Source organism: Salmonella bongori NCTC 12419, from assembly GCF_000252995.1.
GTDB lineage: Bacteria > Pseudomonadota > Gammaproteobacteria > Enterobacterales > Enterobacteriaceae > Salmonella > Salmonella bongori.
On the sequence record NC_015761.1, the window covers coordinates 3171379 to 3286721 of the forward strand.

Genomic DNA, 115343 nt, shown 5'->3' on the forward strand with positions numbered 1-115343 from the left:
CTGACTTTGCACCAAACCAGCAAGCGCGTTACTGGCAGGCGCAGGTAGACGTCAGCCAGGGGCGTCCATCGCTGACCCTGCTGCGAGCGTTAATTGCCCAGGAACCGCTGCTGGCGGCAAAAGATAAACAGAAAAATATCGACGCTACCTGGCAGGCGCTCTCCGCCATGACGCAGGATCAGGCCCGGACGCTGGTCATCAACGCCGATGAAAATGTGCTTCAGGGCTGGCTGGATCTGCAACGTGTCTGGTTTGATAACCGCAACGATCCGGACATGCTGAAAGCCGGGATCGCCGACTGGCGAAAACGCTACCCACAAAATCCGGGGGCGAAAATATTGCCGACGCCACTCGTTAACGTCCAACGTTTCAAAGCTGCGTCTACCAGCAAAATCGCTCTGCTGCTACCACTGAACGGTCAGGCCGCCGTGTTTGGCCGCACCATACAGCAAGGTTTTGAAACCGCGAAAAACCTCGGCACCCAGGCAGTAGAGATGCAGCCCGCCGTCGCGCCTGACGCGCCCGTCGAACCAGACGTGGATGACTCGCAGCCACAAATAACGAACGGTGTCGCCAGCCCGTCACAAGCCTCTGTGAGCGATCTGACGGATGACGCTCAATCCCAGCCCGCTACGCCAGTCAGCGATACACAGGATGCGCCTGCGCAACCGGTGACAGCAAGCGCGCCGGCTAACCCTTCCGCCGAACTGAAAATCTACGATACCTCTTCCCAGCCGTTGGATCAGGTTCTTGCCCAGGTTCAGCAAGACGGCGCCAGTATCGTGGTCGGGCCGCTGTTGAAAAACAATGTGGAAGCGCTGATGAAAAGCAACACGCCGCTCAACGTACTGGCGCTCAACCAGCCAGAAACGGTACGCAGCTTCCCTAATATCTGCTATTTCGCACTCTCTCCGGAAGATGAAGCCCGTGACGCGGCGCATCATATTTATGACCAGGGCAAGCAGTCGCCGCTACTGTTGATCCCACGTAGTTCGCTGGGCGATCGCGTGGCGAACGCCTTCACCCAGGAGTGGCAAGAACTGGGCGGCGGCATCGTGTTACAGCAAAAATTCGGCTCTGTCGCCGAACTGAAAATGGGTGTGAACGGCGGTGCGGGTATCGCGCTAACGGGCAGCCCGGTCGCTGCCAGCGTACCGACGCAACCAGGCGTTACCATTGGCGGTTTAACCATTCCTGCGCCGCCGACCGATGCGCAGATCACTGGCGGTGGGCGTGTAGACGCGGTCTATATTCTGGCTACGCCGGAAGAGATTGGGTTTATCAAACCGATGATCGCCATGCGTAACGGTAGCCAGAGCGGCGCGACGCTGTACGCCAGTTCGCGTAGCGCGCAGGGAACATCCGGCCCCGACTTCCGCCTGGAGATGGAAGGGTTGCAGTACAGCGAAATCCCTATGCTGGCGGGTGGCAACATGCCGTTGATGCAGCAGGCGCTGAGCGCCGTACATAATGACTATTCTCTGGCCAGGATGTACGCCATGGGCGTGGACGCCTGGACGCTGGCGAACCACTTTTCGCAGATGCGTCAGGTCCCAGGATTTGAGATTAACGGCAATACCGGCGCGTTAACCGCCAGCCCGGATTGTGTGATTAACAGGAAGTTATCATGGCTCAAATACCAGCAAGGGGAGATTGTTCCCGCCAGCTAACGACTAAACAGACCGGAGACGCGTGGGAAACCGCTGCGCGTCACTGGCTGGAACGCAAAGGACTGCGGTTTATCGCCGCCAATGTTCATGAGCGCGGCGGCGAAATCGATCTGATTATGCGCGACGGAAAAACCACGGTTTTTGTCGAAGTCCGCTATCGACGCTCCGGGCTTTATGGCGGCGCGGCGGCCAGTGTGACCCGCAGCAAACAACACAAATTATTACATACTGCCCGCTTGTGGCTCGCCCGCCAGAATGGGAGTTTTGATACTGTGGATTGTCGGTTCGATGTGTTAGCCTTCACCGGAAATGAGATTGCGTGGTTTCGGGATGCGTTTAACGACCACTCATAATTGAAGATTTTAAGGATTAGCGTGCTCGAAAGAATCAAAGTCTGCTTTACAGAAAGCATTCAAACTCAAATTGCTGCGGCGGAAGCGCTTCCGGATGCCATTTCCCGCGCCGCCATGACGCTGGTTCACTCCCTGCTTAACGGCAACAAAATTCTCTGTTGTGGTAATGGGACGTCCGCTGCCAACGCACAGCATTTTGCTGCCAGCATGATTAACCGCTTTGAAACGGAGCGGCCCAGTTTACCCGCCATTGCACTAAATACCGATAATGTGGTCTTAACAGCGATCGCCAATGATCGTCTGCACGATGAAGTTTATGCAAAACAAGTCCGGGCGCTGGGGCATGCAGGCGATGTTTTACTGGCGATCTCTACGCGTGGTAATAGTCGCGATATCGTAAAAGCCGTTGAAGCAGCCGTCACGCGTGACATGACCATCGTGGCGCTAACCGGGTATGATGGGGGCGAGCTGGCCGGACTGCTGGGGCCGCAGGATGTTGAAATTCGTATCCCTTCACACCACAGCGCACGCATTCAGGAAATGCATATGCTAACGGTAAACTGCCTGTGCGATTTGATCGATAACACGCTTTTTCCTCACCAGGATGATTAAGGAGTACACATGAAGGCATTTTCGCCGCTCGCAGTCCTTATTTCTGCGTTGCTATTGCAAGGTTGCGTCGCCGCCGCGGTAGTGGGTACGGCCGCCGTTGGTACCAAAGCTGCAACCGACCCGCGCAGCGTGGGTACCCAGGTGGATGACGGAACGCTGGAACTGCGTGTCAGCAGCGCGCTGTCGAAAGATGAGCAAATTAAAAAAGAGACGCGCATCAATGTCACTGCCTATCAGGGCAAGGTTTTATTAGTCGGCCAGTCGCCAAACAGCGAACTCTCCGCACGCGCTAAGCAGATCGCGATGGGGGTTGAAGGTACTACCGAGGTGTATAACGAGATTCGCCAGGGGCAGCCTATCGGCCTGGGAACCGCCTCTAACGATACCTGGATCACCACGAAAGTGCGCTCACAGTTACTAACCAGCGATCAGGTAAAATCGTCAAATGTGAAAGTGACGACCGAAAATGGTGAAGTATTCCTGCTGGGACTAGTGACTGAGCGTGAAGGTAAAGCGGCAGCGGATATCGCCAGCCGGGTGGGCGGTGTAAAACGCGTGACCACTGCCTTTACGTATATTAAATAACTTGTTCGCCGGATAGCGGCATCAATGCCCTATCCGGCCTAAAATGCAGCGTTAACGCAGGCAGGGAAAGCAAAGCGTCCCCGGTGCTCCTGTCTTACACCAGCGCCAGGCTTCCCACTATCATGCCCGCTATTGCTACCAGCACCCCGGTCAGCCACAACGCTTTTGCCGGAAAAGCGCTACGTAGCATAATTAACGAAGGCAGGCTGATAGCGGGTAACGTCATTAACAATGCCAACGCGGGTGCGGTGCCCATCCCTGCCAGCATCAGCGTTTGCACAATGGGAATTTCTGCCGCTGTCGGGATCACAAACAAACAGCCCGCCACAGCCATCGCTATCACCCACATCAGGCTATTATCCATCGCGCCATCGGCATGGGGAAACAGCCAGACACGGGCAGCGCCTAATACCAACACCGCCAGGATATAAACCGGAATCGTACTCCAGAAAAGCGCCCATAACGCCTTTCCCCAACGCGCAAAAAATCCGCCCTGCGGTTCAGGTTCAGCGAGCGCCACTGGCATGATGGGCTGCGGCGTCTCTTGTACCCATGTCTGTACCAGCGTTGCCACGACCAGCACCATCGCCAGTCCAGCGATCAGCCGAATTGCCGCAAAATGCCAACCGAGAACAAAGCCCATAAACACCAGAGTCGCCGGGTTTAACAGCGGATTCCCCATCCAGAATGCCAGTGCTCCGCCCATGGACGCCTGCCGACGACGCATTCCTGCGACAACCGGCGCCGCGCAACAAGTGCACATCATGCCGGGCAGCGAAAAAAGCGTGCCAAATAGCGTGCCGCGAAAGCGCGACGCCCCCAACGTTCTCCGCAGCCAGTCACGGGGGATCAGAACCTGAATCAGCGATCCGAGTAGCACCCCCAGCACCGCTGCCTTCCAGACCGCGATAAAATAGACCATTGCATAGTCCCACGCCGCCCGCCACGGATTGGTTGCGGCTCGCGCCAGGATGGATTGACCGATGCTGTGCGTTTCCGCCGCAGTGAAGGCTTTGCCGTAATAAGGTTGCCATTTCACATACCAGAGACCGAAGATGACCACCAGAAAAAAGAGTGCGGGTTTCCACCATTGAAACGGTGTTGCCGCCTGAGATGAAGACTGACCAGCCATAACATTCCCCAGGAGATGATAAGATAAATTAAGTCCGGGAATACTACGCTTTCAGAGAGAGGTTGGAAATGGTGTTTTTTGCCGGATGAGGGCTACGCTTTATCCAGCCTACAGGCGATACGCAGGTGTAAGCCGGATAAAACGCCTCAGCGTCGCCATCCGGCAAATACCCGGCGCAACTACACTGCTTTTTCCCGCAGTTGCGATGAAGTCAGAATCGTCACACCGTCCTGGTCTGGTGTCAGCGCTACCGCCAGCATGGCGCGCGCCACATCCCGTGCGTCAATCGATTTCCAGTTTCCAGGCAGCAGCCGGAATAGTGGAGCGAACAGCGTTTCGTTCATCCGCTGATGCGTTCTGTCGCCCAGCAGCATTGAAGGCCGGGCGATCGTCAAACGAGGCCATTTTTGCGCGATTAATGCCTCTTCCATTTCCCCTTTCACCCGGTTATAGAAAAATGGAGAGTGCGCATTTGCTCCCATCGAACTGACCACCAGCATGTGCTGCGCCCCCAGGCGACGTCCGGTCAGCGCGGTATCGACTACCAGCGTATAATCCGCATGAATAAACGCTTCTTTACTTCCCGCTTCACGCCGGGTGGTGCCCAGACAGCAAAAGACAATATCCACCGGGTCGGTTACCTGCGCTAACGCGTCCGTAAGTTGCGGATCGTGAGGGTTATAGACGCCGGCAACATCCGTCAGCGGGCGACGCGTCGGCGCGGCAATAGCGCTTACCTGCGGGGCATTCATCAGCATTCTCAGCAGATGGCCGCCCACCAGTCCGGTCGCGCCAGTAATCAGTACCTGACTCATTCTCGCTCCTTTACAGAATTGTCCACCTTGCACTCTCAGCCCCATCGACCAGGCTTAATAGTCTACGAGGTAAGTATCCATCATTGTGGGAAATTTGCCTGATCCAAAGCCAACACTGCGGAGGAAACGCATGAGTAAGAAAATTGCCGTTTTGATTACCGATGAATTTGAAGATTCAGAATTTACCTCGCCCGCAGCCGAATTCCGCCAGGCCGGGCATGAGGTTATTACTATCGAAAAAGAAGCAGGTAAAATGGTGAAAGGAAAACAAGGCGAGGCCAGCGTCACCATTGATAAGGCGATTGATGATGTTCGCCCCGACGATTTCGACGCCTTGCTATTACCGGGCGGGCATTCGCCAGACTCGCTACGCGGCGACAGCCGTTTCGTGGATTTTACCCGCGACTTCGTGAACAGCGGCAAACCGGTCTTTGCCATTTGTCACGGCCCACAATTGCTGATCAGCGCTGATGTCATTCGTGGCCGCAAACTCACTGCGGTGAAACCGATTATTATCGATGTGAAGAACGCAGGCGCGGAGTTTTACGATCAGGAAGTTGTTGTCGATAAAGACCAGTTAGTGACCAGCCGTACGCCTGACGACCTGCCGGCATTTAACCGCGAGGCACTACGTTTGCTGGGCGCGTGAATCGCGTAGCCAGTGCATTTTTTTACCAAATCCCAGCGTGTTGTCGGTGAATTTAATTTCATCCAGCCGGATTTCCCACACTGGCGCGGGCAGCACTCTGGCGACCGGGAAGCGACGAAGATATGCTTTACGCGCTACGTCGCTCTCCTGCCCTTCCAGACGGCGCATTTCCCCTTTAAACTGTACACCGCGGATACACGCTACCGTTTTCGGCTGACCGTTGACCGTGCCCGCGACCGACGCACGCGGTCCTGACATTTGCGCGTGGCGGGTTTTATCCTCCGTTAACAGATAAAACACAACGTTTTGCGCATCGAACAGATAAAACGCGTTGGCGCACCACAGTTCTCCCTCATGATGTACGCACCAGGTCACTACATGTTGTTTTGCCAGCCAACGGCTAATGGCGGTAAGTGTGTCCATCTTTATTCTCGCTTATACTGGGAATCTGAAAATTATCATTCTGATGGCGACAATGACACCCTGGTATCTGTATCTGATTCGTACCGCCGACAACGCGCTTTACACCGGGATAACCACCGATGTGGCGCGACGTTACAAACAGCATCAAACGGGAAAAGGCGCAAAAGCGTTACGGGGAAAAGGCGAATTAACGCTGGCATTTGCGGCGCAGGTGGGCGATCGCTCGCTGGCCCTGCGCATAGAATATCGCATTAAACAGCTCACAAAGCGTCAGAAGGAATGCCTGGTGACAGAACGCGAGACATTTGAGGCGTTGCTGGCCAGTTTGCAAACGCCAACGCTTAAAAGCGATTAAAATGATCGTGATACTCCACCAGGCCAGTCACGCCTTCCAGCGCATCCTCGGCTAAACGGTGTACCTGGAAAGCGCTTTCCGTACCGGGCCAGCGGCAGTGAAGATCGTAATGGGCAGCCAGTTCAAAACCGAAACGGCTGTATAACGCCGGATCGCCCAGAGTCACCACCGCCGCGTAGCCGAACTCGTTGAGCGAATCCAGTCCTTCATAAACCAACTGGCGCGCCAGCCCTTGCCCACGGTAGTTTTCATCAACCGCCAGCGGCGCCATGCCAACCCACTGTAGATCTTCGCCCTGTACGTCAACCGGACTAAACGCCACATAGCCGACCACCTGACCTTCATCATCCGTGGCCACCAGCCCCAGCGTCAGGAGACCATCTTCACGCAGATCGTGAACCAGCTTCGCTTCCGCATCGCTTTCGAATGAACGGCGCAGCAGCGCATCAATACCAGGCGCATCAATGGGTATTTCGACTCGAATTAGCATGGCTCACCTACCGAGGTCTGTTTAGTTTCCGACGAGGGCTTCATGCCCGCCTCAACAAAATCCGCCAGTTGCAGCAGCATAACGCGTAACGCTTTCGGCATCTGCTCCAGTTCGATGGCGTCCATCAAATTCTTCACATACAACCCTAACTCAGTATCGCCTTCAATAACCAGTCGGCGTTGGAAAAAGAGCGTATCCGGATCCTGCTTACGGGCAGCTATCATTAACAGATCGCTGGCGTCGGCGCTAAAACTGACGTCGGCGTCCGCCTGCTGGCTTACGATCAGTTTTTCATTTTCAACCGTGGTATACCACTGCAGGCCAATATCACGAACGTGAATGCTTAACCAACGACCTTCGAGGAATTCCAGCTCTCCATCGGCCAGCGCCTGACGAAACTGCCAGCTCAGGACCTGTTCCAGAACCTGGCGCTTTAGCGCAAAGGGCGTCAGTTTAACCGGTACGCTCATCAGAGACGGGCCAGCATGAACTAAGCGTGAACGCAGTTTATCTAACACGAGCTTTACTCCCTGTTTCCATAGTCCTGTTATTTTGCCATATCCAATAAATCACATGGCGGCGTAAATCAACAAATGAGTCTGATTTTCTACCCCATTATTGGTGTTACCAATACGCCTTTAACTGCCTTAAATCAAAAATTGTCGCAGCAAGGTTAACTAAAATCCCTGTTCGTTAACAATTTTGCGTCTCAGACGTAACCCTCAGGATAAATTATGGAGCTGCTCTGCCCTGCCGGAAACCTTCCGGCGCTGAAGGCGGCCATCGAAAACGGCGCTGACGCCGTTTACATCGGGTTAAAAGACGATACCAATGCCCGTCACTTTGCCGGCCTTAACTTTACCGAAAAAAAATTGCAGGAAGCGGTGAACTTTGTTCATCAGCATCGCCGCAAATTACACATCGCCATTAATACTTTTGCGCATCCGGACGGCTATGCCCGCTGGCAGCGCGCCGTGGATATGGCGGCGCAGCTTGGCGCCGATGCGTTGATCCTCGCAGACCTCGCCATGCTGGAATACGCCGCAGAGCGTTACCCGCACATTGAGCGCCATGTTTCCGTTCAGGCCTCGGCAACCAACGAAGAGGCGATCAATTTTTATCATCGCAACTTTAATGTCCATCGTGTAGTACTGCCACGCGTATTGTCGATTCATCAGGTGAAGCAACTCGCCCGCGTCACGCCGGTGCCTCTGGAAGTCTTTGCCTTTGGCAGCCTGTGCATTATGGCGGAAGGTCGCTGCTATCTCTCCTCCTATCTGACTGGAGAGTCGCCTAACACCGTTGGCGCTTGTTCTCCTGCTCGCTTTGTTCGTTGGCAGCAAACCCCGCAGGGGCTGGAATCGCGTCTGAACGATGTGCTGATCGACCGTTATCAGGACGGCGAAAACGCGGGCTACCCGACACTGTGTAAAGGCCGCTATCTGGTGGATGGCGAACGCTATCATGCGCTGGAAGAACCCACCAGCCTCAACACGCTGGAACTGCTGCCGGAGCTGATGGCGGCCAACATTGCCTCAGTGAAAATCGAAGGCCGCCAGCGCAGCCCGGCCTATGTCAGCCAGGTGGCGAAAGTGTGGCGCCAGGCGATCGATCGCTGTAAAGCCGACCCGCAGAACTTCATTCCACAGCGCGACTGGATGGAGACGCTCGGCGCGATGTCTGAAGGCACCCAGACCACGCTCGGCGCGTATCATCGTAAATGGCAGTGAGAGGAACTATGAAATATTCCTTAGGGCCGGTACTTTATTACTGGCCAAAAGAGACACTGGATGATTTTTATCAGCAGGCCGCCGAAAGTAGCGCTGACGTTATTTACCTGGGCGAAGCGGTGTGCAGCAAGCGTCGCGCCACTAAAGTCGGCGACTGGCTGGAGATGGCGAAATCTCTCGCCGCCAGCGGCAAGCAGGTGGTGCTCTCCACGCTGGCGCTGGTCCAGGCGTCATCTGAATTAGGCGAGCTAAAACGCTATGTGGACAACGGCGACTTTCTGCTGGAAGCCAGCGATCTCGGCGTGGTAAACCTGTGTGCCGAGCGCAAGCTGCCGTTTGTTGCAGGCCATGCGCTGAACTGCTACAACGCGGTAACGCTGCGCCTGCTGCTCAAAGAAGGCATGGTGCGCTGGTGTATGCCGGTGGAGTTATCCCGCGACTGGTTGGTAAATTTGCTCAATCAGTGTGATGAGCTGGGTATCCGCAATCAGTTCGAAGTGGAGGTATTGAGCTATGGGCATCTGCCGCTGGCCTACTCCGCCCGCTGCTTTACCGCCCGCTCAGAAGATCGTCCGAAAGATGAGTGCGAAACCTGCTGCATCAAATACCCGAACGGACGCAACGTGCTTTCACAAGAAAACCAACAGGTGTTTGTCCTCAACGGCATCCAGACCATGAGCGGCTATGTTTATAACCTCGGCAACGAACTGGCGTCGATGCAGGGGCTGGTGGACATTGTCCGGCTGTCGCCGCTGGGTACGGAGACATTTGCCATGCTTGACGCCTTTCGTGCTAACGAAAACGGTGATGCGCCATTAGCGCTTGCCGTACATAGTGACTGTAACGGCTACTGGAGGCGTCTGGCGGGACTGGCGTTACAGGCCTGATAAGCGCAGCGCCAACAGGTATTCAGTCTAATAAAGCTCACTTTGTTAACCACATTCGCTAATCTTTAATGCAGTATGAAAAGATTAACGGATAACAAAGTGAGCAGTTATGACTGACAAAACGATTCCATTCTCAGTGCTGGATCTGGCGCCGATCTCTGAAGGGGCTTCGGCAAAAGAGGCCTTCTCACACTCGCTGGATCTCGCTCGCCTCGCTGAAAAGCGTGGCTATCATCGCTACTGGCTGGCGGAACATCACAACATGACCGGTATCGCCAGCGCGGCAACCTCGGTGCTGATTGGCTATCTGGCGGCGAACACGACCACACTGCATTTAGGCTCCGGCGGCGTGATGCTGCCTAACCATTCTCCTCTGGTGATTGCCGAGCAGTTCGGCACGCTGAATACGCTCTATCCAGGGCGTATCGATTTAGGTCTGGGGCGCGCGCCGGGTAGCGACCAGCCGACGATGCGCGCGCTGCGCCGCCATATGAGCGGCGATATTGATAACTTTCCGCGCGACGTAGCTGAACTGGTGGGCTGGTTTGATGCCCGCGATCCTAACCCGCAGGTGCGTCCAGTGCCCGGCTACGGCGAGAAAATTCCGGTATGGCTGCTTGGTTCCAGTCTGTATAGCGCGCAACTGGCGGCACAGCTTGGCCTGCCGTTTGCGTTCGCCTCGCACTTTGCGCCGGACATGCTGTTCCAGGCGCTGCACCTCTACCGCACCCAGTTCAAACCTTCAGCGCGGTTGGCAAAGCCATATGCGATGGTGTGCATCAACATCATTGCCGCCGACAGCAATCGTGATGCGGAATTCCTGTTTACGTCAATGCAGCAGGCGTTTGTGAAGTTACGCCGTGGGGAAACGGGGCAACTGCCGCCGCCGATCGAGAACATGGATACCTTCTGGTCGCCGTCCGAGCAGTATGGCGTGCAGCAGGCGTTGAGCATGTCGCTGGTCGGTGATAAAGCGAAAGTTCGCCACGGGCTGGAAGCTATTCTGCGGGAAACCCAGGCGGATGAAATTATGGTTAACGGCCAGATCTTTGATCATCAGGCGCGGCGGCATTCGTTTGCGCTGGCGATGGAAGTGAAAGAGGAGTTAGTGGGGTAGTTCGGCTTGTCCGGTGGCACTTCGCTTACCGGGCCTACACGACCTGTAGGCCCGATAAGGCGCAGCCGCCATCCGGCGCACGTTTACTGATAAACCGGGAGCAGATTAAAGCTCGACAAGATGTGTACCAGGGCGTTCCCCACGCCAAATGCCAGAATCAGCGCAATCATTGGTTTACCGCCCCAGACACGGAATTTCGGACTGCCGAAACGTTTACGTGATTTACGCGCCAGCAACGCCGGAACGATTGCCGCCCAAATGGTTGCCGCAAGACCGGCATAACCAATGGCATACAAAAAACCGTTCGGGTACAGCAAACCGCCCACCATCGGTGGTATAAAGGTCAGCAGCGCAGTCTTAAAGCGCCCCATGGCCGAGTCATCAAAGCCAAACAGATCCGCCAGATAGTCAAACAGGCCCAGCGTTACGCCGAGGAAAGAACTGGCAACGGCAAAGTTAGAGAACACGACCAGCAGTAGATCCAGGCTGCGGCTGTTCAGCACACCGCTTAGCGCTTGTACCAGCACATCAATATTGCCGCCCTTCTGCGCAATGCCAATAAATTCAGGACGCGGGATGTTGCCCATTGTCCCCAGCAACCAGACGCTATAAAGCACCAGCGCCAGCAGGGTGCCATACACCAGGCATTTGACGATTGTTCGCGGATCTTTACCGTAATATTTCATCAGACTCGGCACGTTACCGTGATAACCAAAAGAGGCCAGACAGAATGGCAAAGTCATCAGCAGGTATGGCGTATATGACGCGTTGCTTTCGGCCACGTTAAATAGCGTGGCAGGCTGAACGTGCCCCAGCAGGCTGCCGAAGGTTAGGAAGAAAGTAATCACTTTGGCACCCAGCACAATCGCCGTCATTCGACTGACCGCTTTTGTACTCAGCCACACCACAAACGCTACCAGCAGCGCAAAACCAAACCCTGCGGCACGCGCCGGTACATTCAATGACATTTCGGCAAAAGTATGATGCAGAATCGAACCGCTCGCGGAGATATAGGCATAGGTCAGGATGTAAAGCACAAAGGCAATGGAAATACCGTTGACAACGTTCCAGCCTTTCCCCAGCAGGTCTTTAGTAATGGTGTCGAAGCTCGATCCTATGCGGTAGTTCAGGTTAGCTTCGAGGATCATCAGTCCAGAATGCAGCATACAAAACCAGGTAAAAACTAATGCCGCCATCGACCAGAAGAACCACGCCCCGGACATAACCACCGGCAGGGAGAACATCCCCGCTCCAATGATTGTCCCGCCGATAATCACCACGCCGCCAAGCAGCGAAGGTGACGTTTGGGTGGTGGTTAGTGTTGCCATTCAGCCATCTCTCCAGTCATTTATATTGTGACCACTTATCAATACGTCACACTGTACCAGTACGCGAGTACAAAAGAAATAAAAAAAGCCCCGATAATAACATCGGGGCTGTATATTTTACTTTACGCTGCGAAAATGCAGGTCAACGAGAATTAGGCATCGCTACCGAAACGACGACGGCTGGCACCTTCTTCACGACGAGGACCACGGCTACCTTCACGACGCTCGCCGCTGAAACGACGGCCATCACCACGGCCACCTTCACGACGTTCACCGCTAAAATTACGACCGCCTTCACGACGCTCGCCACCAAAACCACGACCACCACCACGACGCTCACCACCGGTATGCGGCTGTGCATCGCCCAGCAGTTGCATATTCATCGGTTTGTTCAGAATGCGAGTACGCGTAAAGTGCTGCAGTACTTCACCCGGCATACCTTTCGGCAGTTCAATGGTGGAGTGAGAAGCAAACAGCTTAATATTACCAATGTAGCGGCTGCTGATATCACCTTCGTTAGCAATCGCACCAACGATATGGCGTACTTCTACGCCGTCATCACGGCCCACTTCGATGCGGTACAACTGCATATCGCCAACATCACGGCGTTCGCGACGCGGACGATCTTCACGGTCGCCACGCGGACCACGATCGTTACGATCGCGCGGACCACGATCATCACGATCACGGAATTCGCGCTTCGGACGCATCGGCGCGTCTGGCGGCAGGATCAGCGGACGTTCGCCCTGCGCCATTTTCAGCAGCGCGGCAGCCAGCGTTTCAAGGTCCAGTTCTTCGCCTTCGGCGGTCGGCTGGATTTTCGCCAGCAGCGCACGGTACTGATCCAGATCGCTGCTTTCCAACTGCTGCTGAACTTTTGCGGCGAATTTTTCCAGACGACGCTTGCCTAACAGTTCCGCATTCGGCAGTTCAACTTCCGGAATGGTCAGCTTCATGGTGCGTTCGATGTTGCGCAGCAGACGACGCTCGCGGTTCTCAACGAACAGCAGCGCGCGGCCAGCGCGACCCGCGCGACCAGTACGGCCAATACGGTGAACGTAGGACTCAGAGTCCATCGGGATATCGTAGTTCACCACCAGGCTAATGCGTTCAACGTCGAGGCCACGGGCCGCAACGTCGGTGGCAATCAGGATATCCAGGCGGCCATCTTTCAGGCGTTCCAGAGTCTGCTCACGCAGCGCCTGGTTCATGTCGCCGTTCAACGCGGCACTGTTATAGCCGTTACGCTCCAGCGCTTCCGCCACTTCCAGAGTCGCGTTTTTGGTACGCACGAAAATTATCGCCGCATCAAAATCTTCCGCTTCCAGGAAACGCACCAGCGCTTCGTTTTTACGCATTCCCCACACCGTCCAGTAGCTCTGGCTGATGTCAGGACGGGTGGTCACGCTGGACTGAATGCGCACTTCCTGCGGCTCTTTCATAAAGCGGCGGGTAATGCGACGAATCGCTTCCGGCATGGTGGCGGAGAACAGAGCGGTCTGATGACCCTCCGGGATCTGCGCCATAATAGTTTCAACGTCTTCAATGAAGCCCATACGCAACATTTCGTCGGCTTCATCCAGCACCAGGCCACTCAGTTTAGAGAGGTCCAGAGTGCCACGCTTCAGGTGGTCCAGCAAACGTCCCGGCGTACCGACGACGATCTGCGGCCCCTGACGCAGGGCGCGTAACTGCACGTCATAACGCTGGCCACCGTACAAGGCAACCACGTTTACGCCGCGCATATGTTTAGAGAAATCCGTCATCGCTTCAGCGACCTGAACCGCCAGTTCGCGGGTCGGCGCCAGCACCAGAATCTGTGGTGCTTTCAGCTCAGGATCGAGATTGTTGAGCAGCGGTAAAGAAAACGCTGCGGTTTTGCCGCTACCGGTCTGGGCCATACCCAGCACGTCGCGACCGCCCAGCAGATGCGGAATGCACTCTGCCTGGATTGGAGATGGTTTTTCGTAACCCAGATCGGTAAGGGCTTCAAGGATAGGAGCCTTCAGCCCCAGATCTGCAAAAGTGGTTTCGAATTCAGCCATGTAGTACGTGTGCCTCAAAATTAATGGCGGCCAGTCTACATAACTCATCATGAAATTGATCTGCAATTTTCATTGAAAAGTGTGAACCGGCTCAAAGTAGGTGTATTAACGAACAACAACGCCCTCACCCGCAAAGGTGATGGCAATCAAAAAGATTACGGGCTGATATGTTCGTCAGCTATTGCTGGTCCGATTCTGCCAGGTCATCTTGGTCCTGGCCCAGGAGCGATAATTCCAACAATGCGTATCGGTGCTCAACAAAGTTATGAACGTTGTTGGCCACCGCCAGTTTGAACAGAGCCGTAGCGCTGTCCAAATCCCCCAGACTTAGGTAGTACTTACCTAAATAGAAGTTGGTTTCACTGAGATGCTCAGCGAGCGAGGTGTTATCCGTTGCGTCCGCCTTGAGACGTTCCATCAGCGTTGCTTCGCTAATGTCGCCCAGGTAGAACTCGACAATGTTCCATCCCCATTGCTCTTTATCCGATTTCTCGAAGCGCGCTTTTAACGCTTCTTTCGCCTGCTTCTCATTAAGCTTCTGCTCAACAAGATACAACCACAGGCTGCGATAAGGATCATTGGGATCGTCTTGATAAAACGCCAGCAGATCATCTTGCGCTAACTTATCACGGCCGCCGTAATACAATGCGATACCGCGGTTTAAGTGCGCGTAGTTGTAAGTTGGATCAAGCTCTAGTACAGAATCAAACGCTTCATAGGCAGCATCAAAATTGCCTGCCTGCGTTAAATAAATACCTAAGTAATTGAATACCTCAGGCATATCCGGTCTGATTGCCAGCGCTTGTGAAAAATCATTTCGCGCTAGTGCCCTCAAACCAAGACTATCATACAACACTCCGCGCTCATATAAAAGCTGTGCGCGTTCGTCATCGGTTAAAGCCCGACTGGCAAGAATCTGTTCCATGCGCGCCAGAATCACTTCCTGCTGTAACGTCGGTTGCAATGGCACTGCGAGGACCTCACTTTTACGCCAGCCGGAATTACTGCATCCTGCCAGCGTGAGTGCTGTCGCAACGAAACACCAGCGCAAAAAAGGCTTCATTTCCCACTCCCGAAGACAACGATTGAATGAACGTCCTGTTCCCCGGTGGCTCAACAAGGCGTCCAGCCAGGTCAAAAGCCCTCCGCAATGCGGAGGGCAAAAGGCAACCTTACTCGCCCTGTTCGCTCGCCGGAGCTTCCGGGGCAGCCGCAGGTTGAGACTGCTCGGTTGCTTCTTTAATGCTCAGACGAACGCGGCCCTGGCGGTCAACCTCCAGAACTTTAACCGGGACTTCCTGGCCCATCTGCAGGTAGTCAGTCACTTTCTCTACGCGCTTATCCGCAATTTGAGAAATGTGAACCAGACCTTCTTTACCGCCGCCAATGGCAACAAACGCGCCAAAGTCAACGATACGGGTCACTTTACCATTGTAGATGCGGCCCACTTCGATTTCCGCAGTGATCTCTTCAATACGACGGATAGCGTATTTCGCTTTTTCACCGTCGGTCGCGGCGATCTTCACCGTACCGTCATCTTCGATTTCAATAGTGGTGCCAGTTTCTTCGGTCAGCGCACGGATCACAGAACCGCCTTTACCGATCACATCTTTGATCTTGTCCGTACTGATCTTAATGGTGTGAATACGCGGTGCGAATTCAGAGATATCGCCGCGCGGCGCATTGATCGCCTGTTCCATCACGCCCAGGATGTGCAGACGGGCACCTTTCGCTTGATTCAGCGCTACCTGCATGATCTCTTTGGTGATGCCTTCAATTTTGATATCCATCTGCAGCGCAGAGATACCGTCGCGGGAACCCGCCACTTTGAAGTCCATATCGCCCAGGTGATCTTCGTCGCCCAGGATATCAGACAACACAACGTAGTTGTCGCCTTCTTTTACCAGGCCCATCGCGATACCGGCCACGGCGGCTTTGATCGGCACGCCAGCGTCCATCAGCGCCAGAGAAGCACCGCACACGGAAGCCATGGAGGAAGAACCGTTGGATTCAGTGATCTCAGACACCACGCGAACGGTGTACGGGAATTTGTCCATATCCGGCATCACCGCCAGCACGCCACGCTTCGCCAGGCGACCGTGACCAATTTCACGACGCTTCGGAGAACCGACCATGCCGGTTTCGCCTACGGAGTACGGAGGGAAGTTGTAGTGGAACAAGAAGGTATCGGTACGTTCGCCCATCAACTCATCCAGCACCTGCGCGTCACGAGCGGTACCCAGCGTTGCAGTAACCAGTGCCTGCGTTTCGCCACGGGTGAACAACGCGGAACCATGGGTACGCGGCAGCACGCCTGTACGCACGTCCAGACCACGGATCATGTCTTTTTCACGGCCATCGATACGCGGTTCGCCTGCCAGTACACGGCTACGAACGACGTTTTTCTCGATCGCGTGCAGAATTTCACCCAGCTCGTTAGCATCCAGGGTTTCGTCTTCTGCCATAAGCGTTTCGATGGTTTCAGATTTGATCACGTCAACCTGAGCGTAACGCTCTTGTTTGTCGGTGATGCGATACGCGTCGCTCAGGCGAGACTCCGCCAGTTGAGCCACGCGCGCGTTCAAGGCGTCGTTGACAGCTTCCGGCTGCCAGTCCCAACGCGGTTTACCCGCCTCTTTCACCAGGTCGTTGATCGCCTGGATAACCACCTGCTGCTGTTCGTGACCGAATACCACCGCGCCCAGCATCGTATCTTCGCTCAACAATTCGGCTTCGGATTCCACCATCAGCACAGCGGCTTCAGTACCGGCAACCACCAGATCCAGTTTGCTTTCTTTCAGCTCGTCCTGCGTTGGGTTCAACACGTACTGCTCGTTGATATAACCCACGCGCGCCGCGCCAATGGGGCCGTTGAATGGAATACCAGACAGCGACAACGCAGCGGAGGCGCCGATCATCGCAACGATGTCAGGGTTAACCTGCGGATTCACGGAAACCACGGTCGCAATGACCTGCACTTCGTTGACGAAACCCTCCGGGAATAGTGGGCGAACCGGGCGGTCAATCAGACGCGCGATCAGGGTTTCGCCTTCACTCGGACGGCCTTCACGGCGGAAGAAGCTACCCGGAATACGGCCAGCAGCGTAGGTACGCTCCTGATAGTTAACGGTCAGCGGGAAGAAATCCTGGCCTGGTTTGGCTTTTTTCTGCCCCACAACGGTAACGAATACGGCGGTGTCATCCATGCTAACCATAACGGCGGCAGTGGCCTGACGCGCCATCATGCCAGTTTCCAGCGTAACGGTATGCTGACCGTACTGGAATTTACGAACGATCGGATTAAGCAAAATAATATCCTTTCCAAATTTTGACGGCACAACAGGCGCCGTCGTTAATACCCGATCTTCTGCGCATCCTCGCGACTAATGACAACCCTAACCCACGCTTATGGGTGAAGCCTCTCATTAGCCGCGCGAACCTCTGCAACGGAAGATCATTCATAGCAACAATACATTAGTTTCCAGTGAATTGCTGCCGTCCACTTGAAAAAAGGGGCCGTAAGGCCCCTTTTTTTGAAACTCGCAAAAATTAGCGACGCAGGCCCAGACGCTCAATAAGCTGAGTGTAGCGTGCAACATCTTTACGTTTCAGGTAGTCGAGCAGTTTACGACGCTGAGAAACCATGCGCAGCAGACCACGACGGCTGTGGTGATCTTTTTTGTGCTCTGCAAAGTGACCCTGCAGGTGGTTAATCTGTGCAGTTAACAGAGCAACCTGAACATCGGTAGAACCGGTGTCGTTTGCATCACGACCAAACTCTGCAACGATTTTAGCTGTAGCTTCAGTACTTAGAGACATTTTAAAACTCCAAAGTATTTAAGAATGAGAGGACGCCGATCTCTAATTCAGCGATCCCAGTATATACACTTCACCCTTCAAACTGCCTCAACATTAGCTGCGTCTGCTCACCTCAGCCACTTACGCCACTTACTTGCGTAAACGCCTGAAGATGTAATGAGGGACATGCTTATCCCTCACCAGAGGCAGCCTTCGGCTGTGCAAATTCGTTCCAGACGAATTTGTCTCTTCCTTGCCGCCTTAATGCAGTCCGAATGATGTTGTGTACACGCCCGCAGATTGTTAAACAATTTACGCGACGTTAAGCGGCGGTATTCTACTCGCAGCGCTCTTTTATCGCAAGACGAAGCAACGCTACGCCGGGTATTCTACTACCAGGCGGCGGGGCGCGACGCGGCCTTCATCGTCAATCTCGCCCATGCCAATAAACTTCCCGTCTTCGCCTTCCGTCACACGGACCAGTCCATCCAGCGGCGCGCCAGCGGTGCGAACCGGATTACCGTTTTTGAAGTACACAGAAGATGTTAACGGCAGATTGACAATAGGGTAGTCCGAAGCCGGACTATCCATCGGCATCAGTAGCGGATCAAGCAGTTCTCCGGCACCAATCCCCTGTTGTTCCGCCTGTTCAACCAGCGCACGCAGTTGCTCCAGCGTCACCATACGATCGACCGGATACTTACTGACGCTCAGGCGACGCAGGTAAATGACATGGGCGCCGCAGCCCAGCTTCTCACCCAAATCATCGATGATGGTGCGGATGTAGGTACCTTTCGAGCAGTGCACTTCCAGCTCCAGTTCATCCCCTTCATGGCGAATGAACAGCAACTCATAGACGGTGATCGGCCTGGCCTCACGAGGAACTTCAATTCCCTGACGAGCGTATTCGTACAGTTTTTTCCCCTGATACTTCAGAGCGGAATACATCGACGGAACCTGTTCGATATCGCCACGGAAGGTATCAAGCGCAGCGGCAAGCTGTTCGGGCGTAAAGTTCACCGGGCGCTCCTGTACGATCTGCCCGTCGGCATCAGAAGTGTCGGTACGCTGTCCCAGACGGGCAATCACCCTATAACGCTTGTCTGAGTCCAGCAGATACTGCGAAAACTTGGTCGCTTCACCGAGGCAAATCGGCAACATGCCGGTCGCCAGCGGGTCCAGAGCGCCGGTATGCCCGGCGCGGTTGGCGTTATAGATGCGCTTAACCTTCTGTAGCACGTCATTGCTGGACATGCCCTGTGGCTTATCCAGTAACAAAACGCCGTGAATGTCGCGGCCACGACGACGAGGACGACTCATTAGTCCTCCTTGCTGTCGTCCGGGTTCACACGACGCTCTTCGTCATGTTTCACCACGTTAGTCACCAGGTTGGACATACGCATCCCTTCGACCAGCGAGTTGTCGTAGAAGAAGGTCAGTTCCGGCACAATACGCAGGCGCATCGCTTTACCCAACAAGGTACGGATAAAACCGGACGCTTCCTGTAACGCTTTGATGCCCGCTTTTACCGCGTCTTCATCTTTGTCGTTCAGGAAGGTCACGTAGACTTTGGCATAGGCCAAGTCACGAGACATCTCGACACCGGATACAGTGGTCATCATACCGAGACGCGGATCTTTAATTTCGCGTTGCAGGATGATAGCAATCTCTTTTTGCATCTCCTGCGCCACGCGCTGTGGGCGACCGAATTCTTTCGCCATAATCAATTCTCCAGAATAAAGACAAAAAAGGGGCCATCAGCCCCTTTTGAAATTCATGCCGGGTGGCGCTTCGCTTACCCGGCCTACGCAAAATAATCTTCTAAGTATTTTAGGTTGCAGCAAGGCGGCAAGCGTGTGACAAATTCGTTGGGAACGAATTGACACAGCCGAAGGCTGACCTCCGGTGAGGGATATAGGTGTCCCTCATCCATCCCCGGTGACATCGATAACGATGTCACCGGGGTGAACACACGTCGCCAACACAGCTGCGGCCCGAAAGACGACGAAGATTATGCGATGGTACGTTGGATCTCGATAATCTCGAACACCTCGATCATATCGCCAGCGCGGACGTCGTTGTAGTTTTTCACGCCAATACCACATTCCATGCCGTTACGGACTTCGTTAACATCATCTTTGAAGCGGCGCAGGGATTCCAGCTCGCCTTCGTAGATAACCACGTTGTCGCGCAGAACACGAATCGGGTTGTGACGTTTAACCACGCCTTCAGTTACCATACAGCCCGCAATAGCGCCGAATTTCGGCGATTTGAACACATCGCGCACTTCAGCCAGACCGATGATCTGCTGTTTCAGTTCCGGAGACAGCATACCGCTCATCGCCGCTTTTACTTCGTCGATCAGGTTATAGATGACGGAGTAATAACGCAGATCCAGACTTTCAGATTCGATCACTTTACGTGCGGAAGCATCTGCACGCACGTTAAAGCCAACCAGAATCGCGTTGGACGCCGCAGCAAGTGTAGCGTCGGTTTCGGTGATACCTCCCACGCCAGAACCGATGATCTTCACTTTGACTTCGTCGGTAGACAGTTTCAGCAAGGAATCGGAGATGGCTTCTACGGAGCCCTGAACGTCAGCCTTCAGCACGATGTTCACTTCGTGAACTTCGCCTTCGGTCATGTTGGCGAACATGTTCTCAAGTTTCGATTTCTGCTGACGCGCCAGTTTCACTTCACGGAATTTGCCCTGACGGTACAACGCAACTTCACGCGCTTTCTTCTCGTCACGTACCACGGTCACTTCGTCACCCGCAGCCGGAACACCGGACAGGCCCAGAATTTCCACCGGAATAGACGGACCCGCTTCCAACACTTCCTGACCCAGTTCGTTACGCATCGCGCGCACGCGACCGTATTCGAAGCCACACAGAACGATATCGCCCTTATGCAGCGTACCTTCGCGAACCAGAACGGTTGCAACCGGACCACGACCTTTATCCAGGAAGGATTCGATCACCGCGCCGCTCGCCATACCTTTACGAACGGCTTTCAGTTCCAGAACTTCGGCCTGCAGCAGGATAGCGTCCAGCAGTTCGTCAATACCGGTTCCGGCTTTTGCCGAGACGTGGACAAACTGGCTTTCGCCACCCCACTCTTCCGGCAGAATACCGTACTGGGACAGTTCGTTTTTAACGCGATCCGGATCGGCTTCCGGCTTATCGATTTTGTTCACTGCCACCACGACCGGCACACCTGCCGCTTTCGCGTGCTGGATAGCCTCGATAGTTTGCGGCATCACGCCATCGTCCGCGGCAACAACCAGAACCACAATATCTGTTGCCTGCGCACCACGCGCACGCATGGAGGTAAACGCGGCGTGGCCCGGGGTATCCAGGAAGGTGATCATCCCGTTGTCAGTTTCAACATGATACGCACCGATATGCTGGGTAATACCGCCCGCTTCGCCAGAGGCGACTTTCGTTGAACGAATATAGTCCAGCAGAGAGGTCTTACCATGGTCAACGTGACCCATGATGGTCACGACCGGTGCGCGCGGCTCAGCCGCAGCGCCGGTGTCACGGTCGCTCATTACCGCTTCTTCCAGTTCGTTTTCACGACGCAGGATAACCTTGTGGCCCATCTCTTCGGCAACCAGCTGTGCGGTTTCCTGGTCGATGACCTGGTTGATGGTGGCCATTGCGCCCAGTTTCATCATCGCTTTGATGACCTGAGAACCTTTGACCGCCATCTTGTTCGCCAGTTCGCCAACGGTGATGGTTTCGCCGATCACCACGTCACGGTTAACGGCCTGGGCAGGCTTCTGGAAGCCTTGCTGCAGGGAGGACCCTTTACGCTTGCCGCCTTTGCCACCGCGAACTGCAGCACGAGCCTCTTCGCGATCGGCTTTCGATTCAGCGTGTTTGTTGCCTTTTTTCGCCGGGCGCGCCGCTTTCGCATTGCGGCCACGGCCACGGCCCCCTTCGACTTCACGATCGCTTTCGTCTTCGGCCTGGCGAGCGTGCTGAGAAGTGGTCACATGATAATCGCTGGTATCTTCAACCGGCTCCGCGTTATCGGTCCATTTGTTTTCTTCCGCCATGCGGCGAGCTTCTTCTGCTACACGACGCGCTTCTTCTTCAAGTTTGCGACGTGCTTCTTCTTCCGCTTTACGCTTCAGTTCTGCAGCTTCATTCTCACGGCGGGCTTTTTCGGCCTGGGCGGTTTTGGTCATATCGTCAGTCTGTTGATTGCTCACTTTGTCTTTTTCCGCAGCTTCACGTTTCGCTTTTTCAGCGGCTTCACGCTTAGCTTGTTCTGCGGCCTCGCGTTCAGCTTTTTGTTGCGCCTCGCGTTTGGCCTGTTCTTCTGCCTCACGACGGGCTTGCTCTTCCGCTTCACGCTGCGCCTGTTCTTCCGCGGCAAGGCGTTCTGCCTCTTGCGGGTCGCGTTTTACAAAGGTGCGCTTCTTGCGGACTTCGATTTGTACCGATTTACTTTTTCCACCGGTACCAGGAATATTCAGAGTGCTACGCGTTTTACGCTGCAGCGTCAATTTATCGGGACCTGAACCCGCTTCGCGGTTCAGGTGCGCCTGTAAAGCTTGTTTCTCTTGTGCGGACACAGAGTCATCAGCAGACTTCCGGATACCTGCATCAGCAAACTGCTGTACCAGGCGATCCACGGAAATCTGTCTCTCTGCGGCCAGCGCTTTTACGGTTACATCTGTCATGCTGTTCCTTCCTGCTACAGTTTATTACGCTTCGTCGCCGAACCAGCAAATATTACGGGCAGCCATAATCAGCTCACCGGCTTTTTCGTCGGTCAACCCTTCGATATCAGCCAGATCATCAATGCCCTGGTCGGCGAGATCTTCCAGCGTACAAACACCACGAGCCGCCAGTTTGAAAGCCATATCGCGATCTAATCCTTCCAGATTTAGCAGATCGTCAGCCGGTTTGTTATCACCGAGGCTTTCTTCCTGGGCCTGCGCCAGTGTGGCCAGTGCGTTTTTAGCGCGCTCACGCAGCGCTTCAACGGTCGGCTCATCAAGGCCGTCAATTTCCAGCAGTTCTTTCATTGGCACATAGGCCAGTTCTTCGAGCGTGGAGAATCCTTCTTCTACCAGAACGGTCGCGAACTCTTCATCAATATCAAGATATTTAGTAAAGATCTCGATAGCGGCATGGGTTTCAGCCTGATGTTTAGCCTGCAGGTCATCAACGGTCATTACGTTGAGCTCCCAGCCGCTCAGCTGCGAAGCCAGGCGGACGTTCTGACCATTACGTCCGATCGCCTGCGCCAGGTTACCGGCTTCAACGGCGATATCCATGGTATGTTTATCTTCGTCTACCACGATAGAAGCGACGTCTGCTGGTGCCATCGCATTAATGACAAACTGCGCCGGGTTATCATCCCACAAGACGATATCAATACGCTCGCCGCCCAGTTCGGTAGAGACAGCCTGAACACGCGCGCCGCGCATACCTACACAGGCGCCAACCGGATCGATACGCTTGTCGTTGGTTTTCACCGCGATCTTCGCGCGAGAACCCGGATCGCGAGCCGCCGCTTTAATTTCAATCACTTCTTCGCCGATTTCTGGCACTTCAATGCGGAACAGTTCGACCAGCATTTCCGGCTTGGAACGGGTGACGAACAGTTGCGCACCGCGCGCTTCCGGACGAACGGCATAAAGTACCCCGCGGATACGGTCGCCGGGGCGGAAGTTTTCGCGCGGCAGCATATCCTCGCGAAGGATGACCGCTTCAGCGCTCCCCGCCATCCCTTCGGATTTGATTTCCAAAGAGATATTATCACGGTTAACTTTCTTGACGACGCCGGTGACGATTTCACCTTCCTGATCGCGGAACTGATCCACGACCATTGCCCGTTCGGCTTCACGCACTTTCTGGACGATAACCTGTTTTGCGGTCTGGGTGGTAATACGGTCAAAGGTGACAGATTCAATCTGATCTTCAACATAATCGCCAACGTTCAGGCTTTCGTCTTCGAAACGCGCCGCTTCCAGCGTAATTTCCTTCGTTGGCAGAGTCACTTCTTCAACAACCAACCAACGGCGGAAAGTATCAAAATCGCCGCTTTTACGATCGATTTCTACACGAACATCGATCTCCTGCTCATATTTTTTCTTTGTCGCTGTCGCCAGCGCACTTTCCAGCGCTTCAAAAATTTTTTCGCGTGGCAGCGCTTTTTCGTTGGAGACGGCTTCAACAACAGCCAAAATTTCTTTGTTCATCGCGGGCTTTTCACCTCATCCAGACTGTTAAAAGTGGGGAACCAGGTTCGCCTTCTGGATATTACTCAGCGCGAACACTTCATCTTTGCCTTCGACTGTGACGGTGATCATTTCACCGTCCACCGCTTTGATAATGCCCTGCCACTTGCGGCGGTTTTGTACCGCCATGCGAAGAACCAGCGCGACCTCTTCACCCAGGAAACGCGCATAATGATCGGCAGTGAACATAGGACGGTCGAGACCCGGTGACGAGACTTCCAGGTTGTAAGCCACGGAGATAGGATCTTCAACGTCCAGCACCGCGCTTACCTGGTGGCTCACATCAGCGCAATCATCAACATTGATGCCATCTTCACTATCAATATAGATGCGCAGTGTGGATGTGCGACCGCGAATAAATTCGATGCCGACCAGCTCATAACCCAAGGCTTCAACTGGTGCTGTAATCATCTCTGTTAATTTTTGCTCTAATGTGGACAAGCCCACCCCCAAGACATAAAAAAAGGGCCTAAAGCCCAGTTATTCTGTAGTCAGATAACAAAAAACCCCGATAAATCGGGGCTTTAGATAACTGAACCCTATAACCGCAACGGCGGTCTGGTGTACCTTCCGGAAGAATTTTTTTCAAATCCAGCTACGAAGGACATAGTCTTCACTAGTATATTTGAAAAAGAACTCTAAGGGAAAGTGGTTGCGGGGGCCGGATTTGAACCGACGACCTTCGGGTTATGAGCCCGACGAGCTACCAGGCTGCTCCACCCCGCGCCTGAAACGTGGCAAATTTTACTCGTTTTGGGCAAAATTTGCAAATACTGCTGGGATTTGGTACCGAGGACGGGACGTAAAATCTGCGCGTATTATAGTGAGCAGGCATAAGCGATGTCAACCTTAATCCCAATATGCAGATAAATGAATACCACCTTCGTCATACTTTTCCGTCTCTCTTTGGCTTACGCCGCATATTTCACAACGTTATTTTACTAAACCCTCACTAAACGCTTCCTGTCTCTGCTAAAAGATGTTTAAATGAAAACTCATTTATTTTGCATAAAAATGCATTGACGCAGAAAACCGATCTCATTATCAGTCAATCAAGCAGGGTTCTATTCTATGACGACGATTCTTAAGCATCTTCCAGCAGGTCAACGTATTGGTATCGCTTTTTCCGGCGGTCTGGACACCAGCGCCGCACTGCTGTGGATGCGACAAAAAGGAGCTGTCCCATATGCCTATACTGCGAATCTGGGACAACCGGATGAGGATGACTATGACGCCATTCCTCGTCGCGCAATGGAGTATGGCGCAGAGAACGCTCGCCTGATTGATTGCCGCAAGCAGCTGGTTGCAGAAGGGATCGCGGCGATTCAGTGCGGAGCTTTCCATAATACGACTGGCGGACTGACCTATTTCAATACCACGCCGCTGGGTCGTGCCGTGACTGGCACAATGCTGGTCGCCGCCATGAAAGAAGACGGTGTGAATATCTGGGGCGATGGTAGTACCTATAAAGGCAACGATATTGAACGTTTCTACCGTTACGGCCTGCTGACCAATGCGGAACTGCAGATTTACAAACCATGGCTCGATACCGACTTTATCGATGAGCTGGGCGGTCGCCATGAGATGTCTGAGTTTATGATTGCCTGCGGCTTCGACTACAAAATGTCCGTTGAAAAAGCCTACTCCACCGACTCCAACATGTTGGGCGCGACGCACGAAGCGAAAGACCTCGAGTTCCTGAATTCCAGCGTCAAAATCGTCAACCCGATTATGGGCGTGAAGTTCTGGGACGAAAGCGTGAAGATCCCGGCAGAAGTTGTGACCGTCCGCTTCGAGCAGGGCCACCCTGTAGCCCTGAACGGTAAAACCTTCAGCGATGATGTTGAAATGATGCTGGAAGCGAATCGCATCGGTGGCCGCCACGGCCTGGGCATGAGCGACCAAATTGAAAACCGCATCATTGAAGCGAAAAGCCGTGGCATTTATGAAGCCCCCGGGATGGCACTGCTGCACATCGCTTATGAGCGTTTACTGACCGGTATCCACAATGAAGATACCATCGAACAGTATCATGCCCATGGCCGCCAACTGGGTCGTCTGCTGTATCAGGGTCGCTGGTTCGATTCTCAGGCGCTGATGCTGCGTGATGGCCTGCAGCGTTGGGTCGCCAGCCAGATTAGCGGGGAAGTGACGCTGGAACTGCGTCGCGGTAACGACTACTCCATTCTGAATACTGTATCCGATAATCTGACCTACAAGCCGGAGCGCTTGACGATGGAGAAAGGGGATTCTGTGTTCTCACCAGACGATCGTATCGGCCAGTTGACTATGCGTAATCTGGATATCACCGATACCCGTGAGAAACTGTTCAGTTATGCGAAAACCGGATTACTCTCCTCTTCTGCTTCCACTGGCGTGCCGCAGGTTGAGAATCTGGAAAATAGAGCGAAGTAACGGGATAAAGCCCTGTTGTCGGGTGGTGCCTCACTTATCCGACCTACATGACCTCTTCGCCACTTATTGATATCTCGTCATTCGTGGCTGGGTAAGGCAAAGCCGTCCCCGGCATAGAGGCTAATCTCTACTCTGTTCGCAATCGGAAAGGCCGCGCAAGCGGCTTTTTTATGGGCAATAAAGTGGAATGATTCGCTTGCTGCAGCACCTGATGGAGAATAAATCGCGCTTCTACTACACGTTCACTACGCGTAGACTGGCAGACATGCAGCTCGCTGAACGATTCAAAGGCCAACGATGATTTCCCACAAACACCTCTCTTCGTATATCAGAGCGTTACATGTCCCGGACTCGAAACGTCCTTGCCAGTTATTATCTGACAACGAATCGATATATAGCGAAGATAATGTATTAATACATCAGAAAGTGAGTACCTGGCTATTTGAAGATGGCGTGGTGATTCGCTGCGAATATGAAGAAGAACAAGGTCAACACAGCGACGCAAGCTGTTTACCCTGCTGGATCGAGTTTAAAGTACAGGAAATCAGGAATGATGCTGTCGCGATATCGCCGGCACTAAAGCGTTTTACTAACCGATGCCAAATCAAAACCTGGCTTCAGTTCAATAGCGACACCTGACTGAGCGCCCCTGCAACACTTCGCAAAAAGGCTACATCGTTGAGAAAACTACAGACAAAAAAAGACGCTTCGCAGCGTCTCTTTTCTGAAAGATTGGTACCGAGGACGGGACTTGAACCCGTAAGCCCTATTGGGCACTACCACCTCAAGGTAGCGTGTCTACCAATTCCACCACCTCGGCACGGATACTACTATTAGCGCGGGATATCGCTGGTCGGCTGAGCCGGTGCAGCTGGCTGAGTTTGCTCAGTTTTAGCTGGCGCGCTCAGGTTTTCCCACTCACTTCCTTTATTGGTCTTGTTGCTATTGATGTTACCCAGCACCAGACTGATGATGAAGAACAGCGTCGCCAGTACTGCCGTCATTCGGGTCATGAAGTTACCAGAACCACTTGAACCAAACAGCGTAGCGGAAGCGCCTGCTCCGAAGGAGGCTCCCATATCAGCGCCTTTACCTTGCTGCAGCATAATCAGACCAACAAGGCCAATTGCCACAATAAGGAAAACAACTAAAAGAGCTTCGTACATAATCAACCTGTTCCTTGCGGAGTTGCCGCGTACCAATGCTTCTACCAATAAAGCGGGATGTTACTGTTTCCCACTGAAGCGGGTGTGAATACTAACCAAAGCGAATGACCTTCGCAAGGGCAATTTAAGTGCATTGTATCAACTGCGGAAAAAAACAGCAAAAGCGTTGTTTTTTGCGGGTACCTGGGCGGCAAGCGCCGCCTTTTTAGTCACTTAAATGATTAAACGGCTTTTACCGCGTCCGCGATACGATGGGCGAATTCAGTTACCTGCGCTTCGTCCTCGCCTTCAACCATTACGCGAATCAGCGGCTCGGTACCCGATTTACGCAGCAGGACGCGGCCACGGCTACCCAGCGCCGCTTCGACCTCTGCCATCACGGCTTTCACCGTTTCGTTTTCCAGCGGATCGCCGCTACCAGCGGTATAACGCACATTAACCAAAATCTGCGGGAACATTTTCATGCCGCTGCACAGATCGTGCAGACTCATATGATTACGCACCATTGCCGCGAGGACTTGTAGCCCCGCAACAATACCGTCGCCAGTTGTGGTTTTATCCAACAGGATCACATGGCCAGAGTTTTCCGCGCCGATGCGCCAGCCTTTTTCCTGCAATTTTTCCAGCACGTAGCGGTCACCCACCTTCGCCCGGGCAAACGGAATACCCAGCTGTTTAAGTGCCAGCTCCAGTCCCATATTGCTCATTAACGTTCCCACCGCGCCGCCACGCAACTGGCCCTGTCGCAACCCTTCACGGGCGATGATATACATGATCTGATCGCCATCAACTTTATTGCCTTCATGGTCAACCATGATGACCCGGTCGCCATCGCCGTCAAGCGCGATACCGAGGTTGGCTTTTTCTGCCAACACGCGCGCTTGCAGCGCACGCACGTCAGTTGCGCCCACTTCTTCGTTAATGTTGACCCCGTTTGGCTCACAGCCGATGGCGATAACGGTCGCCCCTAACTCGCGCAGCACATTTGGCGCGATATGGTAGGTGGCACCGTTGGCGCAATCTACCACCACTTTCAGTCCATTGAGACTCAGTTCGTTCGGGAAGGTGCCTTTACAGAACTCAATATAGCGTCCGGCGGCGTCGACAATGCGGCTCGCTTTCCCCAGTTCGGCGGAGTCCACGCAGGTGATCTCTTTTTCCATTTCAGCTTCGATGGCTTCTTCCACATCATCCGGCAGTTTCGTACCATCGATAGAGAAGAATTTAATCCCGTTATCATAAAATGGGTTATGCGAAGCTGAGATCACAATACCCGCCTCGGCGCGGAACGTTCGCGTCAGATAGGCGACGGCTGGCGTTGGCATCGGCCCGGTAAACGAGGCCGACAGCCCCGCAGCGGCAAGGCCCGCCTCCAGCGCCGACTCCAGCATATAGCCGGAAATACGCGTATCTTTACCGATAATGATTTTACGCGAACCATGACGCGCCAGCACTTTTCCGGCAGCCCACCCCAGTTTAAGCACAAAATCAGGTGTAATGGGGGCATCGCCTACACGCCCACGAATCCCATCGGTACCGAAATATTTACGATTACTCATAGCGTTTGTTTCCCTTTGCAGACAGAGTGGCTTCTACCACCCGCATCGCTTCTACGGTTTCTTTGACGTCATGGACGCGAATGATCTGCGCACCCTGCATTGCGGCAATTACTGCGCACGCGAGACTGCCGTTCAGACGGTCTGATGGTCCTACGTTAAGTAACTGGCCAACCATCGATTTACGTGACATGCCCACCAGCAGCGGCAGGTTAAAATGATGAAACTCACTCAGCCGTGCCAGTAAGGTATAGTTGTGAGAGAGATTTTTACCGAAACCGAATCCGGGGTCGAGTAACAATTTCTCTTTTGCGATGCCAGCCTTCTCACAACGTGCTATTTGCTCAATAAAGTAGCGATTTACCTCGGCAAAGACATCGTCGTATTTCGGCGCATCCTGCATAGTTTTGGGATTTCCCTGCATATGCATAAGACAGACCGGCAAATCGGCTTCTGCCGCGGCTTCCAATGCGCCAGGCACCGAGAGCGAACGGATATCGTTGATGATGTGCGCGCCCGCGCTGGCAGCTTCCCGGATCACCTCCGGCCTGGAGGTATCCACGGAAATCCATACTTCAAAACGTTGCGCTATGGCTTCCAGCACCGGAATAACGCGCTCCAGTTCTTCTTCCACGCTCACTTCCGCCGCGCCTGGTCGTGTTGATTCGCCGCCGACATCAATGATAGTCGCTCCGGCATTCACCATTAAATTCGCATGTTTCACCGCCTCCACCAGAGTGTTGTGCGCGCCGCCGTCGGAAAAAGAATCCGGCGTCACGTTCAGGATACCCATAACATGTGGATGAGTGAGATCGAGCGTGGCGCCCTGAGCGAAGAGTTTCATGGCCAAAATCCCTGTTTTATTTATGGTGAGTTAAAAAAGAAAAACCCCGGGGCAAGCCCCAGGGTTTCGGTGAGCGCTAAACATAGTGTTGTACGACCAACGCTTATTTGTCGCCCAGTTGCTCTGACATCGTGTTGCCCGGGTTCGGCGTGCGTGGTTCATCAACCGGACGCGGTGCCTGAGGCGTGCCATTGCTGTCAGAGTTATTGGTACCGTTTGGATCTTCCCAGCCCGCAGGCGGACGCACTTCACGACGCGCCATCAGGTCATCAATTTGCGGCGCGTCGATGGTTTCATATTTCATCAGCGCATCTTTCATCGCGTGCAAAATATCCATATTGTCAGTCAGGATCTGACGAGCGCGATTGTAGTTACGTTCAATCAGCGCTTTCACTTCCTGGTCGATGATACGCGCGGTTTCATCGGACATATGTTTCGCTTTTGCGACGCTACGGCCAAGGAACACCTCGCCCTCTTCTTCCGCATACAACAACGGACCGAGTTTTTCCGAGAAGCCCCACTGGGTCACCATATTACGCGCCAGGTTGGTCGCGACTTTAATATCGTTCGACGCACCGGTGGAAACATGTTCGACCCCGTAAATAATCTCTTCCGCCAGACGACCGCCGTACAGGGTAGAGATCTGGCTTTCCAGCTTCTGACGGCTGGCGCTGATCGCGTCGCCTTCAGGCAGGAAGAAGGTCACGCCCAACGCACGTCCACGCGGAATAATTGTTACCTTATGTACCGGATCGTGTTCCGGCACCAGGCGACCGATAATTGCGTGGCCCGCTTCGTGATACGCGGTGGATTCTTTCTGCGCTTCCGTCATCACCATGGAGCGTCGTTCCGCCCCCATCATGATTTTGTCTTTCGCTTTTTCGAACTCGACCATCGACACTACGCGCTTATTACCGCGTGCGGCAAACAGCGCCGCTTCGTTAACCAGGTTCGCCAAATCCGCCCCTGAGAAGCCCGGCGTACCGCGAGCAATAATCGCCGCATCGATATCCGTCGCTAGCGGTACGCGACGCATATGCACCTTCAGGATCTGTTCACGACCGCGAACGTCTGGCAGGCCAACCACCACCTGGCGGTCGAAACGGCCCGGACGCAGCAGCGCAGGGTCAAGGACGTCAGGACGGTTGGTCGCGGCGATAACAATAATGCCTTCATTACCTTCAAAGCCATCCATCTCAACCAGCATCTGGTTCAACGTCTGCTCACGTTCATCATGACCACCGCCGAGACCTGCGCCACGCTGGCGGCCTACGGCGTCGATTTCATCGATGAAGATAATACACGGGGCCGCTTTCTTGGCCTGTTCGAACATGTCACGTACACGAGAGGCACCGACACCAACGAACATTTCTACGAAGTCAGAACCGGAAATCGTGAAGAACGGCACCTTCGCTTCCCCCGCAATGGCTTTTGCCAACAGGGTTTTACCGGTACCCGGCGGGCCGACCATCAGGACGCCTTTCGGAATTTTACCGCCCAGCTTCTGGAAGCGGCTCGGTTCGCGTAGATATTCAACCAGTTCCGCCACTTCTTCTTTTGCTTCGTCACAGCCCGCGACATCGGCAAACGTGGTTTTGATCTGGTCTTCCGTCAGCATACGCGCCTTGCTCTTACCGAACGACATGGCGCCTTTGCCACCACCGCCCTGCATCTGACGCATGAAGAAGATCCAGACGCCAATCAGCAACAGCATCGGGAACCAGGAAATGAAGATAGAAGCCAGCAGGCTTGGCTCTTCGGGTGGTTCGCCAACAACCTTGACGTTTTTAGTCAGCAGGTTATCGAGCAGCTTCGGATCATTAATCGGAATGTAAGTCGTGTAACGGTTACTATCTTTCTTGGTAACGTTGATCTCACGTCCGTTGATACGCGCTTCGCGAACCTGGTCCTGATTGACCTCTTGCAGGAAGGTAGAGTAATCCACCTTACGGCCATTAGACTCGCTGGGCCCAAAGCTCTGGAATACTGACATCAGCACAACGGCAATGACCAGCCAGAGTATTAGGTTTTTCGCCATGTCACTCAAGGGATTAACCTCTTATTACAACTGTGTTAAAAACAGCGTCAGGATACTCTATATCCAGTTTCTTTCAAACTTTACGTCTGAAATCTGCCGGTTATCACTTTCGCCCGGTCGCTACAATGTACACTTCACGCGAACGCGCACGCGAAGAGTCCGGCTTACGAACTTTGACTTTCGTAAACAGGGAGCGAATTTCCCTTAGATACTCATCGAAACCTTCGCCCTGGAACACCTTCACTACAAAACTTCCGCCTGGCGCCAGCACATCACGGCACATCTCTAACGCCAGCTCCACCAGATACATGGCGCGGGGGATATCCACCGCCGGTGTTCCGCTCATGTTTGGTGCCATATCCGACATGACAACTTGTACTTTACTGTCACCCACGCGTTCCAGTAACGCTTTCATGACAAGTTCATCACGAAAATCGCCCTGAAGAAAGTCCACACCAACGATAGGATCCATAGGTAAAAGATCGCAAGCGATGATGCGCCCTTTGCCGCCAATCTGCGAGACCACATATTGTGACCAGCCTCCTGGCGCAGCACCGAGATCGACTACCGTCATTCCCGGCTTAAAGAGTTTGTCACTTTGCTGTATTTCATCAAGTTTAAACCAGGCACGGGAGCGTAGCCCCTTTTTCTGCGCCTGTTGAACATATTTATCGCTAAAGTGTTCCTGAAGCCAGCGGCTTGAGCTGGCAGAACGCTTTTTACCTGTCATTTAACTTTCCCATCAGGGCAGTTCATCGTAACCAATGACGTAAATTTCTCCACGCCTGTTTGGCGATATAAGGGAGATGGCGGTAGAATGACCCGTTTTCAATCCCAACGTAAGCAAAAATATACGATGAATCTGAGTACTAAACAAAAACAGCACCTAAAAGGTCTGGCACATCCGCTCAAGCCTGTTGTTATGCTTGGCAATAATGGTTTGACCGAAGGGGTACTGGCCGAGATTGAACAAGCGTTAGAGCACCATGAACTTATCAAGGTGAAAATCGCCTCGGAAGATCGCGAAACAAAAACCTTGATCGTGGACGCTATCGTGCGCGAAACCGGTGCCTGTAACGTACAGGTCATCGGTAAAACGCTGGTGCTGTATCGCCCGACTAAAGAGCGTAAAATCTCGCTGCCGCGCTAAGGATATCCTAAAGTCGAACACAAAATCTGTGTAAAACGAGGGGTTTTCCGCGAGCAGGAGAGCAAAATGCCACGCTCTCTCCGTTGATAAAAGGCCGCTATGCGGCCTTTTTCCTTTCTTTACAATACACCAACAAATTGCGTATTGGGTAATGCTTAGAGGTATTCCACTTTAAGCACTTCGTATTCCACATCGCCGCCAGGCGTCTTGATCACGACGACGTCATCCTGTTCCTTGCCGATCAGGCCGCGAGCGATGGGCGAGTTTACCGAAATGAGGTTTTGCTTAAAATCCGCCTCATCATCGCCAACAATACGGTAAGTCTGTTCTTCATCGGTGTCCAGATTCAGCACCGTAACCGTTGCGCCAAAAATCACGCGGCCATTGTTCGGCATTTTGGTGACATCAATCACCTGCGCATTCGACAGCTTCGCTTCGATATCTTTAATACGTCCTTCGCAGAAACCCTGCTGTTCGCGTGCAGCATGATACTCCGCGTTCTCTTTTAAATCGCCATGCTCGCGCGCTTCGGCGATAGCGGCGATAATTTCAGGACGACGCACAGATTTCAGAAAATCCAGCTCTTCGCGCAGTTTTTCGGCACCGCGTAAGGTCATCGGAATAGCTTGCATTTGTTATACCTCTTGAACATTCCTGTAGGGGGCAATGAACTCTACCCCGGCTGCTAAGCCAGCCCCGGCCTATGTCATACCAGGGTCAGAAACAAAAAAACACCAACCCGGGCGCATAGTCCCAGGTCAGCTACAATTTCTTCTTTGATAACCATTTTACCCTGGAGTTCCCTATGGGTCATCGTTTACTTTTTAGGGCGTTGCGCCGTAGTATGACGGCTTGTTTCCAGGGTGTTAGCGCGAGATTATGCGATTTTCCAGATTTATCATCGGATTGACCACCAGTATAACGTTCAGCGTTCAGGCCGCGAATGTTGACGAATATATCAAACAGCTTCCGGCCGGCGCCAACCTCGCGCTGATGGTGCAAAAGGTGGGCGCGCCCGCGCCTGCTATTGATTACCATAGTCAGCAGATGGCGCTGCCCGCCAGTACCCAAAAAGTGATTACCGCTCTGGCGGCACTGATACAGCTCGGCCCGGATTTCCGTTTTACGACGACGCTGGAGACCAAAGGCAGTGTCGATAATGGCATCTTAAAAGGAGACTTAATTGCACGCTTCGGCGGCGATCCAACGTTAAAGCGCCAGGATATTCGCAATATGGTCGCCACGCTGAAAAAGTCTGGCGTCACACAAATCACTGGCAATGTTCTGATCGACACGTCGATTTTCGCCAGCCATGATAAAGCGCCAGGCTGGCCCTGGAACGACCTGACGCAATGTTTCAGCGCGCCTCCCGCTGCCGCCATTGTTGACCGCAACTGTTTTTCTGTTTCGCTTTATAGCGCACAAAAACCGAACGATTTAGCCTTTATTCGCGTAGCCTCCTATTATCCGGTAACCATGTTCAGTCAGGTGCGGACCTTGCCGCGCGGTTCGGCAGAAGCGCAGTATTGCGAACTGGATGTCGTGCCTGGCGATTTGAACCGCTATACGCTTACCGGTTGTTTACCACAGCGTGCCGATCCACTGCCGCTGGCCTTCGCCATTCAGGATGGCGCCAGCTACGCGGGCGCCATCCTCAAGCAGGAACTGAAAGAGGCGGGAATTACTTATAGCGGTACGCTGCTGCGCCAGACACAGGTCAAGGAGCCCGGGACGATCGTGGCCAGTAAACAGTCGGCCCCGCTGCACGATCTGCTTAAGATTATGCTGAAAAAGTCAGACAACATGATCGCCGATACTGTTTTTCGGATGATTGGTCACGTCAGGTTTAACGTTCCCGGGACCTGGCGGGCAGGCTCGGATGCTGTTCGCCAGATCCTGCGCCAACAGGCGGGGATCGATATCGGCAATACGATTATCGCCGACGGTTCCGGATTATCACGCCACAACCTGATCGCCCCCGCTACCATGATGCAGGTGCTGCAATATATCGCCCAGCATGACAATGAACTGAACTTTATCTCCATGCTGCCGCTGGCGGGCTATGATGGTTCATTACAGTATCGTGCAGGGCTGCATCAGGCGGGTGTAGACGGTAAGGTCTCGGCGAAGACAGGCTCATTACAAGGGGTATATAACCTTGCGGGCTTTATCACCACCGCCAGTGGACAGCGGATGGCGTTTGTGCAGTATCTGTCCGGCTATGCCGTTCCACCTGCCGATCAGCGCAATCGTCGTATTCCGCTGGTGCGCTTTGAAAGTCGGTTGTACAAAGATATTTATCAGAACAACTAGGTGAGATTGTTGTGCCGGATAGTGACGCTAACGCGCCTTATCCGGCCTACGAAGAACATCACAAAACGGGCCGCAGATGCGGCCCGTTTTGTTGCTCGGATAAGCGCTGGCACCATCCGGCAAGGGCATTAACGCTTGTAAATGAACTCAACGCCTTTTTCGTCGTCTTCGTCCCAGTCGTCATCCCAGTCATCTTCCGCTTCATCTTCGACTTCAGCGAGCTGCTGACGATGGTAATCATCCCACATGAATTCGACTTTCTCCGGTTGCTGAGCTTCTTCCGCCTGCACAATCGGGTTCTCAATAATGAAGGTCATCACATCCCAACAGAGATCTTTCACCCCGAGCTGACTGGCCGCCGAAATCAGATAGTATTTTCCTTCCCAGCCCAGCGCTTCTGCGATCGCTTTCGCTTTGGTTTCTGCTTCTTCTTTGTCCAGCAAATCGATTTTGTTGAACACTAACCAGCGCGGTTTTGCTGCCAGATCCTGGCTGTATTTTTCCAGCTCGCCAATAATGATACGGGCGTTTTCTACCGGATCGGAGCCATCAATCGGATCGATATCAATGAGGTGCAGCAGTACACGGCAACGTTCGAGGTGCTTCAGGAAGCGAATCCCCAGGCCCGCGCCTTCTGCCGCGCCTTCAATCAGCCCCGGAATATCAGCCACCACAAAACTCTTTTCGTTGTCCATGCGCACAACGCCCAGGCTCGGCACCAGGGTGGTAAACGGATAATCGGCCACTTTCGGTTTCGCGGCGGATACTGCACGGATAAAGGTTGATTTACCCGCGTTTGGCATCCCCAGCATCCCCACGTCCGCCAGTAGCATCAGCTCCAGTAGCAGATCACGCTTATCACCTGGCGTGCCCATTGTCTTCTGGCGCGGCGTACGGTTTACCGAGGATTTAAACCGGGTGTTACCCAGACCGTGCCAGCCGCCTTTCGCGACCAACAGACGTTGACCATGTTTGGTCATGTCGCCCATGGTTTCACCGGTTCCCTGGTCGATAACGCGCGTCCCTACCGGTACTTTGATAGTAACGTCTTTACCGCGTTTACCGGTACAGTCACGGCTTGCGCCATTCTGACCACGTTCGGCGCGGAAAGATTTTTCAAAGCGGTAATCGATCAGTGTATTCAGGTTCTCGTCGGCTTCCAGCCAGACGTCGCCGCCGTCGCCACCGTCACCGCCGTCCGGTCCGCCTTTCGGAATATATTTTTCGCGACGGAAACTCACGCAGCCATTACCGCCATCGCCTGCAACGACCAGAATCGATGCTTCATCAACAAACTTCATTTTACTCTCCGTAAATCATTCGCCTGAGCGGGGTTGCGACACCACCGGTTCATGCTTGCGTAAACCGCCCCAAATTCGATGACCAATGGCGGAATACATCGCGCCCGCAACCACGACAAACGCACCGAGATAACCTAAAAGGTTTAACATCGGTCTGGCGAAGAAATCGGGCCAGGCCATAGATAAAAGATCTGAAAACAACAGGGTAAATAGTGGGGTAAGCGTAATTATTGCGCTCACCTGCGCCGCCTGCCAACGCGCCATCGCTTCCGCCAGAGCGCCATATCCTACCAGCGTATTCAGCCCGCAGAAAATTAAACAGGCAAGCTGCCAGTCGCTCAGTTGCGCTATTACCATCGGTTTTGCCAGCGGCAAGAGCGCTATCGTACATAAAGTGTACAGTAAAAACAGGATTTGCTGTGACGCCAGACGACGCAATAACACCTTTTGCGCGACGCCATAACTCACCCAGACGGTTGCCGCCCCGACACCAAATATTACCCCCCAGGTGTAGTCGGTCAGTCGGGTAAAAATCTCGATCAGACTGGTATTAAAAAACATCACCAGCCCGCTCAATAACATCAGCGCGCCTATCACCTGGGTCCCACGCATCTTTTCTTTCAGAATAAAGACGCTGGCGACCATCATACCAACCGGTGACAGTTGGCCAATAACCTGTGATGCCGTTGGGCTCAGATATTGCAAAGAGGAACTGAACAGGATGAAATTCCCGAAGAGTCCCCCTGTCGCAACAGCCAATAGCACCAACCAGCGAGGTTTGCGGAAAATACGTAATGGCGGCAGCTTACGTTTAACCGCCAGTATCGCCCCAAGACCGATACTGGCCATTAAGAAACGGTAGAAGACCACAGTAGGAGGTTCCATCACCTCCAGCACTTGCTTCATTGCTATTGGCAACGCTCCCCAGCACATTGCGGTGGTGAGCGCCAAAAGAATACCAATGCCTGCCTGCTGCTTCATACCGTATTCCCTGCAGAAACCCGTCACGACATTTATACCGCCACACGGGTATATTTTGGTCGGCCATCGAATGTAAAAAGCCCCGCAACAGGTGCGGGGCTTTCATCCGTTACCGGACCACAAAAAACTTACTCAGCAACGATGCTGATGTATTTACGGTTTTTCGGGCCTTTAACTTCGAATTTCACTTTACCGTCTGCTTTAGCAAACAGAGTGTGGTCACGACCGCAACCAACGTTGGTGCCAGCGTGGAATTTAGTACCACGTTGACGAACGATGATGCTGCCTGCCAGAACTGCTTCACCGCCAAAGCGTTTTACGCCCAGACGTTTAGCTTCAGAATCGCGACCGTTACGAGTCGAGCCGCCAGCCTTTTTATGTGCCATTTAATCTGCTCCCCTAATCTTAAGCGCTGATGCCAGTGATTTTCACATCAGTGAACCACTGACGATGGCCCTGCTGCTTACGGTAGTGTTTACGACGACGAAACTTAACGATTTTAACTTTCTCGCCACGACCGTGGGCAACAACTTCAGCTTTGATTACGCCGCCATCAACGAAAGGAACGCCGATTTTGACTTCTTCACCGTTTGCGATCATCAGAACTTCAGCGAACTCGATAGTTTCGCCAGTTGCGATGTCCAGCTTTTCCAGGCGAACGGTCTGACCTTCGCTTACTCGGTGTTGTTTACCACCACTTTGGAAAACCGCGTACATAAAAAACTCCGCTTCCGCGCACACCTTTTCAATGATTCAGAGCGCGCTATAAATATTCACAATAGGGCGCGAATATTACGCAAATTGGACGGCTTTGACAAGTGCTACCATCAATACATGAAGAAAAAAAACACAACGCATACGGCAACGTTTATCTGCGGCGTTTTTTCAGTACAATCAGAGTATATTTCTAACCATAAACCCTACGTTACCTCATTCAGACATGGGATAATCGGGGCGATAAGCCCGGCTTTTGCGATGAATTTAGAAAAAATCAACGAGTTAACCGCGCAGGATATGGCGGGTGTCAATGCGACAATCCTTGAACAGCTCAATTCCGACGTTCAATTGATTAATCAGCTGGGGTATTACATCATCAGCGGCGGCGGAAAACGCATCCGCCCGATGATTGCCGTTCTTGCCGCGCGCGCGGTGGGTTATCAGGGTAACGCACACGTAACCATCGCCGCTCTGATCGAATTTATCCACACGGCAACCCTGCTGCACGACGACGTGGTGGATGAGTCCGATATGCGTCGCGGCAAAGCGACGGCAAATGCCGCCTTCGGTAATGCCGCCAGCGTGCTGGTCGGTGACTTTATCTATACCCGCGCCTTCCAGATGATGACCAGCCTCGGCTCGTTAAAAGTGCTGGAAGTGATGTCAGAGGCGGTCAACGTGATTGCAGAAGGCGAAGTGCTGCAATTGATGAACGTGAATGACCCGGACATTACCGAAGAAAATTACATGCGGGTGATTTACAGCAAAACCGCGCGCCTGTTCGAGGCTGCCGCGCAATGCGCCGGTATTCTTGCCGGATGTACGCCTGCGCAAGAAAAAGGATTGCAGGATTATGGCCGCTACCTCGGCACCGCTTTCCAGCTGATTGATGATCTGCTGGATTACAGCGCCGACGGCGAGCATCTCGGTAAAAATGTGGGTGATGACCTCAATGAAGGTAAGCCCACGCTGCCGTTGCTCCATGCTATGCGCCACGGTACGCCAGAACAGGCGGCGATGATCCGCACCGCCATTGAACAAGGGAATGGACGCCATCTTCTGGAACCGGTTCTCGAAGCAATGACCACCTGCGGCTCTCTGGAGTGGACACGTCAGCGAGCGGAAGAGGAAGCTGACAAAGCGATATCCGCGCTGCAAGTATTGCCGGATACGCCGTGGCGTGAAGCGCTTATCGGTCTCGCTCACATTGCGGTGCAGCGCGATCGTTAATACTGTTCTCTTATCCCGCGCTCTGCGCGGGACGTTCCATTAAATTCCAATAAACTCCCGTTCACGTTTCTTGCTTCTGCTTCTACCGACTTCCCCTGGTATATTCTGAATATCGTTGTCACTTACATGAACTTTTTAGAACATTACTTCACGAAGCGTTATAGTATCGTTCGTCGTTGGGTTGTTAAAACCGTAAGTGATTAACCTAAGGAGTGATGGATGTATGGAAAGCAAACTTATTGACTGGCATCCAGCCGATATCATTGCCGGGCTGCGTAAAAAAGGAACGTCAATGGCTGCTGAGTCACGCAAGAATGGACTAAGCTCCTCTACGTTGGCAAATGCGTTAACGCGTCCGTGGCCAAAAGGAGAGTTGATTATCGCAAAAGCATTGGGGACGGATCCCTGGGTTATTTGGCCGTCGCGTTATCACGATCCGCGCACACATGAGTTTATCGACAGAACACGGCTAATGAGAGCGCGCAATAAAGACTAGCAGATAGAGAGTGAGTGTCTGTAAAGCAACCCCCGCACAGCGGTCGCGGGGGTGATTCAGCGTACCGAAGATTATTCGCCTTTCACACGTTCAATCTTCGCGCCCAGCGCGCGCAGCTTATCTTCAATACGTTCATAGCCGCGATCGATGTGGTAAATGCGATCCACGACCGTCGTACCTTCCGCAATACAGCCCGCCAGCACCAGGCTTGCAGACGCCCGTAGATCGGTCGCCATTACCTGCGCGCCAGAAAGCGTTTCTACGCCATGACATATCACGGTATTGCTTTCAATTTCCGCACGAGCGCCCATACGGCTGAGTTCCGGCACATGCATAAAACGATTCTCGAAGACGGTTTCGGTAATGAAGCCCGTCCCTTCCGCCACCAGATTCAGCAACGTGAACTGCGCCTGCATATCGGTCGGGAACGCCGGGTGCGGCGCGGTACGGACATTCACCGCCTTAGGCCGTTTGCCGTGCATATCCAGGCTTATCCAGTCCTCGCCAGTCTCAATATCTGCACCAGCGTCACGCAGTTTCGCCAGTACCGCATCCAGCGTATCCGGCTGCGCGTTGCGGCAGATGATTTTGCCGCGGGAGATCGCTGCTGCCACCAGGAAAGTGCCCGTTTCAATACGATCCGGCAGAACGCGATAGACGCCGCCGCCCAGACGCTCTACCCCCTCAATCGTAATACGATCGGTGCCCTGGCCCGTAATCTTCGCGCCCAGAGCAATCAGGAAGTTCGCCGTATCGACGATTTCCGGCTCACGTGCAGCATTTTCGATGATGGTCGTGCCTTCGGCCAGCGTAGCGGCGCACATGATGGTTACCGTCGCGCCAACGCTGACTTTATCCATGACAATGTGCGCACCTTTCAGGCGACCATCAACGGACGCCTTCACATAGCCCTCTTCCAGCTTGATGGTTGCACCCAACTGTTCCAGACCCGTAATGTGCAGATCAACCGGACGCGCGCCGATAGTACAGCCCCCCGGCAGGGAAACTTGTCCCTGGCCAAAACGCGCAACCAGCGGCCCCAGCGCCCAGATCGAGGCGCGCATAGTTTTGACCAGATCATACGGCGCGCAGAACACGTTCACCTGGCTGGCGTCAATATGTACTGACCCATTGCGTTCCACTTTCGCCCCTAACTGGCTCAGGAGTTTCATTGACGTATCTACGTCTTTCAGTTTCGGAACGTTTTGGATCTCTACCGGCTCTTCTGCCAGCAGTGCGGCGAAAAGGATCGGCAGCGCGGCGTTTTTGGCGCCGGAAATTGTGACTTCGCCCTGGAGCGTCGTTGGCCCCTGTACACGAAATTTATCCATTATTGTATTCTCAGTTAAGCATTCACTTCGCTACCGGTAGGCTACCCGTAGCTTAAAATCCGTTAAGTTTACGATCGCGCGCCCATTCTGCCGGGGTATACGCCTTAATCGATACGGCATGGATACGGTTGTCCGCAATGTACTCCATCAGCGGGCCATAGACCGTTTGTTGTTTCTTGACCCGGCTCATGCCATCAAACATCTCACCCACGGCGATAACCTGAAAGTGACTGCCATCGCCGGAGACGTGGACTTCCTGGAGAGAAAGAGCGTTCATCAGCACACTCTGAATTTCATGATTTTCCATGGGATCTTTATTCATCAAATAGTGAAAACAGCCCAACATCTTAGAGCAAAGTGGCGCCGTCTTAAATAAGCAAAAAGCCTTGCTGATAAATCAGGCAAGGCTCTGGTAGAGGCCCCCCCCGCGGAGGGGTGCCGGACGGCAGCGCAACCGTCTGATCCGGCCTACAAAATTAACGTGGTAAGACGTCGTCCGGCAGATTGTAAAGTTTCGCCAGCGCATAGACCTTGTCGTTAACTCCAGACAATGATACGGCATTACCCTGCTTTTTGGCCTGGTCCACAAGGTGGACCAGCAACGCCAGGCCCCCCGTATCCACCCTGGAGATTTGGCTCAGGTCGATACGGGTCACCCCCCGCATCGCCTCTACGCGCGCATCCCATAGCGGCGTCAATACGTCCTGATCCAGCTCTCCTGCCAACATCAGGGTGCCCGCTTCACGCGTCCAGGTGAGTTGCGGCGTCATTACTTTTTCTCGTCCAGAGTGATTTTCTGTTGAGAAATAGACTTCAACTGTGCGGTAAGGCCGTCGATGCCTTTAGTACGCAACAGGTCGCTCCACTCATTTTGCTTGGTGGTAATCATGCTGACGCCTTCTGCAATCATGTCATACGCCTGCCAGTTGCCGGTCTGGGAATTTTTACGCCACTGGAAGTCCAGGCGTACCGGCGGACGACCATTTGGATCGATAATCGTGACGCGGATCGGCACAATAGTGGCATCGCCCAGCGGCTGCTCCGGGGCTATCTGGTAAGTCTGACCGTGATACATCGCCAGTGCCTGACCGTACGCCTGTTTCAGGTACTCACGAAACGCCGCGAAATAGGCCTCACGCTGCGCCGGAGTCGCCTCTTTGTAGTAGCGGCCCAGTACCAGCGCGCCGGCATATTTCACCTGCACGTACGGCAGCAGTTCCTGATCAACGATATCGCGCAGGTAGTCCGGGTTAGCGCGAATTTTCGGCTGTTCATTTTTCAGGCGATCGAAGGTTTTCTGTGCCGCCTCATTCATCAGTTTATAAGGATTGCTCTGATCCGCTGCGGTTGCTGCGCTTAATGGCGCGATGACCAGCAGGGCCACCATCATCAGTCGTTTAAACATGCCTTGATTCTCCTGAGATTATTTCGTTGCGCCCGCAGGCGTTGTGGCTTCAGTATTGCCTTCCGTTGCGGCTGGCGCATCGCCAGAATTCTTATTATCGTCGCCTTTACTGTTGTAAAGGAACTGACCAATCATATCTTCCAGCACCATTGCAGATTTAGTGTCCTGAATCGTACTCCCCTCTTTGAGGATAGACGTTCCCAGCTCAGGATCTTCAAAACCGACGTTTAATGCCAGATATTGCTCCCCCAGTAGACCGGAAGTACGGATACTCAGGGAACTGGTATCGGGAATATGGTTATAACGCTCTTCGATGTCGAGCGTTACGCGTGGCAGGTACGTTTTCGGATCAAGCGAGATATCTTCAACCCGTCCGACCACTACTCCGCCGATGCGCACGGGGGAGCGTACTTTTAAACCGCCGATGTTGTCGAAGGTCGCATAAACCTTATAGGTTGGCTCCGTACGCATAGAGGTCACATTTGCCGCCTTCAGGCAAACAAATAGCGCCGCCAGCAACGCCACCAGCAAAAAAACGCCTACCCAAATTTCATTTTTTTTCGTTTGCATGAACTCAATTCCCAAACATCAGTGCGGTCAGTACAAAATCCAGCCCCAGAACGGCCAACGATGCGTGAACCACGGTTCGCGTCGTTGCCCGGCTAATTCCGGCAGAAGTCGGAATTGCGTCATAGCCGTTAAATAACGCAATCCATGTTACCGTAATGGCGAACACCACGCTCTTTATCAGACAGTTCACCAGGTCCATACGCCAGTCGACGGCATTCTGCATCGCGGACCAGAAGAACCCGGCGTCGATTCCCTTCCAGCTTACGCCGACCAGCGAACCGCCCCAGATACCGACCGCCACAAAGATAATGGTCAGTAGCGGCAAAGAAATCACCCCCGCCCAAAAGCGCGGCGAAATCACCCGGCGCAATGGATCGACCGCCATCATTTCCATGCTGGAAAGCTGCTCCGTCGCTCGCATCAGGCCGATTTCCGCCGTCAGCGCCGACCCGGCCCGCCCGGCAAACAGCAACGCCGCGACGACCGGCCCCAGCTCGCGCAGTAACGAGAGCGCGACTAACATGCCAAGGCTGGTCTCCGCGCTGTAGGTGGTCAGAACCAGATAGCCCTGCAGCCCCAGTACCATGCCGATGAATACGCCGGAGACAATAATGATAAGCATCGACAAGACGCCCACATTATAAAGCTGGCGCACCAGCAGCGGCGCATGTTTGCGAAACTCCGGCTTACCGATGACCGCATTGAATAACATTAATCCGGCGCGCCCGAACGTCCTGACGGTTTTGATCCCGCTATGTCCGAGTGATGCCAGCGCATTTAACAGCATGAGTGGCTTAACTCCCTGTTTCGAGTAAATCAAGGTGATAGTCGCCCGCCGGATAGCGGAACGGAACCGGCCCGTCGGCAATGCCGTCAAGGAACTGACGCACCCGCGGGTCCGTATTCTCCTGCAACGCCTGAGCGCTGCCGTGAGCAACGATTTTTTTGTCTGCCATAATCCAGGCGTGATCCGCAATGCTCAGTACTTCTGGCACATCATGCGACACCACCACGCAGGTAACGCCCAGTGCGCTGTTCAGTTCGGAAATCAGCTTTACCAGAACGCCCATCGTAATCGGGTCCTGGCCGACAAACGGCTCATCGAACATAATGAGATCCGGCTCCAGGGCGATAGCACGCGCCAACGCGGCGCGACGCGCCATCCCGCCGGAAAGCTCGGAAGGCATCAGTTTCGCCGCGCCACGTAGCCCGACAGCTTCCAGTTTCATCATGACGACGCTTTTTAGTAGCGGCGCGGACAAGTTTGTGTGCTCCCGCAACGGATAGGCAACATTGTCAAACACATTCATGTCGGTAAACAGTGCTCCCGACTGAAATAGCATACTCATTCGTTTGCGTACGGTGTAGAGCCGCGAACGGGACATTGCCGGCACGTTCTCGCCATCAAATAAGATCTCGCCCTTATCCGGCGGGATCTGTCCGCCAATCAGACGCAACAGCGTAGTTTTACCGATGCCCGACGGCCCCATGATCGCCGTGATCTTCCCGCGCGGCACCGTCAGGGAAATATTATCGAAAATGCAGCGTTCGCCCCGGGAAAAGCTGACGTCGCGCATATCGACTAAATTTGCCACAGACTGACCCATTGATTCATCCTTCGTATTGCCTTGTTGAGGTAACCATGGCGCTGAATTTAACCATGGGTTCGACATAATTACAGAATATTAACTGACAGGGTTAGCGAAAGCTGGCATTCGTTTTACTTTTTAGCCGCATAAAGTCAAAATTAGGACTTCGTTACAGCTTCCAGATATCCCTTCCAGGGACCGGCGAGTATACCTGAAGAAAGGACTTTAGATGCTTTTAGCGGTGGCGCTACTCATAATTGGTTTGCTTCTGGTGGCTTATGGCGCCGATCGGCTGGTGTTTGCGGCCTCTATTTTATGCCGTACGTTTGGCATCCCTCCGCTGATCATCGGAATGACAGTAGTGAGTATCGGTACCTCGCTGCCGGAAATTATTGTGTCGGCTGCCGCATCGCTGCACGGTCAGCTCGATTTAGCCGTTGGCGCGGCGCTCGGTTCTAATATCACCAATATCTTGCTGATTTTAGGGCTTGCAGCGCTGGTTCGTCCTTTTACCGTGCATTCTGATGTTGTACGTCGTGAATTGCCGTTAATGTTATTCGTTAGCGTAATAGCCGGTTCCGTACTTCATGACGGACAGTTAAGTCGCAGTGATGGTATTTTTCTCCTGCTTCTGGCCGTGCTATGGCTGTTATTCATTGTTAAAATCGCGCGTCTGGCTGAACGACAAGGAAATGACAGCCTTACCCGCGAACAGTTGGCGGAATTGCCGCGAGAAGGTGGGCTTCCCGTCGCGTTCCTGTGGCTGGGCATTGCGCTGATCATCATGCCAATGGCGACGCGCATGGTGATCGATAACGCCACGGTGCTGGCGAATTATTTCGCCATGAGTGAACTGACGCTCGGTTTGACGGTTATCGCTGTCGGCACCAGTCTTCCGGAACTGGCAACGGCGATTGCCGGCGTGCGAAAAGGTGAAAACGATATTGCCGTCGGTAATATCATTGGCGCCAACATTTTTAATCTCGCCATCGTGTTGGGATTGCCTGCGCTGATTGCGCCGGGAGATATTAACCCGCTGGCATTTGGCCGTGATTATAGTGTGATGTTGCTGGTCAGCGTCGTTTTCGCCTTATTGTGCTGGCGGCATCCACGCAAGATTGGCCGGGGCGCAGGTATACTGCTGACCGGCGGTTTTATCATATGGCTGGCGATGCTGTATTGGCTATCGCCACTTCTTGTTGGATAACTGGAAACGGACTATGTCGCATTTAGCGTTACAACCGGGGTTTGACTTTCAGCAGGCAGGCAAAGAGGTCCTGGAGATTGAACGTGAAGGCCTGGCGGAGCTTGATCAATACATCAACCAGAATTTCACGCTGGCATGTGAAAAGATGTTCAACTGCACCGGAAAAGTGGTAGTGATGGGCATGGGCAAATCCGGCCATATCGGACGGAAGATGGCCGCCACTTTCGCCAGTACCGGCACGTCTTCCTTTTTTGTGCATCCGGGGGAAGCCGCTCACGGCGATTTGGGAATGGTTACGCCGCAGGATGTCGTTATTGCTATCTCTAATTCCGGCGAATCCAGCGAGATCGCGGCGTTAATCCCGGTGCTTAAACGCCTGCACGTCCCGTTAATTTGTATTACCGGGCGGCCGGAAAGCAGCATGGCGCGTGCGGCAGATGTGCATCTGTGTGTTAAAGTACCCAAAGAAGCCTGTCCATTAGGGTTGGCGCCCACCAGTAGCACCACCGCAACGCTGGTGATGGGCGATGCGCTTGCTGTGGCATTATTAAAAGCCCGCGGCTTTACCGCCGAGGATTTCGCTCTGTCGCATCCTGGCGGCGCGCTGGGACGTAAGCTGCTGCTGCGTGTAAGCGATATTATGCATACGGGCGATGAGATCCCGCATGTGAATAAACACGCCAGCCTGCGCGATGCGCTGTTAGAAATCACGCGTAAAAATCTCGGCATGACCGTGATTTGCGATGAATCGATGAAGATCGACGGTATCTTCACCGATGGCGATTTACGCCGCGTGTTCGACATGGGCGGTGATATGCGCCAGTTAGGGATCGCCGATGTGATGACGCCTGGCGGCATTCGCGTGCGTCCCGGCATTCTCGCCGTCGATGCGTTGAATTTAATGCAGTCCCGCCATATCACTTCCGTACTGGTTGCTGATGGCGACCAGTTGCTCGGTGTGTTACATATGCATGATCTCCTGCGTGCAGGCGTCGTGTAGAAAATCAAGGATAATTAACGATGAGTAAAGCAGGTGCGTCGCTTGCGACCTGTTACGGCCCCGTCAGTACCCACGTCATTAAAAAGGCGGAGCATATCCGCCTGCTTATTCTGGATGTGGATGGCGTGCTATCTGACGGCCTGATTTATATGGGCAATAACGGCGAAGAGCTGAAAGCCTTCAACGTCCGTGACGGCTACGGCATTCGCTGTGCTTTGACCTCCGATATTGAGGTTGCCATTATTACCGGACGAAAGGCTAAACTGGTAGAAGATCGCTGCGCCACGCTGGGGATCACCCATCTTTATCAGGGGCAGGCGAATAAAGTGCTCGCCTTTGGTGACCTGCTGGAAAAACTGGCGATTGCGCCGGAAAACGTCGCCTACGTCGGTGATGATCTCATTGACTGGCCAGTGATGGAAAAAGTGGGATTAAGTGTTGCCGTTGCAGATGCGCACCCGCTGTTGATCCCCCGCGCTGATTATGTGACGCATATTGCCGGCGGGCGCGGCGCGGTACGTGAAGTGTGCGATTTGCTGCTGCTGGCGCAGGGCAAGCTGGACGAAGCCAAAGGGCAATCGATATGAGTAAAACCAGACGTTGGGTTATCATTCTACTGTCGCTGGCCATTCTGGTGCTGATTGGTATCAATCTGGCAGATAAAGATGATCCTACCGCCGTAGTGGTCAATAGCAGTGATCCTACTTATAAAAGCGAGCATACGGATACCGTCGTATACAGTCCGGAAGGCGCGCTGAGCTATCGTCTGATCGCACAGCACGTTGAATATTTTTCCGATCAGGCGGTCTCATGGTTTACACAACCGGTATTAACCACCTTTGATAAGGATAAAGTGCCGACCTGGTCGATTAAGGCCGATAAAGCCAAACTGACTAATGATCGGATGCTCTATCTGTATGGCCATGTTGAAGTCAACGCTCTGGTGCCTGACGCTCAATTACGCAGAATTACTACCGATAACGCACAGATCAACCTGGTCACGCAGGATGTTACCTCAAACGATCTGGTGACATTATACGGCACAACATTTAACTCCAGCGGACTGAAAATGCGCGGTAACTTACGCAGCAAGAACGCCGAGCTGATTGAAAAGGTTAGAACCTCTTATGAAATTCAAAACAAACAAACTCAGCCTTAATCTTATGCTTGCCGGCTCGCTTCTGGCCGCCAGCATTCCGGCATTTGCCGTCACGGGCGATACCGAACAGCCGATTCATATCGACTCGGATCAACAATCGCTGGATATGCAAGGCAACGTTGTGACCTTTACGGGCAACGTGGTGATGACCCAGGGCACGATTAAGATCAACGCCGATAAAGTCGTCGTTACCCGCCCTGGCGGTGAACAAGGTAAAGAGGTGATCGACGGCTACGGCAATCCGGCCACTTTTTACCAGATGCAGGACAACGGTAAACCGGTGAAAGGCCACGCTTCGCATATGCATTATGAGCTGGCAAAAGATTTTGTGGTGCTGACCGGCAACGCCTATCTGGAGCAGCTTGATAGCAACATTACTGGCGACAAGATCACCTACCTGGTGAAAGAGCAGAAAATGCAGGCTTTTAGCGATAAAGGCAAACGCGTCACCACAGTGCTGGTACCGTCACAGTTGCAAGACAAAAACAAAAGCCAGACTCCGGCGCAAAAGAAGAGTAACTAATTCGTTATGGCAACATTAACTGCAAAGAATCTGGCGAAGGCCTATAAAGGCCGCCGCGTGGTAGAAGATGTCAGTCTGACCGTCAACTCCGGGGAAATCGTCGGTCTGCTCGGTCCGAACGGCGCGGGTAAAACCACAACTTTTTATATGGTCGTTGGTATTGTGCCGCGTGACGCAGGCAATATCATCATCGATGATGAGGATATCAGTCTGCTGCCGCTGCACGCGCGTGCACGCCGCGGTATCGGCTATTTGCCGCAGGAAGCCTCGATTTTCCGCCGGCTTAGCGTGTTTGATAATCTGATGGCGGTACTGCAAATTCGTGACGATTTGACCGCGGAACAGCGAGAAGACCGCGCTAACGAGCTGATGGAAGAGTTCCATATCGAGCATCTGCGCGACAGCATGGGACAAGCGTTGTCCGGCGGTGAACGCCGTCGTGTAGAAATTGCCCGCGCGCTGGCCGCCAATCCCAAATTTATCCTGCTGGATGAACCCTTTGCCGGCGTTGACCCGATTTCCGTTATCGACATTAAACGCATCATCGAGCATCTGCGCGATAGCGGACTCGGCGTGTTGATCACCGACCATAACGTCCGTGAAACGCTGGCAGTCTGTGAACGCGCCTATATCGTGAGCCAGGGCCATCTTATTGCCCACGGTACGCCGACAGAAATCCTGCAAGACGAACACGTTAAGCGTGTATATCTTGGGGAAGACTTCAGACTCTGATAGGGTAGAGGACTATGCTGCTCTAGCGGGAGAAAACGACTCTGAATATGAAGCAAGGTTTGCAACTCAGGCTTAGCCAACAACTGGCGATGACGCCTCAGCTACAACAGGCCATCCGTCTGTTGCAGTTGTCTACGCTGGAACTTCAGCAAGAGCTTCAGCAAGCGCTGGAAAATAACCCGCTGCTTGAGCAAACCGATCTTCATGACGAAATCGACACTCAGCAACCTCAGGATAACGATCCTCTCGATACCGCAGACGCGCTCGAACAAAAAGAGATGCCAGAAGAGCTGCCGCTTGACGCCAGTTGGGATGAAATTTATACCGCCGGGACGCCGTCCGGCCCCAGCGGCGATTATATCGACGATGAATTACCCGTGTATCAAGGCGAAACGACGCTGTCGTTGCAGGATTATCTGATGTGGCAGGTTGAACTGACACCCTTCTCGGATACCGATCGCGCTATTGCAACATCTATTGTCGATGCGGTAGATGAAACCGGTTATCTCACCGTCTCGCTGGATGACATTCTCGAAAGCATGGGCGATGAAGAGATTGATCTTGATGAGGTCGAGGCCGTTCTGAAGCGTATTCAGCGCTTCGATCCCGTAGGCGTTGCGGCGAAAGATCTTCGCGACTGCCTGCTGATTCAGCTTTCACAGTTCGACAAGTCCACGCCGTGGCTGGAAGAGGCACGGCTCATTATCTGCGATCATCTTGATCTGCTGGCCAACCACGACTTCCGCACGCTGATGCGTGTTACCCGCCTGAAAGAAGACGTACTGAAAGAGGCGGTAAACCTGATTCAATCGCTCGATCCCAGACCCGGTCAGTCGATCCAGACCGGTGAACCGGAGTATATTATCCCGGACGTACTGGTTCGCAAGCATAATGGTCGCTGGACGGTAGAACTTAATAGCGACAGCATTCCACGTTTACAGATTAATCAGCACTATGCTGCTCTGTGCAACAACGCGCGCAACGACGCCGACAGCCAGTTTATTCGCAGTAATTTACAAGATGCGAAATGGCTGATAAAAAGCCTTGAGAGCCGTAACGATACGTTGCTGCGCGTTAGCCGCTGCATCGTGGAGCAACAGCAGGCCTTTTTTGAGCAGGGCGAAGAATATATGAAACCGATGGTACTGGCGGATATCGCCCAGGCCGTCGAGATGCACGAATCCACCATCTCCCGCGTGACCACGCAGAAGTATCTGCACAGTCCACGCGGCATTTTTGAACTCAAGTATTTCTTTTCCAGCCACGTCAATACCGAAGGCGGAGGCGAAGCCTCTTCCACCGCCATCCGTGCGTTGGTGAAGAAGTTAATTGCGGCGGAAAACCCCGCGAAACCGCTGAGCGACAGTAAGTTAACCTCTCTGCTGTCAGAACAGGGTATCATGGTGGCGCGCCGCACTGTTGCGAAGTACCGAGAGTCTTTATCCATTCCGCCGTCAAACCAACGCAAACAGCTGGTTTGACCCAACCGATAAGGAAGACACTATGCAGCTCAATATCACCGGACATAACGTCGAAATTACTGAAGCCCTGCGTGAGTTTGTGACGACAAAATTCGCCAAACTTGAACAGTATTTTGAGCGGATTAACCAGGTATATGTAGTGTTGAAAGTGGAGAAAGTTACGCACATCTCGGATGCAACACTACACGTTAACGGCGGTGAAATTCACGCCAGCGCAGAAGGTCAGGATATGTATGCCGCCATTGACGGTTTGATTGACAAACTGGCAAGGCAGCTAACCAGGCATAAAGATAAACTGAAACAACATTAATTGTCCGGGCAGTTAGCCAGTGCAGGACGGCCTGTTGTGCGGCACAACGGGCCATTTGTACAGTTAGCGCTCCGAACCTGGCCATCAACCTGACAGGACAGGTTCTTAGGTGAAATTATGATAAATAACGATACGACTCTACAACTGAGCAGTGTACTTAACCAGGAGTGTACGCGTAGTGGCGTTCACTGTCAGAGTAAGAAACGCGCGCTGGAAATCATCAGCGAACTGGCGGCAAAACAGCTCAGTTTACCTCCACAGGTCGTGTTTGAAGCCATTCTGACACGCGAAAAAATGGGCAGTACCGGTATTGGTAATGGTATCGCTATCCCGCATGGAAAACTGGAAGAAGATACCTTACGCGCCGTCGGCGTATTCGTTCAGCTCGAAACACCTATTGCGTTCGACGCCATCGACAACCAGCCGGTCGATCTCCTCTTCGCCCTCCTGGTGCCAGCCGACCAGACTAAAACGCATCTGCACACACTGTCGCTGGTCGCGAAGCGTCTGGCGGATAAAACGATCTGCCGCCGCCTGCGCGCGGCGCTGAGTGACGAAGAGCTGTATCAAATCATTACTGACACCGAAGGTGAGCAGAATGAGGAATAACAACTCAATGGCATTTTTTTCTGTCGTTGTGAGGAGAAACGGTACATGGTACTGATGATCGTCAGCGGGCGTTCCGGATCAGGTAAATCTGTCGCTCTGCGCGCGCTGGAAGATATGGGTTTTTACTGCGTGGATAACCTTCCCGTTGTGCTGTTGCCCGATCTGGCGCGAACGCTGGCCGATCGCCAGATTTCTGCCGCCGTCAGCATTGATGTGCGCAATATGCCTGAATCGCCTGAGATTTTTGAACAGGCGATGAATAACCTACCCGATGCCTTCTCGCCACAATTACTGTTTCTTGATGCCGATCGCAATACCCTGATTCGCCGTTATAGCGACACACGCCGTTTACATCCGCTTTCCAGCAAAAATCTTTCTTTAGAGAGTGCGATTGATAAAGAGAGCGATCTGCTGGAGCCGCTGCGCTCACGTGCGGATCTGATCGTCGACACCTCGGAAATGTCCGTCCATGAGCTGGCCGAAATGCTGCGTACCCGTCTGCTGGGTAAACGCGAGCGCGAGCTGACAATGGTATTTGAATCCTTCGGCTTCAAACACGGTATCCCGATTGATGCGGACTATGTGTTCGATGTCCGCTTTCTGCCCAACCCGCACTGGGACCCAAAACTGCGCCCCATGACCGGGCTTGATAAACCGGTTGCCGCATTTCTTGACCGGCACACAGAAGTTCACAATTTTATCTATCAGACTCGCAGTTATCTTGAGCTATGGTTACCAATGCTGGAGACCAACAACCGCAGTTACCTTACTGTCGCTATCGGTTGTACCGGCGGGAAACACCGTTCGGTGTATATTGCAGAACAGCTGGCAGACTACTTCCGTTCGCGCGGTAAAAACGTCCAGTCTCGCCATCGCACGCTGGAAAAACGCAAAACATGACCGTAAAGCAAACTGTTGAAGTCACCAATAAGCTGGGCATGCACGCCCGGCCTGCCATGAAGCTTTTCGAACTGATGCAGGGTTTTGACGCTGAGGTACTCTTACGTAATGACGAAGGCACCGAAGCGGAAGCGAACAGCGTCATCGCGCTGTTAATGCTCGACTCCGCCAAAGGGCGTCAGATAGAAATTGAAGCCACCGGCCCGCAAGAAGTTGAAGCGCTGGCAGCGGTTATCGCTCTGTTCAATTCCGGTTTCGACGAAGATTAGCCCTTTCTCTTTTCACCCTGTAAGGATACTCAAAAAATGCGACCTGAATATCAAATAGCTGTAGGCCGTCAGTTGATAAATTTGTGGGATAAAGGGGGCTCGGCTATGGATAGCAGACGAATGCCGCCCATCTATTTCCCACGCTCTGATGCGGGCAATCCCAAATCCGGATCGCAGCGCATATGATCCCAGCCGGTATAGTTTTTAACCTCCGGGACTTTATTGGGAATGCCCTGCCAGTTTGTTTCTTCTGAAAAAGTTAACCACGCATTTGGCCCACTTGCTGATGCCCATGAGGTATAATTTTTCCCCCAGTAGCTGTTATCGTTGGTGCCATTATTCCTCGGGCGCAGATGATGCTTTTCTCCGTCATAAACATAATCGATACCTTCCCCACCCGGCTGAAGACGGGGATCGTCAAAGGGTTTTGAACTGATATACAGATCGCCCTGCTTTGTCAGCAGAAAACCCTGGTCGTTGACAACGGTGAAGGAGTCGATGGTTTCGCGAAGAGGAGGCCAACTGCCATAACGTTTTGCTCCCCCTCCGGGGGAATAGCTGGCAACGCCCCAGGTTTGCCCATAATCTTTTGAAACGGTGAATGCGCCAGCTTCATAGGACATAATGGCGATATAACGCTCAGATGGGTGAATAAATGTTTTCGTAAAAATACGATAACCATCAGAGACATCATAAATCCGGGAGCGAATATCTCTTTGAGTATCCACATAAACCAGCCCACCCTGGCAATAGAAGCCCTCCAGCTCCAGATAACGGTGGTCGTCAAACCGGTAAACCACCTGTACGGGCGGTTTCCGTGATTTGCGGTTATCTGCGTGGCATGCCGTCAGCAGGCTGATACCCAGCGTGATAGCGATAACATGTGTTATGTTCATTTCTGACCTTCCTGTTCAGACCTGTGGCTCCGGCATATCCCACCGGAGGTTACCACTTATTTTCCACGCTCTGATGCGGGCAATCCCAAATCCGGGTCGCAGCGCATATGATCCCAGCCGGTGTAGTTTTTAACTTCCGGGACTTTATTGGGGATACCCTGCCAGTTAGGCTTATAAGCAAAAATAGTCCACGGATCCGCATCATTAAGCGAATTCCAGGAGATGTATTCCCATCCCCAGTCCATCCCTGAATATCCGGGCATTAAACGAGCATGTTTTTGTTCTCCCCGTGAATTACGGTATGAGTAAGGAATACCTTCCCCACCCGGCTGAAGACGGGGATCGTCAAAGGGTTTTGAACTGATATACAGATCGCCCTGCTTTGTCAGCAGAAAACCCTGGTCGTTGACGACGGTGAAGGAGTCAACATTTTCACGCACAGGCCGATCGCTGCCATAACGTTTCGCTCCCCCTCCGGGAGTGAATCGTGCCGTTCCCCAGGTCTGACCGTAATTACGGGAAATCAAAAATCCCGATATATCATCCCAGGGAATGGCAATATACTTACCCGATGGATGGATATATGTGAACGTTGAAACTCTGAAAACAGGTGTATCGCGCGCCACCACTTCAGCCCTGATCCTCTTCTGTGTATCGTTGTACCAGAGTGCGCCTTCACAATAAAAACCCTCCAGCTCCAGATAACGGTGGTCGTCAAACCGGTAAACCACCTGTACGGGCGGTTTCCGTGATTTGCGGTTATCTGCGTGGCATGCCGTCAGCAGGCTGATACCCAGCGTGATAGCGATAACGTGTGTTATGTTCATTTCTGACCTTCCTGTTCAGACCTGTGGCTCCGGCATATCCCACCGGAGGTTACGAATAATCGTTCACTTATTTTCCACGCTCTGATGCGGGCAGACCCAAATCCGGGTCGCAGCGCATATGATCCCAGCCGGTGTAGTTTTTAACCTCCGGGACTTTATTGGGGATACCCTGCCAGTTAGGCTTATAAGCAAAAATAGTCCACGGATCCGCATCATTAAGCGAATTCCAGGAGATGTATTCCCATCCCCAGTCCATCCCTGAATATCCGGGCATTAAACGAGCATGTTTTTGTTCTCCCCGTGAATTACGGTATGAGTAAGGAATACCTTCCCCACCCGGCTGAAGACGGGGATCGTCAAAGGGTTTTGAACTGATATACAGATCGCCCTGCTTTGTCAGCAGAAAACCCTGGTCGTTGACGACGGTGAAGGAGTCAATGGTTTCGCGAAGAGGAGGCCAACTGCCATAACGTTTCGCTCCCCCTCCGGGAGTGAATCGTGCCGTTCCCCAGGTCTGACCGTAATTACGGGAAATCAAAAATCCCGATATATCATCCCAGGGAATGGCAATATACTTACCCGATGGATGGATATATGTGAACGTTGAAACTCTGAAAACAGGTGTATCGCGCGCCACCACTTCAGCCCTGATCCCCCTCTGCGTATCGTTGTACCAGAGTGCGCCTTCACAATAAAAACCCTCCAGCTCCAGATAACGGTGGTCGTCAAACCGGTAAACCACCTGTACGGGCGGTTTCCGTGATTTGCGGTTATCTGCGTGGCACGCCGTCAGCAGGCCGATACCCAGTGTGATAGCGATAACGTGTGTTATGTTCATTTCTGACCTTCCTGTTCAGACCTGTGGCTCCGGCATGTCCCACTGGAGGTTATCCACCATCTGGTTTTCCATATCCCGTTTGTTACCCGGCTTCATTTTCTGGCGTGGACCATAATCATTCACCACGCCATTTTTTCCTGTTGGCATGGGTTTTTCACCCGTTTCGGGCTTGTTCATCATTGGCTTGATTACTCTTGGCAGGACACCCCCAGCGTAATATTTTTTCGCAGCTTCATCTGGATTTTCCGGTCTGCGCCAGTCTGCCTGTAGTAACAAGCTCTTCCAGAACACTTCATCTGAAAACGCCTCGGTACTCCCGATCGCCAGGTCATACGGCACTGCCCGCACCTGTACATTCGGGTTGCACACCACTGACGAGTGCTGGCTGTAAGTCGCTTTATAATTTGCCACCACATCCAGTTCGTCGTCATTTGCATAACGCCTTACTCTCAGTTGCTGTGACGGACCGTAATCCCCTTCCCCCCGACCACTGACAATTTCCATCCGGTAATGTGCGCTCAGTTCGGCAAGCTGCGTCTCATTCAGTGCCTGGCCGTTACGCAGGTAGCGGAACGCCGCCGTATCCGGCACGTCCAGCATCTCCTCCCGGAAATCTTCTGCTTTTCTTGCCGCCCTGGCGATGTCCGGGTCATTACCCGCCAGAGGGGCTTTGTAGCCTTCGTTTTGCCCCTGAAGCTCAAACACGAAGGGTTCCGGCAGCACCGCGCCGCTGACGGTAACATCCTGGTATGTGTATTTCACATCCTGAGGCGGGATTTTGGGATCATTCTGTTTCGCTTCCGGCATCACAAAGTGATAACCAGTCTTATCACCGACGCTGACATCCTTGCAGAAGACCCGCTGGCGTAAATTTCCCTTTGTCTGCGTGCTGATGTTATCCGGGATGCCGCGCCAGCCCATCCCCTGAACCGGCAGCATAGACACCACCTGGTCGTTGGGGCAGAAATAGTTGTGGACCAGCCCGAAATTATTACGGTTGTAGGTTGCCGCGCCCCATTTATCCTTCCCGCTGTCTGACAGGCAACCCTGATTGAATAACTGTTCGGTATCGTCTGCGCTGTGTGACTGACCACCGTTATACCGGGCGTTATCGCCCATAACCTGGCAAAAGTGCGCCAGAGTCTGCTGGCGTGCTTTATCCGTCTGCTGGTTGCCTGGCTGGGCGTTTTCCAGCCAGCGATTTTCCAGAGAGTAGGGCGAATTATTGAGGATCACACAGTCCACAGGGGCAAATCCTTCCGCTTTTACCCACAAGTTTGCCAGCATGGTGACGATGGTGCCCTGGCTGTGGGCGACAATATTGATGGTATCAAATTGAGTGGCAGGTTTTTGGCGAATGGCAATAATCAAATCCGCCAGCCGTCGTGCGGCATAGGCCTGGTAAATACGGTGCGGGTTAGCATAAATCGGGTGGCTCCAGTCGCCGTCGTTCATCTTCGAGCGGGATATCGCCCCGACCACATCCAGCGCCACGCCGTTAGCCCCCGGCCCGAACATATCGGGAATATTAGTGGTGGCGTTGGCGAACGTGCCACCGCCTTTGGCATGCGCTTTTTTATCCAGCCAGTTGTTCAGGTTATCGATATTTGCGTCGTTATGAGCATGGCGGATTTTTTCATCGTCCTGCCGGTACGTATCGTAAGGCAGATCGGTTTTATTCCGTTTTTCGCGTAATTCATTCCGGTATCGCTTCTGATCGGCTTCCCATGTGGTTTTATCTACCGGTTTATATCCCCAGTAGAAAGGAATAATGGGTGAACGGGCAACGTTATCCTTTACATCCGTAATCATAAACTCTTCTGCATTCCACGAATGCGGGTGTAGATCGGTGCGTCCCAGCCGTTCATTCAATCCGGCGCATATTCCGGTATCCTGGTTCTGGTAGGCTTCTCCCACGTCATTCACACCATGTACCAGAATGACAATACATGGCATGGCTGATTTTTTATCTTTGCCTTCGTCTTCGTCGTTGTTCTCATCTCTCCACGGCGGTATATATGACTCATCTTCCAGCTCCGGTAAAGGAGGAAGATATCCTTGCATCAGGCCCGCCATGTTGACCGTATTCCCGTGGTTCATAAACAGTTTATCCGTCAGGCGGCACGCAGGTTTTCCCTCAAAAAAGACATCGAACGAATGGGATATCCACTCTGTTTCGGCTTTATTCGTCCCAGAATTCACGCCGCCCATGCTGCCCGCTTCGTCGAGCACGCTGCGGGCAAACTGCGACCCCATGTTAGCTATCATATTGCCGCCGTCCGCAGACACACTGACCGTGCCTTTTACCAGATCGGCTGAATAGGCCTCATTTTCATACGCGACGGGAACCCCAAAAGGCGGCGTTTTGCAGACATCCGGCAGGGTATTATGGCTGACGCCATCACTGCCTTTGTGACATAACGTTAATCCATTGATGTTAATGGTCACCATACTGATACCAATTCCTTTATTGCTGGCATTAGCGATTTCGTTTGTGAAACACACCATACGCCGGGCGGAACGGTAAAGAAGTGAGATCCAGGTGATATGACTTAAATTCGGAATACATTTAGTAAACAGAGGGTTGTGAAAAACTCACGACATCGCTTCACAAGAAGTCTGAAATATATACTCCATTCATTTTATTAGATTACATGTTGAACTACACAAGCCTAATAGCGCTATGCTTATCAGGCCTGAGTTCACCGCTTAATACAGCTTACTTTCCCGCATAAACGATTCACCACCTAACTGGCGCATCTGGCGCATAATCCACGCCTGCCGACTACGCACATAGCCGGAAGGCGCATTCGCCTTATAGCGTAACGGATTTGGCAGTACCGCCGCCAGCAATGCGGCTTCGGACATTGTTAAGCGGCTGGCGGGCTTATTAAAATAACGCCGGGCCGCGGCCTCCACGCCAAAAATACCATCGCCAAACTCCGCGATATTCAGATAAACCGTGAGGATACGCTTTTTGCTCCAGACGGTCTCAATGCCCAGCGTCAGGCCGGCCTCCAGGCCTTTGCGTACCCAACTGCGGCCATCCCATAAAAAGAGATTTTTCGCCGTTTGCTGAGAAAGCGTAGAAGCCCCGCGTATCCGGCTCTCATTCCGCTCATTGTGCGCCAGCGCTTTTTCAATCGCCGGAACATCAAAGCCCCAGTGTTCAGGGAACTTCTGGTCTTCCGCCGCAATAACCGCCAATCCCATCCACGGTGAGATATCCGCCATACTGACCCACTCAGAATGCGCGACGTAACCGAACTCTCCGCCGAGCCAGGCGCTAATCTGCCGTTCCACCATTACCGCCGAAAAAGGCACCGGAACCACGCTAAACAACGCGATGCCGCCGCCCCAAAAGAGGGCGAGCGCGACAAAGATGCGTAAAAAAAGACGGCGCAAAAACGTTAACGGCGCGATGCGGCGTTTGCTCATTCCGCCAGAACCAGCACGCGCGACACTAATTTATCGATGCCACTTGCCGCCTGGACGATATCCTGCGCCAGCATATAGGCTGGAGTGGTCACGACCTTATTATCTTCATCCACAACAATATCATCCACCGGACAAGGCACGTGTTCGGCGCCCATTTCTTCAAGCACTTCAGCAGTATCAATATCCGTCCCTATCGTCAGACGTAGCGGGAAGTCAAATATTTTCGGCAACAGCGCGGGCGCGATACAGATGAATCCCAGCGGTTTACCTGCCTGATGCATGGCCTTCGCCAGCGCGACGACATCGCTATCCACCCGGCATTCTCTCCCCTGGCGGGCAAAATTGCTCAGGTTCTTCGCTGCGCCGAAACCGCCCGGCACAATCAGCGCATCCAGTTCCTCTGCCTGAGCCTGGGCCAGCGGACGAATCTCGCCTCGCGTAATACGCGCCGCCTCAATCAGGACGTTACGCGTTTCCGCCATCGTCTCGCCGGTCAGATGATTAATGACATCCGCTTGCGGTTTATCCGGCGCAAAGCAGACAGCCTGCGCGCCACTGCGAGCAATCGCCAACAGCGTCAGAACAGCTTCATGAATTTCGGCGCCGTCATAGACACCGCATCCGCTAAGCACTACGCCAATTTTTTTCATGGTGAACATCCTCCTGCAACCAACTCAAGCCCATTAAGAATTTTGATTAAAATGCTACGCTTCACACATTTAAATGATTCATGTAACAAATCATTTAGGATTTGCTATCTTAACTGCGTGCGGCCTGAAAATGGGGCTGTGCCTTTTAAATCATCATAATAAGTACGGCGCAGCCGCGATTTCCCTGGTGTTGGCGCAGTATTCGCGCACCCCGGTCAAACCGGGGTCATTTTTTTTCAGCGTTTGCCACCCAGGCTTTCAGCACCGCGACATCGTGCTGCCACTCCTGCTTCATCTCTTCAATCCATTCAGCGACGTTATCTTCCCAGGCAGGGAGATCCGGCGACTGGATTTGCTGACCGAGCTGTTGCAGGTGACGCAGCCCTACCGAGCCCGCTGCCCCTTTAATCTTGTGTCCTTCCTCAACAACCCCTTTTTTGTCACGCGCCGTCAGATTGGACTCCAGTACGCTCAGATAGCCTGGCATCATTTTTTCAAACACCGCGAGACCGTCAGTGATCAATTTAGGCCCGACCAGTTCGATATACTGTTCCAGCATCGGAATATCCAGCAGCGCTTGTGCTTTATCGCTCTCTTCAGGCGTCACGGTACTCTCCTCTTTATCGGTATCGGTAGCATCCCAGAATTTTTTAATCATCGCGGTTAAGGCTGGCACCGACAGCGGCTTACTCAGCACATCGTCCATACCTGCATCCAGATACTCTTTTTTATCTTTCAGGACATTAGCCGTGAGCGCCACCAGCGGCGGCAGATCTTCCCGCGTATGACGACGGGTAAGTTCTCTGGCGATATCCAGGCCCGTCATATCCGGTAACTGGATATCCAGTAGAACCAGATCGTATTCGCCCGGCGCAAACATCTCCAGCGCCGCCTTTCCGGTCATTGCGACATCCACACTGTTACCCAGTTTTTCCAGCACCGAACGCGCCACAATCACATTCAGTTCGATATCTTCGACCAGCAAAACATGCAGCGCAGGCAACGGCATGTCGTCTTCATCAAAGGCATCCTCCACCTCTTCTGCTACCGCTGGCGCATGAACCGTCAGCGTAAAAGTTGATCCCTTACCCGGCTGGCTGGAGACGGTAATATCGCCGCCCATATTTTTCGCCAGCCGACGCGAGACCGCCAGCCCAATACCGGTGCCGGTTGCCGGTTTACCGCCATGACTGTCTTTCACCTGATAATACATGGCAAAAATTTTATCCTGCTCATCCTGCGGAATGCCGATCCCGGAGTCCTCGACTTCAAAATGCAGAATATCGCCTTCATCATAGCGCGCCCGCACCGTAACCTGGCCCTGCTGGGTAAACTTCACCGCGTTATTGATCAGATTCCACAGAATCTGGCGCAAACGCGTGCCGTCGGTGATAACTTTATGCGGTAACGGCAGCGTTTGCTCAAGCACAAAACGCAGCCCTTTTTGCTGCGCCTGCAGACCGGACAGGTTTTCCAGATCCGCCATAAAACTGGTGAAATCAACAGGTTGATTATCAAGTTGAACTTTACGGCGCTCCATTTTATCCATGTCAATGATATCATTGAAAATATTCCCTAATGTCACGGCGGAAACATGGATCGTCTTGAGGTATTTTTCCTGTTCGGCGGTCAGATCGGTATCCAGCAGGATGCGGCTTAAACCAACGATGCCGTTAAGCGGGGTACGCAGTTCATGGCTGATCGTCGAGATAAACGTCGTCTTGTCGCGGCTGGCGCGTTCAAGCGCATCCTGATAGCGCTTACGCTCGGTAATATCACGGCCAAATCCCATCAGGCCATGGCGTTTACCGACTCGGTCGTAATAAGGCACTTTACGAATTTCAAAGCAGGCTTTCCGTCCGTCCGGATAATCCAGCCACTGTTCGTAGGTCAGAGAGACGTTATGGCGGAATACTTTTTCATCAGTTTCAATGACTTTCTCCGCCGCTTCGGGAGAGTACACATCTTCCGGCTTCAAATGTACCAGCTGTTTTTCGCTTTTGCCGGTGAGCAATTCCATTGCGCGGTTACAGCCGGAAAATTCTTTATCCTCATTACGATAAAAAACCAAATCCGGTGAGGCGTCGAGAAATGAGCGCAGAAAAGAAGATTGCTGTTCGAGCTGGATTTGCGCCTCTTCACGCTCTTTAATTTCTACTTTTAGCTGTTCAAATGTCTCATGCAGCTCCGCTTCCGCTTTTTCGCGATCGGCAATTTCCTGATTAAGCTGGGCAATATTGTCCTTCAACTGTACGTTAAGCTTGAGATCGCGCTCACGCATCTCTTCCAGCTTTTGTACCAGGCGCGACAGCCGCTGCCTTGACTCCTCCAGTTGTTCCACAACCACTGACAGGAAATAGACCGCCCAGGGCGTAATGAGCAGACCAAAAAAGATAGAGCGGATAACGTCGATACTTTCGACCTGACCATGCAACACCATAGTCACCGCCATCTGTACGACAATCGCCAGCACGACCAGCGCCAGCGCCAGGAGCATGGAAAAGCGCACCAGACCCAGCTTCATCATCAGGTCTACATAGTACTGCGCCAGCATACGAATTTGCTTCATAGAGGATTCCTTCACCACAACTTCGCACATAATACCCAATTATGAGAATCGCGTTGAATATTGTGCGAAATATGCGTAGTTCCCCTCATCACGCTACGCTATGGGTGGTGTCCAGGGACGGGCCAGCGCAGAGCCCTGTACGCCATGCTCATTCAGGTATTTGTCCAACTCAACCATCCCCGTCCAGCGATTCTCGCACCACAGTGGAGCGAGTAGCGTCGGACGGCGTGCGCTGGCGGAAATACGGTGATAAATCACCTCCGGCGGCGTATGACGGATCATCTCGCCTGCCGTTAGCGTGTAATCGTCCAGCGCGATGCCGTTCAGCCGCCCCGCCTCCCAGGCTTTCGCCATAATACTGCCTTTGACGATATGCAGCGGGTGCAGTTTTATGCCGTCCACACCCGTCTCCACGACGCGAGTTAGCGTTTGCAAGCATTCGCTTTGCCCCTCACCCGGCAGCCCCACAATCAGATGCGCGCATACTTTCAGCCCATGTTCACGGGCAAGCCGGGCAGTACGCTGATAACAGGCGAAGTCATGACCGCGATTAATACGGCGCAACGTTTTATCGTGTGCGGTTTGCAGTCCCAGCTCCAGCCACACCTCGTAGCCTTGATCTTTATATTCACACAGTAAATCTACTACCGCCTGCGGAACGCAATCGGGCCGCGTACCGACACATAATCCTACGATACTGGCCTGGCTAACGGCCTGCTGATACATGGAACGAAGTACCTGCACTTCCGCAAAGGTACTGGTATAAGCCTGGAAATAGGCCAGATAGCGTTTCGCGCGGTTCACCAGATGCGCCTGATGCGCGAGTTGTTCGGCAATCGAGCGATGCTGCTGCGCCTCATCGGCAAAAGAGGCGACATTACAGAAAGTGCAGCCGCCGCGGCCGATAGTGCCATCGCGATTAGGGCAGCTAAAACCGCCATGAAGCGTCAGCTTATGAACCTTTTGCCCATATCGATGTAAAAGATCCCCGCCAAACATATTGACTAATTTCTGTAACTGCATAATCTGATAGACCGCCTCTTAAAAAGAGGCCAAAGCCTGCCATTTTTAGCCTCCGTTGGCGATGACCTGGATCAATCGCCCGGGATGGCTTTATTTATTGCATAAACAAGCACAATAACCGCTATTTCATTCATTTAAACGGTAATATTTTTTCTGATATTCCTGTTTTTTTCGTCGTCTTAAACTCCGCGGATAAAACAGTAGCATCAAATACCGCTTATGCGTAAATCCAGCATAAAATGCTAAGATTTTTATAAAAGTAAGGTCAGATAAGGCCTGACAAGTGATGCTTATAGTGAAGCAGATCACCGCCCTTCCGCCACGTCCCTTTGGTCATCTTTTCTAGAAAAATCCTTAATTTCAATCATTTAAAAAAGTTATCTGTGCTATAGCACATTTTTGCACAAATAAGTTTGCCATTTGACCTGGGTGTGGATTCCCGATAAGTTGGGGATCCGCTGGAAGCTTTCTGGATGAGTCGTCTGCTCATCATATTTATGCAGTAATTGAGATTCCCTCTTAACCGTATTTACCAATGCGAAAAGGACAAAAGAGGGCGAATGCGAGGTAAGCGTATGATGCGCCAGCCCCGTCGCCATGCTCTTGCTGTGCCTGCGCGTTATCGATCGGTTGGGAGAGCGTCCCGTAGAGCCTGGGGAGGTTCACTGATATGTTGTACGATAAATCCCTTGAGAAGGATAACTGTGGTTTCGGCCTGATCGCCCACATAGAAGGCGAACCTAGCCACAAGGTAGTGCGTACCGCCATACACGCGCTGGCCCGGATGCAACACCGTGGCGCGATCCTTGCCGACGGTAAAACCGGCGACGGTTGCGGCTTGTTATTACAAAAACCTGACCGTTTCTTTCGCATCGTTGCCGAAGAGCGCGGCTGGCGCTTAGCTAAAAACTACGCCGTCGGGATGATTTTTTTGAATAAAGATCCTGAACTGGCTGCCGCCGCACGTCGCATTGTTGAAGAAGAGTTACAACAGGAAACGCTGTCAATTGTGGGCTGGCGCGACGTGCCGACCAATGAAGGCGTGCTCGGTGACATTGCCCTCTCCTCCCTGCCGCGTATTGAGCAAATTTTTGTCAACGCTCCGGCGGGCTGGCGGCCGCGCGATATGGAACGCCGGCTTTTCATCGCTCGTCGCCGCATTGAAAAACGCCTGCAGGAAGATAAAGACTTCTACGTGTGTAGCCTGTCAAACCTGGTTAACATCTATAAAGGCCTGTGTATGCCGGCGGATCTGCCCCGCTTCTACCTGGACCTTGCAGATCTACGTCTGGAATCCGCCATTTGCTTGTTCCACCAGCGTTTCTCAACTAATACCGTGCCACGCTGGCCGCTGGCGCAACCGTTTCGCTATCTGGCGCATAATGGCGAAATCAATACCATCACCGGCAATCGCCAGTGGGCGCGTGCCCGTACCTATAAATTCCAGACGCCGTTAATCCCGGACCTACAGTCCGCCGCGCCGTTTGTTAACGAAACCGGATCGGACTCCAGCTCGCTGGACAACATGCTGGAACTGCTGCTGGCAGGCGGGATGGACATCATCCGCGCCATGCGTCTGCTGGTGCCGCCCGCCTGGCAGAACAACCCGGATATGGACCCGGATTTGCGCGCTTTCTTCGACTTTAACTCCATGCATATGGAGCCGTGGGACGGCCCGGCGGGCATCGTCATGTCCGACGGGCGCTTCGCCGCCTGCAATCTCGACCGTAACGGCCTGCGCCCGGCACGCTATGTCATTACCAAAGACAAGCTGATCACCTGCGCCTCTGAAGTCGGCATCTGGGATTATCAGCCGGATGAAGTAGTGGAAAAAGGCCGTGTCGGGCCCGGCGAGCTGATGGTCATTGATACCCGCAGCGGGCGTATCCTGCACTCAGCGGAAACCGATGACGATCTGAAAAGCCGTCATCCCTATAAAGCGTGGATGGAAAAGAACGTCCGCCGTCTGGTGCCATTTGAAGATCTGCCTGATGAAGACGTGGGCAGCCGCGAGCTGGACGACGATCTGCTGGCCAGCTATCAGAAACAGTTTAACTACAGCGCCGAAGAGCTGGACTCAATTATCCGTGTACTGGGCGAAAACGGCCAGGAAGCGGTCGGTTCGATGGGAGACGATACCCCGTTTGCCGTACTTTCCAGCCAGCCGCGTATTATTTATGACTATTTCCGCCAGCAGTTCGCACAGGTGACCAACCCGCCTATCGACCCGCTGCGCGAAGCGCATGTTATGTCGCTGGCGACCAGTATTGGCCGCGAGATGAACGTCTTCTGTGAAGCCGAAGGTCAGGCCCATCGCCTGAGCTTTAAATCGCCGATTCTGCTGTACTCTGATTTCAAACAGCTCACCACCATGGCCGAGCATCACTACCGCGCAGACTGGCTTGACATCACCTTTGATATTACCGAAACCACGCTGGAAGCGACGGTCAACGCGCTGTGTAATAAAGCGGAACAGATGGTGCGCAATGGTACCGTATTGCTGGTCCTCTCGGATCGCAATATTGGTAAGAATCGCCTGCCAGTACCCGCACCGATGGCGGTAGGCGCGGTGCAGACGCGTCTGGTAGAACAAAGCCTGCGCTGCGACGCTAATATCATTGTAGAAACCGCAAGCGCCCGCGACCCGCATCATTTTGCGGTACTGTTAGGTTTTGGTGCGACGGCCATCTATCCGTACCTGGCCTACGAAACACTGGGCCGTCTGATTGATACCCAGGCGATCGCCAAAAGCTATCGTACCGTGATGCAGAACTACCGTAATGGCATCAACAAAGGTCTGTATAAGATCATGTCCAAAATGGGCATTTCGACCATCGCCTCCTACCGCTGTTCAAAACTATTTGAAGCAGTCGGCCTGCACGATGACGTGGTGAATCTGTGCTTCCAGGGCGTGGTCAGCCGTATCGGCGGCGCGAGCTTTGATGACTTCCAGCAGGATCTGCTGAATCTCTCCAAACGCGCCTGGCTGGCGCGCAAACCCATTAGCCCGGGCGGCCTGCTGAAGTACGTCCACGGCGGCGAATATCACGCCTATAACCCGGATGTAGTGCGTACCCTGCAACAGGCAGTACAGAGCGGCGAGTACAGCGATTATCAGGAATACGCCAAACTGGTCAATGAACGTCCGGCGGCAACGCTGCGCGATCTACTGGCGATAAATTCAGACAGCGAGGCGGTGACTATCGACGAGGTTGAGCCCGCCAGTGAGCTGTTTAAACGCTTTGATACCGCAGCGATGTCCATCGGCGCGTTAAGTCCGGAGGCGCACGAAGCGCTGGCAGAAGCGATGAACAGCCTCGGCGGTAACTCCAACTCCGGCGAAGGCGGAGAAGATCCGGCGCGCTATGGCACCAACAAAGTGTCACGCATCAAACAGGTCGCTTCTGGCCGCTTTGGTGTCACCCCAGCGTACCTGGTCAACGCCGACGTGATCCAGATTAAAGTCGCTCAGGGCGCGAAACCGGGCGAAGGCGGCCAGTTACCGGGCGATAAAGTGACGCCGTATATCGCTAAACTGCGCTATTCAGTGCCGGGTGTAACGTTGATCTCCCCGCCGCCGCACCATGATATCTATTCTATCGAGGATTTAGCACAGCTGATTTTTGACCTGAAACAGGTTAACCCGAAAGCGATGATATCGGTGAAGTTGGTGTCCGAGCCGGGCGTCGGCACCATCGCTACCGGTGTGGCGAAAGCCTACGCGGACCTCATCACCATTGCCGGCTACGACGGCGGCACCGGCGCCAGCCCACTTTCGTCGGTGAAATACGCGGGCTGCCCGTGGGAACTGGGTCTTGTGGAAACCCAGCAGGCACTGGTCGCCAACGGCTTACGTCATAAGATCCGCCTACAGGTCGATGGCGGCCTGAAAACCGGCGTAGACATTATTAAAGCAGCGATTCTCGGTGCAGAAAGCTTCGGCTTCGGCACCGGCCCGATGGTGGCGCTGGGCTGTAAATACTTGCGTATTTGCCATCTGAACAACTGCGCAACCGGCGTAGCGACGCAGGATGAAAAACTGCGTAAGCACCACTATCACGGCCTGCCGTTCAAAGTGACCAACTACTTTGAATTTATCGCCCGCGAAACCCGTGAGCTGATGGCCGAGCTTGGCGTGACCCGCCTGGTGGATTTGATTGGCCGCACCGACCTGCTTAAAGAGCTGGAGGGCTTCACCGCTAAACAGCAGAAGCTGGCGCTGTCTCGTCTACTGGAAACCGCTGAACCTCATCCGGGTAAAGCGTTGTACTGCACCGAGAATAACCCGCCATTTGATAACGGCGTGCTAAATACGCAGTTGCTGCAACAGGCGAAACCGTTTGTCGATGAACGCCAGAGCAAAACTTTCTGGTTCGATATCCGCAATACCGATCGTTCTGTCGGCGCGTCGCTGTCCGGCTATATCGCACAGACACACGGCGATCAGGGGCTGGCGGCCGATCCGATCAAAGCGCACTTTAGCGGTACCGCCGGCCAGAGTTTCGGCGTGTGGAACGCAGGCGGCGTGGAGCTGTACCTGACTGGCGATGCTAACGACTATGTCGGTAAAGGCATGGCAGGCGGGCTCATTGCTGTACGCCCGCCGGTCGGCTCCGCCTTCCGCAGCCATGAAGCAAGCATCATCGGTAACACCTGCCTGTACGGAGCCACCGGTGGACGTCTGTACGCCGCAGGCCGCGCAGGCGAGCGTTTCGGCGTACGTAACTCCGGAGCCATTGCCGTGGTAGAAGGCATCGGCGACAACGGCTGTGAATATATGACCGGCGGCATCGTCTGTGTGCTGGGTAAAACTGGCGTTAACTTCGGCGCGGGGATGACGGGAGGCTTCGCCTATGTACTGGACGAAGATGGCGAGTTCCGTAAACGCGTCAATCCGGAACTGGTTGAAGTGCTGGACGTCGAAACGCTGGCGATCCACGAAGAGCACCTGCGTGGACTGATTACCGAGCATGTACAGCATACCGGTTCCCAGCGCGGTGAAGAGATCCTGTCCCGGTGGGCAACGTTCTCAACCCAATTCGCGTTAGTGAAGCCCAAGTCCAGCGATGTTAAAGCCCTGTTGGGTCACCGTAGTCGTAGTTCGGCAGAATTGCGCGTGCAGGCGCAGTAAGGAATTGAAATGAGCCAGAATGTTTATCAATTTATCGACCTGCAGCGCGTTGATCCGCCGAAGAAACCGCTGAAAATCCGCAAAATCGAATTTGTGGAAATCTACGAGCCCTTTTCTGAAGGTCAGGCGAAAGCCCAGGCGGATCGCTGCCTCTCGTGCGGCAATCCGTACTGCGAGTGGAAGTGCCCGGTACATAACTACATCCCTAACTGGCTGAAACTGGCTAACGAGGGACGAATTTTTGAAGCTGCCGAGCTGTCGCATCAGACCAACACTCTGCCGGAAGTTTGTGGCCGCGTCTGTCCACAGGACCGGCTATGCGAAGGTTCCTGCACGCTGAACGACGAATTCGGCGCAGTGACTATCGGCAATATCGAACGCTATATCAACGACAAAGCGTTCGAGATGGGCTGGCGTCCGGATATGACCGGCGTGCGGCAAACCGATAAACGCGTAGCGGTTATCGGCGCCGGTCCGGCGGGCCTTGCCTGCGCCGACGTGCTCACCCGCAACGGCGTGAAAGCGGTGGTCTTTGACCGCCACCCGGAGATCGGTGGCCTGCTAACCTTCGGTATTCCAGCTTTCAAACTGGAAAAAGAGGTGATGACCCGCCGCCGTGAAATTTTCACCGGCATGGGCATTGAGTTCAAACTCAATACCGAAGTAGGCCGCGACGTTCAGCTTGACGATCTACTGCAGGAGTACGATGCGGTGTTCCTCGGCGTCGGCACCTATCAGTCCATGCGCGGTGGTCTGGACAATGAAGACGCGGAAGGCGTGTTCGACGCTCTGCCGTTCCTGATCGCGAATACAAAGCAGATTATGGGGTTTGGCGAAACCACTAATGAACCGTATGTCAGCATGGAAGGCAAACGCGTGGTAGTGCTTGGCGGCGGCGATACCGCTATGGACTGTGTACGCACTTCCGTTCGCCAGGGTGCCGCGCACGTGACCTGTGCCTACCGCCGTGATGAAGAGAACATGCCGGGCTCCAGACGTGAAGTAAAAAATGCGCGCGAGGAAGGGGTCGAATTTCAGTTTAACGTTCAACCGCTGGGCATTGACGTCAATGCCAACGGCAAAGTGAGCGGCGTAAAAATGGTGCGCACGAAAATGGGCGAACCGGACGCCAAAGGCCGTCGTCGCGCAGAAATCATCGCCGGTTCCGAGCATGTGGTTCCCGCTGATGCGGTGATCATGGCGTTTGGTTTTCGTCCACACCGCATGGAATGGCTGGCGAAACACAGCGTGGAACTGGACTCGCAGGGGAGAATTATCGCGCCGGAACGCAGCGATAATGCTTTCCAGACCAGCAACCCGAAAATCTTTGCCGGCGGCGACATTGTGCGTGGTTCCGATCTGGTGGTGACGGCGATTGCCGAAGGCCGTCAAGCGGCTGACGGGATTATGAACTACCTCGAAGTGTAACCCTTCCGGCTCCCCGGTTGATGCCTTGTGCTGATGACTGGGGAGCCGATATTCCTCTCCTCAATATCTCTCCTGCCGGTTCTGGAAACCCGCTCGTAAATCGAGATGTAATGCCATGTAAAATCCGTTCACGGATTGATCCGTTTACGCCTGAGGCGTATTGATAGCGTTCTAATTTCACAATGAAACTATCACGTAAGGGATGACATGACGAATCCAACTTTAGCGCCACAGTCTGATAAATATCAGTAATTTGAACAGGGAGGAGAAGCGCGAGCGGCCTATGGTACTCAGCTTATCGAACGATTATCGGTAGAGTTAAGTCAGCGCTATAAGCGCGGTTTTTTCACGGGAAATTTGCGCCAAATACGTGTTTTTTATCTTTACTTTCAGCACATTGAAATTCAGCAGACACTGTCTGGTGAATCTAATAGCATACCGCTCGCCAAAACATTCCTTCTTCTCTGGTCAGCTTATGTGCGTCTGTTGTCGGTAAAAGATAACGATGCCCGCCGCTTTTATGAACAAGAGACGACGCGCAAATCATGATGCCAGAGACCGCCAGATATTATCCCCGATAACTCAGATATCGCCTCTTCACGATGCTCTATGTAAATCCGTACGTAAACGTTTGCATTCATCAAAAAAATGTATATTATGCGGCGGATTTTTTGGCCAAATTTCAAGGAGGCGTTGTGTCGCAGGACAACAATTATAGCCAGGGGCCCGTTCCTCTGGCGGCGCGGAAAGGCGTGATTCCACTGACGTTTGTCATGTTGGGTTTAACGTTTTTTTCCGCCAGTATGTGGACCGGAGGGACGCTCGGCACCGGTCTTTCCTATCATGATTTCTTCCTCGCAGTTCTCTTCGGTAATCTCCTCCTCGGTATCTACACTGCATTTCTTGGCTACATCGGCGCAAAAACCGGACTCTCCACCCACCTCCTTGCACGTTACTCCTTTGGCGTTAAAGGCTCATGGCTTCCCTCGCTGCTGTTAGGCGGTACTCAAGTAGGCTGGTTTGGCGTTGGCGTAGCGATGTTCGCTATTCCGGTCAGTAAAGCGACGGGCATTGATGCCAATATTCTGATTGCCGTTTCGGGTCTGCTGATGACCCTGACCATTTTTTTCGGCATCTCGGCGTTGACCATTTTGTCTATCATTGCCGTACCCGCGATCGTTATTCTGGGCAGCTACTCCGTCTGGCTGGCGGTCAGTGGCGTGGGTGGGCTGGAGCATTTAAAAACAATAGTCCCGCAGACGCCGCTTAATTTTTCCAGCGCGCTGGCGCTGGTGGTGGGTTCGTTTGTCAGCGCCGGTACATTGACCGCCGACTTCGTCCGCTTCGGGCGTCATGCCAAAAGTGCCGTACTGATTGCGATGGTCGCTTTTTTCCTCGGCAACTCGCTAATGTTTATCTTTGGCGCAGCAGGGGCTGCTGCCGTCGGTCAGGCGGATATCTCTGACGTGATGATAGCGCAGGGGCTGCTGCTGCCCGCGATTGTGGTTCTCGGCCTGAATATCTGGACCACTAACGACAATGCCCTTTACGCATCGGGGCTGGGCTTCGCCAATATTACCGGCCTTTCCAGCCGCACATTGTCGGTGGTGAACGGGATTATCGGTACCGTGTGCGCGCTGTGGCTTTACAATAATTTTGTTGGCTGGCTGACGTTTCTGTCATCCGCGATCCCACCGATTGGCGGGGTGATTATTGCCGACTATCTGTTGAACCGCCGCCGCTATGCCAACTTCAATACCGCGCGCTTTATTCCCGTTAACTGGATTGCTATTCTTTCTGTCGCGCTGGGCATCGCCGCCGGACATTATGTTCCAGGTATTGTGCCCGTCAACGCCGTACTCGGCGGCGTTTTCAGCTATATCCTGTTGAATCCACTTTGTAATCGCAGCTTTGCGAAATCCCCGGAGATCGGCCATGCAGAATAATTTCCTCACCATCCGTCAGGCGCGTCTGCAGGGGCGCGAAGGATTGTGGCAACTCACGATTGAAAACGGTCGTTTTAGCCGTATTGAACCGCAGGAAGTGGTCCCGTTAGCGCAAGGCCAGGTACTCGATGCCGAAGGTGGGCTGGCCATCCCGCCGTTTGTTGAGCCGCATATTCATCTGGACACCACGCAAACTGCAGGCGAGCCAGAGTGGAATCAGTCGGGGACACTGTTTGAAGGGATTGAACGCTGGGCCGAGCGTAAAGCGATGCTCACCCACGAAGACGTAAAGTCTCGCGCAATGCAAACCCTGAAATGGCAAATGGCTAACGGCATCCAGTATGTTCGTACACACGTTGACGTTTCCGATCCTACGCTTACCGCGCTGAAAGCAATGCTGGAAGTGAAACAGGAGGTCGCTCCGTGGGTGGAAGTACAAATCGTGGCGTTTCCCCAGGAGGGCATTCTCTCTTACCCTAACGGCGAAGCGCTGTTAGAAGAGGCGCTGCGTTTAGGGGCAGATGTTATTGGCGCAATTCCCCACTTCGAATTTACGCGCGAATATGGCGTAGAGTCGCTGCATAAAATTTTTGCCCTGGCACAGAAATACGACAGACTGATCGATGTGCACTGTGACGAAATTGACGATGAGCAGTCGCGCTTTGTTGAAACCGTCGCGGCGCTGGCGCATCGCGATGAAATAGGCGCGCGCGTCACCGCCAGCCATACCACCGCAATGCACTCCTATAATGGCGCCTACGCTTCACGCCTGTTCCGCCTGTTGAAAATGTCAGGGATTAACTTCGTTGCTAACCCGCTGGTGAATATTCACTTGCAAGGACGGTTTGATACCTATCCCAGGCGCCGCGGCGTAACACGCGTTAAAGAGATGCTGGAAGCGGGCATTAACGTCTGCTTTGGTCATGATGATGTCTTTGATCCGTGGTATCCGTTGGGCACTGCCAATATGCTGCAGGTGCTACATATGGGCCTGCACGTTTGCCAGTTGATGGGATACGGGCAAATCAATGATGGGCTGAATTTGATCACCACCCATAGCGCAAAAACCCTGCATCTACAGGACTACGGCCTGAACGTCGGCAATTCCGCTAACCTGGTTATCTTACCGGCAGAGAATGGATTCGACGCGGTTCGTCGCCAGACGCCTGCCCGGTACTCGATTCGCCACGGGCGGGTGATTGCCGAGACAGTGCCGAGCCAGACAATGCTGCACCTGACCCAACCGGAAGCCGTGACGTTTAAGCGCTAACCAGTCACTACCCGCGCTCTCCGGCACATTCACCACGCAGCCCCATAAGAGGGCTGCGTTCGGAAGGGGCGTTCCGGCAAGAGATTCAGGCCTCCAGCAGACTGGCGCGAACCTTCACCACCACTTTCTTAATCTCCTCCGGTTCACGGACTGCGCATCCAGGCTTGTGGGGTTCTCCAGGCATAAAAACGGCAAACATTCCCGCTCGCAGCGTCACGACCTGTTCGTCGGTAATTTTACTGCAAAGTTGGTAATCCTCTTCAACGTGCAACTCCTCGCACTGGCGTGCTGCGCCAGGTATCCCGAACATAATACGCTCGGTGCCATTCAGCAGTAGCTGAATATCAATGTACTGTTCATGCAATTCCGCTTTCTTCTCTGAGGGCATTTGTGTCGTCAGTTGCATAACATTCATAAAGATATTGTCGCCCTGCAGTTCATAGCGTCCCGGCGCTTTCTCCTGCGGCCTCGCCGCCAGCACGAGAGTCAACGCATCCAGCAGTCGAGGGTGTAACCCGCAAGTAGGCAGCGATCGTACTTCACCCATCATCATAATGTGTCTCCTTGAGCTAACAGAGCAGCGCCCAATAATCCTGCGTCATGCCGATAACGAGCGGCGCTCAGCGCCACGTGATAAGCTACAGGCTCTTGCATCAGAAACATACGAACCTGCTCCAGATAACCGTTAGCCAGCCCGATGCTGCCGCCAATGACCACATGTTGACAATCGGTGGTTGCTTTCACATCGGCAATCAGGCGTGCCAGCACCTGTGCAGATCGGCGCACCAGATACAGCGCTTGTTCATGGCCTTCACCTGCGCGGATAAATAGCGTTTTGGCATCACATCCCGCAAGATCGTCTCGCGCCGCCGCGGCTATCCCCCGTCCGGAGGCGATGGCCTCTACGCAGCCAACACGCCCACAGCCGCACACTGGCCCTTGTGGGTCCGCCAGAGTGTGTCCAAGGTGCCCCGCCAGACCACCTTGCCCGGTGAGAAGTTTGCCGTCACAGACGATGCCACCGCCGACTCCCGTTGAGACGGTAATAAACACCATATCGTGGATATCATCAGGAAGTGCCCGATACTCCGCCCAGGCCGCAGCCTGCGCATCGTTCACAGCCAGCGTTGGCATGCCAGTGATCGTTTCCAGAGTCTGAACTAACGGAAAGTGTAGCAAGCCGCCCAGGTTGTGGGGATTAAGCGCCAGCAGCATCCCTTCCTGAATGATCCCGGTTGAAGCTATCGCGACTTGACGCGCCTCTGCCCGTAACGGTTCAATCAGCGTCTGTAATGCTTCACGTAACGCATCCGGCGTTTTGCTGGCGGGCGTCGGCAGCTCGCGCCGTTGATGTATGCGCAAATTTTTGTCAATAAGCGCAGCGGCAAGTTTGGTCCCGCCAATATCAATAGCCAGCGTCGTCATGACACCGCCTTTTTTAACGCGTCGTTATACCATCCACAGATATGTTCCAGACGGGTGATAGCGGAGCCCACCGTCACGGCCCATGCACCGTAACGCATCGCCTCTGCAGCCAGTTCTGGCGAGTTATAGCGTCCTTCGGCTATCACCCGGCATCCGGCGTCATGCAATGTTTTTACCAATGACAGATCGGGTTCCTCCGGCGTATCGGGCGTGGTGTAACCGGACATTGTCGTGCCGATGATATCGGCACCCAGCCGATGGCAGACAAGCCCATCGTCCATGGAAGAACAATCCGCCATCGCCAATAGCTGGTGGTGATGAATGCGCGCCAGCAACACCTCAACGGCTACCGGGCGCTGCCGGGCGGTGCCGTCCACAGCGATAATATTTGCGCCGGCCTGCGCCAGCGCATCCACATCGTCGAGAAAGGGGGTAATGCGCACCGGAGAATTGTCCAAATCGCGTTTAATAATACCAATAATCGGTACCGAAACGAGCGCCCGTGTCGCACGCAGATTGTCGATGCCTTCGATACGCACCGCAACTGCGCCTGCCTGTTCCGCCGCCAGTGCCATCGCCGCGACAATCTCCGGCTTATCCAGCGGGCTACCCGGAACCGGCTGACAGGAGACAATCAAACCGCCAGCGGCGGCAATATTTTTATCCAGTTGTTCAAGTAATGACATACCTCTCCCCTTAGCAGCCTTGCCCGGTCTAAAACCGGGCAAGCAGATTAACTTTTTGTTTTTACGAAGGCGTTTTTACCACTGCCAAACGGTACGGCTCCACTGAATGGTTTATCGTCGATAGCATCATGGGTACGTAACGCTTCCGGACGCAGCCAGCGCTGTACACGAGACGGCATATCAAGACCAATGAGCAGGATCACGACAAACGTCAGGCAGAAAGAGAGCGATCCCAGCGCGGTACCCAGATCCAGGCGTTGCGCAATCAGCGCTCCCAGTATCGGTGCCAGTGCGCCGCCAAGCGCGCCGACGTTATAGGTAAAGCCCAGCCCGGCCGCGCGCTGATCGGTGTCGAAGTAACCGCCGATCAGTTTTGGCAGGATCCCGGCGATCCCCTGTCCTGACATCTGCTGAAAAAACAGTAGCAGACCCAGCACCCAGACGTTTGTGCCGCCAATCGCAAAGACCGGAATAATGAGGATTTGCGAGGCCAACAAGCTACAGACATACGCTTTACGCGTTCCCAACCAGTCGCCAAGAAAACCGCCTACACAGCAGCCAACCGCTGCGCCAAAACCGCTGAAGAAGAGGACATTCGCCACCGTATGGGGATCATAGGCCAGCTCGGTTTTCAGATACGTCGGCAACAGTGCCTGAATCGGCCACGAATAGAGAAAAGCAAACAGGACTACGACCATGAGCATGACGCCGGTCGGCCAGCGTTTGCCGCTACTCTGCACCATAAAACTGATAAAGATGACGGCACAAAGTAGCCCCAGTACAGCCACAATGGCGGCATTTTGTAGATGACCGGCGAAGCAGAACCACAGCGCAACGGCGGCGGCAAAGGTCATGACAATATTGATGATGCGGTATTCTCCCCGATAGAGAATATCGACCATCGTACGTACCGGTGTTTTACCCTCGTGCTTCTCTTTCCAGTCCTCCGCTTCCGGAATGTTTTTCCGTAGCCAGAGGGCGAAGATAATCGGTAAAATGCCAATGAAAAACAGTGCGCGCCAGCCCAAAACCGGTACGACCAGGCTATACACCTGCGCAGCGACAACCGCCCCGACGGAAAAACCGGAGATGAGAAACCCGCTAGCTTTATTACGTAAATGTTTTGGCCAACTTTCAATGACATAGGTGGCACTGGAACCATATTCGCCCGCCATGCCCATACCGATTATCAGCCGGGCGATGAACATAGTGGTGTAACCAGGCGCAAAACCACAGGCCAGGGTACCTACTGAAAACAGAATAATACTGCTGACCATTGCCAGGCGGCGTCCGTAGCGGTCTCCCATCGCCCCCAGCAATAGTCCGCCGAACCAGCGAGAAATAAAAGCCGCCGATATCAGGCTTGCCGCCTGTACCGTCGTCAGCCCAAATTCGCTTTGTACCTCAGTCAGTACAAGCGCGATCAACACAAAATCAAAACCATCAAGCAAATATCCCAACCAGGCGGCGGAAAACGCTCGCCATTGTGCCCGGTTGAGATGGCGATACCACGGAATGTTCTGGGTAGAAGTATGCATTTTACTCTCCCGACGATTTTTGTTGTCATTGTGCCGGATAGCGGCGTTGCCTCACCCGGCCTACGGTTCGTACTGTTTTAGGCCGGGCAAGCACAGCGCTCCCGGCATGGCGCTGTTATGCTTTTTCTTCCAGTAGTTGTTGCGCCAGCGACTTCAGTTCCGGCAGATATTTTTCATCGACGGGCGCAAAGGGTTTACGGCACAACGGCACAGATAGCACGTCCATATAATGCAGAACCGTTTTTAAGCCACGGAATACGCCCGTTTTAATCAGTAGATCGATAACCTTATTGCACTCGGTTTGCAGGCGTTGCGCCTTCACCACATCGCCCTCACGTAACGCCTGTACAATGCCCTGATAACGCCAGCCCATAATGTTGTAGGTGCTGCCGATACCACCGTCGGCCCCCGCCAGCAGGCCAGAAGCGAAGGTTTCGTCGTAGCCGTTGTACAGCACCAGATCCGGGTGCGCGCGGCGGATCTGCTCCATCTGATAGAGATCGCCGGAGGTTTGCTTCAGCGCGCTCACGCCTGGTAATGTCACCAGCGTATTGATCTGATCGAGAGTGAGTTTTACGCCACTTAATGCCGGAATGTTGTATACCACCATCGGCAGCCCATCTGCGGAATCAATAATTGCCCGATAGTGGTCACAGTGTTCTTCAAAACTGAAAGGGTAATAAAATGGCGTCACCGCAGAGACGGCATCAAAACCGTAACGCTTTGCGGCACGAGCTAACTGTTGGCTTTCCGCAGTGCTTACCGTCCCGACATGAGCGATCAATGTGATTTTGCCCTTTGCCTCTTCGGCGACAATCTCCAGCACCTGCTCTCTTTCTGCCAGGCTTTGTACGAATGCTTCCCCGGTGGACCCCCCCACATACAGCCCGTCGATACCCTGCCCCATGTTAAAACGCACCAGACGGCGCAGGCTTTCACTATCCAGTTGTTGCTGATGATCAAATGGGGTCAACAACGCCGCCATTACGCCTTGCAATGCTTTTGCCATACCTACCTCTGTGGATGATAAATGTATTAACTACCTACCTTTATACCTGTTATACCAGAACAAATAAGCAGCAAATAATGCAGAACGCTTATAGTGCGATCTGTTTCACTAAACTGAGATCGGAAGCGCGATCGCTACCGCATTTTTTGATTTTTTTTACCGAAAGCGTGCCAGGTAGCGGAAACGCTGTTGAGGTGGGTTTGCAGGGCGCGATCCGCTTTATCTGGATCACGCTGACGAATAGCGTCAACGATAGCAATATGCTGTTGATAACTAAGGTTATTATGCTCGTGCAATTCGCGGTCGGCGACGCCTGGCCGAGCAGCTATCAGCCAGTCCAGCAGGGCGACATGAATTGCCATAAAGATCGGATTGCCGGGGATTTCCGCTAACACTCGATGGAATTCTACGTCCGAGCGAATAAATAGCGCGTTGTCATCCAGCGACTGGCTATTAATTTCCAGTGCCTTCGTTAATAACGCGATCTGTTCGTCGGTAGCATGTTCCGCCGCATAACGTACCAGACTGGATTCAAAGAAAAGCCGTAGCTGTTCAAAGTGAGCAATGCCGCCTGGGTGAGAAAGAAAATCTTTCGCCATCCCCGACAGTTCACTGATGATGGTATCGGCAGAGGGACGCGAAACGCGAGCGCGTTCGCCGTTATTGATCTGCACCAGACCTTTACGCTTTAGCGCCGCTAACGCTTCACGTACTGAGGGACGCCCTACATTGAAAAAGGCCATTAACTCACGCTCAGAGGGGAGCTGTTCTCCCTCGCCAAACTCATGACGACGGATCATTTGCTCCAGCTCCTCCTCGACCATTTCAGACAGTTTTTTACGCGCCAGAGGACGACGGCGTAAACTATGCCCAATAGATAACGGAGAATCTTCTGCCTGCGAATCAAATGCGTTCATAACGTCCATTCATGACTGGTCAGTGGCAAGTAGCAAGCTTATCGTATCACAGCTTTAAAAGCTGGGTGAACCCGCGAAGAAGCCAAACAAAACAGGCCCTTTTGGGCCTGTTTATTATTTTACCACACGCAGCGCCGGACGCCCGCCGCGCGGCGGCGGCTCATCATCAGGGCTATTATCGTCATCGTGATCGGGCTTATCACCATCAATAACAGACATCACGGTCTCGCTTTCCGCGCCAGTGATTTTATCGTCATCATTTAAGCTGACAACGTCTTCATCATAAGCAGCTTCTGGCTCAAACATGGTACCCGCACCGTTTTCTCGCGCGTAAATCGCCAGTACCGCAGCCAACGGCACAGAAACCTGACGGGGAACACCGCCGAAGCGCGCATTAAAGCGTACTTCATCATTCGCCAGCTCCAGATTCCCCACGGCGCGCGGCGCGATATTCAGGACGATTTGCCCATCGCGCGCATATTCCATTGGGACATGCACGCCAGGCTGCATCACATCCACCACCAGGTGCGGCGTGAGCTGGTTATCCAGCAGCCATTCATAGAAAGCGCGCAGCAGATACGGGCGACGCGGCGTCAACTGTGACAAGTCCATAAAGATTAACCCCGACCGAGGCGCATTTCACGTTCAGCTTCGGTTAAAGAAGCCAGGAAAGAATCACGTTCAAAGACGCGGGTCATGTAGCCTTTCAGTTCTTTCGCCCCTGCGCCGCTGAATTCGATCCCCAGCTGCGGTAAGCGCCACAACAGCGGCGCCAGGTAGCAGTCAACCAGGCTAAATTCGTCGCTCAGGAAATACGGCTTCTGACCAAATACCGGCGCAATCGCCAGTAATTCTTCACGCAGCTGTTTACGCGCAGCGTCAGCTTCGGAAGCAGACCCGTTTACGATGACGTTCATCAGCGTATACCAGTCTTTTTCAATACGGTGCATGTACAGACGGCTTTCACCGCGAGCAACCGGATAAACCGGCATCAGCGGCGGATGAGGAAAACGCTCATCCAGATATTCCATAATGATGCGAGATTCCCACAGGGTCAGCTCACGATCCACCAGGGTCGGTACGCTCTGATTCGGGTTGAGGTCAATCAGATCCTGAGGTGGGTTATCCTTCTCCACATGCTCGATCTCAAAACTAACACCCTTTTCAGCCAGCACAATGCGGACCTGATGGCTATAGATGTCAGTAGGACCAGAAAACAGCGTCATTACCGAACGTTTGTTGGCAGCGACAGCCATGAAAACCTCCAGGTATATTCAGAATTTTTACTGCTACCAGCCACAACGTGACCAGCCAGATGTTATATCACCCAGGACGAAAAACGTCACTATCGCTCAAAAACGAGACAAAAAATGAACATTCCCCGCTATTTGGGCAGAAAATTGGATGATAGTTTACCAGATTTTGTGACCTTTGTGGTGAGTCGATTCTGGAATTGGGGAAAAAGAGGTAACTATTCGCATTTCTCCATGCCAGATAACGGTATTACCCATAAAAAAACCCGCCGAAGCGGGTTTTTTCGATAATGGTTGTCTGCGTGAGCAGAAGCCCATTAACGTTTGGAGAACTGCGGACGACGGCGTGCTTTACGCAGACCGACTTTCTTACGTTCAACCTGACGAGCGTCACGAGTAACGAAGCCAGCTTTACGCAGTTCAGAACGCAGAGACTCGTCGTACTCCATCAGAGCGCGGGTGATACCGTGACGGATCGCACCAGCCTGACCAGAGATACCACCACCTTTAACAGTGATGTACAGATCCAGTTTCTCAACCATGTCGACCAGTTCCAGCGGCTGACGAACTACCATGCGGGCAGTTTCGCGACCGAAGTACTGTTCCAGAGAACGTTGGTTGATAACGATTTTACCGTTGCCCGGTTTGATAAAAACGCGAGCTGCGGAACTTTTGCGGCGACCAGTGCCGTAGTATTGATTTTCAGCCATTGCCTATAATCCCGATTAGATGTCAAGAACTTGCGGTTGCTGTGCCGCGTGGTTGTGCTCGTTGCCAGCGTAAACTTTCAGTTTACGGAACATAGCACGACCCAGCGGGCCTTTTGGCAGCATGCCTTTAACCGCGATTTCAATCACACGCTCAGGACGGCGGGCAATCATCTCTTCAAAGGTCGCTTGTTTGATACCACCGATGTGGCCGGTGTGGTGATAATACACTTTGTCAGTACGCTTGTTGCCGGTTACAGCAACTTTGTCAGCGTTCAGAACGATGATGTAATCACCAGTATCGACGTGCGGAGTGTATTCCGCTTTGTGCTTACCGCGCAGGCGCAGAGCCAGTTCAGTAGCCAGACGGCCCAGAGTTTTACCGGTCGCGTCAACAACATACCAGTCGCGTTTTACGGTTTCTGGTTTAGCTGTAAAAGTTTTCATTAAAAGCTTACCCAAATAAATAAGTTACACGTTGGTGAACACCCAAACGTTTAAATAGTTGAGGTTCACACGACAAAGTCCGGTAAACCTACCCCCTCGGATATGTTTCGCCGGCACAGAGAAAGTTTGGGAAAAAACTCTCTTGTAACGTGGGGTCGCAGGATTATAGAGAAGTCCAGGTCAAAGATCGACCCCTTTTTGTGATTTACCGCGGGTTTTATGCAGGCCATGTTTATTATCGGCCGGGTAAAGTTGCCGGCATAATCAGCGAGCCGCACACAGTACAAAGCACGCCTTATTCGGCCTACGGCATATGCTCCCGTTTGAGGTACTCCTCGCTCTGCATCTCCTGCAGGCGCGACAGACAGCGCTGAAATTCAAACCTGAGCCGCTCTCCCTGATAAATCTGGTATAACGGCGCGGCAGCGCTCACTACCAGCTTAACGTGGCGCTCGTAAAACTCATCTACCAGCGCAATAAAGCGGCGCGCTTCGTTCTCCATCTGCGGCGTCATGACTGGCACCTCAAGCAATAGAACCGTATGAAATAGCCTTGAGAGCGCAATATAATCGTGCTGGCTGCGGGCCTCTATGCACAGAGTGGCGAAAGAGACCGCCAGCGTCTGGTTTTCAACACCCAGTGTTGCTAAGGGACGATGATTGATTTCCAGAATGGGAGCATGTTCCCGCGTAGCGCCAGCTAACGCCAGCCAAAGTTTATCCATTTGCCGCCGGGTTTGGTCATCAAGCGGCGTCAGCCATAAGTGGGCCTGGGTCAGCGTGCGCAACCGGTAATCAATGCCGGCGTCCACGTTCATAATGTCACAGTGTTGCTTGATGGCATCAATAGCGGGTAAGAAGCGGGCGCGTTGCAAACCGTTGCGGTAGAGTTCATCCGGTGGAATATTTGACGTCGCCACCAGCGTAAGGCCGCGAGCGAATAGCGCTTTCATTAAGCCGCCAAGCAGCATGGCGTCGGTAATATCAGAGACGAAAAACTCATCGAAACACAGTATGTCCGTCTCGGCTTTAAATCTGTCGGCAATAACGTCCAACGGATCACTCTGCCCCTGTAGCGCAGTAAGTTCCTCATGTACGCGCAGCATAAAACGATGGAAATGCAGGCGTAGTTTTCGCTCTCCCGGCAAGCTATGGTAAAAGAGATCCATTAGCCAGGTTTTGCCGCGACCAACACCGCCCCACATATATAGCCCGCGAACCGGTATTTGCGCGTCAGGTTCATTTTTGCCTAATAATTTCCCCAGGCGTGCTATCAGGCCGCCGGGCGACGTGACTGGCGTTTTTTTAGCGATAAGTTCTTGATAAATGGCTTCCAGACGGTTGACCGCCTCTTTCTGTACGTCGTCAGGCTGATGCGTGCCTTCGTTGAGAGCCTGAAGATAACACGATGTAGGGGAAAGGCTTTGCATAATGTTATTGTTATTCCTTGAAAATCGATGTGCCGTCATTCACGGCTGACGAAAAAAAGGCCGTTCTACACTACGCGATATGCTGTCGGGATTCCACTTCTACGGAATTAGCGGTTATAGTGGCATAATCAGGCGCGGGCATGGAGCCTGGAGCCAACACCCTACGGAAACATAAGACAACGGGAGATGTTCATGACCTGGGAATATGCGCTAATTGGATTAGTCGTCGGTATCATCATCGGTGCCGTGGCCATGCGTTTTGGTAATCGTAAATTACGTCAACAGCAGGCATTGCAGTACGAACTGGAAAAAAACAAAGCTGAGCTGGAAGAGTACCGTGAAGAGCTGGTTAGCCACTTTGCCCGCAGCGCGGAATTGCTGGATACCATGGCGCATGATTACCGCCAGTTGTACCAGCATATGGCGAAAAGCTCCAGCAGCCTGCTGCCGGAAATGTCCGCGGAATCGAATCCGTTCCGCAACCGCCTGGCGGAGTCGGAAGCGAGCAACGATCAGGCGCCGGTGCAAATGCCGCGTGACTATTCTGAAGGCGCGTCCGGCCTGTTGCGCAGCGGTGCAAAACGCGATTAATCGCGTACTGTTAAGAAATTTAACGGGCGCATCGCTTGCGCCCCTCTCTATCTTTCCTGTCCCAGCTATTATCATTGTTACCAGGCTGAAAATTCAATAACATCAAACCGTTTTGAATCGTCTATCCGTTCATTCAAGGTACGAGAGCAGCATCCATGAAAAAACACACCCAGCTGTTGAGTGCATTAGCGTTAAGTGTCGGGTTAACTCTTTCGGCGCCCTTTCCAGCCCTTGCATCGATACCAGGCCAGGTGCCGGGTCAGGCGGCGCTGCCAAGCCTTGCCCCTATGCTGGAGAAAGTGCTGCCTGCTGTCGTCAGCGTGAAAGTCGAGGGAACCGCCGCGCAGAGCCAAAAGGTGCCGGAGGAGTTTAAAAAGTTCTTTGGCGAGGAGCTGCCCGACCAACCATCTCAGCCGTTTGAAGGACTCGGTTCCGGCGTGATTATTGATGCTGCGAAAGGTTATGTATTAACCAATAATCATGTCATTAATCAGGCGCAGAAGATCAGCATCCAGCTCAATGACGGACGTGAATTTGATGCGAAGCTGATCGGCGGCGACGACCAGAGCGATATCGCCCTGCTACAAATGCAGAATCCCAGCCAGTTAACGCAAATTGCGATTGCCGATTCCGACAAACTCCGCGTCGGTGATTTCGCCGTCGCCGTCGGTAACCCGTTTGGCCTGGGGCAAACCGCTACCTCCGGGATTATTTCAGCGTTGGGACGCAGCGGGCTGAATCTGGAGGGGCTTGAGAACTTTATTCAAACCGACGCCTCGATTAACCGTGGTAACTCCGGTGGCGCTCTGCTTAACCTGAACGGCGAACTGATCGGAATTAACACCGCCATCCTCGCACCTGGGGGAGGAAGCATCGGTATCGGTTTTGCTATTCCTTCCAATATGGCGCAGACGCTGGCGCAGCAGTTAATACAATTTGGTGAAATCAAACGCGGATTGCTGGGAATTAAAGGCACTGAAATGACCGCTGATATCGCTAAGGCGTTCAAATTGAACGTTCAGCGCGGGGCTTTTGTCAGCGAGGTATTACCACATTCAGGTTCGGCGAAAGCTGGTGTGAAATCCGGAGACGTGATTATCAGTCTTAATGGTAAGCCGCTGAACAGTTTTGCTGAACTGCGCTCACGTATCGCCACCACCGAACCCGGTACGAAAGTAAAACTGGGTCTGCTACGCGATGGCAAGCCGCTGGAGGTGGAAGTGACGCTGGATTCCAATACATCTTCTTCCGCCAGCGCTGAGATGATCGCCCCTGCGTTGCAGGGCGCGACGCTGAGCGATGGGCAACTGAAAGACGGAACAAAAGGCGTAAAAATTGATAATGTCGAAAAAAGTAGCCCCGCCGCTCAGGCCGGTTTACAAAAAGATGATGTTATCATTGGCGTTAACCGCGATCGTATCCGCTCTATCGCCGAGATGCGCAAAGTGATGGCGACGAAACCGTCTATTATCGCTCTCCAGGTAGTACGTGGTAACGAGAACATTTATCTATTGCTGCGCTAGTCCTGTCTTAAACCGGGCATCAGCCTCCAATGTGATGTCCGGTTAACTCATGGTATGCTGCTGCCGTTCCCTTTTTTAACGATGCCTCCATCATGTTTGTGAAGCTCTTACGTTCGGTCGCAATAGGTTTAATTGTCGGCGCTATTTTGCTGGTCGCCATGCCTTCTTTGCGTAAAATTAATCCTATCGCCGTCCCGCAATTCGACAGTACCGATGAAACGCCAGCCAGCTATAATTTTGCGGTTCGCCGCGCCGCGCCTGCCGTCGTCAATGTCTATAACCGCAGTATGAACAGTACCGCACATAATCAGCTGGAGATCCGTACGCTGGGCTCCGGTGTAATAATGGATCAGCGCGGTTATATCATTACCAACAAACACGTTATCAACGATGCCGATCAGATTATCGTCGCGCTACAGGACGGTCGCGTGTTTGAAGCGCTACTGGTTGGCTCCGATTCGCTCACCGACCTGGCGGTACTGAAAATCAACGCTACCGGCGGGCTGCCTACGATCCCGATTAATACAAAACGCACACCGCATATTGGCGACGTCGTGTTGGCTATCGGTAACCCCTATAATCTGGGACAAACCATCACCCAGGGGATTATCAGCGCAACGGGCCGTATCGGACTGAACCCGACGGGGCGACAGAATTTTCTTCAGACCGACGCCTCGATTAACCACGGTAATTCCGGCGGCGCGTTGGTGAACTCGTTAGGCGAGCTGATGGGGATCAACACCCTCTCTTTTGATAAAAGTAACGATGGCGAAACGCCGGAAGGCATCGGTTTTGCGATCCCTTTCCAACTGGCCACCAAAATTATGGACAAGCTGATCCGCGATGGCCGAGTGATACGCGGTTATATCGGTATTGGCGGACGGGAAATCGCGCCGTTACACGCCCAGGGCAGCGGCATGGACCCGATTCAGGGCATTGTGGTTAATGAAGTGACGCCCAACGGCCCCGCCGCGCTTGCTGGTATTCAGGTTAATGATCTCATTATTTCGGTCAATAACAAACCGGCCGTATCCGCGCTGGAGACGATGGATCAGGTGGCAGAAATCCGTCCAGGTTCCGTTATTCCGGTCGTTGTCATGCGTGATGATAAACAGCTCACGCTACAGGTGACGGTACAGGAATACCCGGCAACCAATTGATATTATTTGTGTCATTATCAGGCGGACATAAAAAAACCGGAGCCAACTCCGGTTTTTTTAATAGCAGCGCATGGCTTACTTCGTAACGAATTCTTCGCCAAGCGTAATGTCTTTCTTCAGCGTATCCAGCATACCTTCCAGCGAGCGCTGTTCAAAAGCGCTCAGAGTGCCAATGGATTTACGCTCTTCCACGCCGTTTTTACCCAGCAGCAAAGGCTGAGAGAAGAAGCGGGCATACTGGCCGTCGCCTTCCACATAGGCGCATTCCACCACGCCTTTTTCACCCTGCAATGCACGTACCAGAGAAAGGCCGAAACGCGCTGCAGCCTGGCCCATTGAAAGGGTTGCCGATCCGCCGCCAGCTTTCGCCTCAACAACTTCAGTACCGGCGTTCTGAATACGCTTCGTCAGTTCAGCCGCTTCTTGTTCGCTAAAGCTTACGCCTGGAATCTGCGACAACAGCGGCAGAATGGTCACGCCAGAGTGCCCGCCGATCACCGATACTTCAACTTCCGTAGGCAGCTTACCTTTCAGCTCAGCAACAAACGTGTTCGAGCGAATGATATCCAGCGTGGTAACGCCAAACAGTTTGTTTTTATCGTAAACACCCGCTTTTTTCAGCACTTCCGCGGCAATAGCGACTGTCGTATTCACCGGGTTGGTGATAATGCCCACACAGGCTTTCGGGCAGGTTTTAGCGATCTGCTGTACCAGATTTTTTACGATCCCGGCGTTAACGTTAAACAGATCGGAACGGTCCATACCCGGTTTGCGCGCCACGCCCGCAGAAATCAATACTACGTCAGCGCCTTCAAGCGCCGGGGTTGCATCTTCGCCGGAGAAACCTTTAATTTTTACAGCGGTGGGGATATGGCTCAAATCAACGGCCACACCGGGAGTCACTGGAGCGATGTCGTACAGGGAGAGTTCTGAACCTGAAGGCAGTTGGTTTTTTAACAGTAATGCCAGCGCCTGACCGATACCACCAGCAGCGCCGAGGACTGCAACTTTCATCCTAAACTCCTTATTATATGATTAACTAAGTGTCTGTTGCTCCGCGGCGGCGACCTTAATTCACAAATTCAATGATTACAATCCCCACGCGTCAAGAATGCGGAGTCGCGCGATTTTGGCTTTTATGCATTTAATTTGCGTAATCCGGATCGATAGCAGCCTGCGAGCAACGTTCCTACAGGTGGTGACAATATACCCTACCGCCCCCTCAAAACAACATCATTTTGATAACAATTAATTTACTTTTAATCTTATTTGCGAGGCGTGACACAGGCATGTTTCTTGATAACGAAATTTGATAAAATTCCGCTCTTTCATAACATTATTTCAGCCTTAAACAAGGCAGACTGTTTGCATAAAAATTCATCTGTATGCACAATAATGTTGTTTCTACCGCCATATTACGGGTGACTTATGCGAAGCTCGGCTAAACAAGAAGAACTAGTAAGGGCGTTTAAAGCGCTCCTCAAAGAAGAAAAATTCAGCTCACAGGGCGAAATCGTCCTCGCATTGCAGGATCAGGGCTTTGAAAATATCAATCAGTCCAAGGTCTCACGCATGTTGACTAAGTTCGGTGCGGTGCGAACCCGCAACGCAAAAATGGAGATGGTGTATTGTCTTCCAGCTGAACTGGGCGTCCCGACCACATCCAGTCCGTTGAAAAATCTGGTACTGGATATCGACTATAACGATGCCGTCGTGGTAATTCATACCAGCCCTGGCGCAGCGCAACTCATTGCGCGCCTGCTGGATTCGTTGGGGAAAGCGGAAGGTATTCTCGGCACGATTGCCGGTGATGATACGATCTTCACTACGCCTGCCAGCGGCTTTTCCGTAAAAGATCTCTACGAAGCCATTCTGGAGCTCTTTGAGCAAGAGCTTTAGTTCTCCCCCCTCCGTCGTTGTACGGCGGAGGCATTTTTCCCTTTCTCCGGTCTGTTGTTCCTCACGACTGTCATTTGGTAAACCACGCCCTTAAACATTTACCACATGAATACAAAATCCAAAAAACGCACAAAATGCTAAATTTTTTATACACCTGATTTTATTTGATTTTTTATTGAAGAGCGGCAAAAGACAGCAGTTTTAATTCCATATCATTATAAAAAATAAGCCGTTTAATCTTTAAGGAAACATGAAACAATTAGCGTGGTATTAATTTATGGTGTGATTAGTGTATACTTAATTTTGTGATGAGGGTCACGAAAAGAAGACCCCAGTAAAGGAATTCGACGAGGTAAAAATCATGAAAATCAAAACCACTGTTACAACATTAAGTATTCTGTCCGTTCTCTCTTTTGGCGCTTTCGCCGCAGAACCTATCAGCGCAGAACAAGCGCAAAACCGCGAAGCGATCGGCTCTGTTTCGGTCAGCGCTATTGGCTCATCGCCTATGGATATGAATGCCATGCTGAGCAAAAAAGCAGATGAACAAGGCGCAACGGCCTATCACATTACCGAAGCGCGTAGCGGCAGCAACTGGCACGCCACTGCCGAACTGTATAAATAAAATTCACCTGCATCGCATATAACCGGTCATTACTTCGCGGAGATATCGCATAAGAAAAGCCCTTTAATTCACGGAGTTGACCGTATAAAGGAATAAAAGTCTATGAAAACAAAATTCATTATTGCATCCCTCGGCCTGGCCACTCTGCTCTCTTTCGGCGCAAACGCTGCTGTACATCAGGTCAATACTGAACAAGCGCAAAACCTGCAACCGATGGGCACCATTTCCGTATCCCAGATTGGCAGTACGCCAATGGATATGCGTCAGGAGCTCGTCGCCAAAGCTGAAAAAGCAGGCGCTAATAGTTATCGCATCATCGAGTTAAAAGAAGGTGATAACTGGCACGCCACCGCCGAGCTGTATAAATAAACCCTCGTCGTCTAACCCGACGACTTGCCCCCGCCTGTCGGGGGCTTTTTTATGACGTTTTAATGCCGAACATTAAAGCGTAACCGTCCTTCCAGCTCTTCTTCCGCTTCATCAAAGAGTAAAATCAGCGCGCCGTAGCGTCTGCGCAGCTTATCAGGCAGATGAACAAACTCAATCTCAAGCGGTAAAGGTAAGGCATCGCTCATTACCGCATCCCATAACGTATCAAGATCGCTCACTTTCTCACCGGCAAGGCCAAACGTCTGCGTAAATTCACGATAAAAATCGCTTTGGTTTTTAATATCACGAAAATCAAAGGTATAGACATTCATAGCCAGCTACCATCCCCGACAGACAATTGTCTGTTTTACTCCAAAACATCATTATGCAGAGTGGTCATGTCCAGAAACGCATGTCATTCTGGCAAGCACTCTTGCGCTGTTTTTGTCTCTCAAATAAGTATAGCCATAAAAAAACCGACGCTTTTGGCGTCGGTTTTCATGATTAGCTATCGGTAAGCGCGTGCTGGTATTTATGTAACATGCCCGTCAGGCGTTTAACCGGCTCCGTCACCTGCGGCGGCGCCTCCCAAATACGTAATTTTTCCTGGTAGATATCCAGTTCATCAAGCAACTGGCCGAAGTAGCGTCGCCGTTTATCATCGCTTCCGGCGGAAATCACCTGATCGGCGGTACGGCGAAGCTGACGATGAAATACTGATAGATCTTCATTAACCGGTATCGGTGCATCGCGCAGACGCTGGTGGGCAATGATCATCGTGAGCGCCAGACGGAACTTAGGCAAATCGCCAGGGAATTTATTCATCAACAAAAAGAGTTGCTGATACAACGCCGGCAGACGGTTCTCTTTACGACGCACAACATTGGTTGTCATTGCGGAAACGGCGGCAGAAACAAACTGGTTAAGCAGCACGCGACCTGTGCGGTCTTTGGATTTATCACGCACCAGTAAGATGACGATAAACGCCAGCATACAGCCGACGATTTGCCCCAACGCGCTGTCGAGAAACTGGCTGAAATGGAACGTCATCGGGTTATCCAGCACAATAATATTAATCGTACTGGCTAGTGCGCCCATCGAACCCAGACGCCGCTTCTGGACTTCTATGCCGCTAAAGAATCCTAATACTGCCAGACTCAGGCATAGCAACAGCATACTTTGTTGCGTATTAGGGATAATCACCAGGAAATAGAGCAATCCCAGCGGTAGTGCCGCCAGAGTCCCATAAATAAAATCAATACAGACCATGCGAGGATTCGGTAAACGCATCGCCAGCGAGGTGACCACGGCAATCATTACCATCGCGCCATTGCCCGATGTCCAGCCGGTCCACAGCCAGAATAACGTCCCCAGCACACAAGAGAGCGTAGTGCGCCAGAAGTTTACCATGGCGTGATGGCGCTCGGCGGACTCCACTTTTACCACCGGCTCTTCCTGAAGGATTTCCTCTTCCGTCGCGCTGATTTTGGTATTACTGATGACGCCGCGTTTCAGCAACAGATAACGCGTCGCAGCGCCGACCCATGTATAGAGCGTGACTGGCGTTTCGCGCTCACCGGTCCAGACAATGACGCGACGCATTCTTTTTAACTGTCTATGAACATCCTGTACCGTTTCAACCGGCGCCTCGAACAGCTCCCGGAACGTATCGGTAATCAGCTCTGGCCGCGTATGTTGGATCATATACGTTTCACAGGATTGCGTAATCAGTGTGAGCGAAAGGGTATTCAACGCTTTCAGGCGGCGGTTAGCGCGAACCCAGCGCGAAGACTCCATATTAAGATTACTACGCATCCCCTCCAGAGCCGTCGTACGCCGCACCAGATCGCCCCAGGCGTTGTCTACTTCCTCGCTGTCGCCATGCTTAATACAAAGCTGCATGAGTTGGTATTGCGCCACCAGCAGGCTATCCAGCTCACGGTCAACCTCCTGCTTTATCGATCGTGGCGAGAAAAGCAGATCTGCCACAATAGCACAGACGATACCAATAACGATTTCGCTGCAACGTTCAAGCGCGAATTGTGGCGTGAGCAGCGGCTCAGTCTGAATAGTAATCACGATGATCAGTGCGGTATAGCCTGACAGTCCCCACGCATACGAGTTTTCGATCCGTACCAAAGAAGAGATCCAGGTACAAAACCCAGCCCAGATACAGCACACCAGAATCATCAACAGCGGCGCGCGAATCATGGCGATAATAATGATAAGCGCGGCGATACAGCCAATAAATGTCCCGATGATACGCAACATTCCGCGATAACGGATAGCGCCGGAATAGGGTTCCCCACCAGCAGCGAACGCCGGGCCTGCCGCCACGATCGCGGCGGTCAGCACTGCCCAACGCGGCGTTTCCAGTTGAAAGTGGAAGCCGACAAATAATGCCAGCACAATGGCACACGCCAGTTTTACCGCAAAACGAATGTGCTGGTTGGCAATCGAGAAGATGCCCATGACGATTAACCGAATTCGCGCAGTCGGTGCGCCAGTTTACGGAAGAAGGAGTCCTGAGTGACGTCACGATCCTGTTTACCGGTAATGACTACGGTTGCCGTCGTACCGGCAGGCCACAAATTACCCTGTTGTTCGTCGAGCCGGATGCGCACCGGGACACGCTGGGCCAGGCGCACCCATTCGAGATTAGAGTCTATCGTCGCCATGCCTTTCGCATCGCTGGTGCTGCTGGCATTCGTCACCCCAGCCGCCACGCTATCGACAGTGCCTCGTAACACCTGATTACTGCCAAGCGGCGTGATTTCAGCGCGATATCCCGGACGTACGCCTTCCAGCTTGGTCTCTTCCATATAGGCCAGTACGTAAAAAGAGTTCTTTTTCACCAACGCAACAGCCGTGGAACCACGGGTAATAAATTCGCCAGCATAAACATTAAGGTTAGTTATCCAGCCGTCGGCAGGCGCACGAATAACGGTACGTTCAAGATCGAGTTTCGCCAGATCACGCGTTGCCTGCGCTTTAGCCAGCTGATGCAATACCGTCTGCAAAACATTATTCGCCTGATCGATCTCTTCCCGGGACATTGCCTGCACGCCGAGGCGGTTACGGCGCCCCGCTTCCTGGCGTTTTTCCTGTGCCAGTACCTGATAATAAGCCACATCGGCTTCCGCTTCCGCGAGCGCTTTTTGATAGCGTGGCTGGTCGATAGTAAACAGGACCTGATCCTTTTTCACCAGTTGGTTATCATGCACATTTACATTAGTAATCAGGCCCGCGACATCCGGGGCGATAGCCACCACATCGGCGCTAAAACGCGCGTCGCGCGTCCAGGGGGATTCGGTGTAATACACCCAGGCGCGGAAAATCGCGATAAACGCCAGGATAACCAGTACGAGGGTAATGGCCGTACGGGAGAGTTTTCTTGTTAGTGTTTTCACTTCAACCTCAAACGAACAGGCGCGATATTAAATAGAACAGACAGCAATACAGCGCGGTATTGAACAAAGCCGGATGCCAGACAAAATCATAGATGCCAGTCGGCACAAGCACCCGACGCACCAGCCAAAAAATCGCCAGTGACAAAAGCAATTCGAAAAATATCGGTGGGAAGGAAAGACCAAACACCACGATAACGGGAAACACACTCATGTTGACCTTGATTTCTGAGAGAGAGCAGGCGATAGATTGTTAAGCTACATCGCCGCAGAGAAGGGCAAGAAACGCCAGGCGAGAGCGATATAGCGCTTATTCGAATAATAGTATATTAGCGTAACTGTTATGCGGTTATCTATATTATGTGATCTAAATCACTTTTAAGCCAGAGTGAATAATGGAACGATTAAAACGAATGTCGGTATTTGCCAAAGTGGTCGAGTTTGGCTCTTTTACCGCCGCAGCCAGACAGTTGCAAATGAGCGTGTCGTCCATCAGCCAGACGGTGGCAAAACTGGAAGATGAGCTGCAAGTTAAATTGCTGAACCGCAGTACGCGAAGCATTGGACTCACCGAGGCAGGGAAAATTTATTATCAAGGCTGCCGTCGCATGTTGCATGAAGTGCAGGATGTTCACGAACAGCTTTATGCGTTTAATAACACGCCAATCGGTACATTGCGTATCGGCTGTTCTTCAACCATGGCACAAAATGTACTGGCCGGGCTTACCGCAAAATTATTAAAAGAGTATCCCGGTCTGGCAGTCAATCTGGTGACGGGGATCCCTGCCCCGGATTTAATTGCTGACGGGCTGGACGTGGTGATCCGCGTGGGTGCGCTACAAGACTCCAGCCTGTTTTCCCGTCGGCTTGGCGCAATGCCGATGGTCGTGTGCGCTGCCAAAACCTACCTCGCCCAATATGGCGTCCCGGAAAAACCCGCCGATCTCAGCAGTCATTCCTGGCTGGAATATAGCGTGCGCCCGGATAATGAGTTTGAACTTATCGCACCGGAAGGAATTTCTACCCGGCTGATTCCGCAGGGGCGGTTCGTTACTAATGATCCCATGACCCTGGTACGCTGGCTAACCGCAGGAACCGGGATTGCTTATGTGCCGCTGATGTGGGTTGTCAATGAGATCAATCACGGCGATCTGGAGATCCTGCTGCCTCGCTATCAGTCCGATCCCCGCCCGGTATATGCGCTGTACACCGAAAAGGATAAGCTGCCGCTTAAAGTGCAGGTGGTGATTAATGCGTTGACCGACTATTTTGTTGATGTCGCGCACTTGTTTCAGGGGATGCGCGGACGCGGGAAAGAAAAGTAAAATTCAGTCGTTCAGACATTGCCTGATAGCGCTACGCTTACCAGGCCTACAGATATTCGTAGGCCTGATAAGACCGTTCAGCATGAAAGTTATGCGGTGCCGCCAACCGTCAGACTGTCTACTTTCAGAGTCGGCTGCCCTACGCCCACCGGCAAACTTTGCCCCTCTTTACCGCAGACCCCCACACCGTTATCCAGCTTAAGATCGTTACCTACCATAGAAATCTGCTGCATCGTTTCAATGCCAGATCCAATCAACGTCGCGCCTTTCACTGGCGTCGTCACTTTGCCATTTTCAATCAGATACGCTTCTGAGGTAGAGAACACAAACTTGCCGGAGGTGATATCCACCTGACCGCCGCCAAAGTTAGGCGCATAGATGCCGTACTCAACGGATTCGATAATTTCTTGCGGTGTTGACTGACCAGCCAACATATAAGTATTGGTCATACGCGGCATCGGCAGATGCGCGTAAGATTCGCGTCGCCCGTTACCGGTCGGCGCAGATCCCATCAGGCGCGCGTTCAGTTTATCCTGCATGTACCCTTTCAGTACGCCATTTTCAATCAATACGTTGTACTGACCTGGCGTCCCTTCGTCATCTATAGCAACGGAACCGCGACGGTTCATCATTGTGCCGTCATCCACTACAGTACAAAGCGTGGAAGCAACCTGCTCGCCGATCTGACCGCTAAATACAGACGTTCCGCGACGGTTAAAATCGCCTTCCAGGCCATGTCCGACCGCTTCGTGCAGCAACACGCCCGGCCATCCGGCGCCCAGGACAACGGGTAGCGTCCCCGCTGGCGCAGCGACGGCGGCGAGGTTAACCAGCGCCATGCGTACCGCTTCTTTCGCCCAGGCGTCGGCGCGAACGTCTCCATCAACATCGGCAAGAAAATAGTCGTAACCAAAACGACCACCGCCGCCGCTGGCGCCGCGCTCGCGTTTACCGTCCTCTTCCACCTGCACGCTGACGGACAGACGCACCAGCGGACGGACATCCGCCGCCAGCGTCCCGTCGGTCGCCGCCACAAGGATTAATTCATATACACCGGTCAGGCTGGCATTGACTTCCTGGACACGTTTATCCGCTTCTCGCGCCGCTTTATCAACGCGTCTGAGGATATCCAGTTTCTCTTCTCGGCTCATGCTTTGCAGCGGGTCAAGAGTGGTGTAGAGCGGCTGATGGTCTACAGCAGCGAGTGTTTTTACCTTACCTTCGCCACTATCGCGTACAATGGTTCGCGCCGCCTGCGCGCTCTGCTCCAGCGCCTGAAGGCTAATCTGATCTGCATAAGCAAAACCGGTTTTTTCGCCGCTAACGGCGCGAACGCCAACGCCCTGGTCGATATTATATGAACCATCTTTAATGATGCGATCTTCTAAAACCCAGGATTCGTGATAGCTCGACTGAAAATAGAGATCGCCATAATCAAGACGGCGTTCGGCCAGTTGGCCCAGGATAGCAAACAGATCCTGATGTTTCAGGCCGTTCGCCGCGAGTAATTGTTCACTTACCAGGTTCAGACTCATCGTTTTGGCTACTCATTTCATTCTGCCGGATGGCGGTGTAACCGCCTTATCCGGCCTACGTTATTAGGCTGCTGTAGACCGGATAAGCGCTGCGTCATCCGGCAATACTATGTACTGAGATTGAGGCAATTCCTCGCCCTCGTCAAATCATCATTGCTGGCTTTCTTTGCGCGGCTGGCGAAGAACTTCGTTGATCTGCGGCGCATCAACCGGTCCGGTGATACGATAACGCAGAATGGAAACCTTACTCCACAGCGGCCCCAGCACTTTACTGGCGGCAAATACTGCCGCGCCGACAATCGGGTTCACGGCAAAAGCGGCGGCGACTCCCACCGTGGCGGAAATTTCTGGCGCAACGACAGCTTCCATATCAAGGCGACGGCGCACCAGATCAACAGAACCTTTCATCGCTATGTCTGCTTCAAGTCCATCTACCAGCGTATCGTCGGTATGCAAAACACCATCTTTAATCCACGCGGTACTGCGAATGGAGTCGAAATAAAAGCCCTCGCTAAAGGTATCGCTGAAGTCAAAGCGTAACTTACGCAGTAATGCATCAAAACTGAGGAGCCGCAGTAGCTGCCCGGCATGGCCGCTGCTCAGGTCAGTAAACTCGCCCTTACCTAAACGCGTATGCAAAATTCCGTTGAGCGTAGCTTCGTCAGGTTGCCAGGGCGGGTTTCGCCAGTGCAGATCATAATCTACGTTAAACGACGCATTCTGAATTGGCGTCGAAATGCCGAAAAATCCGGCTGCGGCATCCAGGTTATGGCCATGAAGGCTACCTTTCAGTGAGGTGCGTTCATTGCCCGGCGCATTCACCCACTCACCATTCGCTTTCAAACGGGCGAATCCGGTGTCGACCAGGCCATTCGTCAGAGTCAGCGTATTGCCTTTTATGGCGAAATCACCATTAATACGCCCGTATTTTTGCCCCCACAACCAGCACTCTTCGCAGCGTAGCTGTAAATCCGGCCAGCCGCGGAAACTGAGATTGTTCGCCCCTAAGAGCGGTGACGTCGTGGGTGGCTCAGCCTGTGTTTTTGCGACGCCAGGGTTGTAATACAGGTATTTAATGTTTGCCAGCCACGGCGCATGGTTGCGCATGGCCAGCGTGGCGTTCACCTCTCGACCCTGCGCTTCAATTTTCGTTCCATTCAACGACGGTTCTGAAACAATACTCAAATTGTTCCACTGTTGGCCACCCAGCAACAGCGCAGGAGTACGCAGCGTAACCCGCTGAGGTAACTCGGCCGAGCTGCTTACGTTATCCGCCGCGCCTTTCTGGAATAACGCCAGCCACTGCGCACCATCCAGAGCCGGCAGATTCAGTTCAACACCGGGTTGAGCTGGCAATGGAGGCGTCGTCCGGCTGTCTGTGGTCCATATGGCCCTATCCAGCGTCAGTTTTCGATTTAATAACCATCGGCTATTAAAATGGTTTTTACTCCCCGCGCTCCCCGTTAGCGCAAAACTTTTCAGGTTGCCGTCAGCGTTAATATTCACTGGCATGGCTTCGCCTGCGGGTTTATTCAGCGGTGAGGGTAAGTGACTACTCACATTGCGCAAATCGCCGTTCAGCTCGATATTGTAGGTGGCGCCAGCATGATACGGAAGATCGATGCCGACTTTACCCTTCCACGCCACACTGCCGCTCAGGGCATCATTAAGTTGCGGCGGTAAAACGCCCATATGTGCTGGCTGCCAGTTACCGTTCAGGTTGACCGCCACCTGATACGCTTTCGCCCCTTCGGTCGTAGTAAAATCCAGGTTAAGCGGCTGATTAAACCAGTTTGCCGTCATCGGCCCGCTCTTCAACGCGCCATTTACAAAGCTGAATTTACCGTTCAGATTTTTGAGCGTACTGTTAAGCGGTTTAATAAACAGGCTATTATTCCGTAATGAGACATCCCCCTCGGCAGTAACCTGTTCGCCATCCAGCGGAATATCAAGATGTAAGCGAGCATTCACATCGCCATCCAATTGTAGCTCTGCAAGTGTCGAACCCAGCGAATCCTTTAGCGGCGTTTCGTCGAAATAAGGCCCCACGTTTTTTCCCGGCCCGTTAATATCGGCATCAATAAGCAGTTTCTCTTTGGAGTAATCAGGAATCGCGGCCACAAGTTTGCTGGCCTTAACCCCGCCTAAATCGACACTATCTGAGCGCATCCACAGGCCATCATTCAGGAAATCCAGTTCAATGTTGAGATTTTTTATCGCAGGCCAGTCAGGCTGAAAGGCAAACGTGGCGTTACGCAACGGCACTAACACTTCAAACTGGCCTTCGTTATGCTTATAGGGAAAAAGATGCGGATTACCGCCATAAACTAACGTAGCGTTATCGGCCTCGCCGCCCTGAATCGCGCCGCTGAGATAATCCACCAGTGCCTTGCCCATCAGGTTTTCCGGAAAATAACGCCAGGCCTGTGACCCGTCGTCGGTACTGATCCCGGCCAGAATGCCCAGCCACGGTTCATCGTCTGTCGGTTGCAGGTAGCGGAAACCGCCACGCGCATGTACCGCCTTTGCTTTGACGTCAATGTCGCGTCCGTCAAGCTGGAAGCCGTTCTTATTCTTCAACCAGCTAAGCGTCGCCACGCCGTTTTCAATTTCCAGCGGTGCGCGGAAAACCGTTTCATAGGGCATTTTGGCCTGCTGCATCGAGACTTTCATCTGCCCGTCTTCCACACTTCCCGCCAGAGTTCCGGAGAAATGTTCCGCACCGGGTAACAGTTTCCACTGTTTCCAGGCAAGGTTTTCCCACGCCGCCTGAAAACGGGTTTTTTCGGTAGCCTGTAGCGGAATATCCAGCGCCAGCGTAGTGATCTTTCCGCTCGGTTGCGTGGCCTTCCAGATTTCACTCAGCGCAGGCGACAGTTTGGCCGCCAGCGGACGTAATCCTTCCAGCCCCGCCAGTTCAAGATGACTGGCGCGAATACGCAGTTCATCGCTACGTATATGATTTTCACCGCCGACATCCTGTTGCGGGAGCCAGGCCACGGTTAAAGCCCCGCTCGGCCAGGGCTTGCCATCAAGCGTAATCCGCGTGTCCGGAATATAAAACTGCCAGCCAGACTGCTCGCGGCCAAGATGCGCCGTCAGGTTATCGACAGACAACGTATGCGTCGTGTTATCGCCCAGCCAGCTTGCGCCGCCCTGTTTCAGCCAGACGTCTCCTCCAGCGATTTCGCCTTTACTGAGCGTCATCCAGCCTTCTAGGCTGAAACGCGCCGTCTGGAGCGCTACGTTATCCTGCATCCATTTACCCAGCCACGGTTTCACGTCAATATCATCGGCTTGCAGCCACACTCTCCCGTTATTCAGCAGGCCGTCGTCATCGCGCAAATCCATGCGAACCTGCATCACGCCATGTTGCCCGGTCAGGCTGGAAAGGCTGACCTCGCCTTCAGCGCGATGGCGGTCTTTGCCGTTTAACCAGGTAAGCTGTGGGATCGCCAGTTCCGCGCGTTGCCCGGAAAGCGTCAGGAAGCTAATTTGACTATCGCGCAGATCAAAGTGATCAAACTGACGCAGAAAAAGATCGCTTAAGCGGCTGGTTTCTATACCTTCGCCACCGCTGCTTTGAAGAGGCGTGTTGGTGCGGAAATTAAGTTGCCAGAAAGTCAGATCGCGAAACTGCCAGCGCATATGCACCAGGCTTTGCCAGACGTCCAGCGCCAGCGTGACGCGTTTTATCGACAGCTCGCCGCCATCTTTCAGGTCGGCATGAATATTCTGCGCTTCCAGTGTAGGGCCAAAATTTTGCCAGCTTGCGGAGAGCTGGCTGGCGGCCACCGGCATGCCGGTAGCGGACTCAATCTTGCTCAGGATCGCGGGACGCCAGGCGTCAAGATGAGGCAACGCCAGACGCAGCCCGCTAACCAGCAGCGCTGCAACGACGATGAGCGCGGCCCCAGTGAGCAACATAATCCCCGGCAATCGCCTCACGCGTCTCTCCTTGTCTGCCTATAAATATGACTCACAACCTCATTTTGCCAGATGGCGGCGTAGATGCCTTGTCCGGCCTACAAACGCTCGTAAGGCTTGTGGTCTTTTACATCATGACTACGTCGAACTGCTCCTGGTTATAAAGCGGTTCGACCTGAACTTTAACCTGTTTGCCGACAAAGATTTCGACTTCCGCCAGTGCATGGGATTCTTCGCCTTTCAGCGCTTCCGCCACTGCTGGAGAAGCATAAACCAGGAAGCGATCGGAATCATAAGCGTGATGAACTCGTACAATTTCACGCATGATTTCATAGCAGACGGTTTCGACCGTTTTTACCGTCCCACGGCCATGACAGGTAGGACACTCGTTGCAAAGCACATGTTCCACACTTTCACGAGTCCGTTTTCGGGTCATTTCCACCAACCCCAGCGGCGAAAAACCGTTAATACTGGTTTTCACACGATCTTTACTTAACGCCTGCTCCAGCGAATGCAGAACCCGACGGCGATGATCCTCATTATTCATGTCAATAAAATCGATAATGATAATACCGCCCAGATTGCGCAGGCGTAACTGGCGAGCGATGGCCTGAGTCGCTTCAATATTGGTATTAAAAATGGTGTCGTCGAGATTTCGATGCCCGACAAACGCACCGGTATTGATATCGACCGTGGTCATCGCTTCGGTCTGATCGATAATCAGATAACCGCCGGACTTCAGTTCAACCTTACGTTCCAGCGCACGCTGGATCTCGTTTTCCACATCATAAAGATCGAAGATTGGCTGGCGGCCACTATAATGTTCCAGCTTGCTGGTCATTTCCGGGATGTATTCTGCGGTGAATTCCAGCAGCGACTCGTAGGTCAGACGTGAGTCGACACGAATGCGGTCCAGCTGCGCATCGGCGAAATCGCGTAGCACGCGTTGTGCCAGTGCCAGCTCGCCATACATCTGATAACGTGTTTGCGGGCGCTTTTTACGTTCCATGACTTTCGTCCAGACACGCTTGAGATAAGCTGCATCGGACGCAAGATCCTCCTCACACACACCTTCCGCAGCGGTACGGATAATAAACCCGCCCTGTTCGTCACAGTATTCCGCCACGACCTTTTTCAGGCGCTCGCGTTCACTTTCGCTTTCGATGCGTTGGGAAACGCCAACATGTGAGGCACCGGGCATAAAAACAAGGTAACGGGAGGGTAATGTGATATCCGTGGTCAGACGCGCGCCTTTCGTGCCGAGCGGATCTTTCACCACCTGTACCATCAGATCCTGCCCCTGACGTACCAGCTCGGAGATATCGCGTACGGTAAACTGTTTCTGTTCCTCGCCCGCCACGCATTCGGTATGCGGCATAATGTCGGAAGCGTGAAGAAATGCGGCTTTATCCAGCCCAATATCTACAAAAGCCGCCTGCATACCTGGAAGTACACGACTTACACGACCTTTGTAGATATTGCCTACGATTCCGCGTCGCGCTTCGCGCTCAATATGAATTTCCTGAAGAATACCGCCATCAATATACGCCACGCGCGTTTCCGATGGCGTTACGTTTACCAACAATTCAGCCGTCATGTTTATCCCTTTTATCACGCAGTGCGTTAAAATGATTCAACAACTCATACGTTTCAACCAGCGGTAAGCCGACGACGGCGTGATAGCTGCCATTAATCTTCCTGACAAAACAGCCACCCAGCCCCTGAATACCGTATGCACCGGCTTTATCTAAAGGCTCGCCACTGGCGACATAGCCAGCAATATCCTGAGCGGAAAGCGCGCGGAAGGTCACTTCTGTCACCACCAGACAATCCAGCGTCTGCTGCGAGTCCGCGAGCGCAACGGCGGTCATCACCTGATGCGTTTTTCCGGAAAGCAAACGCAGCATTTCTGCGGCATGGGCGGCATTGCGCGGCTTTTCCAGTACCTCGTCGTTTAGTACGACTATCGTATCCGCGCCCAAAACCGGCAGGTCACGGGGAACCAGCGCCACGCCAGCCTGCGCCTTTTCACGCGCCAGCCGGACAACATAGTGCTGTGCGCACTCCTGAACGCGCCGCTGCTCTTCAATACCCGGCACAACTTGCTCGAACGAAAATCCAAGTTGAGTCAACAGTTCCTGGCGACGCGGGGAACCGGAAGCAAGATACAGAGTTGTCATATCGACCTTTATTGCACAGCAAACTGCTGGCGTACTTTACGCATCAGCAAGAAGAGCCAGGGCCACAGCACGCCATTGACTACACTACTCCAGAACACTTCCGGTCTGAAAGAGACATTGATCACTAAAAACTCGGCCCAGAAAACAATAATATCCACAGCCAGTGAAAGCAACATCACTACCAGCGCCTGCTGCCAAAGCGCCAGATTGCGGAAGAGCTGGAATTTCAGAGCGACCAGATAGGCGACAATACTCATTGACAGAGCACGCACGCCGAGCGTGGAGCCACTGATAAGATCAAGTATGGCACCCATCATAAATCCCGTCCCCACATTTACGCGGTGTGGCAGGGCCAGAATCCAGTACAGTAAGATGAGCAAAACCCAGTTTGGCCGGAAAACAATGATGTCGTCCGGCCAGGGCATGATTTGCAGCAATAGCGCAATAAGAAACGAGAGCCAGATAACCCAGCGCCCCTGGTGACGTATGCTGGCCACTATTGTCCTCCCGGCGCACGCGCAGGCGGCATGGTCGCGCCTGAAGGCGATGGTTGCGTCGATATGGGCGCGGTCTGGCCCGCAGATGGCTGAGTGATCCCTGTCGCCGGGTCCGGCACCGGCGCTGGCGGTCCCATCGTATCCGGAGAAGGTAACACCTGCGGCATCATCTGCATCAGGCGCTCATTGGCCACGCGGTGAACCTCTTCTGGCGTCAGCGGATTAGCGCCGTTACGATCGGCCCCCCACAACAGCAACAGATAGCGCAAACGCTGTAACCCTGCCGTAGGCCGCGCCTGAATGACCGTATAGGCGCGCTGGGTATCCAGCTTAACAGAGGAGACCACCGCCACCGGATAGCCTTCGGGGAAACGCCCGCCAAGCCCTGACGTTACCAACACATCGCCGACGCGAATATCGGTATTCGCAGGCAGGTGTTCAAGCTGAAGATCGTCAGTACAGCCGTTACCGGCGGCAATTACGCGGATGTCATTGCGCAGTACCTGGATCGGCAGCGCGTGGGTCGCATCGCAAATCAGCAGCACCCGGCTGGTTAATTTCGCCACGGCGACAACCTGCCCCACGACCCCCTTGTCGCTGATAACTGGTTGACCTTCATACACGCCATTGACGCTGCCTTTATCAATGACAACTTGATCGCTGTAAGGATCGTTGACCGTTGAGATAACCTGCGTCACCATTTTTTGCTCATCCTGACGCAGCGGCGACCCCAGCAGCTCGCGCAACCGCGCGTTCTCCTGTTTGTACTGTCCCAGCATCAGTAGATCGCTGTTTTTCAGCAGTAATTCCTGGCGCAGCGCCCGGTTTTCCAGTTCTAGCTGGTCGCGAGAAGCCAGCGTTTGCGACACGCTGTCGAGCAGTTCACGCGGGCCATTTGAAATAAAATAGAAAGGACTGACGGCAGTATCCATGTACGTTCGGATTTGACTGAACGTACCCAGGCGGCTGTCGGCAATGATAATGCCGAGCGCCACCAGCACCGCCAGAATAAGGCGAATCTGTAGCGACGGGCCACGGCTAAAAATTGGCTTCATAGGCTATGCGTATTCTCGCGTCGAAGAGGCAGGACAATCCAGGGATTATCCTGCCTGCACCCGACTACTCTTCGCTAAACAGGTCGCCGCCGTGCATGTCGATCATTTCCAGCGCCTTGCCGCCGCCGCGCGCCACGCAGGTCAGCGGATCTTCAGCAACCACGACAGGAATGCCCGTCTCTTCCATTAACAGACGGTCAAGGTTACGCAGCAGCGCGCCGCCGCCGGTAAGCACCATACCGCGCTCAGAGATGTCAGACGCCAGCTCCGGCGGACACTGTTCCAGCGCAACCATTACCGCGCTGACAATACCAGTCAACGGTTCCTGTAGTGCTTCCAGAATCTCGTTTGAGTTCAGAGTAAAGCCGCGTGGAACGCCTTCTGCCAGGTTACGACCACGCACTTCGATTTCACGCACTTCATCGCCAGGGTAAGCGGAACCAATTTCATGTTTGATACGTTCTGCGGTCGCTTCACCGATCAGAGAGCCATAGTTACGGCGCACATAGTTGATGATTGCTTCGTCAAAACGGTCACCGCCAATGCGCACAGACGAGGAGTAAACGACGCCATTCAGTGAAATAACGGCCACTTCCGTCGTACCGCCGCCAATATCCACCACCATTGAACCGGTTGCTTCAGAAACCGGCAAACCAGCGCCAATTGCCGCCGCCATCGGTTCTTCAATCAGGAACACTTCACGGGCGCCTGCACCCTGAGCGGATTCACGAATTGCACGGCGTTCTACCTGCGTCGCGCCGACCGGCACGCATACCAGTACGCGCGGGCTCGGGCGCATAAAGCTGTTGCTGTGCACTTGTTTAATAAAGTGCTGAAGCATTTTTTCGGTCACAAAGAAGTCAGCGATAACGCCGTCTTTCATCGGACGAATCGCAGCGATATTGCCCGGCGTACGGCCCAGCATCTGCTTCGCGTCATGACCGACTGCAGCCACGCTTTTCGGCGAACCGGCACGATCCTGACGAATGGCCACCACGGAAGGCTCATTCAATACGATGCCTTGTCCTTTTACATAAATGAGGGTATTCGCGGTACCCAGGTCAATGGACAGGTCATTGGAAAACATGCCACGAAATTTTTTCAACATACTAAGGGATAATCCTGAAAGCTGGGGCGGAAAACAAAATCCGCTTACTTTACCAACCACACGCAGCAGCGACAAGGCGCAAAAATCATCTGCTACGGTGAAAATTAGTGCAGTTCGTTTCCTTTGTTACAAATCTCTGCCTGAGTCCCTCAGGGCTGAAAAAATCAGCAGCAATCCTCGCCTTCATTTGCAACCTGTCAAAGGTCATTCACCTGCATATTTGCTGCAACAATCTGGCGAGCAGACAAGCACACCCCCATGAGGCACAGCGCGCGTTATTCTACGTGAAAACAAATTAAACGGCAGGTTAAACCGAATATCTTTGCGAATATTTTTTCACGTTTGTGTCAAGTGGTTGGGAGGAGGCAAAAAAATCACCCTGCCCGCCAGCCACACCACGTTTGGTTAGTGTCTGCCACTCGCCGCGCGAACGAACGCCCGTCGCATAAACCTGCGTAGGCGTACCGGCGCAAGCCTCTACCAGGCTTTGAACCAGAAGCTGATTTTCCGTTCGCTTCTCAATATTTCGGACCAGGCTCGGATGCAGCTTCAGTAATTCCACATTGAGCGCTTTAATCCAACTGGTACTGACCAACGTCAAACCCGCCTGCGTTACCGCCACCCGAACGCCAAGCGCGTTCACCAGGCGAAGGATAGGTTGTAACCGACTGATGTGTTGACAAACATCCGCCTCCGCAAGTTCAATAATTATGCGTTTTCGCTGTGATTTTTCACACTGCATCAATGTATCGCGTATCCAGCGCTGAAAACGCGGGCGAATCAGCGACTCTACCGTCAACTGCATCGCCATATTTTCATCCGGCCAGTAGCCCAGTAGCGTAATCAGGCGGCTAATTTGCAATCGGTCATACTCTTCCGACAATCCAAATTGCAGCACCATCGGCATATATTCCGCCGAGCTGACCTCTTCTTTACCGTCATAGATGCGGCACATCAATTCCCGATGATGCACGCGACCTTCCCGCGTTACCGCCGGTTTTTGATAAAGTCGTGGCCCGCCACGGTTTAGCATCTGCTCAATCAGTGTGCGCCAGCGGACATTGCCGCGCCCCTTCTCCGGCAGCGTGTCATCGTAGATAGCCCAACTATTCCCCCCCTGTAGGGCGGCATTCCGCGCTGCGGCTTCTGCATGTTCCATCACCTGCTCGGTAGATTGTCCGCTACGCCAGGCACAAATGCCGATATGTACCATATCGTCACGATCGAGCATTTTGTTAGCTGGTAACGCATCGACGGCTTTTAAAAGTTGCCCGGCAATGCTTTCCGCTTCTTTCAGCGTACGGTGCGGTAACAATACCGCAAAGTCGCTACGGTGATAGCGCGCCAGCAGCGAACCGGGATAGCGCATAATAAATGTCGAGAGCAGATTGATGAGCATAAACATCTGCTCTTCCGCCTGATTGCCTCCCAGGCTGTCGCGTAGAAGATTGAAGTCTGGCAAGCGGATCATCATTACCACGCCATGTACCCCGACCTTTTCCTGGTCTTCTAGTAACGTCGCCAGTTGATTATCAAAGAACAGGCGATTACCGAGGCCGGTTTTGGTGTCCTGCGCAGCATAGGAGCGAATTAGCGTATCCAGTCGACTACGCTGTTCATGAGCAAACTGAATTTCAGAAAGCAACACATCAAGCGCACTACTGGTGCGTGCCGGCCATTCATAAACGGAACCACGGACATTTGACCCACGTTCGCCGTTCAGGATACGCGTTGAGCGAATTTCCAGAAGCTCCTGCCCGGAAAGCTGCCGTTGCAGCCAGCGCACCGATAAAAACAGGATCAGAACGATAAAGCCTATCGCCAGCGTCAGCGGCGCCGTAGTGATCAGTGAGTGAAAATAGTTGCCCATCGGGTCCTGATAAACCAGGCGTAGCGACATCCCAGGATGTTTTACCAACGGCACAACAAGCTCGCGGTACATATCGTTGGCACCCGCTGGTTGGTAACTTGCGGCGCGAGAATGACTGTAGACAGGATGCTTACCCTGCAACAGATCGACACGCACAATATCGGAAGCGATCATGAGTTCGTCGATTTGCGGTGTCAGCGAGACAATATCACGGGTCACCAGGTGCGTATCCATCGCCGTCGCCGCTGCCTGCACACGGCTTATATACTTATACTGTACGGCATTATAAAAACTTAGCGAACAGCCGATCAGAGTCACAAAGATCGTTAACCCCGTGAGCAGAGTGACAAAAGCTGAGAATTTCGTCGTTAATCGCATCCCTGAGTTAACTCCGACGGTTATACACTGTATGAAAAGGCGAATCTAAAGGCGGAATTCGCCACGGCGCGCAATGAAGCAGGCATACTACCAAAATGGGTCTATCTGGCAATTTATTGCGCTGCATCGGCATCACGTTTTAATTAGCGAGTATAGTCTTCGTAGATATTTTTCCAATCCACCATGCAAAGTGAGGACAGGTTATGCAGGCGTTGATCTTAGAACAGCAGGACGGTAAAACCCTCGCATCCGTGCAGCATCTCGAAGAGAGTCAACTGCCGGAAGGTGATGTGACGGTAGATGTCCACTGGTCCAGCCTGAATTATAAGGATGCTCTGGCTATCACCGGGAAAGGAAAAATCATCCGTCATTTTCCGATGATTCCTGGTATTGATTTCGCCGGAACCGTTCGCACAAGCGAAGATCCTCGCTTTCATGCAGGACAAGACGTGTTATTGACCGGCTGGGGCGTGGGTGAAAACCACTGGGGCGGCCTGGCTGAATGCGCGCGTGTTAAAGGTGACTGGCTGGTTGCGCTTCCGGCAGGATTAAGCAGCCGTAATGCGATGATCATCGGCACCGCTGGTTTTACCGCTATGCTGTGCGTAATGGCGCTGGAAGAAGCAGGTATCCGCCCTGAAGATGGCGAGATCGTGGTTACCGGCGCCAGCGGCGGGGTAGGCAGCACCGCAGTCGCCTTACTGCATAAGCTGGGTTATCAGGTTGTCGCGGTATCCGGTCGCGAAAGTACCCATGACTATTTATACGCGCTTGGCGCAAACCGTATTCTGCCGCGCGATGCATTCACCGACGCCCGCCCGCTGGAAAAACAGCTATGGGCGGGCGCGATTGATACCGTCGGCGATAACGTGCTGGCGAAAATCCTGGCGCAAATGAACTACGGTGGTTGCGTCGCGGCCTGCGGTCTGGCCGGCGGCTTTGCGTTGCCCACTACCGTCATGCCATTTATTCTGCGAAACGTACGCCTGCAGGGCGTGGATTCCGTTATGACGCCGCCAGCGCGCCGCGCCGAGGCCTGGAAACGTTTGGTGAATGACCTGCCGGATGCCTTCTACACCCAGACAGCAACAGAGATAGCACTGGCAGAGGCCCCGAAATTTGCCGATGCCATTATCAATAACCGGGCTCAGGGCCGTACGCTGGTGAAGATAAGATAAAATTACGTATAAAAAAATTTACACTTAATTAACTATTTATTTTTACACATTGACATACTCCCTGTCATATTCACTACACGCCATGTCGTGTCGTGGTGGGTAAACCGGGAGTCTGTTATGAAAAAATTACGCCCATTAACAGAAGCCGATGTGACTGCAGAATCGGCTTTTTTTATGCAGCGTCGACAAGTACTGAAAGCGTTAGGCATCAGCGCGGCCGCATTATCTCTCCCCCCAATGGCGCAGGCTGATCTGTTAAGTTGGTTTAAAGGCAACGATCGTCCGAAAGCGCCAGCCGGTAAACCGCTTGAGTTCAGCCAACCTGCCGCCTGGCAAAGCCATTTAGCGTTAACGCCAGAAGACAAAGTGACCGGCTACAATAACTTTTATGAGTTTGGTCTCGATAAAGCCGACCCGGCGGCCAATGCCGGTAGTCTGAAAATCGAACCTTGGACGTTGAAAATCAGCGGTGAAGTCGCGAACCCCGTCACTCTGGATTACGACGATCTTACACATCGTTTCCCGTTAGAAGAACGTATTTACCGGATGCGCTGCGTCGAAGCATGGTCTATGGTCGTTCCGTGGATTGGCTTCCCTTTATATAAGCTGCTCGCGCAGGCACAGCCCACCAGCCAGGCTAAGTATGTGGCGTTCGAAACACTTTACGCGCCGGATGACATGCCTGGACAAAAAGATCGCTTTATTGGTGGCGGACTGAAATATCCTTATGTTGAGGGGTTGCGTCTGGATGAAGCTATGCATCCACTTACCCTGATGACCGTCGGCGTATATGGCAAGGCATTACCGCCGCAAAATGGCGCGCCCATTCGCCTCATCGTTCCGTGGAAGTATGGTTTTAAAGGTATCAAATCTATTGTCAGCATAAAGCTGACCCGCGAACGTCCCCCAACGACCTGGAATCTCTCGGCTCCGAATGAATATGGTTTTTACGCCAACGTAAACCCGCATGTGGATCATCCTCGCTGGTCACAGGCCACGGAACGTTTTATTGGCTCGGGTGGTATCCTCGACGTACAAAGACAGCCGACACTGCTGTTTAATGGTTACGCCAATGAGGTCGCTTCGCTGTATCGCGGTCTGAATTTGCGGGAGAATTTTTAAGTGCGTCTGACAGCAAAACAGATAACCTGGTTAAAAGTTTGCCTGCATCTTGCCGGTTTTTTACCGCTTCTTTGGCTCTTTTGGGCAATAAATCAGGGTGGGCTAAGCGCAGATCCGGTAAAGGATATCCAGCACTTTACCGGCAGAACCGCGCTCAAATTTTTACTCGCCACCTTGTTGGTCTCGCCGCTGGCGCGCTACGCTAAACAGCCATTATTGATACGCACACGGCGCCTGTTGGGTCTATGGTGTTTCACCTGGGCCACGCTGCATTTAACCAGTTACGCTTTGCTGGAGCTGGGGATACATAACCTGGCGTTGTTAGGAAGCGAACTGATTTTACGTCCTTATTTGACGCTTGGGATCATCAGTTGGCTGGTGTTATTGGCGCTGGCGTTGACCTCGACGCAGTTTGCACAGCGTAAACTGGGAAAACGTTGGCAAACATTGCACAACGCCGTCTATCTTGTCGCCATCCTGACCCCTATACATTACCTGTGGTCAGTCAAGATTTTATCTCCACAACCGGTCATCTACGCGACATTAGCGTTAGCCCTTTTAGCGTTGCGTTACCGGAAGTTTCGCCTGTGGCGGCGTTAGTTTTCTGAACTGTGCAGTACATTGCAAAACGTAAAACAGAGAATGACCTTTATATGTTAAGGGTTGATTATCTTCCCTGATAAGACCAGTATTTAGCTGCCAATTGCAACGAAATAGATATAATGTGCGACTTTGCATCTCCCAATAGCGATTTTCGTTCGCAGAAAGGGTGACAATCGAGCAATGAAGGTATATTTTGTTTTTTGCCCGAAAATGGCAGAAGATAGCCACAGAATGACTGATAAATCATGCATTTCACCTTCGGGCGCTACGGCATAACAGGCAAATCAGAGATGCGCGGTATTTTACCCGCGGCAGTCATTTACATGCTTTACAGACGGCGCTAAAACGCCTGTCACAATCACACTAAACAAAGAGTACGGAACCCACTCATGGATATTCGTAAGATTAAAAAACTGATCGAGCTGGTTGAAGAATCAGGTATCTCCGAACTGGAAATTTCTGAAGGCGAAGAATCTGTTCGCATCAGCCGCACAACGGCAAACGCCGGCTTCCCGGTAATGCAGCAGGCTTATGCAGCGCCGATGATGCAGCAACCCGCTCTGTCTAATGCTGTCGCGCCAGCGGCCACTCCAGCAATGGAAGCGCCTGCGGCTGCAGCGGAAATCAGTGGTCACATCGTACGCTCCCCAATGGTTGGTACTTTCTACCGCACCCCCAGCCCGGACGCGAAAGCGTTCATCGAAGTGGGCCAGAAAGTGAACGTGGGCGATACCCTGTGCATCGTTGAAGCCATGAAAATGATGAACCAAATCGAAGCAGACAAAGCAGGTACTGTGAAAGCGATTCTGGTCGAAAGTGGTCAGCCGGTAGAATTTGACGAGCCACTGGTCGTCATCGAGTAACGAGGCGAACATGTTGGATAAAATTGTCATCGCCAACCGCGGCGAGATTGCGCTACGTATTCTTCGTGCCTGTAAAGAACTGGGCATTAAGACCGTCGCTGTGCACTCAAGCGCGGATCGCGATTTAAAACACGTATTGCTGGCGGATGAGACGGTCTGTATTGGCCCGGCGCCGTCCGTAAAAAGTTATCTGAACATCCCGGCTATCATTAGCGCCGCTGAAATCACCGGCGCGGTGGCAATCCATCCGGGTTACGGCTTCCTTTCTGAGAACGCTAATTTTGCCGAGCAGGTTGAACGCTCCGGTTTTATCTTTATCGGCCCAAAAGCGGATACCATCCGCCTGATGGGCGATAAAGTGTCCGCGATCACTGCCATGAAAAAAGCCGGCGTGCCGACAGTACCAGGCTCCGACGGCCCGTTGGGCGACGATATGAATGCGAACCGTGCTCATGCCAAACGAATTGGCTATCCGGTGATCATCAAAGCGTCCGGCGGCGGCGGCGGTCGGGGTATGCGCGTCGTTCGTAGCGATGCCGAGCTGGCGCAAGCCATCTCCATGACGAAAGCAGAAGCGAAAGCTGCTTTTAACAACGACATGGTGTACATGGAAAAATATCTGGAAAATCCTCGCCACATCGAGATCCAGGTATTGGCTGACGGTCAGGGCAACGCTATCTATCTGGCGGAACGTGACTGCTCCATGCAACGCCGCCACCAGAAAGTCGTTGAAGAAGCGCCAGCACCGGGTATTACGCCGGAACTGCGTCGCTACATCGGCGAACGCTGCGCGAAAGCGTGTGTGGACATCGGCTATCGTGGCGCAGGCACGTTCGAATTCCTGTTCGAAAACGGCGAGTTCTATTTCATCGAAATGAACACCCGTATTCAGGTTGAACACCCGGTAACAGAAATGATTACCGGCGTTGATTTGATCAAAGAGCAGCTGCGCATCGCTGCCGGTCAGCCACTGTCTATTAAGCAGGAAGAAGTAGTGGTTCGCGGCCATGCAGTAGAATGCCGTATCAACGCCGAAGATCCGAACACCTTCCTGCCAAGCCCGGGTAAAATCACACGCTTCCATGCGCCTGGCGGCTTTGGCGTTCGTTGGGAATCACATATCTACGCGGGCTACACGGTACCGCCTTATTATGATTCCATGATCGGCAAACTCATCTGCTACGGTGAAAACCGTGACGTGGCGATTGCCCGTATGAAAAATGCTCTGCAGGAGCTGATTATCGACGGTATTAAAACTAATATCGACCTTCAGACCCGCATCATGAATGACGAGCACTTCCAGCACGGTGGAACTAACATCCACTATCTGGAGAAAAAACTCGGGTTACAGGAAAAGTAATCGCCCATTACTCTTAAAAGGCCGGTTAATCCGGCCTTTTTTATTTCTGGGGGTAGCGATGCCCCATCATGTACAATTCCTGCTTTCTTCATCCGCAAGGGACAAAAAATGGACGCTCGTTTTGTTCAGGCCCATAAAGAGGCGCGCTGGGCGCTGTGGCTGACCCTTTTCTATCTGGCGGCATGGTTAGTGGCTGCTTACTTACCAGGAAACTCGCCGGGTATTACCGGCCTGCCACACTGGTTCGAAATGGCCTGTCTACTCACGCCGCTGATATTTATTTTGCTGTGCTGGGCGATGGTGAAATTTATTTATCGCGATATTCCGCTGGAGGATGACGATGCAGCTTGAGGTCATTCTGCCGCTGGTTGCCTATCTGATCGTGGTGTTCGGCGTTTCAGTTTACGCCATGCGTAAACGTACTGCCGGTACTTTTTTAAACGAATATTTTCTCGGCAGCCGTTCAATGGGCGGGCTCGTGCTCGCAATGACGCTGACCGCCACTTATATCAGCGCCAGTTCATTTATCGGCGGTCCCGGCGCGGCTTATAAATATGGTTTGGGCTGGGTCTTGCTGGCGATGATTCAGCTTCCCGCCGTCTGGCTTTCCCTGGGTATTCTGGGTAAAAAATTCGCCATCCTGGCGCGCCGTTATAACGCCGTCACCCTTAACGATATGCTCTTTGCCCGCTACCAAAGCCGTCTGTTGGTATGGCTGGCAAGCCTGAGCCTGCTGGTGGCGTTTATTGGCGCAATGACCGTGCAATTTATCGGCGGTGCGCGGCTGCTGGAAACGGCGGCAGGCATTCCCTACGAAACCGGTCTGCTGATATTTGGTGTCAGTATTGCCCTCTACACCGCGTTTGGCGGCTTTCGCGCCAGCGTACTGAACGATACGCTGCAGGGCATGGTCATGCTGATTGGCACGATAGTGCTGCTGGTGGGCGTGGTCCATGCGGCGGGCGGTTTAGGGCAGGCCGTTGAAACATTGCACACCCTCGACCCCAGACTGGTGACGCCACAAGGCGCCGAGGACATACTTTCTCCTGCCTTTATGGCCTCTTTTTGGGTGCTGGTCTGTTTTGGCGTGATTGGTCTGCCGCATACGGCGGTACGCTGTATCTCCTATAAAGACAGTAAAGCGGTACACCGGGGTATTATTATTGGTACGATTGTCGTGGCGATTTTAATGTTTGGGATGCACCTTGCAGGTGCGCTGGGCCGTGCGGTACTTCCAGACCTGACGGTACCGGATCTGGTAATCCCCACCCTGATGGTAAAAGTCTTGCCGCCGTTTGCCGCCGGGATCTTCCTTGCTGCGCCAATGGCAGCGATCATGTCGACAATTAACGCACAATTATTGCAAAGTTCCGCGACGATCATTAAAGATCTCTATCTTAATCTGCGCCCCGAGCAGCTGCAAAATGAGCTCCGGCTGAAGCGTATGTCAGCAGCGATCACCTTGCTGTTAGGCGCTCTGTTATTGCTGGCCGCCTGGAAACCGCCAGAGATGATTATTTGGTTAAATCTACTGGCGTTTGGCGGACTGGAAGCGGTGTTTTTATGGCCGCTGGTATTGGGCCTTTACTGGGAGCGGGCAAACGCAGTAGGCGCGTTAAGCGCCATGATTGTCGGCGGCGTGCTATATGCCCTGCTTGCCACATTTAATATTCAGTATCTGGGCTTTCATCCGATTGTCCCTTCGTTACTGCTAAGTTTATTGGCTTTTCTGATCGGAAACCGATTCGGTTCCTCCGCTCCGCAAAAAGCCGTATTGTCTACTGATAAATAAAGAGTTTTGCCATGCCATGGATCCAATTGAAACTGAATACCACCGGCGCGAATGCTGAAGAACTGAGTGATGCGTTGATGGAAGCCGGCGCCGTTTCTATCACCTTTCAGGACACGCACGATACGCCGGTTTTTGAGCCGTTGCCGGGCGAAACCCGTCTGTGGGGCGATACGGACGTGATCGGCCTGTTTGACGCTGAAACCGACATGAAAGACGTTGTCGCTATTCTACAACAGCATCCACTCCTGGGTACCGGATTCGCCCACAAAATCGAACAGCTGGAAGATAAAGACTGGGAACGCGAATGGATGGACAACTTCCACCCGATGCGTTTTGGCGAGCGTCTATGGATCTGCCCCAGTTGGCGCGATATCCCGGACGAGAATGCGGTGAACGTCATGCTGGATCCGGGTCTGGCGTTTGGTACGGGTACGCATCCAACGACATCTTTATGCCTGCAATGGCTGGATGGGCTCGATCTTAACGGCAAAACCGTGATCGACTTTGGCTGCGGTTCCGGCATTCTGGCGATTGCCGCATTAAAACTGGGAGCGGCAAAAGCGATTGGTATTGATATCGATCCACAGGCTATCCAGGCCAGCCGCGATAATGCCGAACGCAACGGCGTATCTGATAAGCTGGAACTGTACCTCCCGCAAGACCAGCCAGACGCCATGAAAGCCGACGTGGTGGTTGCTAACATCCTGGCAGGCCCGTTACGGGAGCTGGCGCCGTTAATCAGCGTACTGCCCGTTGAAGGCGGTCTACTGGGCCTTTCCGGTATCCTTGCCAGCCAGGCTGAAAGCGTCTGCGACGCTTACGCTGAGCTTTTTACTCTCGACCCGGTCGTCGAGAAAGAAGAGTGGTGCCGGATTACTGGCCATAGGAAATAACTCTTGTCTGCGTGGTCGCCTGACCACGCATTTCTCCCCCAAATTCGCCTTAACGCATTTCAGCCTCTTCGATATAATATTATTTAATTTATTGATTTATATAATAAATTTTCTAATTAAATTCATCGGATGAATGCATGAAATCACGTCTTTGTACCTCAACGCTACTCGCGTTCTTTTTGCTCCCCATCTCCGTATTTGCTGGCGACCAGGAAGAGGAGCATCAACTTTGCCAGACTGATATCAACCAACCGCCTGGCGATATCCGCTCTGTGTCTGAAGCCCACGTCTCGCAGCTGGAAGTTCAGTATATTGATAGCCCCTCCGAATTAGTTAATAACGGTCTAACTCTTCTGGCAAGCATGAGGAGCTTTACCGCCAATACTCTCCGTCTGGATGATCAGCTATATACGCTGGAAGAGTTCCACTTCCATGCCCCGGCTGAAAATACGATTGATGGAAAACGCTACGACATGGAGTTACACCTGATGCATCGGAACTCGAAAGGCGAACTTGCCGTTGTCGTGGTAATGTTTACAGAAGGCGCGCCCAATAAAGCCCTCGAGGGCTTGTGGCAATCCATCCCTTCTGTATTAGAAAAGCGCGCGACGTTATTTGCGCCAGTGGATATCAATCTGCTGTTACCGGTGGACAAAACATACTGGCGTCTTAACGGGTCACCATCCTCACCTTCCTGCTTAGAAAATGCTGTCTGGGTTGTTCTACAACATCCCCTAACGCTCTCTCCAGCACAACTGGAAAAATTTACGCTCACTGTTCATAACCATGAAAGTACGGTAGCGGCCCTTTCGACCGGCACAACAAGATAGCGATCTTGTTCTAAAATGAGACGCAGATCCCATTCATTTGGGATAATCTGCTTATAAAAAAAGCAGATTATCCCGTTTATCCCTTTCCCGGTTGAAGAAATAGAGAGAAGTTACGGGAATTTGTAAGCGCGTACAAAAGCGACAGCACTAAATAACTGACTGATTTTATTAAATTATAAATTTATTTTGCTGTTTTTAAACACGATTCATTGATCTACAACAGTGGATTGTTCAAAGTTTGGCCTTTCATCTCGTGCAAAAAATGCGTAATATACGCCGCCTTGCA

The 115343-nt window shown here is 53.0% G+C and carries 111 protein-coding genes, 2 tRNA genes and 1 pseudogene (1 of these 114 running past the window's edge); 47 read left to right on the forward strand and 67 right to left on the reverse strand.

The genetic code is table 11. The features are described from left to right. The 4 genes in view from SBG_RS14985 to dolP are tightly spaced (at most 21 nt apart) and all read left to right on the forward strand, a layout consistent with a single transcriptional unit that may run on beyond the window. Positions 1-1670: the 3' portion of a penicillin-binding protein activator gene (locus SBG_RS14985; protein WP_000249249.1), read on the forward strand. Its footprint begins 382 nt before the window's first position; the window shows 1670 of its 2052 coding nt (coding positions 383-2052); the start codon falls outside the window, past its left edge; it ends in the stop codon at positions 1668-1670. After that, the gene (locus tag SBG_RS14990; RefSeq protein ID WP_000057286.1) at positions 1628-2023 is read left to right on the forward strand and encodes a YraN family protein; all 396 of its coding nucleotides are present in this window, start codon (positions 1628-1630) and stop codon (positions 2021-2023) included. The genes SBG_RS14985 and SBG_RS14990 overlap by 43 nt, the downstream gene beginning before the upstream one ends. Before the next feature lie 21 nt (positions 2024-2044). Further along, complete coding sequence (diaA, locus tag SBG_RS14995) at positions 2045-2635, forward strand: DnaA initiator-associating protein DiaA (protein ID WP_000893481.1); 591 nt, start codon at positions 2045-2047, stop codon at positions 2633-2635. 9 nt (positions 2636-2644) lie between these two features. Next, complete coding sequence (gene dolP / locus SBG_RS15000; RefSeq protein WP_000643279.1) at positions 2645-3220, forward strand: division/outer membrane stress-associated lipid-binding lipoprotein; 576 nt, start codon at positions 2645-2647, stop codon at positions 3218-3220. A gap of 94 nt (positions 3221-3314) precedes the next feature. Here the strand turns inward: dolP and SBG_RS15005 are convergent, their stop codons facing one another. After that, entirely contained in the window at positions 3315-4352 is a 1038-nt protein-coding gene (locus SBG_RS15005) for a permease (RefSeq protein WP_000918621.1), read from the reverse strand. 179 nt (positions 4353-4531) lie between these two features. Further along, positions 4532-5167: an NAD-dependent epimerase/dehydratase family protein gene (locus SBG_RS15010; protein WP_000084529.1), complete on the reverse strand. Its 636-nt coding sequence runs from the start codon at positions 5165-5167 to the stop codon at positions 4532-4534. 130 nt (positions 5168-5297) lie between these two features. Between SBG_RS15010 and SBG_RS15015 the strand changes: the two genes are divergently transcribed. Continuing rightward, the gene (locus tag SBG_RS15015) at positions 5298-5816 is read left to right on the forward strand and encodes a type 1 glutamine amidotransferase domain-containing protein (protein WP_000037594.1); all 519 of its coding nucleotides are present in this window, start codon (positions 5298-5300) and stop codon (positions 5814-5816) included. Here the strand turns inward: SBG_RS15015 and SBG_RS15020 are convergent. Beyond that, complete coding sequence (locus tag SBG_RS15020) at positions 5796-6239, reverse strand: YhbP family protein (RefSeq protein ID WP_000380414.1); 444 nt, start codon at positions 6237-6239, stop codon at positions 5796-5798. The genes SBG_RS15015 and SBG_RS15020 overlap by 21 nt on opposite strands. Positions 6240-6276: 37 nt before the next feature. On the opposite strand from SBG_RS15020, the gene SBG_RS15025 reads away from it, so the two are divergent. Then, the gene (locus tag SBG_RS15025; protein WP_077909588.1) at positions 6277-6594 is read left to right on the forward strand and encodes a GIY-YIG nuclease family protein; all 318 of its coding nucleotides are present in this window, start codon (positions 6277-6279) and stop codon (positions 6592-6594) included. Here SBG_RS15025 and SBG_RS15030 read toward each other — a convergent pair. Further along, a complete protein-coding gene (locus tag SBG_RS15030; RefSeq protein ID WP_000908568.1) occupies positions 6581-7084 on the reverse strand; it encodes a GNAT family N-acetyltransferase in 504 nt (167 codons plus the stop codon). The two genes, SBG_RS15025 and SBG_RS15030, sit on opposite strands and share 14 nt — an antisense overlap. Next, positions 7078-7602, reverse strand: coding sequence for a ubiquinone anaerobic biosynthesis accessory factor UbiT (gene ubiT, locus SBG_RS15035; protein WP_000884722.1), 525 nt, complete (start codon positions 7600-7602; stop codon positions 7078-7080). The genes SBG_RS15030 and ubiT overlap by 7 nt, the downstream gene beginning before the upstream one ends. A 216-nt stretch (positions 7603-7818) precedes the next feature. Here ubiT and ubiU point away from each other — a divergent pair, with 216 nt between their 5' ends. From ubiU to SBG_RS15050, 3 genes are all read left to right on the forward strand, one after another. After that, a complete protein-coding gene (ubiU, locus tag SBG_RS15040) occupies positions 7819-8814 on the forward strand; it encodes a ubiquinone anaerobic biosynthesis protein UbiU (protein ID WP_000421303.1) in 996 nt (331 codons plus the stop codon). Positions 8815-8822: 8 nt separating this feature from the next. Further along, positions 8823-9701: a U32 family peptidase gene (locus tag SBG_RS15045; protein WP_000877708.1), complete on the forward strand. Its 879-nt coding sequence runs from the start codon at positions 8823-8825 to the stop codon at positions 9699-9701. A 109-nt stretch (positions 9702-9810) separates the two neighbouring features. Beyond that, a complete protein-coding gene (locus SBG_RS15050; protein WP_000130445.1) occupies positions 9811-10818 on the forward strand; it encodes a luciferase-like monooxygenase in 1008 nt (335 codons plus the stop codon). Between the two features lie 83 nt (positions 10819-10901). Here the strand turns inward: SBG_RS15050 and mtr are convergent, their stop codons facing one another. The 12 genes from mtr to SBG_RS15105 form a co-directional block, all read right to left on the reverse strand. Then, positions 10902-12146, reverse strand: a complete 1245-nt coding sequence (gene mtr, locus SBG_RS15055) for a tryptophan permease (RefSeq protein WP_000224391.1) — start codon at positions 12144-12146, stop codon at positions 10902-10904. A gap of 152 nt (positions 12147-12298) precedes the next feature. Then, positions 12299-14191, reverse strand: coding sequence for an ATP-dependent RNA helicase DeaD (gene deaD / locus SBG_RS15060; protein WP_000807241.1), 1893 nt, complete (start codon positions 14189-14191; stop codon positions 12299-12301). After that, on the reverse strand, positions 14184-14264 hold the full coding sequence (yrbN, locus tag SBG_RS22680; RefSeq protein WP_010723222.1) for a protein YrbN: 81 nt from the start codon (positions 14262-14264) through the stop codon (positions 14184-14186). The genes deaD and yrbN overlap by 8 nt, the downstream gene beginning before the upstream one ends. Before the next feature lie 105 nt (positions 14265-14369). After that, positions 14370-15254, reverse strand: a complete 885-nt coding sequence (nlpI, locus tag SBG_RS15065) for a lipoprotein NlpI (protein ID WP_000802071.1) — start codon at positions 15252-15254, stop codon at positions 14370-14372. Between the two features lie 109 nt (positions 15255-15363). Next, positions 15364-17499 (reverse strand): polyribonucleotide nucleotidyltransferase, encoded by a 2136-nt coding sequence (gene pnp, locus SBG_RS15070; protein WP_015703031.1) that lies wholly within the window; start codon positions 17497-17499, stop codon positions 15364-15366. Between the two features lie 241 nt (positions 17500-17740). Next, positions 17741-18010, reverse strand: coding sequence for a 30S ribosomal protein S15 (rpsO, locus tag SBG_RS15075; protein WP_000059463.1), 270 nt, complete (start codon positions 18008-18010; stop codon positions 17741-17743). 354 nt (positions 18011-18364) lie between these two features. Further along, complete coding sequence (gene truB / locus SBG_RS15080) at positions 18365-19309, reverse strand: tRNA pseudouridine(55) synthase TruB (protein WP_000089667.1); 945 nt, start codon at positions 19307-19309, stop codon at positions 18365-18367. Next, positions 19309-19710 (reverse strand): 30S ribosome-binding factor RbfA, encoded by a 402-nt coding sequence (gene rbfA / locus SBG_RS15085; RefSeq protein ID WP_001040203.1) that lies wholly within the window; start codon positions 19708-19710, stop codon positions 19309-19311. Before rbfA ends, truB begins: the two co-directional genes overlap by 1 nt. A 290-nt stretch (positions 19711-20000) precedes the next feature. Then, a complete protein-coding gene (gene infB, locus SBG_RS15090; RefSeq protein ID WP_000133073.1) occupies positions 20001-22682 on the reverse strand; it encodes a translation initiation factor IF-2 in 2682 nt (893 codons plus the stop codon). 24 nt (positions 22683-22706) lie between these two features. Further along, positions 22707-24209, reverse strand: a complete 1503-nt coding sequence (gene nusA / locus SBG_RS15095; RefSeq protein WP_001031043.1) for a transcription termination factor NusA — start codon at positions 24207-24209, stop codon at positions 22707-22709. 27 nt (positions 24210-24236) lie between these two features. Beyond that, the gene (rimP, locus tag SBG_RS15100) at positions 24237-24689 is read right to left on the reverse strand and encodes a ribosome maturation factor RimP (RefSeq protein WP_024135124.1); all 453 of its coding nucleotides are present in this window, start codon (positions 24687-24689) and stop codon (positions 24237-24239) included. Between the two features lie 208 nt (positions 24690-24897). Beyond that, positions 24898-24974 (reverse strand) — tRNA-Met (locus tag SBG_RS15105). Positions 24975-25319: 345 nt separating this feature from the next. Here SBG_RS15105 and argG point away from each other — a divergent pair. Both argG and SBG_RS21130 read left to right on the forward strand, forming a co-directional pair. Further along, positions 25320-26663 (forward strand): argininosuccinate synthase, encoded by a 1344-nt coding sequence (argG, locus tag SBG_RS15110; protein WP_000207651.1) that lies wholly within the window; start codon positions 25320-25322, stop codon positions 26661-26663. Between the two features lie 297 nt (positions 26664-26960). Next, positions 26961-27302, forward strand: a complete 342-nt coding sequence (locus SBG_RS21130) for a hypothetical protein (protein ID WP_000623320.1) — start codon at positions 26961-26963, stop codon at positions 27300-27302. Between the two features lie 94 nt (positions 27303-27396). Here the strand turns inward: SBG_RS21130 and SBG_RS15120 are convergent. The 6 genes from SBG_RS15120 to rlmE form a co-directional block, all read right to left on the reverse strand. After that, positions 27397-27483: transfer RNA gene (locus SBG_RS15120), tRNA-Leu, on the reverse strand. Between the two features lie 13 nt (positions 27484-27496). Continuing rightward, on the reverse strand, positions 27497-27829 hold the full coding sequence (gene secG / locus SBG_RS15125; protein WP_000272680.1) for a preprotein translocase subunit SecG: 333 nt from the start codon (positions 27827-27829) through the stop codon (positions 27497-27499). A 221-nt stretch (positions 27830-28050) separates the two neighbouring features. Further along, complete coding sequence (gene glmM, locus SBG_RS15130; protein ID WP_000071160.1) at positions 28051-29388, reverse strand: phosphoglucosamine mutase; 1338 nt, start codon at positions 29386-29388, stop codon at positions 28051-28053. Then, a complete protein-coding gene (gene folP, locus SBG_RS15135; protein ID WP_000764717.1) occupies positions 29381-30229 on the reverse strand; it encodes a dihydropteroate synthase in 849 nt (282 codons plus the stop codon). The genes glmM and folP overlap by 8 nt, the downstream gene beginning before the upstream one ends. A 103-nt stretch (positions 30230-30332) precedes the next feature. After that, positions 30333-32267, reverse strand: coding sequence for an ATP-dependent zinc metalloprotease FtsH (ftsH, locus tag SBG_RS15140; protein ID WP_001107481.1), 1935 nt, complete (start codon positions 32265-32267; stop codon positions 30333-30335). Between the two features lie 103 nt (positions 32268-32370). Further along, positions 32371-32997 (reverse strand): 23S rRNA (uridine(2552)-2'-O)-methyltransferase RlmE, encoded by a 627-nt coding sequence (rlmE, locus tag SBG_RS15145; protein WP_000145967.1) that lies wholly within the window; start codon positions 32995-32997, stop codon positions 32371-32373. 126 nt (positions 32998-33123) lie between these two features. On the opposite strand from rlmE, the gene yhbY reads away from it, so the two are divergent. Then, the gene (yhbY, locus tag SBG_RS15150; RefSeq protein ID WP_001592995.1) at positions 33124-33417 is read left to right on the forward strand and encodes a ribosome assembly RNA-binding protein YhbY; all 294 of its coding nucleotides are present in this window, start codon (positions 33124-33126) and stop codon (positions 33415-33417) included. Between the two features lie 155 nt (positions 33418-33572). Here the strand turns inward: yhbY and greA are convergent, their stop codons facing one another. After that, on the reverse strand, positions 33573-34049 hold the full coding sequence (gene greA / locus SBG_RS15155; RefSeq protein ID WP_001148008.1) for a transcription elongation factor GreA: 477 nt from the start codon (positions 34047-34049) through the stop codon (positions 33573-33575). A gap of 247 nt (positions 34050-34296) precedes the next feature. On the opposite strand from greA, the gene dacB reads away from it, so the two are divergent. Further along, entirely contained in the window at positions 34297-35730 is a 1434-nt protein-coding gene (dacB, locus tag SBG_RS15165) for a serine-type D-Ala-D-Ala carboxypeptidase (protein WP_001212693.1), read from the forward strand. Positions 35731-35858: 128 nt separating this feature from the next. On the opposite strand, the gene cgtA is transcribed toward dacB, so the two are convergent. The 4 genes from cgtA to rplU all read right to left on the reverse strand — a co-directional run bounded on the left by cgtA (position 35859) and on the right by rplU (position 38729). Then, complete coding sequence (gene cgtA, locus SBG_RS15170; protein ID WP_000673545.1) at positions 35859-37031, reverse strand: Obg family GTPase CgtA; 1173 nt, start codon at positions 37029-37031, stop codon at positions 35859-35861. A gap of 15 nt (positions 37032-37046) precedes the next feature. Continuing rightward, on the reverse strand, positions 37047-38012 hold the full coding sequence (locus tag SBG_RS15175; protein WP_000813049.1) for a DMT family transporter: 966 nt from the start codon (positions 38010-38012) through the stop codon (positions 37047-37049). Positions 38013-38140: 128 nt separating this feature from the next. After that, positions 38141-38398: a 50S ribosomal protein L27 gene (rpmA, locus tag SBG_RS15180; RefSeq protein WP_000940593.1), complete on the reverse strand. Its 258-nt coding sequence runs from the start codon at positions 38396-38398 to the stop codon at positions 38141-38143. Positions 38399-38417: 19 nt separating this feature from the next. Further along, a complete protein-coding gene (gene rplU / locus SBG_RS15185; RefSeq protein WP_000271396.1) occupies positions 38418-38729 on the reverse strand; it encodes a 50S ribosomal protein L21 in 312 nt (103 codons plus the stop codon). Between the two features lie 258 nt (positions 38730-38987). On the opposite strand from rplU, the gene ispB reads away from it, so the two are divergent. Both ispB and sfsB read left to right on the forward strand, forming a co-directional pair. Next, positions 38988-39959, forward strand: coding sequence for an octaprenyl diphosphate synthase (ispB, locus tag SBG_RS15190; protein ID WP_001047351.1), 972 nt, complete (start codon positions 38988-38990; stop codon positions 39957-39959). 223 nt (positions 39960-40182) lie between these two features. Then, positions 40183-40455: a DNA-binding transcriptional regulator SfsB gene (gene sfsB / locus SBG_RS15195; RefSeq protein ID WP_000444163.1), complete on the forward strand. Its 273-nt coding sequence runs from the start codon at positions 40183-40185 to the stop codon at positions 40453-40455. 71 nt (positions 40456-40526) lie between these two features. Here the strand turns inward: sfsB and murA are convergent, their stop codons facing one another. The 7 genes from murA to mlaF form a co-directional block, all read right to left on the reverse strand. Continuing rightward, complete coding sequence (gene murA, locus SBG_RS15200) at positions 40527-41786, reverse strand: UDP-N-acetylglucosamine 1-carboxyvinyltransferase (protein WP_000357283.1); 1260 nt, start codon at positions 41784-41786, stop codon at positions 40527-40529. 52 nt (positions 41787-41838) lie between these two features. Further along, the gene (gene ibaG, locus SBG_RS15205; protein ID WP_001518349.1) at positions 41839-42093 is read right to left on the reverse strand and encodes a BolA family iron metabolism protein IbaG; all 255 of its coding nucleotides are present in this window, start codon (positions 42091-42093) and stop codon (positions 41839-41841) included. A gap of 169 nt (positions 42094-42262) precedes the next feature. Beyond that, positions 42263-42556, reverse strand: a complete 294-nt coding sequence (gene mlaB / locus SBG_RS15210; RefSeq protein ID WP_000188846.1) for a lipid asymmetry maintenance protein MlaB — start codon at positions 42554-42556, stop codon at positions 42263-42265. Beyond that, positions 42556-43191 (reverse strand): phospholipid-binding protein MlaC, encoded by a 636-nt coding sequence (gene mlaC, locus SBG_RS15215; protein WP_000476471.1) that lies wholly within the window; start codon positions 43189-43191, stop codon positions 42556-42558. The genes mlaB and mlaC overlap by 1 nt, the downstream gene beginning before the upstream one ends. Positions 43192-43209: 18 nt before the next feature. Continuing rightward, positions 43210-43761 carry an outer membrane lipid asymmetry maintenance protein MlaD gene (mlaD, locus tag SBG_RS15220; protein WP_001193593.1) on the reverse strand — a complete coding sequence of 184 codons (552 nt, stop codon included), beginning with the start codon at positions 43759-43761 and terminating at the stop codon, positions 43210-43212. Positions 43762-43765: 4 nt separating this feature from the next. Further along, positions 43766-44548, reverse strand: a complete 783-nt coding sequence (gene mlaE / locus SBG_RS15225) for a lipid asymmetry maintenance ABC transporter permease subunit MlaE (RefSeq protein WP_000925799.1) — start codon at positions 44546-44548, stop codon at positions 43766-43768. Between the two features lie 7 nt (positions 44549-44555). After that, positions 44556-45368 carry a phospholipid ABC transporter ATP-binding protein MlaF gene (gene mlaF, locus SBG_RS15230; protein ID WP_000531681.1) on the reverse strand — a complete coding sequence of 271 codons (813 nt, stop codon included), beginning with the start codon at positions 45366-45368 and terminating at the stop codon, positions 44556-44558. A gap of 211 nt (positions 45369-45579) precedes the next feature. Here mlaF and SBG_RS15235 point away from each other — a divergent pair, with 211 nt between their 5' ends. The 11 genes from SBG_RS15235 to npr all read left to right on the forward strand — a co-directional run bounded on the left by SBG_RS15235 (position 45580) and on the right by npr (position 53540). Beyond that, positions 45580-46557 carry a calcium/sodium antiporter gene (locus tag SBG_RS15235; RefSeq protein ID WP_000922910.1) on the forward strand — a complete coding sequence of 326 codons (978 nt, stop codon included), beginning with the start codon at positions 45580-45582 and terminating at the stop codon, positions 46555-46557. Positions 46558-46570: 13 nt separating this feature from the next. After that, positions 46571-47557 (forward strand): arabinose-5-phosphate isomerase KdsD, encoded by a 987-nt coding sequence (gene kdsD, locus SBG_RS15240; RefSeq protein WP_000018622.1) that lies wholly within the window; start codon positions 46571-46573, stop codon positions 47555-47557. Between the two features lie 20 nt (positions 47558-47577). Further along, positions 47578-48144, forward strand: a complete 567-nt coding sequence (gene kdsC / locus SBG_RS15245; protein WP_000030023.1) for a 3-deoxy-manno-octulosonate-8-phosphatase KdsC — start codon at positions 47578-47580, stop codon at positions 48142-48144. Further along, entirely contained in the window at positions 48141-48716 is a 576-nt protein-coding gene (gene lptC / locus SBG_RS15250; RefSeq protein ID WP_000047849.1) for an LPS export ABC transporter periplasmic protein LptC, read from the forward strand. Before kdsC ends, lptC begins: the two co-directional genes overlap by 4 nt. Next, complete coding sequence (gene lptA, locus SBG_RS15255) at positions 48685-49239, forward strand: lipopolysaccharide ABC transporter substrate-binding protein LptA (RefSeq protein WP_000669769.1); 555 nt, start codon at positions 48685-48687, stop codon at positions 49237-49239. The genes lptC and lptA overlap by 32 nt, the downstream gene beginning before the upstream one ends. Positions 49240-49245: 6 nt before the next feature. Next, positions 49246-49971, forward strand: a complete 726-nt coding sequence (lptB, locus tag SBG_RS15260; protein ID WP_000224104.1) for an LPS export ABC transporter ATP-binding protein — start codon at positions 49246-49248, stop codon at positions 49969-49971. Between the two features lie 47 nt (positions 49972-50018). After that, a complete protein-coding gene (rpoN, locus tag SBG_RS15265; protein ID WP_000809015.1) occupies positions 50019-51452 on the forward strand; it encodes an RNA polymerase factor sigma-54 in 1434 nt (477 codons plus the stop codon). Positions 51453-51474: 22 nt separating this feature from the next. After that, positions 51475-51762, forward strand: coding sequence for a ribosome hibernation promoting factor (gene hpf / locus SBG_RS15270; protein ID WP_001176589.1), 288 nt, complete (start codon positions 51475-51477; stop codon positions 51760-51762). Positions 51763-51879: 117 nt separating this feature from the next. Continuing rightward, positions 51880-52371 carry a PTS IIA-like nitrogen regulatory protein PtsN gene (ptsN, locus tag SBG_RS15275; protein ID WP_000609333.1) on the forward strand — a complete coding sequence of 164 codons (492 nt, stop codon included), beginning with the start codon at positions 51880-51882 and terminating at the stop codon, positions 52369-52371. Positions 52372-52416: 45 nt separating this feature from the next. Beyond that, complete coding sequence (gene rapZ / locus SBG_RS15280; protein ID WP_000243747.1) at positions 52417-53271, forward strand: RNase adapter RapZ; 855 nt, start codon at positions 52417-52419, stop codon at positions 53269-53271. Beyond that, positions 53268-53540, forward strand: a complete 273-nt coding sequence (npr, locus tag SBG_RS15285) for a PTS phosphocarrier protein NPr (RefSeq protein WP_000216797.1) — start codon at positions 53268-53270, stop codon at positions 53538-53540. The genes rapZ and npr overlap by 4 nt, the downstream gene beginning before the upstream one ends. 131 nt (positions 53541-53671) lie before the next feature. Here npr and SBG_RS15290 read toward each other — a convergent pair whose 3' ends face one another. The 8 genes from SBG_RS15290 to SBG_RS15325 form a co-directional block, all read right to left on the reverse strand. Beyond that, positions 53672-54436: a T6SS immunity protein Tli3 family protein gene (locus tag SBG_RS15290; RefSeq protein WP_001027767.1), complete on the reverse strand. Its 765-nt coding sequence runs from the start codon at positions 54434-54436 to the stop codon at positions 53672-53674. 56 nt (positions 54437-54492) lie between these two features. After that, positions 54493-55263: a T6SS immunity protein Tli3 family protein gene (locus SBG_RS15295; RefSeq protein ID WP_001027766.1), complete on the reverse strand. Its 771-nt coding sequence runs from the start codon at positions 55261-55263 to the stop codon at positions 54493-54495. A gap of 67 nt (positions 55264-55330) precedes the next feature. Then, positions 55331-56101, reverse strand: a complete 771-nt coding sequence (locus tag SBG_RS15300) for a T6SS immunity protein Tli3 family protein (protein WP_001027765.1) — start codon at positions 56099-56101, stop codon at positions 55331-55333. Positions 56102-56116: 15 nt separating this feature from the next. Further along, positions 56117-58552, reverse strand: coding sequence for a T6SS effector phospholipase Tle3 domain-containing protein (locus tag SBG_RS15305; RefSeq protein WP_052308283.1), 2436 nt, complete (start codon positions 58550-58552; stop codon positions 56117-56119). A 258-nt stretch (positions 58553-58810) separates the two neighbouring features. Continuing rightward, a complete protein-coding gene (gene mtgA, locus SBG_RS15310; protein ID WP_000044642.1) occupies positions 58811-59539 on the reverse strand; it encodes a monofunctional biosynthetic peptidoglycan transglycosylase in 729 nt (242 codons plus the stop codon). Then, a complete protein-coding gene (gene elbB, locus SBG_RS15315; RefSeq protein ID WP_000719816.1) occupies positions 59536-60189 on the reverse strand; it encodes an isoprenoid biosynthesis glyoxalase ElbB in 654 nt (217 codons plus the stop codon). Before elbB ends, mtgA begins: the two co-directional genes overlap by 4 nt. Positions 60190-60415: 226 nt before the next feature. Continuing rightward, entirely contained in the window at positions 60416-62758 is a 2343-nt protein-coding gene (gene arcB / locus SBG_RS15320; RefSeq protein WP_000809809.1) for an aerobic respiration two-component sensor histidine kinase ArcB, read from the reverse strand. A 93-nt stretch (positions 62759-62851) separates the two neighbouring features. Then, positions 62852-63781: a TIGR01212 family radical SAM protein gene (locus tag SBG_RS15325; protein WP_001176874.1), complete on the reverse strand. Its 930-nt coding sequence runs from the start codon at positions 63779-63781 to the stop codon at positions 62852-62854. Positions 63782-64451: 670 nt separating this feature from the next. Here SBG_RS15325 and gltB point away from each other — a divergent pair. The 5 genes and pseudogenes from gltB (at position 64452) to SBG_RS15345 (ending at position 73556) form a co-directional block, all read left to right on the forward strand. Further along, positions 64452-68912, forward strand: coding sequence for a glutamate synthase large subunit (gene gltB / locus SBG_RS15330; RefSeq protein WP_000965004.1), 4461 nt, complete (start codon positions 64452-64454; stop codon positions 68910-68912). 9 nt (positions 68913-68921) lie between these two features. Beyond that, the gene (gene gltD / locus SBG_RS15335; RefSeq protein ID WP_000081698.1) at positions 68922-70340 is read left to right on the forward strand and encodes a glutamate synthase subunit GltD; all 1419 of its coding nucleotides are present in this window, start codon (positions 68922-68924) and stop codon (positions 70338-70340) included. 207 nt (positions 70341-70547) lie between these two features. After that, positions 70548-70880 (forward strand): annotated as a pseudogene (locus SBG_RS22090) (DUF1016 N-terminal domain-containing protein); the annotation flags it as partial. 155 nt (positions 70881-71035) lie between these two features. Further along, a complete protein-coding gene (gene codB, locus SBG_RS15340) occupies positions 71036-72286 on the forward strand; it encodes a cytosine permease (RefSeq protein ID WP_015703035.1) in 1251 nt (416 codons plus the stop codon). Further along, the gene (locus tag SBG_RS15345) at positions 72276-73556 is read left to right on the forward strand and encodes a cytosine deaminase (protein WP_001180630.1); all 1281 of its coding nucleotides are present in this window, start codon (positions 72276-72278) and stop codon (positions 73554-73556) included. The genes codB and SBG_RS15345 overlap by 11 nt, the downstream gene beginning before the upstream one ends. 85 nt (positions 73557-73641) lie before the next feature. Here SBG_RS15345 and nanQ read toward each other — a convergent pair whose 3' ends face one another. The 11 genes from nanQ to zapE all read right to left on the reverse strand — a co-directional run bounded on the left by nanQ (position 73642) and on the right by zapE (position 82967). Further along, entirely contained in the window at positions 73642-74109 is a 468-nt protein-coding gene (gene nanQ / locus SBG_RS15350) for an N-acetylneuraminate anomerase (protein WP_000979916.1), read from the reverse strand. Beyond that, on the reverse strand, positions 74106-74981 hold the full coding sequence (gene nanK / locus SBG_RS15355) for an N-acetylmannosamine kinase (RefSeq protein WP_000208964.1): 876 nt from the start codon (positions 74979-74981) through the stop codon (positions 74106-74108). The genes nanQ and nanK overlap by 4 nt, the downstream gene beginning before the upstream one ends. After that, positions 74978-75667 (reverse strand): N-acetylmannosamine-6-phosphate 2-epimerase, encoded by a 690-nt coding sequence (locus SBG_RS15360; RefSeq protein ID WP_000054438.1) that lies wholly within the window; start codon positions 75665-75667, stop codon positions 74978-74980. Before SBG_RS15360 ends, nanK begins: the two co-directional genes overlap by 4 nt. Positions 75668-75714: 47 nt before the next feature. Beyond that, entirely contained in the window at positions 75715-77205 is a 1491-nt protein-coding gene (locus SBG_RS15365; RefSeq protein ID WP_000557490.1) for an MFS transporter, read from the reverse strand. A 115-nt stretch (positions 77206-77320) separates the two neighbouring features. Continuing rightward, positions 77321-78214: an N-acetylneuraminate lyase gene (gene nanA, locus SBG_RS15370; protein ID WP_001029670.1), complete on the reverse strand. Its 894-nt coding sequence runs from the start codon at positions 78212-78214 to the stop codon at positions 77321-77323. A 134-nt stretch (positions 78215-78348) separates the two neighbouring features. Continuing rightward, complete coding sequence (gene nanR / locus SBG_RS15375) at positions 78349-79140, reverse strand: transcriptional regulator NanR (RefSeq protein WP_000382921.1); 792 nt, start codon at positions 79138-79140, stop codon at positions 78349-78351. A 105-nt stretch (positions 79141-79245) separates the two neighbouring features. Beyond that, a complete protein-coding gene (gene sspB / locus SBG_RS15380) occupies positions 79246-79743 on the reverse strand; it encodes a ClpXP protease specificity-enhancing factor (RefSeq protein ID WP_000366116.1) in 498 nt (165 codons plus the stop codon). 5 nt (positions 79744-79748) lie between these two features. Then, positions 79749-80387, reverse strand: coding sequence for a stringent starvation protein SspA (sspA, locus tag SBG_RS15385; protein WP_000257297.1), 639 nt, complete (start codon positions 80385-80387; stop codon positions 79749-79751). 314 nt (positions 80388-80701) lie between these two features. Continuing rightward, on the reverse strand, positions 80702-81094 hold the full coding sequence (rpsI, locus tag SBG_RS15390; RefSeq protein ID WP_000829818.1) for a 30S ribosomal protein S9: 393 nt from the start codon (positions 81092-81094) through the stop codon (positions 80702-80704). A 15-nt stretch (positions 81095-81109) separates the two neighbouring features. Beyond that, the gene (gene rplM / locus SBG_RS15395) at positions 81110-81538 is read right to left on the reverse strand and encodes a 50S ribosomal protein L13 (RefSeq protein WP_000847556.1); all 429 of its coding nucleotides are present in this window, start codon (positions 81536-81538) and stop codon (positions 81110-81112) included. A gap of 304 nt (positions 81539-81842) precedes the next feature. Next, positions 81843-82967: a cell division protein ZapE gene (zapE, locus tag SBG_RS15400; protein ID WP_001191209.1), complete on the reverse strand. Its 1125-nt coding sequence runs from the start codon at positions 82965-82967 to the stop codon at positions 81843-81845. A gap of 192 nt (positions 82968-83159) precedes the next feature. Between zapE and zapG the strand changes: the two genes are divergently transcribed. The 3 genes from zapG (at position 83160) to degS (ending at position 86241) form a co-directional block, all read left to right on the forward strand. Further along, a complete protein-coding gene (gene zapG / locus SBG_RS15405; protein WP_001519074.1) occupies positions 83160-83558 on the forward strand; it encodes a Z-ring associated protein ZapG in 399 nt (132 codons plus the stop codon). Positions 83559-83713: 155 nt separating this feature from the next. Further along, a complete protein-coding gene (gene degQ, locus SBG_RS15410; protein WP_000716685.1) occupies positions 83714-85081 on the forward strand; it encodes a serine endoprotease DegQ in 1368 nt (455 codons plus the stop codon). Positions 85082-85173: 92 nt separating this feature from the next. Next, on the forward strand, positions 85174-86241 hold the full coding sequence (gene degS, locus SBG_RS15415) for an outer membrane-stress sensor serine endopeptidase DegS (protein ID WP_000497712.1): 1068 nt from the start codon (positions 85174-85176) through the stop codon (positions 86239-86241). A 75-nt stretch (positions 86242-86316) separates the two neighbouring features. Here degS and mdh read toward each other — a convergent pair whose 3' ends face one another. Then, positions 86317-87255, reverse strand: a complete 939-nt coding sequence (gene mdh, locus SBG_RS15420; RefSeq protein ID WP_000861589.1) for a malate dehydrogenase — start codon at positions 87253-87255, stop codon at positions 86317-86319. A gap of 414 nt (positions 87256-87669) precedes the next feature. Between mdh and argR the strand changes: the two genes are divergently transcribed. The 3 genes from argR to yhcN-B all read left to right on the forward strand — a co-directional run bounded on the left by argR (position 87670) and on the right by yhcN-B (position 89134). Continuing rightward, complete coding sequence (gene argR / locus SBG_RS15425) at positions 87670-88140, forward strand: transcriptional regulator ArgR (protein WP_001257851.1); 471 nt, start codon at positions 87670-87672, stop codon at positions 88138-88140. Between the two features lie 361 nt (positions 88141-88501). Beyond that, positions 88502-88765, forward strand: coding sequence for a peroxide/acid stress response protein YhcN (yhcN, locus tag SBG_RS15430; protein ID WP_000695696.1), 264 nt, complete (start codon positions 88502-88504; stop codon positions 88763-88765). Positions 88766-88867: 102 nt separating this feature from the next. Then, positions 88868-89134 (forward strand): DUF1471 family stress response protein YhcN-B, encoded by a 267-nt coding sequence (gene yhcN-B / locus SBG_RS15435; RefSeq protein WP_000850036.1) that lies wholly within the window; start codon positions 88868-88870, stop codon positions 89132-89134. 59 nt (positions 89135-89193) lie between these two features. Here yhcN-B and SBG_RS15440 read toward each other — a convergent pair whose 3' ends face one another. The 4 genes from SBG_RS15440 to aaeX all read right to left on the reverse strand — a co-directional run bounded on the left by SBG_RS15440 (position 89194) and on the right by aaeX (position 92755). Continuing rightward, a complete protein-coding gene (locus SBG_RS15440; RefSeq protein WP_001103890.1) occupies positions 89194-89466 on the reverse strand; it encodes a barstar family protein in 273 nt (90 codons plus the stop codon). Between the two features lie 172 nt (positions 89467-89638). Continuing rightward, the gene (aaeB, locus tag SBG_RS15445; RefSeq protein ID WP_000510917.1) at positions 89639-91606 is read right to left on the reverse strand and encodes a p-hydroxybenzoic acid efflux pump subunit AaeB; all 1968 of its coding nucleotides are present in this window, start codon (positions 91604-91606) and stop codon (positions 89639-89641) included. 5 nt (positions 91607-91611) lie between these two features. Beyond that, positions 91612-92544 (reverse strand): p-hydroxybenzoic acid efflux pump subunit AaeA, encoded by a 933-nt coding sequence (aaeA, locus tag SBG_RS15450; protein WP_000855142.1) that lies wholly within the window; start codon positions 92542-92544, stop codon positions 91612-91614. A 7-nt stretch (positions 92545-92551) separates the two neighbouring features. After that, positions 92552-92755 (reverse strand): p-hydroxybenzoic acid efflux pump operon protein AaeX, encoded by a 204-nt coding sequence (gene aaeX / locus SBG_RS15455; RefSeq protein WP_000110383.1) that lies wholly within the window; start codon positions 92753-92755, stop codon positions 92552-92554. A gap of 181 nt (positions 92756-92936) precedes the next feature. Between aaeX and aaeR the strand changes: the two genes are divergently transcribed. Next, positions 92937-93866 (forward strand): HTH-type transcriptional activator AaeR, encoded by a 930-nt coding sequence (aaeR, locus tag SBG_RS15460; RefSeq protein WP_000440303.1) that lies wholly within the window; start codon positions 92937-92939, stop codon positions 93864-93866. A gap of 89 nt (positions 93867-93955) precedes the next feature. Here aaeR and tldD read toward each other — a convergent pair whose 3' ends face one another. The 8 genes from tldD to csrD all read right to left on the reverse strand — a co-directional run bounded on the left by tldD (position 93956) and on the right by csrD (position 106416). Then, entirely contained in the window at positions 93956-95401 is a 1446-nt protein-coding gene (gene tldD, locus SBG_RS15465) for a metalloprotease TldD (protein WP_000055923.1), read from the reverse strand. A gap of 150 nt (positions 95402-95551) precedes the next feature. Continuing rightward, positions 95552-99349, reverse strand: a complete 3798-nt coding sequence (gene yhdP / locus SBG_RS15470) for an AsmA2 domain-containing protein YhdP (RefSeq protein WP_001253645.1) — start codon at positions 99347-99349, stop codon at positions 95552-95554. 106 nt (positions 99350-99455) lie between these two features. Further along, positions 99456-100925 carry a ribonuclease G gene (gene rng / locus SBG_RS15475; protein WP_000123194.1) on the reverse strand — a complete coding sequence of 490 codons (1470 nt, stop codon included), beginning with the start codon at positions 100923-100925 and terminating at the stop codon, positions 99456-99458. Continuing rightward, positions 100915-101508 (reverse strand): Maf family protein, encoded by a 594-nt coding sequence (locus SBG_RS15480; RefSeq protein ID WP_000210311.1) that lies wholly within the window; start codon positions 101506-101508, stop codon positions 100915-100917. Before SBG_RS15480 ends, rng begins: the two co-directional genes overlap by 11 nt. An 8-nt stretch (positions 101509-101516) precedes the next feature. Then, positions 101517-102005, reverse strand: coding sequence for a rod shape-determining protein MreD (gene mreD, locus SBG_RS15485; RefSeq protein ID WP_000146712.1), 489 nt, complete (start codon positions 102003-102005; stop codon positions 101517-101519). Continuing rightward, on the reverse strand, positions 102005-103060 hold the full coding sequence (mreC, locus tag SBG_RS15490; protein ID WP_000802498.1) for a rod shape-determining protein MreC: 1056 nt from the start codon (positions 103058-103060) through the stop codon (positions 102005-102007). The genes mreD and mreC overlap by 1 nt, the downstream gene beginning before the upstream one ends. A gap of 64 nt (positions 103061-103124) precedes the next feature. Then, positions 103125-104168: a rod shape-determining protein MreB gene (mreB, locus tag SBG_RS15495; protein WP_000913396.1), complete on the reverse strand. Its 1044-nt coding sequence runs from the start codon at positions 104166-104168 to the stop codon at positions 103125-103127. Between the two features lie 307 nt (positions 104169-104475). Then, the gene (gene csrD / locus SBG_RS15505) at positions 104476-106416 is read right to left on the reverse strand and encodes an RNase E specificity factor CsrD (RefSeq protein ID WP_001241387.1); all 1941 of its coding nucleotides are present in this window, start codon (positions 106414-106416) and stop codon (positions 104476-104478) included. A gap of 203 nt (positions 106417-106619) precedes the next feature. Between csrD and acuI the strand changes: the two genes are divergently transcribed. The 9 genes from acuI to SBG_RS15550 all read left to right on the forward strand — a co-directional run bounded on the left by acuI (position 106620) and on the right by SBG_RS15550 (position 115057). Then, the gene (gene acuI, locus SBG_RS15510; protein WP_001148258.1) at positions 106620-107594 is read left to right on the forward strand and encodes an acrylyl-CoA reductase (NADPH); all 975 of its coding nucleotides are present in this window, start codon (positions 106620-106622) and stop codon (positions 107592-107594) included. Positions 107595-107711: 117 nt separating this feature from the next. Further along, positions 107712-108716 carry a protein-methionine-sulfoxide reductase catalytic subunit MsrP gene (gene msrP, locus SBG_RS15515; RefSeq protein ID WP_000736238.1) on the forward strand — a complete coding sequence of 335 codons (1005 nt, stop codon included), beginning with the start codon at positions 107712-107714 and terminating at the stop codon, positions 108714-108716. After that, complete coding sequence (gene msrQ / locus SBG_RS15520; protein ID WP_001240056.1) at positions 108717-109316, forward strand: protein-methionine-sulfoxide reductase heme-binding subunit MsrQ; 600 nt, start codon at positions 108717-108719, stop codon at positions 109314-109316. A gap of 392 nt (positions 109317-109708) precedes the next feature. Further along, complete coding sequence (gene accB / locus SBG_RS15525) at positions 109709-110182, forward strand: acetyl-CoA carboxylase biotin carboxyl carrier protein (RefSeq protein ID WP_000354625.1); 474 nt, start codon at positions 109709-109711, stop codon at positions 110180-110182. A gap of 10 nt (positions 110183-110192) precedes the next feature. Beyond that, positions 110193-111542 (forward strand): acetyl-CoA carboxylase biotin carboxylase subunit, encoded by a 1350-nt coding sequence (accC, locus tag SBG_RS15530; protein WP_000884624.1) that lies wholly within the window; start codon positions 110193-110195, stop codon positions 111540-111542. Between the two features lie 108 nt (positions 111543-111650). After that, positions 111651-111893 (forward strand): YhdT family protein, encoded by a 243-nt coding sequence (locus SBG_RS15535; RefSeq protein WP_000340022.1) that lies wholly within the window; start codon positions 111651-111653, stop codon positions 111891-111893. Beyond that, positions 111883-113334, forward strand: coding sequence for a sodium/pantothenate symporter (gene panF, locus SBG_RS15540; RefSeq protein WP_001175687.1), 1452 nt, complete (start codon positions 111883-111885; stop codon positions 113332-113334). The genes SBG_RS15535 and panF overlap by 11 nt, the downstream gene beginning before the upstream one ends. Positions 113335-113345: 11 nt before the next feature. After that, positions 113346-114227: a 50S ribosomal protein L11 methyltransferase gene (prmA, locus tag SBG_RS15545; protein WP_001145852.1), complete on the forward strand. Its 882-nt coding sequence runs from the start codon at positions 113346-113348 to the stop codon at positions 114225-114227. A 137-nt stretch (positions 114228-114364) separates the two neighbouring features. Further along, on the forward strand, positions 114365-115057 hold the full coding sequence (locus SBG_RS15550; RefSeq protein ID WP_000842298.1) for a carbonic anhydrase family protein: 693 nt from the start codon (positions 114365-114367) through the stop codon (positions 115055-115057). The last annotated feature ends 286 nt before the right edge of the window (positions 115058-115343 follow it).

Coding starts and splice junctions, on each gene's coding strand:
- SBG_RS14990 (WP_000057286.1), top strand. CDS start 1,628: ATGGCTCAAATACCAGCAAGGGGAGATTGTTCCCGCCAGCTAACGACT.
- dolP (WP_000643279.1), top strand. CDS start 2,645: ATGAAGGCATTTTCGCCGCTCGCAGTCCTTATTTCTGCGTTGCTATTG.
- SBG_RS15005 (WP_000918621.1), bottom strand. CDS start 4,352: ATGGCTGGTCAGTCTTCATCTCAGGCGGCAACACCGTTTCAATGGTGG.
- SBG_RS15010 (WP_000084529.1), bottom strand. CDS start 5,167: ATGAGTCAGGTACTGATTACTGGCGCGACCGGACTGGTGGGCGGCCAT.
- SBG_RS15015 (WP_000037594.1), top strand. CDS start 5,298: ATGAGTAAGAAAATTGCCGTTTTGATTACCGATGAATTTGAAGATTCA.
- SBG_RS15020 (WP_000380414.1), bottom strand. CDS start 6,239: ATGGACACACTTACCGCCATTAGCCGTTGGCTGGCAAAACAACATGTA.
- SBG_RS15030 (WP_000908568.1), bottom strand. CDS start 7,084: ATGCTAATTCGAGTCGAAATACCCATTGATGCGCCTGGTATTGATGCG.
- ubiU (WP_000421303.1), top strand. CDS start 7,819: ATGGAGCTGCTCTGCCCTGCCGGAAACCTTCCGGCGCTGAAGGCGGCC.
- SBG_RS15045 (WP_000877708.1), top strand. CDS start 8,823: ATGAAATATTCCTTAGGGCCGGTACTTTATTACTGGCCAAAAGAGACA.
- SBG_RS15050 (WP_000130445.1), top strand. CDS start 9,811: ATGACTGACAAAACGATTCCATTCTCAGTGCTGGATCTGGCGCCGATC.
- mtr (WP_000224391.1), bottom strand. CDS start 12,146: ATGGCAACACTAACCACCACCCAAACGTCACCTTCGCTGCTTGGCGGC.
- deaD (WP_000807241.1), bottom strand. CDS start 14,191: ATGGCTGAATTCGAAACCACTTTTGCAGATCTGGGGCTGAAGGCTCCT.
- yrbN (WP_010723222.1), bottom strand. CDS start 14,264: ATGAAAATTGCAGATCAATTTCATGATGAGTTATGTAGACTGGCCGCC.
- nlpI (WP_000802071.1), bottom strand. CDS start 15,254: ATGAAGCCTTTTTTGCGCTGGTGTTTCGTTGCGACAGCACTCACGCTG.
- rpsO (WP_000059463.1), bottom strand. CDS start 18,010: ATGTCTCTAAGTACTGAAGCTACAGCTAAAATCGTTGCAGAGTTTGGT.
- truB (WP_000089667.1), bottom strand. CDS start 19,309: ATGAGTCGTCCTCGTCGTCGTGGCCGCGACATTCACGGCGTTTTGTTA.
- rbfA (WP_001040203.1), bottom strand. CDS start 19,710: ATGGCGAAAGAATTCGGTCGCCCACAGCGCGTGGCGCAGGAGATGCAA.
- infB (WP_000133073.1), bottom strand. CDS start 22,682: ATGACAGATGTAACCGTAAAAGCGCTGGCCGCAGAGAGACAGATTTCC.
- nusA (WP_001031043.1), bottom strand. CDS start 24,209: ATGAACAAAGAAATTTTGGCTGTTGTTGAAGCCGTCTCCAACGAAAAA.
- argG (WP_000207651.1), top strand. CDS start 25,320: ATGACGACGATTCTTAAGCATCTTCCAGCAGGTCAACGTATTGGTATC.
- SBG_RS21130 (WP_000623320.1), top strand. CDS start 26,961: ATGATTTCCCACAAACACCTCTCTTCGTATATCAGAGCGTTACATGTC.
- secG (WP_000272680.1), bottom strand. CDS start 27,829: ATGTACGAAGCTCTTTTAGTTGTTTTCCTTATTGTGGCAATTGGCCTT.
- glmM (WP_000071160.1), bottom strand. CDS start 29,388: ATGAGTAATCGTAAATATTTCGGTACCGATGGGATTCGTGGGCGTGTA.
- folP (WP_000764717.1), bottom strand. CDS start 30,229: ATGAAACTCTTCGCTCAGGGCGCCACGCTCGATCTCACTCATCCACAT.
- ftsH (WP_001107481.1), bottom strand. CDS start 32,267: ATGGCGAAAAACCTAATACTCTGGCTGGTCATTGCCGTTGTGCTGATG.
- rlmE (WP_000145967.1), bottom strand. CDS start 32,997: ATGACAGGTAAAAAGCGTTCTGCCAGCTCAAGCCGCTGGCTTCAGGAA.
- yhbY (WP_001592995.1), top strand. CDS start 33,124: ATGAATCTGAGTACTAAACAAAAACAGCACCTAAAAGGTCTGGCACAT.
- greA (WP_001148008.1), bottom strand. CDS start 34,049: ATGCAAGCTATTCCGATGACCTTACGCGGTGCCGAAAAACTGCGCGAA.
- dacB (WP_001212693.1), top strand. CDS start 34,297: ATGCGATTTTCCAGATTTATCATCGGATTGACCACCAGTATAACGTTC.
- cgtA (WP_000673545.1), bottom strand. CDS start 37,031: ATGAAGTTTGTTGATGAAGCATCGATTCTGGTCGTTGCAGGCGATGGC.
- SBG_RS15175 (WP_000813049.1), bottom strand. CDS start 38,012: ATGAAGCAGCAGGCAGGCATTGGTATTCTTTTGGCGCTCACCACCGCA.
- rpmA (WP_000940593.1), bottom strand. CDS start 38,398: ATGGCACATAAAAAGGCTGGCGGCTCGACTCGTAACGGTCGCGATTCT.
- rplU (WP_000271396.1), bottom strand. CDS start 38,729: ATGTACGCGGTTTTCCAAAGTGGTGGTAAACAACACCGAGTAAGCGAA.
- ispB (WP_001047351.1), top strand. CDS start 38,988: ATGAATTTAGAAAAAATCAACGAGTTAACCGCGCAGGATATGGCGGGT.
- sfsB (WP_000444163.1), top strand. CDS start 40,183: ATGGAAAGCAAACTTATTGACTGGCATCCAGCCGATATCATTGCCGGG.
- murA (WP_000357283.1), bottom strand. CDS start 41,786: ATGGATAAATTTCGTGTACAGGGGCCAACGACGCTCCAGGGCGAAGTC.
- ibaG (WP_001518349.1), bottom strand. CDS start 42,093: ATGGAAAATCATGAAATTCAGAGTGTGCTGATGAACGCTCTTTCTCTC.
- mlaB (WP_000188846.1), bottom strand. CDS start 42,556: ATGACGCCGCAACTCACCTGGACGCGTGAAGCGGGCACCCTGATGTTG.
- mlaC (WP_000476471.1), bottom strand. CDS start 43,191: ATGTTTAAACGACTGATGATGGTGGCCCTGCTGGTCATCGCGCCATTA.
- mlaD (WP_001193593.1), bottom strand. CDS start 43,761: ATGCAAACGAAAAAAAATGAAATTTGGGTAGGCGTTTTTTTGCTGGTG.
- mlaE (WP_000925799.1), bottom strand. CDS start 44,548: ATGCTGTTAAATGCGCTGGCATCACTCGGACATAGCGGGATCAAAACC.
- mlaF (WP_000531681.1), bottom strand. CDS start 45,368: ATGGGTCAGTCTGTGGCAAATTTAGTCGATATGCGCGACGTCAGCTTT.
- SBG_RS15235 (WP_000922910.1), top strand. CDS start 45,580: ATGCTTTTAGCGGTGGCGCTACTCATAATTGGTTTGCTTCTGGTGGCT.
- kdsD (WP_000018622.1), top strand. CDS start 46,571: ATGTCGCATTTAGCGTTACAACCGGGGTTTGACTTTCAGCAGGCAGGC.
- kdsC (WP_000030023.1), top strand. CDS start 47,578: ATGAGTAAAGCAGGTGCGTCGCTTGCGACCTGTTACGGCCCCGTCAGT.
- lptC (WP_000047849.1), top strand. CDS start 48,141: ATGAGTAAAACCAGACGTTGGGTTATCATTCTACTGTCGCTGGCCATT.
- lptA (WP_000669769.1), top strand. CDS start 48,685: ATGAAATTCAAAACAAACAAACTCAGCCTTAATCTTATGCTTGCCGGC.
- lptB (WP_000224104.1), top strand. CDS start 49,246: ATGGCAACATTAACTGCAAAGAATCTGGCGAAGGCCTATAAAGGCCGC.
- rpoN (WP_000809015.1), top strand. CDS start 50,019: ATGAAGCAAGGTTTGCAACTCAGGCTTAGCCAACAACTGGCGATGACG.
- hpf (WP_001176589.1), top strand. CDS start 51,475: ATGCAGCTCAATATCACCGGACATAACGTCGAAATTACTGAAGCCCTG.
- ptsN (WP_000609333.1), top strand. CDS start 51,880: ATGATAAATAACGATACGACTCTACAACTGAGCAGTGTACTTAACCAG.
- rapZ (WP_000243747.1), top strand. CDS start 52,417: ATGGTACTGATGATCGTCAGCGGGCGTTCCGGATCAGGTAAATCTGTC.
- npr (WP_000216797.1), top strand. CDS start 53,268: ATGACCGTAAAGCAAACTGTTGAAGTCACCAATAAGCTGGGCATGCAC.
- SBG_RS15290 (WP_001027767.1), bottom strand. CDS start 54,436: ATGAACATAACACATGTTATCGCTATCACGCTGGGTATCAGCCTGCTG.
- SBG_RS15295 (WP_001027766.1), bottom strand. CDS start 55,263: ATGAACATAACACACGTTATCGCTATCACGCTGGGTATCAGCCTGCTG.
- SBG_RS15300 (WP_001027765.1), bottom strand. CDS start 56,101: ATGAACATAACACACGTTATCGCTATCACACTGGGTATCGGCCTGCTG.
- SBG_RS15305 (WP_052308283.1), bottom strand. CDS start 58,552: ATGGTGACCATTAACATCAATGGATTAACGTTATGTCACAAAGGCAGT.
- mtgA (WP_000044642.1), bottom strand. CDS start 59,539: ATGAGCAAACGCCGCATCGCGCCGTTAACGTTTTTGCGCCGTCTTTTT.
- elbB (WP_000719816.1), bottom strand. CDS start 60,189: ATGAAAAAAATTGGCGTAGTGCTTAGCGGATGCGGTGTCTATGACGGC.
- arcB (WP_000809809.1), bottom strand. CDS start 62,758: ATGAAGCAAATTCGTATGCTGGCGCAGTACTATGTAGACCTGATGATG.
- SBG_RS15325 (WP_001176874.1), bottom strand. CDS start 63,781: ATGCAGTTACAGAAATTAGTCAATATGTTTGGCGGGGATCTTTTACAT.
- gltB (WP_000965004.1), top strand. CDS start 64,452: ATGTTGTACGATAAATCCCTTGAGAAGGATAACTGTGGTTTCGGCCTG.
- gltD (WP_000081698.1), top strand. CDS start 68,922: ATGAGCCAGAATGTTTATCAATTTATCGACCTGCAGCGCGTTGATCCG.
- SBG_RS15345 (WP_001180630.1), top strand. CDS start 72,276: ATGCAGAATAATTTCCTCACCATCCGTCAGGCGCGTCTGCAGGGGCGC.
- nanQ (WP_000979916.1), bottom strand. CDS start 74,109: ATGATGATGGGTGAAGTACGATCGCTGCCTACTTGCGGGTTACACCCT.
- nanK (WP_000208964.1), bottom strand. CDS start 74,981: ATGACGACGCTGGCTATTGATATTGGCGGGACCAAACTTGCCGCTGCG.
- SBG_RS15360 (WP_000054438.1), bottom strand. CDS start 75,667: ATGTCATTACTTGAACAACTGGATAAAAATATTGCCGCCGCTGGCGGT.
- SBG_RS15365 (WP_000557490.1), bottom strand. CDS start 77,205: ATGCATACTTCTACCCAGAACATTCCGTGGTATCGCCATCTCAACCGG.
- nanA (WP_001029670.1), bottom strand. CDS start 78,214: ATGGCAAAAGCATTGCAAGGCGTAATGGCGGCGTTGTTGACCCCATTT.
- nanR (WP_000382921.1), bottom strand. CDS start 79,140: ATGGACGTTATGAACGCATTTGATTCGCAGGCAGAAGATTCTCCGTTA.
- sspB (WP_000366116.1), bottom strand. CDS start 79,743: ATGGACTTGTCACAGTTGACGCCGCGTCGCCCGTATCTGCTGCGCGCT.
- sspA (WP_000257297.1), bottom strand. CDS start 80,387: ATGGCTGTCGCTGCCAACAAACGTTCGGTAATGACGCTGTTTTCTGGT.
- rpsI (WP_000829818.1), bottom strand. CDS start 81,094: ATGGCTGAAAATCAATACTACGGCACTGGTCGCCGCAAAAGTTCCGCA.
- rplM (WP_000847556.1), bottom strand. CDS start 81,538: ATGAAAACTTTTACAGCTAAACCAGAAACCGTAAAACGCGACTGGTAT.
- zapE (WP_001191209.1), bottom strand. CDS start 82,967: ATGCAAAGCCTTTCCCCTACATCGTGTTATCTTCAGGCTCTCAACGAA.
- zapG (WP_001519074.1), top strand. CDS start 83,160: ATGACCTGGGAATATGCGCTAATTGGATTAGTCGTCGGTATCATCATC.
- degQ (WP_000716685.1), top strand. CDS start 83,714: ATGAAAAAACACACCCAGCTGTTGAGTGCATTAGCGTTAAGTGTCGGG.
- degS (WP_000497712.1), top strand. CDS start 85,174: ATGTTTGTGAAGCTCTTACGTTCGGTCGCAATAGGTTTAATTGTCGGC.
- mdh (WP_000861589.1), bottom strand. CDS start 87,255: ATGAAAGTTGCAGTCCTCGGCGCTGCTGGTGGTATCGGTCAGGCGCTG.
- argR (WP_001257851.1), top strand. CDS start 87,670: ATGCGAAGCTCGGCTAAACAAGAAGAACTAGTAAGGGCGTTTAAAGCG.
- yhcN (WP_000695696.1), top strand. CDS start 88,502: ATGAAAATCAAAACCACTGTTACAACATTAAGTATTCTGTCCGTTCTC.
- yhcN-B (WP_000850036.1), top strand. CDS start 88,868: ATGAAAACAAAATTCATTATTGCATCCCTCGGCCTGGCCACTCTGCTC.
- SBG_RS15440 (WP_001103890.1), bottom strand. CDS start 89,466: ATGAATGTCTATACCTTTGATTTTCGTGATATTAAAAACCAAAGCGAT.
- aaeB (WP_000510917.1), bottom strand. CDS start 91,606: ATGGGCATCTTCTCGATTGCCAACCAGCACATTCGTTTTGCGGTAAAA.
- aaeX (WP_000110383.1), bottom strand. CDS start 92,755: ATGAGTGTGTTTCCCGTTATCGTGGTGTTTGGTCTTTCCTTCCCACCG.
- aaeR (WP_000440303.1), top strand. CDS start 92,937: ATGGAACGATTAAAACGAATGTCGGTATTTGCCAAAGTGGTCGAGTTT.
- tldD (WP_000055923.1), bottom strand. CDS start 95,401: ATGAGTCTGAACCTGGTAAGTGAACAATTACTCGCGGCGAACGGCCTG.
- rng (WP_000123194.1), bottom strand. CDS start 100,925: ATGACGGCTGAATTGTTGGTAAACGTAACGCCATCGGAAACGCGCGTG.
- SBG_RS15480 (WP_000210311.1), bottom strand. CDS start 101,508: ATGACAACTCTGTATCTTGCTTCCGGTTCCCCGCGTCGCCAGGAACTG.
- mreC (WP_000802498.1), bottom strand. CDS start 103,060: ATGAAGCCAATTTTTAGCCGTGGCCCGTCGCTACAGATTCGCCTTATT.
- mreB (WP_000913396.1), bottom strand. CDS start 104,168: ATGTTGAAAAAATTTCGTGGCATGTTTTCCAATGACCTGTCCATTGAC.
- csrD (WP_001241387.1), bottom strand. CDS start 106,416: ATGCGATTAACGACGAAATTCTCAGCTTTTGTCACTCTGCTCACGGGG.
- acuI (WP_001148258.1), top strand. CDS start 106,620: ATGCAGGCGTTGATCTTAGAACAGCAGGACGGTAAAACCCTCGCATCC.
- msrP (WP_000736238.1), top strand. CDS start 107,712: ATGAAAAAATTACGCCCATTAACAGAAGCCGATGTGACTGCAGAATCG.
- accB (WP_000354625.1), top strand. CDS start 109,709: ATGGATATTCGTAAGATTAAAAAACTGATCGAGCTGGTTGAAGAATCA.
- accC (WP_000884624.1), top strand. CDS start 110,193: ATGTTGGATAAAATTGTCATCGCCAACCGCGGCGAGATTGCGCTACGT.
- SBG_RS15535 (WP_000340022.1), top strand. CDS start 111,651: ATGGACGCTCGTTTTGTTCAGGCCCATAAAGAGGCGCGCTGGGCGCTG.
- panF (WP_001175687.1), top strand. CDS start 111,883: ATGCAGCTTGAGGTCATTCTGCCGCTGGTTGCCTATCTGATCGTGGTG.
- prmA (WP_001145852.1), top strand. CDS start 113,346: ATGCCATGGATCCAATTGAAACTGAATACCACCGGCGCGAATGCTGAA.
- SBG_RS15550 (WP_000842298.1), top strand. CDS start 114,365: ATGAAATCACGTCTTTGTACCTCAACGCTACTCGCGTTCTTTTTGCTC.